General features: G+C 60.5%; 41 protein-coding genes and 1 riboswitch. Of the genes, 17 read left to right on the top strand and 24 right to left on the bottom strand.

The features are described from left to right. From K3G63_RS21200 to K3G63_RS21210, 3 genes are all read right to left on the bottom strand, one after another. Positions 1–1,848 (bottom strand): condensation domain-containing protein (locus tag K3G63_RS21200; RefSeq protein WP_220616150.1); only part of this gene is annotated, 1,848 nt, incomplete at its 3' end. A gap of 973 nt (positions 1,849–2,821) precedes the next feature. Next, entirely contained in the window at positions 2,822–3,994 is a 1,173-nt protein-coding gene (locus K3G63_RS21205; protein ID WP_220616151.1) for a replication initiation protein, read from the bottom strand. Between the two features lie 1,458 nt (positions 3,995–5,452). Then, complete coding sequence (locus K3G63_RS21210) at positions 5,453–6,331, bottom strand: SDR family oxidoreductase (RefSeq protein ID WP_220616152.1); 879 nt, start codon at positions 6,329–6,331, stop codon at positions 5,453–5,455. A gap of 168 nt (positions 6,332–6,499) precedes the next feature. Between K3G63_RS21210 and K3G63_RS21215 the strand changes: the two genes are divergently transcribed. The 3 genes from K3G63_RS21215 (at position 6,500) to K3G63_RS21225 (ending at position 7,995) form a co-directional block, all read left to right on the top strand. Further along, the gene (locus K3G63_RS21215; RefSeq protein ID WP_220616153.1) at positions 6,500–6,859 is read left to right on the top strand and encodes a helix-turn-helix domain-containing protein; all 360 of its coding nucleotides are present in this window, start codon (positions 6,500–6,502) and stop codon (positions 6,857–6,859) included. Between the two features lie 52 nt (positions 6,860–6,911). After that, the gene (locus tag K3G63_RS21220; RefSeq protein ID WP_220616154.1) at positions 6,912–7,508 is read left to right on the top strand and encodes a Crp/Fnr family transcriptional regulator; all 597 of its coding nucleotides are present in this window, start codon (positions 6,912–6,914) and stop codon (positions 7,506–7,508) included. 115 nt (positions 7,509–7,623) lie between these two features. Then, positions 7,624–7,995 carry a DUF4260 domain-containing protein gene (locus K3G63_RS21225; RefSeq protein ID WP_220616155.1) on the top strand — a complete coding sequence of 124 codons (372 nt, stop codon included), beginning with the start codon at positions 7,624–7,626 and terminating at the stop codon, positions 7,993–7,995. Positions 7,996–8,050: 55 nt separating this feature from the next. On the opposite strand, the gene K3G63_RS21230 is transcribed toward K3G63_RS21225, so the two are convergent. Next, on the bottom strand, positions 8,051–8,293 hold the full coding sequence (locus K3G63_RS21230; RefSeq protein ID WP_220616156.1) for a hypothetical protein: 243 nt from the start codon (positions 8,291–8,293) through the stop codon (positions 8,051–8,053). Positions 8,294–8,589: 296 nt separating this feature from the next. Between K3G63_RS21230 and K3G63_RS21235 the strand changes: the two genes are divergently transcribed. From K3G63_RS21235 to K3G63_RS21245, 3 genes are all read left to right on the top strand, one after another. Next, positions 8,590–9,276 (top strand): recombinase family protein, encoded by a 687-nt coding sequence (locus K3G63_RS21235; RefSeq protein WP_220616157.1) that lies wholly within the window; start codon positions 8,590–8,592, stop codon positions 9,274–9,276. Between the two features lie 572 nt (positions 9,277–9,848). After that, a complete protein-coding gene (locus tag K3G63_RS21240; protein WP_220616158.1) occupies positions 9,849–10,610 on the top strand; it encodes a ParA family protein in 762 nt (253 codons plus the stop codon). Beyond that, positions 10,607–10,975: a hypothetical protein gene (locus K3G63_RS21245; RefSeq protein WP_220616159.1), complete on the top strand. Its 369-nt coding sequence runs from the start codon at positions 10,607–10,609 to the stop codon at positions 10,973–10,975. Before K3G63_RS21240 ends, K3G63_RS21245 begins: the two co-directional genes overlap by 4 nt. 935 nt (positions 10,976–11,910) lie before the next feature. On the opposite strand, the gene K3G63_RS21250 is transcribed toward K3G63_RS21245, so the two are convergent. Continuing rightward, positions 11,911–13,956, bottom strand: a complete 2,046-nt coding sequence (locus K3G63_RS21250; RefSeq protein ID WP_220616160.1) for a 3'-5' exonuclease — start codon at positions 13,954–13,956, stop codon at positions 11,911–11,913. A 514-nt stretch (positions 13,957–14,470) separates the two neighbouring features. Then, positions 14,471–14,562, top strand: a riboswitch (SAM riboswitch). Between the two features lie 479 nt (positions 14,563–15,041). Here K3G63_RS21250 and K3G63_RS21255 point away from each other — a divergent pair. The 4 genes from K3G63_RS21255 to K3G63_RS21270 all read left to right on the top strand — a co-directional run bounded on the left by K3G63_RS21255 (position 15,042) and on the right by K3G63_RS21270 (position 23,593). Beyond that, the gene (locus tag K3G63_RS21255; protein WP_220616161.1) at positions 15,042–18,068 is read left to right on the top strand and encodes a TonB-dependent receptor; all 3,027 of its coding nucleotides are present in this window, start codon (positions 15,042–15,044) and stop codon (positions 18,066–18,068) included. Positions 18,069–18,080: 12 nt separating this feature from the next. Then, on the top strand, positions 18,081–19,436 hold the full coding sequence (locus K3G63_RS21260) for a RagB/SusD family nutrient uptake outer membrane protein (protein ID WP_259404630.1): 1,356 nt from the start codon (positions 18,081–18,083) through the stop codon (positions 19,434–19,436). Between the two features lie 325 nt (positions 19,437–19,761). Then, positions 19,762–22,410, top strand: coding sequence for a M14 family zinc carboxypeptidase (locus tag K3G63_RS21265; RefSeq protein ID WP_220616162.1), 2,649 nt, complete (start codon positions 19,762–19,764; stop codon positions 22,408–22,410). A gap of 304 nt (positions 22,411–22,714) precedes the next feature. Beyond that, positions 22,715–23,593, top strand: a complete 879-nt coding sequence (locus tag K3G63_RS21270) for a sterol desaturase family protein (RefSeq protein WP_220616163.1) — start codon at positions 22,715–22,717, stop codon at positions 23,591–23,593. A 322-nt stretch (positions 23,594–23,915) separates the two neighbouring features. On the opposite strand, the gene K3G63_RS21275 is transcribed toward K3G63_RS21270, so the two are convergent. Beyond that, positions 23,916–24,440 (bottom strand): gluconokinase, encoded by a 525-nt coding sequence (locus K3G63_RS21275; protein ID WP_220616164.1) that lies wholly within the window; start codon positions 24,438–24,440, stop codon positions 23,916–23,918. Between the two features lie 236 nt (positions 24,441–24,676). Between K3G63_RS21275 and gndA the strand changes: the two genes are divergently transcribed. Genes gndA through pgl form a run of 3 tightly spaced genes read left to right on the top strand, consistent with a single transcriptional unit; the run spans position 24,677 to position 28,481 of the window. Next, on the top strand, positions 24,677–26,182 hold the full coding sequence (gndA, locus tag K3G63_RS21280) for an NADP-dependent phosphogluconate dehydrogenase (RefSeq protein WP_220616165.1): 1,506 nt from the start codon (positions 24,677–24,679) through the stop codon (positions 26,180–26,182). 42 nt (positions 26,183–26,224) lie between these two features. Then, complete coding sequence (zwf, locus tag K3G63_RS21285; RefSeq protein WP_220616166.1) at positions 26,225–27,742, top strand: glucose-6-phosphate dehydrogenase; 1,518 nt, start codon at positions 26,225–26,227, stop codon at positions 27,740–27,742. Continuing rightward, entirely contained in the window at positions 27,729–28,481 is a 753-nt protein-coding gene (gene pgl, locus K3G63_RS21290; RefSeq protein WP_220616167.1) for a 6-phosphogluconolactonase, read from the top strand. Before zwf ends, pgl begins: the two co-directional genes overlap by 14 nt. Before the next feature lie 13 nt (positions 28,482–28,494). Here the strand turns inward: pgl and rpiA are convergent, their stop codons facing one another. Further along, positions 28,495–29,241, bottom strand: coding sequence for a ribose-5-phosphate isomerase RpiA (gene rpiA, locus K3G63_RS21295; protein ID WP_220616168.1), 747 nt, complete (start codon positions 29,239–29,241; stop codon positions 28,495–28,497). A 401-nt stretch (positions 29,242–29,642) separates the two neighbouring features. Here rpiA and K3G63_RS21300 point away from each other — a divergent pair, with 401 nt between their 5' ends. Then, entirely contained in the window at positions 29,643–31,916 is a 2,274-nt protein-coding gene (locus tag K3G63_RS21300; protein ID WP_220616169.1) for a cation-translocating P-type ATPase, read from the top strand. A 265-nt stretch (positions 31,917–32,181) separates the two neighbouring features. Here the strand turns inward: K3G63_RS21300 and K3G63_RS21305 are convergent, their stop codons facing one another. The 4 genes from K3G63_RS21305 to K3G63_RS21320 form a co-directional block, all read right to left on the bottom strand. After that, positions 32,182–32,595 (bottom strand): hypothetical protein, encoded by a 414-nt coding sequence (locus K3G63_RS21305; protein ID WP_220616170.1) that lies wholly within the window; start codon positions 32,593–32,595, stop codon positions 32,182–32,184. Positions 32,596–32,600: 5 nt separating this feature from the next. After that, on the bottom strand, positions 32,601–34,967 hold the full coding sequence (locus K3G63_RS21310) for a penicillin acylase family protein (RefSeq protein ID WP_220616171.1): 2,367 nt from the start codon (positions 34,965–34,967) through the stop codon (positions 32,601–32,603). Positions 34,968–35,000: 33 nt separating this feature from the next. After that, complete coding sequence (locus K3G63_RS21315; protein WP_220616172.1) at positions 35,001–41,324, bottom strand: non-ribosomal peptide synthetase; 6,324 nt, start codon at positions 41,322–41,324, stop codon at positions 35,001–35,003. Positions 41,325–41,465: 141 nt separating this feature from the next. Further along, complete coding sequence (locus K3G63_RS21320; RefSeq protein WP_220616173.1) at positions 41,466–43,721, bottom strand: outer membrane beta-barrel family protein; 2,256 nt, start codon at positions 43,719–43,721, stop codon at positions 41,466–41,468. A 577-nt stretch (positions 43,722–44,298) separates the two neighbouring features. On the opposite strand from K3G63_RS21320, the gene K3G63_RS21325 reads away from it, so the two are divergent. After that, positions 44,299–47,415, top strand: coding sequence for a lantibiotic dehydratase (locus tag K3G63_RS21325; protein ID WP_220616174.1), 3,117 nt, complete (start codon positions 44,299–44,301; stop codon positions 47,413–47,415). A 28-nt stretch (positions 47,416–47,443) separates the two neighbouring features. Here K3G63_RS21325 and K3G63_RS21330 read toward each other — a convergent pair whose 3' ends face one another. Next, entirely contained in the window at positions 47,444–48,574 is a 1,131-nt protein-coding gene (locus K3G63_RS21330) for a lanthionine synthetase LanC family protein (RefSeq protein ID WP_220616175.1), read from the bottom strand. 201 nt (positions 48,575–48,775) lie between these two features. After that, positions 48,776–48,922 (bottom strand): hypothetical protein, encoded by a 147-nt coding sequence (locus tag K3G63_RS21335; RefSeq protein WP_220616176.1) that lies wholly within the window; start codon positions 48,920–48,922, stop codon positions 48,776–48,778. A gap of 1,011 nt (positions 48,923–49,933) precedes the next feature. On the opposite strand from K3G63_RS21335, the gene K3G63_RS21340 reads away from it, so the two are divergent. Then, positions 49,934–50,737, top strand: coding sequence for a sensor histidine kinase (locus K3G63_RS21340; RefSeq protein WP_220616177.1), 804 nt, complete (start codon positions 49,934–49,936; stop codon positions 50,735–50,737). A gap of 4 nt (positions 50,738–50,741) precedes the next feature. Next, on the top strand, positions 50,742–51,473 hold the full coding sequence (locus K3G63_RS21345; RefSeq protein ID WP_220616178.1) for a LytTR family DNA-binding domain-containing protein: 732 nt from the start codon (positions 50,742–50,744) through the stop codon (positions 51,471–51,473). Positions 51,474–51,948: 475 nt separating this feature from the next. Here the strand turns inward: K3G63_RS21345 and K3G63_RS21350 are convergent, their stop codons facing one another. The 11 genes from K3G63_RS21350 to K3G63_RS21400 form a co-directional block, all read right to left on the bottom strand. Continuing rightward, entirely contained in the window at positions 51,949–52,581 is a 633-nt protein-coding gene (locus tag K3G63_RS21350; protein WP_220616179.1) for a 4'-phosphopantetheinyl transferase superfamily protein, read from the bottom strand. Between the two features lie 66 nt (positions 52,582–52,647). After that, complete coding sequence (locus K3G63_RS21355; RefSeq protein WP_220616180.1) at positions 52,648–53,343, bottom strand: thioesterase II family protein; 696 nt, start codon at positions 53,341–53,343, stop codon at positions 52,648–52,650. Positions 53,344–53,495: 152 nt separating this feature from the next. Next, complete coding sequence (locus K3G63_RS21360) at positions 53,496–55,127, bottom strand: cyclic peptide export ABC transporter (RefSeq protein WP_220616181.1); 1,632 nt, start codon at positions 55,125–55,127, stop codon at positions 53,496–53,498. Positions 55,128–55,174: 47 nt separating this feature from the next. Further along, positions 55,175–62,764, bottom strand: a complete 7,590-nt coding sequence (locus tag K3G63_RS21365) for a non-ribosomal peptide synthetase (protein ID WP_220616182.1) — start codon at positions 62,762–62,764, stop codon at positions 55,175–55,177. Positions 62,765–62,842: 78 nt separating this feature from the next. Continuing rightward, positions 62,843–63,577: an aspartate/glutamate racemase family protein gene (locus tag K3G63_RS21370; protein WP_220616183.1), complete on the bottom strand. Its 735-nt coding sequence runs from the start codon at positions 63,575–63,577 to the stop codon at positions 62,843–62,845. Positions 63,578–63,640: 63 nt separating this feature from the next. After that, positions 63,641–65,518, bottom strand: a complete 1,878-nt coding sequence (asnB, locus tag K3G63_RS21375) for an asparagine synthase (glutamine-hydrolyzing) (protein WP_220616184.1) — start codon at positions 65,516–65,518, stop codon at positions 63,641–63,643. Positions 65,519–65,643: 125 nt separating this feature from the next. After that, on the bottom strand, positions 65,644–70,128 hold the full coding sequence (locus K3G63_RS21380) for a non-ribosomal peptide synthetase (protein WP_220616185.1): 4,485 nt from the start codon (positions 70,126–70,128) through the stop codon (positions 65,644–65,646). Between the two features lie 223 nt (positions 70,129–70,351). Next, positions 70,352–71,371, bottom strand: coding sequence for a TauD/TfdA family dioxygenase (locus K3G63_RS21385; protein WP_220616186.1), 1,020 nt, complete (start codon positions 71,369–71,371; stop codon positions 70,352–70,354). 117 nt (positions 71,372–71,488) lie between these two features. Then, positions 71,489–79,054 (bottom strand): non-ribosomal peptide synthetase, encoded by a 7,566-nt coding sequence (locus K3G63_RS21390; protein WP_220616187.1) that lies wholly within the window; start codon positions 79,052–79,054, stop codon positions 71,489–71,491. A 141-nt stretch (positions 79,055–79,195) separates the two neighbouring features. Beyond that, complete coding sequence (locus tag K3G63_RS21395; protein WP_220616188.1) at positions 79,196–82,480, bottom strand: condensation domain-containing protein; 3,285 nt, start codon at positions 82,478–82,480, stop codon at positions 79,196–79,198. Between the two features lie 122 nt (positions 82,481–82,602). Next, positions 82,603–88,668, bottom strand: a complete 6,066-nt coding sequence (locus tag K3G63_RS21400) for a non-ribosomal peptide synthetase (RefSeq protein ID WP_310794619.1) — start codon at positions 88,666–88,668, stop codon at positions 82,603–82,605. Positions 88,669–88,681: the final 13 nt, after the last annotated feature.

Raw genomic sequence — 88,681 nt, forward strand, 5'->3', positions numbered from 1 at the left:
GATGTAGTCGATGCGCTCCTGGGGGTAGGTAAGGTCGACGGGCAGGTAGGCGGCTCCGCTGTGCAACACGGCCAGCAAGGTAATCGGCAGCCACTCGGTACGGGGTAGTTGCACGGCCACTACCTGGCCTGGCCCTACCGTTTCGCGCAGATACGCCGACAGGGCTGTTGCCTTCTCCCATACCTGCTGGTACGTGAGCTGCGTAGCTGGGCCTATAAGGGCGACTTTCCCGGCATTGGCCTCAACAGCAGCCCGGATAAGGTCGAGTACCGTTGCCTCTGGCTGGTAGTAGTGCGCCGGGTCATTGAACACCTGCAGCTGCTCCTGCTGCTCCTTTTCCGTGAGGTAGATGCAGCTCGTGATTTTCTGGTGCGGCGCGGCCAGTAGCTCCGCCAGCAAGTGCACGAAATGCTCCCACAAGCGGCTGATGAAGGCGGCGTTGTAAATAGCCGTATTGAATTCTAGCGTAGCGGCAATGGCATCAACCCGCGATTCAAACGTGAAAGTGAGGTCAAACTGGCTGGTTGTGCGCAGGTCTTCCTGCAGAAAGCTATACGTGCCGGCAGTGGCGTGATTTTCCGGCGTGTGCTCGTTGAAAATCACCATGATGTCGAAAATAGCCGAGCGGCTGACGTCGCGCTTGCCACCGGCTAGTTCCACCATTTTCTGGAAGGGCAGGTTCTGATGGGCTAGCGCATCCTGCAGAACCTGCTGCTGGGCCAAGAGCAACTGCTCAAACGTTAGCTCCGGCTGGAGGCTGAGCCGCAGGGGTAAGGTGTTAATGAAAAGGCCCACCAGATTCTGCAGCGATGCTACGGACCGCCCCGACGTAACCGTTCCCAGCACTATATCGGTTTTCTGGGTGTAGCGGAAGATAAGGGCCTGTACGCCCGCCAGCAAGCCCGCGAACAGCGAGGTGCGCTGCTGGGCACAACGCGCCTGCAGCGCGGCCCGCACGTTTTCAGGCAGGTGAAACCGCAGCCGCTCTCCCCCGAAGGTTTTAACTGCGGGGCGCTTGCTGTTGCCCGTCAGCTCTATGACCGGGAGCGGTGGCTGCAGCACTTCCTGCCAGTAGCGTTCTTCGGCTTGCCACACGCCCTGCTGCTGGCAGGTGTGCTGCCATACGGCAAAGTCCTGGTAGGTTCTGGTCAGGGCCGGAAAGACGGGGTGCTGCCCTTGTCTTCTAGCTTCGTAGCTGAGCAGAAGCTCTTGCTGCAAAATATCAAGCGACACCCCATCACAGATGATATGATGAACTGTGAGCAGCAGGTAGCTGGCCTGGGGGCTTCGCAGCAGCGTGCCTCTGAGCAGAGGGGCCTTGCCCAGGCAAAACGCGCCCATGCTCTCCGCCAGCAGGTAGTTCTTCAGGGTGTTGTCCGATAGGTCCGGGACGTCCAGGGTTTGCAGGCGAAAAGGCGTATGCTGCTCCACGCGTTGTCTGACCGAGCCATCGGGCTGCTCGAAGAAGGAAGTTCTCAGGATGCTGTGCCGCTCAATCAGGTCCTGGATGGCCTGCTGTAGGTGGGCGGGGTCGGCTTCCGGCTTTAGGCGCATAGCCACGGGCATGTGGTACGCCTGGGCCCCTTCTTCGTCCTGGCTTAGCGTCCATATGCTTTGCTGACCATACGAAAGCGGATAATCCGCGGCGGCTGGTGCTTCGGCAATGTCGGTGGCGGACGATGATCCATCTTGCAGCAGCATAAGCAGGGCCTGCTTATGCTGCCTTAGCTGCACGAGCAGGGCGGGAGTCAGCGCTCCGGGCCGCGCTTTTACTTGTAGCTCCTCGCCTTGTACAAATAGCTGAACATCAGCCTTTTTCAACTGCTTGATGAACTCAAAAACTTCCATGTAAACAGACTTAAACGGTGTGCCGGTATAGAGCTAAAAGTGGATGCAGATCCTGTAATGGGTAGCCGCTTTGCCTGGTGCGCCTTACGGGTGGGTATGAGGCTCCCCGCTTCTGCATGTAGTATGCATGAGCATGCCTCTTGGCTTGCTACTAGCATGGCTCTAAGGTGTTGCACTCACTTGGGCCGGCATAATTTGTTACACGAACCCGTTGTTTTGACGTACTAACCCATGCATTTTGAGCATGGGTAGTCGCCTACCACTCCTTGCTCAAGAGGGCAACCGGCTTTCGTCGGGTCATACAGATGCAGGGCAACTCTGCACCTGACCGTTTTGCTTGCAATGGGCCAATGCCCTTCTGCACCTTGGCGTAAGTCAGCGGAGGCCGGGCACCAGTGCTGTACCAGTAAGTCTGGTCGCGCTCCTGTTCGTGTTGCGTGCCTGGCCCTCCCACGTATAGGCGTAAACAACTGTCAGTGAGGCCATTTACTACACCGGCGGCAATCAGATATGCGTGCTTCGTCGCCCGCAGGCCGCGCCCTACCCTTCCAGCCTCTAGTAGAAAGCAGGCTGCTTCACACGCTCACAGCCTGGCGGCCATACCTTCCGGTCGAACTACTACGGCGCGCCTACCTGCCTATGGCCTTATGCGCCCTCTACTGCTCTGCTACCACAGCGCCGAGCTCAGAGGTTTGTTTGTCCTGCTTTGCTGGCTGTAGGTCCTGCTCATAGTGCCCATAGGTCCTCTGACCGCTCCTCTACAGAAGGTTTCCTAGTAGTATTGGGGCAAGTACGTTCGGTTACAAGGCAGGTGCTGCACAGGAAAGCACTGTTTTTACAGCTTCTCAGAAGATAAACTCACCACTATACGCCCCTTTTGCACTAGCGAACGGGGCAACATACTACCAGACTATGCAAAACGCGCACCTACTTCTTGCACTTCTTGCCCGGGTAGGACACGCCTACGTGTGTTTTACCCGGGCTTCACAAGCCATTCTTCCCCTTCACGGTATTCCAGCAAGAACCCATCCTTAAGGTATACCTGCTGCACATGCTGCTCGAAGGTGTCGGCTTGTTTCTGGCGTTGCGCATACGGGCCAGGATTTTCGTACATATCCCGAACCTCGCGGAGACGGAAAGCAATTTCGGCGGCAGCAGGAAGCTGCTCCCGTTGGGGGGGAGTAGTTGCCTTGGCCGTGAGGTAGTAATCTTCTAACAGGTACTTCTCTATGAGGGCCTTGTAAATTGCTCCCGCAGGCTTTTTAATCTTTCCTTTGCGGAACTGGGTTTCCACAATGCGCACGACGAATGCAATGTAGCCTACGTCGTACTCTGTATTCTCCAATTGCTTAGCAATGGTACTAATGCTCCGCTGACTTACGCCAATTTGCAGAAGGGCATTGGCCCATTCGGTGGCACCTGGCAACGTCTTTTTTGTAGCAGATGCGGCCAGCTGCTCAAACAGAAACTTGATGCGTGCTACCGTTTTTCCCTCTCGCTCGAGTTCATACGTGAACGGGATGTCAGTGGCGGCTATTTCACTTTGCGCCTTGTCCAGGATGCGGGCCCTGAAATTGGAAAACCGAGGGTATTCGTGTTCTTCAATTCCCAATACAAAGCGCAGGTCGTCGACACTGATGGTACGGCGCCCAAAGCCCGCATATTCCTTTAATAACCAGTAAATCCGCAAAGATTGTGGACTCTTGAGTTTAAGAATCTGCTTCAAGTCTGCGGTAGTGAAGTTTCCACTTTCGCGTAACTGTAGCAGGTACGGCATAATCTTCGGGTTAAAGCTGGCAACTACTCCCCCCAACTCTGCCCGGTAGCCGGCTTCGGCCATGAGCGGGATATAGGTGTAGTTGGGCTTACGCCGCCGCTTCCGGGTTTTCTCCTCTAGTTCTTCAATGTACAGAGTAAACGACGCCAGCCCCTTGCACATCTCATCAACCTGCTCGTAGGCAGACCCCCCGCGTCGGTCAAACACCAATTCCTCGAGAGGAATAAAGTGTTCTTTGAAGTCGGCGTCTTCAAAGTCGATTCGGGACAGCAAGGCAACAAATAGCCGCATTTGAAGCGGCACAAAGCTAAACCGGGCGTTGATCAGCGCGTTGTGTTGCGCAACTCGTTTGTCTGAGGAAGCATCCATACAGCGGTAACGTCTTTTTTGTAGCAGATAGGCTGGTTCAACGTCTTTTTTGTAGCGGATAAACGTCTTTTTTGTAGCAGGTAGACGTCTTTTTTGTAGCAGATGACGTCTTTTTTGTAGCAGATGACCCTTGTTACAAACTGATAATCAGATAGTTATGAGACCTATAATACTATATAATATAGTACTAATAAGAAAGACTAGTTGCGTTTTTTGTTAACGTCTTTTTTGTAGCACATAGTGAAATCTGCATGCGTCTAAAAAAGCCCATTTCCGCTTTAAAAACCGCGCTTTTTTTACTTTTATATACTTCTATTGCCCAAAGTTTTGAGGTGGCCCAGCGGCAATGCGTGGTGGTCTTTAAGCGGAATTGGCTTAGTGCTGTTCTGCCTCTTTAGCGGAGTACAAACCACTGCTTCACCTACAGCGCTTGGCTCCCGGTACACTCCTTGCGTTAAACGCAAGGGGTTTCGGTGCGAATGGGTAGTACACTGCTCTCCTTCTTGCCCGTCGGCTCCTGTGGCTGCGGGAGCGTTATCTGTCCCATACCGGAAGGTTGTAGCCATTACAAGAGGGGGCGTTGTAGCCGTGAGGTCTCGTTTAGATGTGTTGTTCATAGTTCGGCCACCCATTCGTTGGCGGCGAAAGATAGCGTAGCGCCGTGGCTATCTGGTGCGTGGTAAGCCGGACCCGACTCCGGCATGGCCTGGGCGTTGCTGAATTTGTTTTGTCTGATGCGTGCGTTCAGCTCCAAGGGCGTTCATTGTTTTTCCCGCACCGAGGGTCACGCGCTGCTGGTGGATGACAGATCAGCCGGGGAGCGTACTCAGTAAAGACAGTCCTGTAGCAGGGACGTCAGACCACTGTACCCAACAGTTCCCGGCTGCATGGGTACCCAGGCACTAGCAAAGGCAGCCCGTACGGAGTAGACCATTCCACCCAGCACAGCAACAAAGGAGAGGCGTCAATAAGACACTGGTCAGACCGATTTTCTATGGTTTTCCAATGCCTTGTGCAGGACAAACTCTACCCCCGAAACTGCCAGCCATTTACCTTTCTACCAATTGCAAGTGAGGAAAAGCAGAGCCTGCCACTGCTCGAGGCAATGCCCCACCGCGGCTATCGGTACGAAGCCGGTTCGCTTACACGTACAGCGGAAAAACGCGCCCATCATCAGCTACAGGCATCTTCCTTCTCAGGTGTAAGTCCGCTCCTCACCTATTCAGGCAAACCCTGCGCTGCAGCGCAACGGCTACCCAGGACCGAGCTAGGCACGCTTGCCGCCAGCGCATTAAACCGTTGGAGCGGTAGGGTAGCTATACACCGTCTGGCTCCTTTCCCGCTACTACCTGGGCTGAACCGGCTAGAGCAGCCTGACACTGGAGTTTGCACTCGCGAAGAGCCATACCTCTAAAGGCCGAATAGAATGCGGCTCCCACCCGGCCTTTAGAGGTATGGCTATGCATACATCTGCGAGATGAATTGCGCGGTGGTAGTCGGCTTTCTGCCTAAAAAGGATGCCAAGGTCGCATCCTCAACATCCAGCGCCCCCTGCGCTATTGCCCTTGCCCACGTCGTGAACATACCGATGTAGAGCGCAGGTATCCCGGCTTGTGTCAGGCTGGCTTGAAATTCTTCCACCGCGGGAGACTGGTACTGTATTTCTTTCCCTAGGATGCGTGATAACTCCTGGGCTACCTCGCCAAAAGAGGCGGATTCGCTATTCGTCAGGATGTACCGCTTGTTTTCATGCCCTGCAGTTGTCAAGACGTGAGCCGCCGCTTCGGCCAATTCCTCCCGAAGCACCCAGCTGGCCTTGCCGTCCTGGGCTGGTAGCCTGATAACGCCGGTTTCAACTACGTTTTCGCCGGCCAGTCTCGGAATCATCTCTAGGTAGATCCCATTTTGAAGGATGGTATACGTCAGGCCGCTGTCTTGAAGAAACTGTTCGGTGTCAGCATGCGACTGTTGGAAAGCACCTATAGCTGAGTCTGCAAATGCTGGCTTTCTGACAAAAGAAGTGTACACCAGATGCTTTACCTGCGCTTCTTTGGCCGCTTTAATGGCGTTTATATGTTGTGCCGTGCGGTTTTCTGCTGGCCCCCGATCATTAGTAGACACCAGCAACAAGGTCTCTACTCCTTCAAAGGCCCGCACCAGTGACGTATACTCTGTGTACTCACCGACCCGCAGGCTAATTCCCTTGTCTCGGAGAGGCTGGCCTTTGGCCGCCTCTCGAACCAGGCCGGAAATGTGCTGCGGCTTAACGCCTTTACGCAGTAAATGTTCAATGGCCTTCGTGCCGTATTGGCCTGTGGCACCGGTAACTAAAATCATGGTACTTGTTGGTTAAGGGGGTAAAGTTGTCGGGTATTCAGGTTACCGTAAGTAATCAGCTCCCCCTTTGTTTGTACCTTGTCATCACTTCAGATTACGCACAGGTAGCCTGATTACCTGCAAGTAATCAGGCCCAGTAGCCCGCTTTCCTGCTTTTGCCTTTCTTCCATGACTACATCCGAAACCTCTGCCTGCATCCTGACCATGCAGGCCTTGCGCCATGCCCTGCTAGTGGTTCAGGGCAAGTGGAAGCTCCAGATTATCGTAGCACTTAACGCCGGCACCCGGCATTTCCGCGGCTTGGAGCGTAGCGTGCCCGGCATCTCTACCAAGGTGCTGGCCAAGGAATTAAAGGAGCTGGAAGCTCATCAGTTCATCTCCCGCACGGTACACCCCGGCCCGCCCGTGCTCGTTGAATACCAGGCGCTGCCCTACGCGCGCACACTCGACCCCGTGATTGAGGTTTTAAAAGAATGGGGGCTACAGCATCAGCAACGCTTACATGTGCGCGCCCCAGCGCCGGAGTAGCCGCATTCCACCGCGGACAATGCCCTCGCAACCACCTATTCCTTGTACCACCATGCACCCCTTGCGCGCGTATCTGCACCGCTTTGTTCCGACCCTCACGGACGCCGACTGGCAGCCGCTGGCCGAGGCACTACGCCCGTGCCACCTAGCCCGCGGGGAACATTTTGTACAAGCGGGCGAGTACCGGCCCCAATTGGCATTATTGCTCCGCGGTAGCTGCCGGCTTTACTACCCCCGCCCCAACGGAGATGAGCGCACCACATACTTCTTTTTTGAGAACCACCTGCTCGGGGACTACCCGGGTTGTCTGACCGGTCAGCCCTGCCAGTTCAGCATTCAGGCCCTCTCTGACGCCGAGTTGGCCGTCTTCGACTACGCGCTGCTGTGTCACTTATATACGGAGCGGCCAGTGTACGAGCGGTTTGGGCGCCTAGTGGCGGAATACCTGCTGCTCGGCACCGATGCTCGCCTGGTCGAGCATCTGCTGCTCTCGCCCGAGGAGCGCTACCGCGCGCTGCTGATCAGCGGCAAAACCAAGATTCTGGAACGCATTCCTCAGCAGCTAGTAGCCAACTACCTTGGCATCACCCCTGTTTCGCTGAGCCGCATCCGGAACCGGGTAGCGCGAAACCCGGATGAGAATTCCTAACCTGTGCTCGGGGCACCTAGCGCTGTTATTTCTTAGCTTTTGTTATCGTTGATTGCTGCCGCGCGGGCAGACTTTTGCAGAAGTTCTTATTGTCACTTCTCCTTGCTGCCCGCGTATGAAAAACCTGCTGAAACTGGAAGAACTGGCCGAAGCCCTGTTTGCGCTGGCTGTCTTTGCCTACCTGCCCCATGCGTGGTGGGTGCTGCCCGCCACTTTTCTGCTCCCAGACCTGAGTATGATCGGCTACCTGGCGGGCCCCCGAGTGGGAGCCTTTTGCTATAACGTCGCTCACCATAAGGCATTGGCCGTGGCGGCGGGTCTTGCGGGCTGGTGGCTAGCTCAGCCTGTGCTGCTGCTGGCGGGCACAGTGCTTCTCTTTCACAGCGCCCTGGATCGGCTGCTGGGCTATGGCCTCAAGTACACGACCGACTTCCGCGATACCCACCTGGGCCGGGTGGGAGCCGTTCGGCCGGCAAGAGAAGCCTAGCATCAACAATAGGATGGGGAACAGGCAAGAAGAGCAGGACAAGTGGCAGTGTATCTCAGGGCGTAGGGAGTACTGCTAAGCTACCACGGTCGAGTTGGGCTAGTACCTCCTCGAAGCTGTACTGCGGAACCCACCCCAGGCCCTTCTCTGCCTGAGTAGACACGTAGAGCCGGCCCAGGGACGAGGGTAAGCGCCAACCCCGCTGCTGGAAAGCAACCAGCACTGCCGGGGCACGCTTGCGCAAAGCAGCTTCCAGATCGGTGGCTACTAGTTCACAATCCTTTTCCAGAAACGGCACTTTCCCCGAGATGATGTAGTGCTGATACGCCGGCCCCCTATTGTGCAGGGCCGCACCGTGGGCCCGGGCCGGAAGGTGCTGCGGCCCTATGATGCGGACCTCGTTTGTGTGAGCAGAGCTGCCGTTTCTACTTACCTATTGGCAATGTCTGGCCCAGCCTTTCTTCTCTAAGGGTAGCCCAACTCCCCTCCTATCTACTTTGTAACGGATCATAAACGACCGTTTATGATCCGTTACAAACCTGTATCTTCGTTCAATAGTACCTCCGGCCGCGCGACAGCACCCACCCCTACCGCATGCGTACCTACATTGCCTATTACCGCGTGAGCACTGCCCGCCAGGGAGCCAGTGGCCTGGGGCTGGAGTCGCAGCAGCATCTGGTTCAATCCTATCTGCCGGCTGGTACGCAGCTGCTGCAGGAATTCATCGAGGTGGAATCGGGTACGAAGAATAACCGGCCACAACTACAAGCAGCACTTGCGGCCGCGAAGCAACACGGCGCCACCCTGCTCATTGCCAAGCTGGACCGGCTGAGCCGGAATGCCCGCTTCATCTTTGCCCTGCGGGACTCAGGGGTAGACTTTCTGGCCTGCGACATGCCGGATGCCAACACGCTCACGGTGGGCATATTCGCCGTTATTGCGCAGCACGAGCGGGAAACGATTAGCAAGCGCACGAAGGACGCGCTCCAAGCCAAGAAGGCCCGGGGGGTGCGGCTGGGTAGTCCGCAAAACCTGACGCAAGAGGCCCGGTTGAAGGGAGCGGCCGTCCGCCGGCAGCAACGAGAGCAGACTCCTCAAAATCAGCAGGCAACCAGCTTAGTTACCCTGTTGCGCAGCCAAGGACTCACTTTTCGGCAGATTGCCACGCAGCTAAATGCGGCTATGTTTCGCACTGCCGCCGGCAAGAAGTATGCAGCCATGACCGTTCAGCGGCTCTGGCAGTATGCTTCTGCGCCAGAGCAAGAGCGTTCGGGGCAATGAGCCCTGCTCATAGTGCTGCAAAAAAACAGAGCATAACCGAATGGCAGAGTTGAAATCTGGCCGCCTATACTTGTAGGGAGTAGGCTTGTTGGCAGACATACTTGGGAAAAGCCAGCAATACTTCCCAGCCAGCTTGAAGGGAAAGCAGAGTACAGCAAAGGCATCAGCCAGTACACGAGACGCCACTATCTGAGCAGAAGGAAGTGACTTGGTATAGCCCTCAGGAATGCGGTGTACTATCCAACCGTTGCTGACAAATTACTGCGCTTTGCCCCCAATAACACGCAAAAAGGCCTGTTGCGTCACAGAAGCAGGCGTTTTGCATGCCGACTATCCTAAAACTTCTTAAACTTCCTTTACTTCTTAAAGTTCTCTGGGTTCCTAAACTTCTTGTTCTTCCTCTACTTCCTCTACTTCCTCTACTTCTTATAATTCCTTAGCCATATAAAGAATTTGAGGAGGTTGAGGAAGTAGAGGAAGTTTTACTTCTTTCTATTCTCCTACCTGCTTAAGAAGCTCAGGAAGTTCGAATTCCTTATTATTGCTTCAGGATATTAAGTCTCAGCTGTACCATGAAGATTATCGTGTTTGCCAACCACAAGGGTGGGGTAGGAAAAACCACCTCTACGCTTAGTGTAGCCCAGACCCTCGCGCGCGATGGTCAGCGAGTGCTAGTAATTGACTGCGACGCCCAACGTAATCTGTCACTGGCTTTCCGCTTACCGGCAGGGTATCCGGACTTGGGGTTGGTTTTAGAAAAAAAAGCGCCGCTAGCTGATGTTGTCTTGGCCATAGAAGAGCATCTTCATCTGGTGGCCGCTACTCCGGATCTGGACTACCTGGAGAAGATGGTGGGACAGCAACTGGGGTATGAGAGTATCCTCCGGAAGGGATTGGCGCCACTGCAGAATACCTACGATTACTGTCTGATTGATACGCCGCCTTCCTTGTCAGCGCTTACGTACATGGCTTTGGTAGCTTGTAATGCGGTATTTATCCCCTGCCAACCGGAATACTTTGGGTATGAGGGCTTAAACAAGCTCATGCAAGCCTGTGAGCGGGTTAAGGATCTGTACAACCCCAACCTGATTATAGGCGGTATCTTCTTCACCAAATACAGCAGCAGATACCGCAAAAAGCTGCATCACGATGTGGTTGCCCTGATTGACTCCAAATACTCGGAGGCGAACCTGCTGATGGAGACCACCATCCGTGAAAACGTTTCGCTGGCAGAAGCTCAAATTAAAAAGCAAAGCATCTATCAGTGGGCACCAGAAAGCAATGGCGCCACGGATTATGAATCGCTCACCCAAGAAATTGTTGCCCGAGTATGAGCAAGCAGACGAAAAAACCAACTTTTGGGGATGATTTGGATGCCCCCGCGCCCCCGCTAGCGAATGATGCCCTCTTATATGGGGTAAATAGAAGCCTCTCACCGCACCTAGCAGCGCCGCCCGTTGCGGCCACTGCACCTGAGGCCTCGCCTTCCTTGCCAGCGGAAGAAGAATGGATAAAATTCAGCAGCTTTCTACGTCGTAGCACCTACGTGCGCCTAAAGCAGAGCGAGTACTGGGACCGTTTGGTTCTGAAAAAAGCGGTTGACTCCGCTCTGTGCGCCTTCCTGGACACGATGGAGGGGGCCGACAGACCGCTTCCGGAGGATGAGCAGTACCGCTTGCAGGGTAGGAAGCTCAAGTAGTTGCGGGGCAAAAACCTCCTTTGTGCCGGTCAGCGGCAAAACGCGAGGCCAGTATACTCGCCTCTTTGCCAATGCAGTTGCAGACCGTTAAAGAGGCGAGTATTCGTCTTCTTGCTTACTCATGTTGCGTCGGGAGACAACCAATTAGGAAAGCATTCCGGGCCTACAGCGAAGAGTACCGAGGGTTGCACTGGGCTTGAGGGACAAAGAGGTAAAGCACAGGAGCACTACCAGTGCTTCCTGACACCTGCATAGCAAGAAGCTGGCTGGCATGCAGTAGGGAGCCCCGAGACGGTATAAAAAGCCGGACTGTGGGCTTATCCCACTGCTAGCGAGGCTGCCTACGCAAGTGATAGGGGAGGAGGAGTCTGCTCATATAATCTCCTTCTGCTGCTACGCGAGGGAAGGGCAACTCTACCCTACCGCCGCTAAAGCAACCCGGGAAGCGGACGGGCGTTGCCTCCTGCCGGATTTGTTGGCTGCTGAACGGATACGCCACGCTTCAGAAATGCACCATCACCATTGTTCAACTCCTACTAGCTCTGCAAGAAGGGGGGATACCCCGGCTTTAGCCATTCGCATTCTGGGCAAGGCGCAGGCAGGTTCCTCGTGTCACTACGCAATCCGGAAACTCGTTGGAAGCAGGCACCCTACCGGCTTGTCCCGTTTACCGTTGCTTCTCTGCTTTGTAACTGGACAACGGAAAGCCTGCATCTCACGCCAGGAGAATGGTAGCGTATCCGAGTAACTTATGCCGAGCGAGTCTGCTCAGGGCCGATGCCCGCTGACCGGCTGCAGAACAACTGTTTTACCTGATTTTCGCAGCAAGCCACCCGGTAGCCCTGGGTTTTACCAGGGAAGGCGGGCACTGGCTGGAAGCAAACGTTTTTTCTGCTTCCTAGCTCCAGGACGGCACACAAGCCAGAGCACTGCCTTTACGCGGACAAGAATGGGGTGAGTTCACCGACATACGTGAGTGTGAGCTGGTGCATGGCCCGGGTGCAGGCGACATACAGCATGCTCTTATCTACCAGCGTTTTATACGTGCGTGCGGAGGCAAAGGGCACAACAACCGCATCAAATTCCAGCCCTTTCGCCAAGTGAGCCGTGGTGATACTAACTCCTTCCTTGAAGGAAGCAGACTCGGCCGTGAGCAAATGAACGCCTATTCCGTGTAGTGCCTCATACGCCTGGGTTGCCTGCCGGAGTGTTTTGCAGATGATGCCCAGCGAGTGACTTCCGGAGCTTTTAAACTCTGCCACCAACTGTCGGAGTGCTTCCAACTCCTCGCTCTGGCTGTGGCAGCGCCTGATGGCCGGCTCCTGCCCATGGCGCTCCAGCGGAATAATGTCAGGATTCGGCGTAATACGCTGCGCGAAGGCCGTAATCTCGACGGTTGAGCGGTAGCTTCGGTTGAGTGTAACGACATCAGCCTGCGGGAAGACACGTTCGATGGTTTCGGCCGAGGAAGCACTGTAGGGATTTACCGTCTGGCTTATATCCCCCAGAATAGTCTTCCGGCACCGGAACAGGCGGGACAAGACGGCGTATTGCACCGGGGTGTAATCCTGCATTTCATCGACCAGCAAGTGCTTTACCTGGTCGTAGGTGCTGATGCCTTCCAGGCGTAGGCGCAGGTAAATCAGGGCAAAGACGTCCGCGTACTCCAGGTGCATGCGGTGGTCGAGCTTCAATAGCTCGGGCCGGCCAATCCAACGGTAAAAATCCCGGTAGAGGTCCAGCACATTAGTAAACCGGAACATGCGCGGAAGAGCTTCCCCGATGGTTGCCTTCTCCTGCTCGGTTAGTTTGCGGCGGGTAGCGTCGCGCACGTAGGCCCGCACGTCCTCTGCCACCAGCGCAAACCGTTTTAAGAGTGGCACCCGATGATAGGTCTTGAACTTCTCCAACAGCAGCGAGCGGGGAACCAGCGTGTTGCCAACCCGCAGCTCGGCATAAGTGAAGTACGTATTCTCAGCGTGAAGCAGGTACTGGTTTAGTTTGCTAAGAAACTCAAACGAAGATTTGAACCGGATACGCTCAATAAACGCCGGATCAGGCTGTTCCAGCAGGGCAGACACCTGCTCGAAGAAGGTCTGGAAGGTGTACCGGTTGTCGAGCAGGTCGGCGGCCAGCTCTTCCATGCCCATCTCGGGGATGTGTTCTTCCCCCAGCTCGGGCAAGACGTTGGAGATGTAATCCGCAAAGACCTTGTTGGGCGAAATAATGAGCAGATCTTTGGCCGCCATGGTTTCCCGGTAGCGGTAGAGCAGGAAGGCAAGGCGGTGTAAGGCAATGGAGGTTTTACCCGAGCCGGCCACTCCCTGAATAACCATCACCAGGGCCTCCTCGTTGCGGATAACAGCATTCTGGTCCCGTTGAATAGTGGCGACGATGTTTTTCATCTTATCGTCCGAGGACTTGGCCAGCTCCTGCTGCAGCACGTCGTCGTGGATGTTCACGTCGCTGTCAAGCAGAAACTCCAGGCGGCCGTCGCGGATCTTGTACTGCCGCTTGAGTTCAATCGTGCCGCGGACTGTGCCGGAAGGGGTAGTGTAGGAGGCTTCCCCCAGCTCAAAGTCGTAGAACAAGGAGGAAATCGGGGCCCGCCAATCGTAGATCAGGTTCTGGCGCTGCTCATCCGTGAACGTATGCACGCCGATGTACACCGCCGAGGGTGCCGTATCCTGAGCGACGAAATCAATACGGCCGAAGTACGGCGACTGGCGTAGCTTGAGGAGTTTGCGCTTTCGGCTCACGGCCGCTTCGCCCGTGAAGGCCATGCGGTTAATGGACTGGCCAGCGGCCACCATGTCGGCGTCGTCCATGCCCGACTGATGCTCGTGGATATACTGCTTTTTCTGCCGCAGCTCGTCGGAAAACTGCCTGACGGTGTCATCGACCCGCTTAACCGCCCACGCGAGTTTCTCCTTGATTTCTTCCAGGTATTCTCGCTCTTCCTGTTCAGTTGCGTTTCTCACGGGCGGCTCTTAAAGATGAACCGCAAAGGTGCCTGCAAATTCTGGTCCTGCGAAGCCCTTGCTTGGTTTATTGGCTACTAGCACGTTTCCCCTCAGGCTACCTGGAGCAGAGCCCTGGCCACGTTTGCAGCAGCGAGGCGTTTCGCGCCCAATGGCGCTGTTGAGCCTCAAGGCGCGTCTGCTAAAGGCATAAAGGCGCTAACAGTCCAACGCAACAAGCCTGGTTAGGGTAGGGCAGCCCAGGGTAGCGGGCCATAGTCCGGACGTAAAGCAGGACTCGGCTTTACAGAAGTCAGAAGAACAGCAGGGGCGGGAGCAGCCGCCCCGCTTTAGCAACTGATCAGGTGCCGGCCATTGTGACGAACCTCTCTCACACTGGCGAATACGCCAGCGTCGAGTGGTTGTGGATTGAGCTGCTAAGCACCCTTGCAGGAGCTATCCAAATAAAAATTTGGATTTTATAAAAAAGCGCCAGTACATTTGCCCTACCAATTCTTTCTCTCACAAAGGATTGTTTTTATACAGAGGCGCGGAGAGACAGGCTCGATGAACCGCCGACAACCCCCGGAACATCCGGAACGGTGCCAAGTCCTGACCATATAAAAACAACAACGCCGTGAAGCTCTTCACCAGCACCCCCAACAGAATCCATCGTCACGTTGCGCCTCAGCATGCCTGTTGTGGCCTGATGCGTGGCCTCGTCTGTATGCAGATGCTGGGCATGGGCTGCTAAGGCGGAGGGAGATTCCCTTACTTGCTTTTTGCTTGCTCCGGTAGGGTAGTGCGGTAGCGCGCAACTGTCCTACGCATCACCCGGGCCTATCAGGCCCGAGGGCTTTGCTTGTCGGTCGGTTACTTCGGCTGCCAGGTAGCCGCCCCGCGGCGCTTTCTCTTCCCGCAAACTGCTGGTTCCGTTGGCTCCCGCCGACCGAATAGCTTCCGGCTGTGCACGAGCCGGATTTGGGCAGAAGGTATCCGCTCCTGGGTTTTCACCCCTTTGCTTACCCTTCCGGAGTTGCCAACGTGGCCTTTGTGCCGGGGCTGGCCAGGAAGTGGTGTGCTCACCTTCCAACTCTTTCCTGCATATGAAATCCTCTACCCTTCTGGCGGTGCCAGCAGTGGTGGCAGGCCTGGCCCCGGCGAGCTTCGCCCAGACGGCCGCCTCCGCCGTAACCGGTACCATCGTGGATGCCACGGACCGCAGCCCCTTGCCGGGCGTGACGGTAGTCGTGAAAGGTACCACCGTGGGTGCCTCCACCGGGCCCGATGGCTCGTTCTCCCTGACCTTGCCGCCCGGTAGCACCACCCTGACCATCAGCGCCGTGGGTTACGAAAGCCAGACCGTGGCGGCAACTGGCGGCCCCATTAATGTGGCCCTGAAAGCCGATGTGAAGCAGCTTTCGGAAGTGGTAGTAACGGGCTACAGCGAGCAAAACCGCAAGACCCTGACCAGCGCCATTAGCTCAGTGAAGGGCGACGCGCTTAAGGATATTCCGGCGGCCAGCCCCGACCAACTGCTGCAAGGCAAAGCGCCCGGCGTGCAAGTGTCGGCCAACTCCGGGGTGCCGGGGGGCGGGGTGTTCATCCGCATCCGGGGTAGTAACTCCGTGAATGCCAGCAACGACCCGCTCTACGTGGTGGATGGAGTGTTCATCAACAACACCAACCTGATTGCCACCGGCCTGGGCAACCAGGTATCCAGCAACCCGCTGGCCGACATCAACCCCCAGGACATTGAGAGCATCGAAATCCTGAAGGACGCCAACGCCACAGCCATTTATGGTTCGCGCGGGGCTAATGGGGTAGTACTCATCACCACCAAGCGCGGCAAGGCCGGCGACAAAACCCGCATTACCTTCAACACTTACCACGGCTGGTCGAAGGCGCCGAAGCAGTACGAGTTGGTGAGCGGCCCGGAGCTGGCGCAGCTAGAGAATGAGCGGTTCCTGAACGACGGCGGCAACCCGGCCCAGCTGCCCTACCGCTCGGTGGCCTCCGGGGGGCGAGGCCTGCCCGAGGAGCAGCAAACCTACGACCGGCTCTCCGACGTCTTCCGCACGGCCCAGACCCAGAGCTACGAACTGTCGGCAGCCGGGGGCTCGGCCAAAACGCAGTTTTACGTGGGCGGCGGCTATTTCCGGCAGGAAAGCATTGCCCGGCCTACCAACTTCGACCGATTCAGTCTGCGCGTGAACCTGGACAACTCGGTGACAGACCGGCTGCGCATCGGCACGAGCACGGCCCTCACGCGCACTCACCGCAACGTGAGCAGCAACGACAACAACCCGGTGGGCGTCATCAACTCGGCCCTGTTTCCGCGTACCAACCTGCCCATCTACAACCCCGATGGCACCTACGCCAAGTACGGCTCCTTCGACAACCACCAGGCCCTGATTGACAACCTGAACAACGACGCGGTGGGCTCGCGCGTCATCTCGAACGTGTACGGGCAGTACCAGTTTGGCAAGCACCTGACCCTGCGCAGCAGTTGGAGCATCGACTTCAACGACATGTACGAGAACAACTTCAACAACACGCTCATCCTGGCCGGGCAACCCCGGGGTACGGCTACCTCCTTCCTTTCCCGCGACATTACCCTGCTCAACGAGCAGACCCTGAACTACTCCGTTGATTTCGGCGAAAACCACTCCTTGCAGGCCCTGGTGGGCAATACCATCCAGAAAAATACCTTTCAGCGCACCAGCCTTTCGGGCCAGCAATTCCCGAGCAACGACCTGACCAGCATCGCCTCGGCGGCTACCCAAACGGGCTCCTCGTCCCGCTCCCAGGCCGGGCTGCTGTCGTTTTTCGGTAAGGCGACGTACAGCTTCAAGCAGCGTTACACCGCCGACGTGAGTTTGCGGGCCGACGCCTCCTCCCGCTTCGGAGCCGATAACCGCTGGGGCTACTTCCCGGCCGTGGGCCTGGGCTGGCGCCTGAGTGAGGAAGAATTCATCAAGAACCTGAACGTGTTTCAGGAGCTGAAGCTGCGCGGCAGTGTGGGCAAAACCGGCAACCAGGCCGGCATCAGCGACTTTGCCGCCCGCGGCCTGGTGCAGGGCGGGGCCAACTACCTCGACCTGCCCGGCACTACCCCCTTGCAGCTGGCCAACCCCAACCTGAGCTGGGAAAGCACCCGGCAGTGGAACGTGGGCCTGGACGCGGCCGTGCTGCAAAGCCGCCTACTGCTGGAGCTGAACTACTACGATAAGTACACCTCGGGCCTGCTGCTGAACGTGCCGGTGCCGCGCAAAACCGGCTTTGCCTCGGTGGTGGAAAACTACGGGGCCGTGAGCAACAAGGGCTTCGAGGTGCAGCTAACGGCCAACTGGCTGCCGTCTGCTTCGGCCGTGCAGTGGAGCACTACCTTCAACGTGGCCCGCAATGTGAACCGCATCGAGAAGCTGGCGGCCCCCATCACCTCGGGCTCCCGCGACATTTTCCGGCTCGAAGAAGGCGCCCCGCTCTACTCGTTCTGGCTTTACCACCAAACTGGCGTGAACTCCGAAACCGGCGACGCCCAGTACCAGGACGTGAACGGCGACGGGCAGCTGTCGGTGGCTGACCGCAAGCTGGTGGGCAACGCCTGGCCCGATTACTTCGGAGGCGTGACTAACTCGGTGACCTACAAAGGACTTGATTTTGGCTTTACCCTGAATTTCGAGCAGGGAGCGAAAATCATGAACATGAACCGCTTCTTCCTGGTGCACGGCGGCACGCAGAGCAACATCGGCTACCTGCGCGAGCAGCTGGACCGCTGGCAAAAGCCCGGTGACCAAACCGACATTCCGCGCCTGACGACCAACCCAGCCTCCAACAACTATGGGGGGGTAGTGCAGAACCTGAGCGACCGGTACTTGGAAGATGGCTCTTTCCTACGCCTGCGCACTCTCTCGCTGGGCTACACCGTGCCGAAGGAGGTAGCCGCCAAAGCCCACCTCAACTCTTTGCGCCTCTACGTGCAGGCCACCAACCTGCTCACCATCACGCCCTACTCCGGTATCGACCCCGAAGTAAACTCCCAGAGCGGGGTAGCCAACACCAAAAACATTGACTGGGCCACTGTGCCCCAGCCCCGCACCTTCCAGGTAGGCATCACGGTCGGACTCTAAGCTTTTCCTTCGATGAAATCTTCGCTATACCACTTGCTGTTTGCCGCCGTGCTGGGTGCTGCTACCCTGAGCTTCTCGGCCTGCAACGATTTGCTGGACCCCACGCCAGTGCAGCAGCTCCCCGACGACCAAGCCATCACCGATGCCAGCAGCGCCCGCTCCGCCACCATTGGTGTCTACGACCGGGTGCAGGCCTACTACCAGCTGAACTGGCCGGTGCTGGGCTTTCTGCCCGGCGAGAATGTGCGCTTCAACGGCACCCTGAACCAGTTTCTGCAGATCGACCAAAACCAGCTCAGCGCCGATAACGTGCTCATTACCGAGGCCTGGACTCAGATGTACCAGGCCGTGAACGGGGCCAACAACGTGCTGGCCGCCCTGCCCGGCCTCAGTGACCCGCTACTGACGGCGACGGAGAAAAACCAGTTGCTGGGCGAGGCCTACTTCCTGCGGGCCCTGGTGTACTTCGATTTGGGCCGGGGCTGGGGCGGGGTGCCGCTGGTGCTCACGCCCACCCGCACCAAGGAAAACGGCCGGGGCATCCGCCGCAGCACCCTCGCCCAAACCTACGACCAGGTGCTGGCCGACCTGACTCAGGCCGAAGCTCTGCTGCCCGAGGCGGCTACCCGCAACCGGGCCGTGAAGGCCGCCGCCCGCGCCCTGCGCGCCCGCCTGCACCTCTACCGCCAGCAGTGGACCGAAGCCGAAGCCTACGCCACCCAGGTCATCAGCAGCAGCAACTATGGCCTTGTGACGCCCTACCGCGCCATTTCTACGGCGCCCTTCCTGAGCCGGGAGTCGGTGTTTGAGCTGACTTTCAGCAACTCCGACGCTAATACGATGTGGAATAACTGGTTTCCGAGCGCCCTGGGCGGGCAGTTCAATTTCCAGCCCGTGCCCGCCGCCATTGCTCTGCTCAACGACCCCACCGTGGGCGGCAACCGCTCGGCCCTGCTGGCTACTACCGTCATTGCCGGTAGCAATGTCACCTACGGCAACCTCTACAGCCGCTCCGCCCAGCGTGACGACCCCAGCTACGTGCTGCGCCTGGCCGAGCAATATCTCATTCGGGCCGAAGCCCGGGCCAAGCAAGGCAAGCTCACCGATGCCCTGGCCGACCTGAACGCCGTGCGTGCCCGCGCCGGAGTACCGGCCAGCACCGCCGCCACCGCCGACGCCCTGCTACTAGCTATTGAAGACGAGCGGCGGGTGGAGTTTGCCTTCGAGGCCGACCGGTGGTTTGACCTCGTGCGCACTGGCCGCGCCGGCGCCGTGCTCGGCGTCACGGACCAGCGCCGCTGGGTATTCCCGCTCCCCTTCAACGACCTAGTAGCCGACCCCGACCTAGAGCAAAACCCGGGGTACTAGGAGTACTGCTGACCAACCCAGAACGTCATGTCGAGCATGTTGCGCATCAAGCAAGGGGCCGAGACATCTCGCGTGCTGACGTCGCCACACTACTTGTCATCCTGAGCGGAGCGAAGGACCTCTACCTCTGGCTAACCAAGAGGGTAGCAACGAGAACCGCTCCATAGCCCAGGGTTTAAACCCTGGGCTAGTGAATCGCAACGAAGCGGTAGAGATGCTTCGGCAAGCTCAGCATGACAATCCTATATCAAGCGAAAAACCTTGCGCAGGCTCGACCAGAAGAGCCGCGCCCTTCTGCTACCAACCGCTTTCGACTTCCCTTTCCATGTTGAAACCTTACGCTTCCGCCGCCCTCCTGACCTTGGGCTTGGCCCTCCACTTACCCGCTGCCGCCCAGAATACCTACTTTTTTCCTGCGGCTCCGGCTGCGTCGTTCGACCCGGCCGTGCCTACGCCGGAGCAGTTCCTAGGCTACCCCATCGGTACGCACTATACCCGCACCGACCAGATTGTGGCCTACCTGCGGGAGCTGGATCGGGTGTCGGATAAGGTGAGCTTCCGGGTAATTGGCACCACCTTCGAGGAGCGGCCCCAGGTAGTAGCCACCATCACGGCCCCGGAAAACCAGCAGAACCTAGCTGGCCTGCAGCAAGCCCGCCGGGCCCTCGTCGACCCCAAGTTGGCCGCGCCCGACTACCGCAAGCTGCCGGTGGTGGTGAGCCTGAACTTTGGGGTGCACGGCAACGAGAGTTCCTCCTCGGAGGCGGCTCTGCTGCTGGCCTACTACCTCACGGCCTCCACCGCCCCCGAAACCAAGCAGTGGCTGGAGCAGGCCGTCATCACCATCGACCCGCTGGAAAACCCCGATGGCCGCGACCGAGCCTCGCACTGGTTCGACCAGAACAAGTCGTGGCCTAACCCCACCGACCCCCTGGACCGGGAGCACACCGAGGCCTGGCCGGGCGGGCGCACCAACCACTTCTACACCGACCTGAACCGGGACTGGCTGTCGTTGACCCAGCCGGAAAGCCGGGCCCGTATGGCCTTTTTTCACGAGTGGTACCCTAACGTGATGATTGACTTTCACGAAATGGGCACCAACGGTACTTACTACTTCGAGCCCTCCAAGCCCTTTAGTACCGAAAACGACCTGATTCCGCGGGCTACCTATGAGGTGCTAAACGTGCACCTAGCCAAGTACTTCGCCAAGTCCCTAGACAACCTAGGCTCCCTGTATTGGACCAAGGAGCAGTTTGATAACCTCTCACCCATCTACGGCTCTACCTACCCCGATTTTCAGGGTGGGGTAGGGGTGACGTTTGAGGTGGGCAGCTCCCGCGGGCTGGCCCAGGAGGGCACGAATGGGGTAGTGACCTTTCCGTTTACCATTCGCAACCACGTAGCCACGGGCCTGGCCACGGTGCGCGGGGCGGTGGAAGAAAAGGACCTGTACTTGCGTCACCAGCGCGACTTTTTCACCTCAGCCCTTACTGATGCCCGCAAGTTCCCGACCAAGGCCTACGTGTTCGGCAACGCTCAGGACGAGACCCTGACCAACCGGTTTCTGGCTTTGCTGCTCCAACACAAAATTCAGGTGCACGAGCTGGGCAAAACCGTCACCTTGGACAAGCAGACCTTCGAGAAAGGCAAGGCCTACGTGGTGCCCACCAGCCAACCCCAGTACCGCATCGTCAACTCCCTGTTTGAGGAACTGACCACTTTCCACGACAGCGTATTCTACGACGTGACGGGCTGGAGCCAGGCCCACGCCTACGGCCTACCCTTCGCCAAGCAGAAGAACACCAGTTTGGTGCAAGGCTTCCCCATAACGGCGCCGAAAACCCTGACCGGCACTGTGCGCGGGGGCCAGAGTTCCTACGCCTACCTGCTGCCCTGGTCCGACTATAATGCCCCGCGGGCCCTGGTGGCCTTGCAGCGGGCCGGCGTAACGGCCAAGGTCAGCTTTAAACCCTTCCGGGCTGGCACCAGCGAGCAGGCCACCGACTTCGGCTACGGCACGCTGGTTATTCCGGTAGCCGCCCAGAAGCTGCCCGCCGATTCCTTGTTTCAGGTAGTGAGCCGGGTAGGGCGGCAGCAGCAGGTGAGCTTCACCGGCGTGGGCACCGGCTTCAACCTGAGCGGCATTGATCTGGGCTCGAACAACGTGCGCACGGTGCCTGAAACCAAGGCGGCCCTGCTGGTGGGCACCGGCCTGAATGCCTCGGAGGTGGGGGAGGCCTGGTTTGTAGCCAGCCAACAATTAGGGCTGCCGCTGAGCCGCCTGGAGCTGAGTAACTTCAGCCGGGCCCCGCTGGGCCGCTACACCAGCTTGGTGCTGGTGGGCGGCTCCTACGCTACCCTCGACAAAGCTGCGGTGGAAAAACTGCGCCGCTGGGTGCAGGAGGGCGGCACGCTCATTACGCTCAAAAACGCCTCGGAGTGGGCTATTAAGCAAGGTATTGTAAAGGAAAAACTGCTGATTCCGGCCAGCGGCGGCTGGGCCGACACCACGGCCACGGCCGGCAGCAAGGGTAAATCCGTAGCGGCCCGCCGCCTCGATTTCGTGGCCCAGGAGCAGGAAGGTACCCGCGCCATTGCCGGCTCCATCTACCGCGCCGACGTGGACATTACCAACCCCATCGGCTTTGGGCTGCCCAGCCGCCAGCTCTACGTGTTCCGCAATGGTACCACGTTCCTGCGGCCCAGCCGCAACCCCTACGCCACCGTGGCCCAGTACACTGCTACCCCGCTGGTGAGCGGGTACGTATCGAGGGCCAATGTGCAGCAGATTCGCAACACGGCGGCCGTGGTAGTGAGCAAGGCGGGCGCGGGCCGGGTGGTGCTGTTCGCCGACGACCCCAACTTCCGCCACTACTGGCACGGCACTTCCCGCCTGTTCACCAATGCCCTGCTGCTGGGCTCCCTGCTGAACCTTCCCGAAGGGCCGGCCGCTATTTCCGCCGAGGAGGAGTAAGGGTACTCCGGAAGCTAGCCAACGTCCTTTCTCACCGCAGTAACCCTGAGTCAAAAACGGTATACGGATAGCGGCTGGGGGTATAGCCCTTCGGTGGAGCTACCCTAACCCCAATACGAGCGCAGCCTTTAATCAGGAAGCAGTCAAGCAAAAGCATTAAGTTTTTGCCCTACCAGAATGGTGCTTCCTCCGTACTAACCGAAAAGCCGATGCGCCTGCTGGTGCGGGAAACGGCCTCACCCGCAACTCTCGGCCAGCAGCCGGGGCCTGCCGCGTGATGCCGCTTCGGTTACCAATTATGTGGATGGCTACTACCTCTGCGGCGGCGCGCACTCTCCTACGCCGTTTCGACCATTGGGCTACGCCCGCGCTAGCCGCCGTGGCGCTGGGCGTGTTCCTGCTGGAAACCGTGCGGCCCCTGCGGCGCCGTACCCGGCCCCGCCCTGAGCGGTGGCTCCGCAACGTGGGGGTAGGCGCCCCTTCCTTGCTGGCCATGCGCCTGACCCTGCTACCCATCATGACCAAGCTAGCCCAGGCCGGGGCGGCGCGCGGCGTGGGCCTGGCGCAGCTGCCCGAGCCGCTTCGAGCGGTAGCGGAGCTACTCCTGCTCGACTACCTGGCGTATCGTTGGCACCGGCTGTTGCACTCCCCGCTGCTGTGGCGCCTGCACCGCGTCCACCACATCGACCTGGACATGGACCTGACTACGGCCTGGCGCTTTCACTTTGGCGAGATGCTGGCCAGCATTCCGTACCGCGGCGGGCTACCGGCCCTACTGGGCGTGCGCCCCGCCACAGTGCTGGCCTACGAGGCCGTACTGGAAGCCTGCACGGCTTTTCACCACAGTAATGCCTGCCTGCCCATTGGCCTGGAGCGGCGCGTGGTTCCGGTGCTGGTTACGCCACGCATGCACGGCATTCATCATTCCATCGTTGAGCAGGAAGCTGGGAGCAACTTTGGGGTAGGCCTCACGCTCTGGGACCGGCTGCACTCCACCCTACGCCTAAACGTGCCCCAGCAACAAGTAACCATTGGGGTGCCCGCCTACGCTACCGCGGCTGAGCAGTCGGTGCGCCAGCTGCTGGCGCTGCCCCTGGCGCCGCTTCGGCCCTGGACCCGCCCCGATGGGTCCGTGCCGTACCGCCCTGGCTTGTCTGCTCCCGCGCACGAGCTAGCGGAATAGCGGCTGCCGGAAGCTGGCTGAGGTAGCCTGGGGAATACAAAAATGCGCCGTCACGGCTGCTCGTCGTGGAATGCCTCATGGGCGACCAGCCAGACGGCCGAACACAACGGCGCGTTTCTGCCCTTATGCCAACAGGCAGGACTTTACCGTAACTCCAAAGCCAGCAACAGCGTCGCCTGCGAAGTGCCGGGAAACGCATTCAGCCCTGCCTATAGAGTCTTTTGAGTGTTCCGTCAGACCCGGTGGTTGTTTGGGGCGGGGGTGCTCGCCTCGGGGCGAGCTACTCCCGCCCCGCCGCTGGCAGAACGTGCGTGGCCGGAGCCTACGCGCCCGCGCCCGGGTTTGCGCTGACGCTTTCTTCCCGCAGGTACGCCAGAATCTGGGCTACCAGTTGTTGCGGGGCTTCCGCTATAGAAAGGCAAAGGCCGTAGGCTGGCTTTTCGAGGATAGCAAACTGCGAGGCGAGCAGCGCCGGGTTCATGTAGTGCTGGGAGCGGGCGGCCAGCCGCGTACGCACCAACTCCTGGGAGCCATCCAGAAACACCCACACCAGGGGGCCCGCCGTGGCTAGCTGCTGGCGGTACGCTTCTTTTAGGGCCGAGCAAGCCAGCACCGCCCCACCCTGCCGGCTCCACTCCCGAATACCTGCTACCAAGGCCGCCAGCCAGTCCTTTCGGTCTTCGTCTTCGAGCGGGGTGCCAGCCTGCATCTTGGCCACATTCGCAGCGGAATGGAAATCATCGGCGTCATGAAAGGGCACGCCCAGCTGCTGGGCCAGCAGGGCCCCGATGGTTGATTTGCCCGAGCCGGACACCCCCATAATTACAAGTACTTGGTTGCCACGCATAGGAAAAAGCTAAAAACCCGAACGTTAACCGGCGCCAGGCCCGCTGGCGCGCCAGGGAGGTTGCCCCACCGGGAATGGGGCTGACTTTCGCAGCAGTAATTGCGTACCACGGCTGCACCGGTCGTCAAGTGTATAACCTTCTACCTGAACTTTAAGTTGAGAGAGTAGAAGCTGAGCCACCAGCTCTGGGCGCCGCGCGGCGCTTTCCTCCACCGACTCTATCCGAAAACTACTGCATGATGAGCACAACGCCGACTACCTCCTCGTTTGGCATGATAGGCCTGGGTACCATGGGCCGCAACTTACTGCTAAACCTGGCCGACCATGGATTTGCTGTGGCCGGCTACGACAAAGACCCGAGCAAGCTTAGCTTGCTGGCCGAGGAAGGCGCCGGACTGCCGGTGCAGGGGTTTGGTAGCCTGCCCGAGTTTGTCAGCCACTTGCAGACCCCGCGCGCTATTATGTTGCTGGTGCCGGCGGGCCCGATTGTGGACAGCGTAATGGAGGAGCTGCGGCCCTTGCTCGCCCCGGGCGACATTCTCATTGACGGGGGTAACTCTCACTTCACCGACACCGACCGCCGCGCGGCGGCCCTGGAAGCAGCCGGGCTGCACTTTTTTGGCATGGGCATCTCCGGCGGGGAAGAGGGGGCCCGCTTTGGCCCCAGCATGATGCCCGGGGGCGACCGGCAGGCCTACCACGTGATGCAGCCGATGTTTGAGGCCATTGCGGCCCAGGTAGACGGGGAGCCCTGCGTGACCTACATCGGGCCGGGCGCGGCGGGGCACTTCGTGAAAATGGTGCACAACGGCATCGAGTATGGGCTGATGCAGCTTATTGCCGAAACCTACGAGGTACTCAAGCACGGGGTAGGCCTCGACAACGACGCCATCGGGCAGGTAGTTGCCACCTGGAACGCGGGCCGGCTGCAGTCCTTCCTGCTGGATATCACCAAGGATATTTTCGCCTTCCGCGCCCCCAATAGCTCCCACCTGCTGCTCGACGACATCAAGGACGAGGCCCGCTCCAAGGGCACGGGCAAGTGGACCTCTCAGGTAGCAATGGACCTGGAAGTGCCCGTCCCGACGATTGACATGGCCGTGGCCCTGCGCGATTTATCGAAGTACAAAGCCCTGCGCGAGCAGCTGGCCGGCCAGTACGGCCCCGCGCCTACCCCCGTGCCCGCTGCCGAGCAGGCCGCCTGGGTAGACCGCCTGGAGCAGGCCTTCTACTTCAGCATGGCCCTTACCTACGCCCAGGGCATGCACCTGCTGGCCAAGGCTTCCAGGGAGTACCACTACGACCTGCGCCTGGCCGAAATTGCCAAAATCTGGCGCGGCGGCTGCATCATCCGCGCGGGCTTCCTGCGCGACATCTACGCCGCCTACCAGCAGAACCCGGGATTAGAGCATTTGCTGCTCGACGACGCCGTCGCCGAGCAGCTTCGGCAGGCGCTGCCCGGGGCCCGGGCCGTAGTAGCCGCCGCCGCCACCACGGGGCTAGCCGTGCCGGCCTATGCAGCCAGCCTAAGCTACTTCGATTCTTTCCGGACGGCGCGCCTGCCCTCCAACCTGATTCAGGCCCAGCGGGATTATTTTGGCGCCCACACTTACGAGCTAATTGGCCGGGAGGGGCTGTTTCACACGCAATGGACGCCCGCCCACGAGGACGCCCGCAACAAACAGGACACGCATGTAGGGGAGGAAAACACCCGCGAGCAGCAAGTGCTGCCCAACCAATAGTCTTGCTCTTAGCTGTCCCGACACGTTACCTACCCCCTTTGTATGAGCCTTACCGCACACGTTCCGCCTACTATTTTTATCATTTTCGGGGGTACCGGGGACTTGAATGCCCGGAAGCTGGCCCCGGCCCTCTACCACCTGTTTCTGGATGGCTGGCTGCCCGAGCAGTTCGCCCTAATCGGCACGGGCCGCACCACGCTTTCCGATGAGGAGTTTCGCGGCCGGCTGCTGGAGGGCATCAATCAGTTTTCGCGCACGGGCAAGGCGGATGCGAAAAAGTGGAAATCGTTTGCCGAGCACGTTGTTTACCAGGCCGCCGACGTGCAGGACGCGGCGGCTTATAAAGAGTTTAGCCAGCGGATTCAGGCGTACCAGGAGCAGTGGGGGGCGCCGGCTAACGTGCTGTACTACCTGGCCGTGGCTCCGGAGTTCTTTCCCATCATTGCCGAAAACATTGCCAAAAGCCAGCTGGCCGCCGACGCCGACCGCACCCGCATTGTCATCGAAAAGCCCTTTGGCCACGACTTAGAGTCGGCACGGGAGCTAAACCAGCTGCTGGGCCGCCGCTTTCAGGAACAGCAGATTTACCGCATCGACCACTACCTGGGCAAGGAGACGGTGCAGAACATCATGGCCTTCCGCTTTGCCAACGCCCTGCTGGAGCCACTCTGGAACCGCAACTACATTGAGCACGTGCAGATTTCTGTGACGGAGCAGCTGGGGGTAGGGGAGCGAAGCGGCTACTACGATGGGGCCGGCGCCCTGCGCGACATGATTCAGAACCACTTGCTGCAGCTGCTGTGCCTGGTGGCCATGGAGCCGCCCATCAACTTCACGGCCGATGAGGTGCGCAACCGCAAGGTAGATGTGCTGCGGGCCATGCGCCGGTTTTCGCCCGAGGACGTGCGCGAATCGACGGTACGGGGCCAGTACGGGGCCGGCTGGATGGAGGGGCAGCAAGTGCCCGGTTACCGGGAGGAACCCGGCGCCAACCCGACTTCCAACGCCGAAACGTTTGCAGCCGTCAAGTTCTTCGTGGACAACTGGCGCTGGCAGGGGGTGCCGTTTTACGTGCGCACTGGCAAGCGCCTGCACCGCTCCGCCTCCCTCATCACCATCCAGTTCAAGGACGTGCCCCACTCCATCTTCCCGCCCGAAACAGCCGAGAACTGGCAGCAGAACCGGCTCATCATCAGCATTCAGCCCGAAATGAGCATCCGCCTGCAAGTGCAAGCCAAGCGCCCCGGCCTGGACCTGATGCTCAACACCGTGGACATGGTATTTGATTACCAGGGCACCTACACCACCGCCACCCCGGAGGCCTACGAAACCCTGTTGCTGGATGCCATGCTCGGCGACCAGACCTTGTTCATGCGCGGCGACCAGGTGGAAGCCGCCTGGGACCTGGTGATGCCCATCCTGACCGCTTGGCAGGGGCGGGCCAGCCAGAGCTTCCCCAACTACTCCGCCGACTCCTGGGGGCCGGAGGTAGCCGAAGCCCTCATTGCCCGCGACGGGTTTCACTGGTTTACCCTCCCCCTTAGCCATGGCAAGCACTAACTTCCCGCCGCTGCACATTTCTCCTACCCCCGAGGAGGTAGTAACCCAGCTCGCCGAGTTCATCGTGCCGCTGGCGGCCCGCAGCGTGGCCGCCCGGGGCCGGTTTACGGTGGCGCTGTCCGGCGGCAGCTCCCCGAAAAAGCTGTACGAGCGGTTGGCTACCCCGCCTTACCGCGAGCAAGTAGAGTGGGAACGAGTGTTTTTCTTTTTCGGGGATGAGCGCTACGTGCCCCCAACCGATGCGGAAAGCAACTACCGGCTAGCTCGCGAAACCCTGTTTGAGCCCCTGGCTATTGCCCCGGAGCAGGTGTTTGCCGTGGACACTGCCTTGCCCCCAGCTGGCGCGGCCCGGCAGTACTCCGCCCGCATTGAGCAGTTTTTTCAGCCAGCGCCGGCGCACTTCGACTTGGTGCTGCTGGGGTTGGGCGATAATTCGCATACTGCCTCTCTATTTCCGCACACACCCGTGCTGGCGGCTACCGCAGCGCAGGCGCAGGAAGTTTTTGTGGAGGAGAAGCAGGCCTACCGCATTACCCTGACGGCCCCGCTGCTGAACCAAGCCGCCACCGTTGTCTTTCTGGTGTACGGGGCCGGCAAAGCCGCTGCCGTGCAGCACGTGCTAACCGGCCCCCGGGACGTAGCCCAGTTTCCGGCCCAGCTGATTAGGCCCTCCTCCGGCAACCTGCACTGGTTTCTGGACGCGGACGCAGCGGCTTTACTAGCGGTACAGCACACGTAAGTGATGGGGCTGCTCACGGACGGGCCGGAAGCTCGACGAGCTGGGGCTCCTGCCCCCGCCGGTAAAGCAGCACCTGCTCGCCTTGCCCAATCAGGGCCGCGTGGGCCAGCCCCAGAAACAGCCCGTGCTCTACCAGGCCCGGAATCTGCTCCAACTCCCGGGCCAGGGCGGCCGGGTCCGGGAGCAGACCAAAGTGGCAATCCACCAGCAGGTTTCCCTGGTCGGTGCGGGCGGGTTGGGCAGGCTGCGTCCGGTCCGGCCGCACTACGGGGTGGCCCCCCAGCGAAGTTACTGCATCCAGTACCCATGGCACGGCGAAGGGCACTACTTCCAGCGGAAGCGGAAACTGGCCCAGTTGCCGCACCTGCTTGGTGCTATCGGCCAGGATGAGCAGGGAGTTGGCGGCCGTTGCCAGCACCTTCTCGCGCAGCAGGGCCCCGCCTCCGCCTTTGATAAGCTGTAGCTGGGCATCCAGCTCGTCGGCCCCATCTACGGTTAAATCCAGGCGCATTCCGCGGCGAGGCTCGACCAGCGGGATGCCAGCCTGCCGGGCCAGCGCCTCACTGACCAAGGAAGTAGCAACGGCCTGCACCTGGAAGCGGCCGGCCCGCACAGCCGCCCCCAGGTGCGCAATAAAGTACGCGGCGGTACTGCCGCTACCCAATCCCAGGAGCATTCCGCTCTGCACCCAGTGCAGGGCCGCGCTGGCAGCCCGCTGTTTTTCCTGCTCTGCCGGAGCCACTGAAGGAGTATCTGTCATACACTAAACATACGGAGAAGAGGCCGCTACGCCCGCCTCGCTGCTGGCCGCCAGCGCCCTATCAACCCGCAACCGGCCCCCGCCCCCGATAAAAGATGCCCTAATGGCTGCGCCGACCGCCCCGTAGAACCGGCAACAACCTCTACGGTAGCGGCTGATCAGTGCCTCGTGCTGCGGGGCGTCAGCCAGTTAGTATACTTCCGGCTAGATCGGCTCGAACCGGGCCGGCTGGCTACCCCGAGCTACCACCGTTTACCCTCCTCTTCCGCGCACAAATTTTGCAAGATTCCGAAAGGATTCCGTACCAACACTGGCCCCTGCAGGCTGTTTCTTTGTAGCGTACCCAGGGACCTCATTTCTCCGGGCTGAACTGGCCGCAACTGCCCTGAGTACGCCTTTTTATGGAACCCGTCACCCAAACTGAAACCCTCGACATCGAAGGCATGACCTGTGCCTCGTGCGCCTCCTTCGTGGAGAAGTCGCTTAGCCGCACCCCCGGCGTACAGCGGGCAGTGGTCAATTTTGCTACCGAAAAAGCAACGGTAGACTACCTGCCCGGGCAGGCTACTCCGGCCAGCCTGAAAGAAGCCGTGGTACAGGCCGGCTACGGCGTGCTGGAACGCGCCCCCAATACCCTTGCCGCCGACCGCCAAGCCGAAATCGACCGGCAGAAGGCCGAAGCCTACCGCCGGCTTACCCGCCGCTTCTGGGTGGCGGCCGGCCTGGCGGGGGGTATCATGCCGCTGAGTATGCTCATGCTGTGGCCGGGCCTGCTGCCAGGCGTGCCCATGCAGGCTATCAACTACCTCTTGCTGCTGCTTACCCTGCCCGTGCTGCTGTACTGCGGGCGGGAGTTCTACGCCTCGGCCTGGAACAGCTTCCAGCACCGGGCCGCCACCATGGACACCCTCATTGCCCTGGGCACCGGGGCGGCATTTCTCTACAGCCTGGCAGCTACGGTGGTGCCGGGCTGGTTTATGCGCCGGGGCATCCCGCCCGAGGTGTACTATGATACCACTGCCACCATCATTGCCCTTATTCTACTGGGCAAAGTGTTGGAGATGCGCGCCAAAACCCAAACGTCGGCCGCCATTAGAGCCTTGCTGGACCTGCAAGCCAAAACGGCCCGGGTAGTACGCCCCGGTGGCCTGGAAGTAGACGTGCCCCTTGAGCAAGTGCAACTCGGCGACGTGGTAGTGGTGCGTCCCGGGGAGAAAATAGCGACCGATGGTGTGGTGGAAGACGGCTATTCTGCTGTAAATGAAGCTATGCTAACCGGCGAGAGCCTGCCCGTGGAGAAAAAAGCGGGCGACCCGGTATTCGGGGCCACGCTCAATAAAACCGGGTCTTTCCGCTTCCGCGTAACCAAAGTGGGGGCAGACACTAGGCTTTCCCAGATCGTGAAGCTGGTAGAAGACGCGCAGGGAAGCCGCGCACCTATTCAGCGCCTGGCCGACAAAGTCAGCGCCATCTTCGTGCCCACGGTGGTCATTATAGCTCTCCTCACGTTTGTGCTCTGGTTTAGTCTGGCCCCAGTGGACGTACGCTTGCCGCTGGCCTTAGTCAACTTTGTGGCTGTGCTGATCATTGCCTGTCCCTGCGCATTGGGGCTGGCTACGCCCACGGCCATTATGGTGAGCACCGGGAAGGGAGCCCAGTACGGCGTGCTGATTCGCTCTGCCGAAGCCCTGGAAAAGGCCTACCAGGTGAATACGGTGCTGCTGGACAAAACCGGTACCATTACCCGCGGAGAGCCCACCGTAACGGAAGTGGTGGCCGCAAGGGGGCAGGCTGCCGCGCGCCTGCTGCAAGTGGCAGCCGCTGTGGAGCGCCTCTCGGAGCACCCGCTGGCCCAGGCCGTGGTACGCTACGCCGAGCAGCAGTCGGTGCCGGCCCTGGCCGCTACTCACTTCCGGGCTGTGGAAGGACACGGAGCCGCTGCCAGCGTGCAGGGGCAGGCCGTACTTATCGGCAACCAGGGCCTGCTCCGCAAGGAAGGCATTGCGCTACCCCCGGAGCTGACGGCGCCGGCCGAGCAGCTGCTGGCCCAGGCCCGGACGGTACTTTATGTGGCCGTAGAGGGGCAGGCCGTGGGACTGCTCGGGGTGGCCGACACCGTACGCGACACCTCGGCGGCAGCAATTCAGCGCCTGCAGCAGCACGGCATTGAAGTAGTGATGATGACCGGCGACAATCCGCAGACTGCCGCCCAGGTCGCCAGGCAGGTAGGGATTCAGCAGTTCTTTGCCGAGGTACTACCCCAGGATAAGGCCAGCAAGGTCCGGGAGTTGCAAGCGCAGGGCCGGGTAGTGGCCATGGTCGGCGACGGCATCAACGACGCCCCCGCCCTGGCCCAGGCCGACGTCGGGCTGGCCATTGGCGCGGGCACCGATGTAGCCCTGGAAGCCGCCGGCATCACGCTGATGCGCTCGGATCTGGGCGGGGTAGTGACGGCCATTGAGCTGAGCCGGCAGACCATGCGCACCATCCGGCAAAACCTGTTTTTTGCGTTTCTCTACAACACCCTGGGTATTCCGGTGGCCGCCGGCCTCCTGTACCCCGTATTCGGGGTGCTGCTTTCGCCCATGCTGGCGGCGGGCGCCATGGCCTTGAGTTCTGTATCGGTGCTCACCAACTCGCTGCGCCTACGCGGCTTCTCCTCTGCTACCCACTAACGGTACCGCTGAACTGCTGGTACCCCTGAGCGGGCTGGTGGTAGCGGCCCTCGTATTCTGTTCTTTTTCGCCCCGTATCCAAGGATCAGCGCCATTTCTTGCCTGAGCGCGGTATGGGAAAGCCCACAACATACCACGGGCAGCTATACCAAGGCAAGCACCAGTGCCGCGTCCCGCCGAGGCGCCTGGGCTGCTGGGCGAAGTACCGGCGCTGCTAGTTGCACCAGGTGCTCTAAGCAAGGGATAGTCAGCGGCCTGGCCGCGCTTACACGGCCTGCTTGCTCAGGTGGCGGGGGGCCGCATATGCAGGCTCTTTGCCTGATACCTTCGGCGAACGGCGCCACCGGCGCAGGCGGGTAGTAATGGCGTACGGAATGCCCACGCAGATGCAGGAGGAGAGCAGGTTGAAGACCATAGGAATAGCCAGCCAGGCCAACGAGGGCAGGGAGGAGTTGCGGGTTAGCCACAGGAGTTGGGGGCGGCCGCTTATCAACAGGCCATACCCCAGGGCTATTAGTATTTCACTCACGACTACGGCCCGTAGAAACCCAGGCGACTTCCACCAGAACGCGCTGCTTACGCCCACCAGCATCCAGGCGGCCAGCAGCTCTGGTCCTTGCAGCCCCATATGGATGACCAGCAGAGCCCCACACAAGGGCAACAGGTTGTTATACCGCATAGAAGTTAGTGTTTAACGAAATGGATTTGCTGAGAAATAGACGTTAACTCTGCCGGTGTGGAAACGAATTGCGTCGGATGGACGGTGTTTTGCTTCCAGGCGCCAAGCTGCTGACCGTAGAACCGGGAGTTTAGGCGGCCGCTTTGCCCTCCTCCGGTTATCATCCACGAGGCCACGCCCCGGGGCCCTATCTCCACCACGGTCCGAATCACGGAATGCGCGTCGTAGTTCACGTTGATCGTATTCTCGCTGCCGCCTACCCCGCGCACCGGCATTTCCAGCCCGGGCAGCGAGGATATGTGCGCTACCGAGAAGTCATAGGTAAGGTCGGTGGACGCCGCGCCCTCGGCTGCTTGGTGGGCGCTGGCCGTTTGGTAGAGTGAATCCGTTTGGGCCATCATGCGGCGAAATACCGCGTTGCTCCGGATCTTGCCCGTGGCCACAGGCAAGGCCTCGTACTTAAGCAGAAAATTAAGCAGCTGGTCGAAAGAAGGCGCAGTTTTGACGTGCAGCTGATCGGCTAGTTTTTTAGCCGTCAGCGCGGCACTGCGCCGAAAGCACTTATAGAAGAGGGCTTCCTTCGTTGTGGCATCGAGGGTACCGTTCCACTGGGCCAGCCGCTGCCAAGTAGCGGACCGTTCCCGGGGGGTAGTATACTTCTGCAGCAGCTGTTTCAGATCAGACACTGACAAATCGACCACGTCCTGCTGCATGGCTATCATGTTATCCTTGGTGAGAGCGGAGCCCTGCTGGAGCAGCGTCCGGATGCGGCGCGGGCGGTACAGGTCCTCGAACCAGTGCGCGGCGTAGTAATAGCGGCCGCGCTGCGGTTCCTGATTGGCCGAGAACAGGTAGGCCTGACTGGGGTTGTAGGCCTGCGGCAACGAGTCGAAGGGCACGTAGCGCTGGATGGGACGGGTAGTGCCATCCAGCATGCCACCCGCGTACCGGGCAGGCTTGATGGGCATCCGGCCGGCGCTAATTTCCCCGATGTTGCCGTCCACATCCCCGTACACAAAGTTCTGGGACGGATAGTCGTAGTGGCGCAAGGCCGTGCGGAACTCCTGCCAGTTGGTGGCCTGCATAACGCGCCACAGGGCCTGCACGGCTTGCGTGCCGTACTGCGGGTGCCAGCGCAGGGCGTATACCAGCGGGCCTTTCCGCACTACCCGGCCAAACACGGAGTACTCCACCCGCTCTACCTCGTCGGCGCCGTCTTTCACTTGCAGGCGGTAGTCTTTGGTCTGCATCTGCTGCCAGCGCCCATCCAGCCAGTAGGCGGTGCTATCCTGGGGGTTGAGGCGCAGCACGTACTGCTCGGTCACGTCCCAGCTGCCGTTGGTTACGCCCCAGGCAATGCGGTTGCTGTGGCCCGTAAGCACCATCGGGATGCCCGGAATGGTGTAGCCGTACAAGTGGAAGCTGGGGCACTGGAGCTGCACCTCGTAGAAAATATTGGGTGAGGTCAGCACCAGATGCGGGTCGTTGCAGAGCAGCACGTTGCCCGAGGCCGTGCGCTGCGGCCCCACTACCCAGTTGTTGCTGCCTAAGCTTTTGGTGGTGGGCCGGGTGGCGAAGGTATTGGCCTGCTGCGGCCGAAAAACGGCTACTACGGCGTTGCCAGCCGCCGGCTGGGGGGCGCGCGCCGGCCCGGCACTGGCTGGCACAATCAGGTCGTGGTTGGTAGGATAGTCGGGGTAGAGCATGCGGCGCACCTGCTCGGGCAGCTTGTCCAGCAGCTCCTGCTTATCGATGTAATCATCGTAGTAGGAAAGCTGGGCGGCCACGTACCACTGCAGCAGAAAGGAATAGTACGGCTTCCAGGCTTGCGGAGAGCGGCCGAAGAGCAGGTACATTGGGTCGCGCTGGGCGGGAGCTTCCTGGCCCAGGTAGGCATTAACCCCCTGACTGTAGGCGCTCAGGTAGGCGTGTAGGGCGGGGTCGGCTGCGCGCAGGCTATCTAATATCAGCTCGCCTTTGCGTTCGAACTCAAACGGCTTCCACTCCCTGTCCGAGCCCAGCCCCGATTCCCCCACCATCTCGGCCAGCCGGCCGCTTACCACGTGGGAGAGCAGCTCCATCTGAAAGTACCGCTCTTTGGCGTGCATATACCCCAGAGCATACGCAACGGCCGGGGCATCCTTGCCAAAAATATGCGGAATAGCCAGCGTATCCACGTACACCTGAGCTGCTTGCACCGGCGTACGCAGCGTAAGCACCGGGGTGGGCGCGGGTTCCTGTAGCGAAAGAATGCCCCCGTGATAGGCCGCAATGTTGGCCGCGGAGTTGCCGCCCCAACTTGTTGACTGGCTTACCCACACCCACGCGAGCAGCAGGCTCGCCAGGCCCGCCAGGCTTAGATAATGCTTCATCTTGCTAGTAGACTGGTTGATAGTGGAGTGGAATTAGATGGTGAATTCTTCGGTAAGCTCCTGAGTAATATCCTGATAGTCGGTTTGCAGCCAGGCGGCCACCTCCAGGGCTTCGGCGAGCTGTGCAATGGTTACCAGCTTAAATAGCTCCTTAATGCTGAGCTGCACACCAAAGGTTTGCTGCAGGGCGATGCGCAGCTTCATCAGCAGCATGCTGTTGCCACCGACATCAAAAAAGTTGTCGGTGATGCCCGGCTGGGGCCGGCCCAGCAGCTCTTCCCATAGCTGCACCAGCATTCGTTGCGTTTCGGTGGTAGCGGCTACCCGCTCTGTGCTGCCGGCCGTCACGTCGACCTGGGCAAGCAAGGCTGTTTTGTCTACTTTGCCGTTTTTGTTGAGCGGAATGTGTTCTACCCGGGTCAGCACGCTGGGCACCATGTAGTCCGGCAGCTGGGTGCGCAGGTACTGTTTAATGCCGGCGGTATCCAATGCGGCCGCCGGCATCAGCAGGAAGGCCAGCACCTGGGGTTGCCCGGCGTACTGGTGGCAGAACACGGCGGCCTGTTGCACCTGTTCAGCCTGCTCCAGTACGCGGCGTATTTCCTCTAGCTCAATTCGCAGTCCCCGAATTTTTACCTGCTCATCAACGCGGCCGATAAACTCCAACTGTAGGGCATGGTCCCACTTTACCAGGTCGCCCGTTTTATAGAGTTTCTCGCCGGCCGCAAATGGGCTGTCCACAAACTTCTCCCTGGTTTCCTGCGGCAGGTTCACGTAGCCCTCCGCCAGGCTGGCCCCGCCAATGTACAGCTCCCCGATAACACCCGCCGGTACGCAGTGGCGCTGCTTGTCCAGCACGAACGCCCGGGTGTTTTTCAGGGGCCGCCCGATGATGTTGCGCTCAAAGTGCCGCACGTCCTGGTTTACTACGGCATCAATTACCGCCTCCGTGGGGCCGTAGTGGTTGTTGAGCCGTACGGTGGGCAGCTTGCTTTTCAGCAGCTCCACCAGCTTCTTGTTCAAGGACTCCCCCCCGATGCAACATACGCGCAGGGACCGCGCCAGCGAGGCGCAGAGGGGGGCGGAAAGGTGCTGGCAGAAGGTCTCGATGAAGGTGGGCGTGCCCTGCAGCACCCGCACCTGCTCCTGGGCGAGAACCCCGGCCAACTCCTGTGGCTGCAGGAGCAGCTGCGGATCGGGGATTACCAGTTTGCCGCCGGATAGCAGCGGTAGCAGCAGCTCCAGCAGGGAAACATCGAAGCTGTAATTCGTGAGCAGGATGGTGTGCACGGGCTCAGCCAGCCCCAGCAGCTCCAGCTCTACCTGCAGCTTGTCGGCCAGGGCCGCGTGCCCAACGGCTACCCCTTTGGGCCGCCCCGTGGTACCGGACGTGTAGAGCAGGTAGGCCGTGGGCCACGGCTGCCACGCCAGGCTCGCCCCCGCGGAGTACCCCGCACTTTCCAGGCACTCCGTAGCGGTAAGCACGAGCCGGCATTCGGCGTCGGCGATAATCAGCTGCTTTCTGGCCTCCGGATAGGCCGGATTGATGGGTACGTATACGCCACCAGCCATCCAGATGCTGAGCATGGCCACGGGCAGCCAGGCCGAGGGGTCCAGCATGACCCCTACCCGGTCGCCGGGGCGCACGCCCTTCGCTTCCCGCAGGTAGTGGGCAGTGCGCCGGACTTCGGCCGCCAGCTCCCGGTAGCTCAGGCACTGCCGGCCGGAGGCAACAGCGGTAGCTTCCGGCGTATCGTTCTCCCAGTTAGCCAGCCACGAGCCCCATACCGCCGAGGTAGGGGCCGGCTCGGGGGCTGGCAGCGGCCCAGGGCCGGCCAGCAGCTGCCGCTCGGCGGCCGAGAGCAGGTCGAGAGTCTCAATGGGCGTATCGAGGTGAGTTACAACCTGCTCGGCAAGCGCAATAAAATGGGAGGCCAGTTGCCGAGCAAACCAGTCGCTGAACAGCCCCGTGTTGTACTCCAGCGCCAGACTGAGGCCCTGCCCGTCGGGGGTATAGGAAAAGCCGAACGCCATATCAAACTGGCTGCTTTCGCGCGGCAGCTCCTGGTAAGGCGTAACGGCCACACCGGGAAGGCTGGCGTCAGGGCTGGGCTGGTGCAAGTGGCTCAGCGTTGCCTGGTTGTGCAGCACCAGCATGATATCAAACAGGGGCGAGCGGCTGGGTTCCAGGGCGTACGGCAGCTTGTCGAGGAGTTTATCCAGGGGGTAGCTGCGGTGCTGGTAGGCCTGCAGCAACTCCTGCTTCTGCACTTGCAACAGCTCGCGGAAGGACTGGCGGCCGCTGAACTCGGTGCGGATAGCCAGCACGTTCAGCAGCAGCCCAACCTGCTGCTGAAGCTCGGGCTGCTCGCGGTTGGCCAGCGGCGTCCCGATAACGGTGCACTCCTGGCCGGTATAGCGGAACAAGGTGGCGTTCAGCAAGGCAAACAACCCCATAAAGAGCGTGGCTCCTTCCGCCTCGCACACGGCCTGCAGCCGCTGCTGCAGCTCTCCGGCCAGGGGCAGCACTACCTCGGCCCCGCTAAAGGTTCTGGCCGAGGGGCGGGGGTGCTGGGTGGGCAAATCCAGTACCGGGGCTTTTTCCGCGAACTTGCCTAGCCAGTAGGCTTCGTCGGCGGGCTGGGGCGTTTGTTCCTGCTGCCGGGCCCAGCGCACATAGTCCCGGAACTGAATAGGCAGCGCGGGCAAGGCGGCGGGCTGCCCGGCGGCGCGGGCACGGTAGCCGGCCATAAACTCCCGGAACAGCACCTCCACGGACCACCCGTCGCTGATGATGTGGTGCATGACGTACACGAGCAGGTAGTCGGCGGGGGCGAGGGTAATCAGCGCAGCGCGCAGCAGGGGCCCGGTTGTCAGCTCAAACGGGCGGTACAGCACCTCCCGCAGCAGGGTGTGCCGGGCCGCTTCGTCAGGCTCGGTGCTCAGGTCGTAACAGGTAAGAACGTTGGGGGCCACTTCTTCCGGGGCCAGCACCTGCTGGTATACCTCACCGGTGCTGTCTTCCTGAAAGACGGTGCGGAGGGCTTCGTGCCGGCTTACCATGTCGCGGAGGGTTTCGGCCGTCCAGGCGGCGTTTACCTCGCCCTGCAGACGCAGCGCCCCGGATATGTGGTAGGCACGGGAAACTTCCTCGGCCTGGCTGACCAGCCACATGCGCTGTTGGGCGTGGGTGAGCGGGTAGCGCGCGGCAGCTGGCCCATGGTGCGGGCTTATCGGTAGCGGAGCTAAGGCGGGGCGCGTGGACACTAGCAGCGGGGCCAGCTCCCGAATGGTAGGATGGGTGAAAATATCCTGTAGCTGCAAGGACACGTTGCACTCCGTGCGAAGCCGGCCCAGCAACTGAATGACATTGAGGCTGTGTCCGCCTAACTCAAAAAAGGAATCCAGAACTCCCACGGCGGGCTGGTTCAGCACCTCTGACCAGAGCTGGCACAGCTTTTCTTCCAGCGCGTTCTGCGGAGCAACTGTGGGCCGGGACTCGGCCGCCAGCATACCCGCGTGGATTTCGGGCAGGGCCTTGCGGTTGACTTTGCCATTGGGCAAGAGAGGAAATGCTTCCAGCTGCACCCATACTTCCGGAATCATGTGGGCGGGCAGGCTGGTGCTGAGCAGGCGACGCCAGTCTGGGAGCGTATACGCAAGGGGGCGTGGGCTTTGCACGAAGGCCACCAGCATGGGGTGGCCCTGGAGGTGGCGCACGGCCACGATGCTGTCGAGCCCCGGCTGCTGGGCATTGATGGCCGACTCGATGTAGTGCGCTTCCAGGCGGTAGCCCCGGAAGCTGAGCTGGTTATCTATCCGGCCTTTAAACAGAAGGGTTCCGTCGGGTTGCAGGCAGCCGACATCGCCGGTGCGGTAGAGCTTTTGGCCGGGCTGGAAGGGGTGCGGCACAAACTTTTCCTGGGTAAGCTCCGGCTGGCGCAGGTAGCCTTCAGCTAAGCCGGCGCCTCCAATGTAAAGCTCTCCCTCCTGGCCCACGGGCTGAACCTGCCGGGCCTCATTCAACACATACACCTCCCGGTTGTAGAGGGGCGTGCCAATGGGAATGTTCGGCTCCAGGCGCTCTACCTTATGGTAGGTAGCGCACACGGTACTTTCCGTGGGGCCGTACGTGTTATAGAGCGCCACGGGCTGGCCCACCACGCGGGAAATGTACTCTGGTTTCAGCACGTCGCCGCCGCTAATGAGCACCCGCAGCGAAGCGGGCAGTTCCTGGGTATTCAGGTAGGCAATAACGTAGGGGTTGGTGCTTAGCAGCGTAACACCCTCCTGCTCCAGGGTCGCGCTGAGGGCATCGAGGTCTTTGGGAGCGGGTAGGATGTGCAGCCGGCCCCCAGCGGCCAACACCGGGAAGATTTCCTCCACCGATGTATCAAAGCTGATGGATGCCTGCTGCAGCACCACGTCCTGGGCCGTTACGTTGAAATACTCCGTGAAGCTGAGAGCGTAATCCAGCAGGGCGCCGTGGGAAATAACCACCCCTTTGGGGTTGCCCGTGGAGCCCGAGGTGTAAATGATGTAGCACGGCGTATGGGGCATACTACCGGCTCCGGGCAACGGCAGCAGCTGGCCGGCCGCATCCGCGGCGGGCGGGCAGGCGTCCACTGCCAGGCACTCCACCGGTGGCAACCACGGCACGGGAAGCCGACTGCCGCTCAGCACCAGCTTGCACTCGGCATTCTCCAGCATGTAACGGAGCAACGTCTCGGGGTAGGCCGGGTCCAGGGGCAGGTAGGTTACCCCGGCCAGCATACTGGCCAGCATGCCCACTACCATCCACTCGGAGCGCTCCAGCAGCAGGGCCACCGTGTCGCCCGGCTGCAGGCCCCAACGCGTCAGCTCGTGCGCGACGGCCACGGCCCGCTCGTTTACCTGCTGGTAGGTTAGCTGCGCGCCTGGGCTGGAAATAGCTATCCGGTTGGCGTGGGTAGCGAGGCCGGCCTGCCACAGTGCCACAAAGGAATCCTGCTCCCGGGGGCGTACGGGCCCCACCGCCGCCGCTTCCAGCAGCCGCTGCTCTTCGGCATCTACCAGGCTGACGTGGCGTACTAGCGCGCTGGTATCGGCGCTAAAGATCCGGAAGATGGTTTGCAGGCGCCGGATGAGCAGGTCGATTTCTTCCGCGGCAAAGTACTGTTGGTTGAAGACAAACCGAATGTCAACGCCGTCGTCGTGGTAGCCCCGCACGTAGATGGAAAGCGGGTCTTCTTCCCAGTAGTTGGACAAGGCGAAGGCGCTGGAGCGCACGTCCCCGAAAGAAGAGGTGAAATCAAATTCCTCGTACGAAACCCGGATGTCGTATAAGCCGGCCCGCTCTCCCTGCCGGGCCAGGTCTTTCACCAGGTTGCCGTACTGGTAGCGTTGGTGGCGCAGCGTTTCCCGCATTTTCTGCTTTACTCCGCTGAGCAAGGTTGCCAGCGAAGCATCCTCGTCCAGGGTAAAGCGCACGGCCAGCAGGTTCATAAACACGCCGGCCGTTTGCTTGAATAGCTTGTTGGTGCGGTTCAGCACGGGCATGCCAATGGCGACGGTGCTTTGCTGCTGGGTGTTGCCAAAATACAGGAGCAGGCTTCCGAGGATGAGCTGGAATACCGATACCCCGTGCCGGTCAGCGGCTTCCTTCAGGCCGTTGTAGGTTTCCTTGGGTAGAGCCAGGGTTTTGCTTGCCGCCTTCCGGGCGTAGCTGATTGTGTTCTTCTGGTGCAATAGGCTCGTGTAGCCCTGAAACTGCTGCATCCAGTAGGCCCGGTCGTCGGCGGCCTGCTGGGAGAGGTAGTACGCCTGGTCATCCTGGATGTAGTGCTCGTAGGAGTAGCACGTGTACTCGGCGGCCCCGGTTTCCCGCAGGCTACGGTAGAAGGCAGCCATGGCATTGAGCAGCAGGCTGAACGACCAGCCGTCGCCGATCAGGTGGTGAATTTTGGCGTACCACAGGTGCGTTTCGGCATCCAGCTTCAGCAGCTGAAACGTAAACAGGTGGCGGTTTTCCAACTCAAAGCACTGCCCGAACTCCTGGTCCATCCACTGCTTGGCGGCGGCCATGGGGTCGGGCTCCGCCGAGCAGTCCAGCCGGGCCAGCCGGTAGGCCGGGGCCGCGTCCTGCACCGTGTAAAACAGCTCGCCCTCTTTCTCCTCGAATACAGACGAGTACACCTGCTGGCTTTTCAGCACCTGCACGATAGAGGCTTCCAGGGTAGCCGCGCACAGCGGACCTTGCAGAAGGGCGTAGCCGCCAATATTGTATTTAGGGGAGTTACAATTAAACGCTTGGTCGCGCCAGATAAGCTTTTGCGTGACAGAGGGACGCTTTAGTTCGGTATCTTGATAGCTAGACATTAGAACACGGGAAGGAAGGCGAACAGCTGTATTGTAGGTTGCTACGGTTCCTTAGAGCCTCCGCCCCCAGGGCGCGCGACCGGTAGGATGCCGTTCCTCCGCCTGCGTGGGCGCGCGGCCCACGCAGGCGGAGGAAAGAACTCAGAACTTGTAGGAGAAGCTCAGCCGGTACACCGGGTTTTGGGCTTCGTACCGTTCCCAGATCAGGTAGGGCTGCGCGTTAATCCAGCTGCGGCTGCCGCTGTACACCAGGTTATCTATCCGGAACGAGACATTGCCGCGCTTTTTCAGCGTTGTCATGCTGGCCGTTACGCCCGCCGTGTAGAAGGGCAGCAGCTTGCGCTGGGCCTCAAAGGTGCGGGTGGTATAGTTGCTGTTCACCTGCAGCTGCAGGTTTTTCTTAACCGTCCAGACGGAGTTCAGCTTCAGGACAGAGTACACGCTCTTGCGACGCCCGTAGGTGTACTGGTCATCCGAAATCTGATTGTAGAAGGCCTCGGCGCCGCCATTCAGGCCCCACCAGGTGAGCAGGTTTGCTTCCCCACTAACGCTGGCCCCCACCATGTTCACTTCATCAATGTTGTCGAAGGTAACCGTCGTCAGGTCGCCTTCCTGCACGATGATTTTGTTAATCACATCCTGGCTGTTGCGCAGGAACACGGACGACTTCAGGTTATACCGGTCGTTGGCGTAGAGGTAGTTCAGCTCTACTACGTTGGCGTAGGCGGGCTTGAGCAGGGGGTTACCCTGGCTGCGCTGGTTTACGTTGTCGTAGCGAACAAAGGGGGCAAACTGGAAGGGGTCGGGGCGGGAGATGCGCCGGCTGAAGTTCAGCACCACCGACTTGGAATCGTCCAGCTTGCGTTCCACCGTCAGGCTGGGGTAGAGGTTCACGTAGGGCTTTTTCGGAATGCTGCTGATTTCCTGCAGCGCATTCTCCAGGCGCAGCCCCAGCTGGGCCTTGTAGTTGCCTTTGGCGTAGGAAAACAGGGAGAATACCGCCTGAATGCTTTCCTTGTAGTTGTAGTTCAGGTCATTGCGGGCGTTATCTATGACGCTGCTAAACGCGTTGCCGAAACGAACCTCCTCCCCGGAATAGCCCAAATCAAGTTTCCAGTACTGGCTCAGGGCACGGCTGTAGCTTACGTCGTAGTCGAAGAAGAAATAGTCGATCTGGTTGGCCAGCGCGTAGCTGTTGAGCAACGTGTTGCTTTGGCTGCGCAGGGTATTGTTGGAGTTGATATCCACGATGCCCCAGGCGTACATAAAATCAACGCCAACCGTGTTCTTTTCCGCGTTGCGGGCGTAGCCGGCGCGGACCTTGTTTTCGCTGGTGGTGAACAGCACGTTGCCCGCGCCCGTGTTCCGCACCGACTCCCCCGTCTGGCGGTACGTGGAAGGGGTATTCCGGTCCAGGTAGGAAAACTGGTAGCTCAGGGAAGCTGTGGAGAGGGAATCAATTTTGTAATCCGTGCCAATCTCCGCATTCGTGAATTTTTCTATTTCGGCTTCCTTGTAGAGCGAGGTAAACTTGAGGGCATTTTCGACATAGTACTGCCGGCTGGTCTGGGTAGGGCGGTCCTCGTGGCGGAAACTCAGGGAAGCGTAGTTGCTCCACTTGCCATAGCTATAATCCAGCTTTGCCAGCCCACTATACTTCTTATTCAGGCCTACTCCCACATTCACCAAGCCTTCGGTAGCCGCCTTGTTCTGCTGCTGGGTGATGATGTTGAGAATGCCGGCGGCTCCCTCCGGGTCGTATTTGGCGGAGGGGGACGTGATGATTTCCACCTTCTTCAGCTTGCCCGCGGGCAGGGTAGCCAGCACGTCGGCCGTGCTCAGCATGGTGGGCTTGCCGTCAATGAGCACCCGTACGCCGGCGTCGCCGCGCAGCTTCACCCGGCCGGTGGCGTCCATACTGATCTGCGGTACTTTGGTTAGCACGTCGGAGGCAGTGGTCGTGCCGGCCAGCATTTCGGGAGTGAAGTTGACTACCTGCTTGTCGATGTGGAACTCAACGTTGCTCCGCTGCCCCGTAATCGTGACCTCGCCCAGAACTTTGCTGTTTACCTGCAAGGGTAGTTCGCCCAAGGCCAGCGGCTTATCGGCAACGGCCACTGCTTTCTCGAACGCCTGGTAGCCAATAAAGGAGATGACAAGCGTGTAGGTAGCGGGCGCGATATTGTCAAGCACGAATTTTCCGTCGTCGTCCGTGGCGGCTACTTGCACCTGCTGCTGCTTGGCCGCATCCGCAAACAGCACAATGTTGGCGTAGGGAATAGGCGTTTTGCCATCGACCACTTTCCCACTGATGCTACCGGCCTGCTGCGCAAAGCCCGGCACCACACGTACCAGCAGCAGGAGTAGCAATACATGAAGCTTGGTAATTGAATTCATTGAATTACAGCCTTTAATGTGACTTTATCGTATAAAAATTATCCAGAGCGTACTGGGTACTATACCGCCCCGGCCTCCCACTGCTACCCGGCAGAGGCCAGCAGTACGTCCTGCCTTTTTTGACGCGGTAGCATAGGTGGCCCGGCAGACAAGGAGCGGATCGGGCGCAGACGGGTGCAACGAGGACGCCGGGAACTAACCGGCCAGCACACCTACAAAAGATCCGTTGTAGCGCTACCATGTAGCCCGTGCGCTGGGCGCGGCGGACGGAGAGCTAGTGTACTTCCGATGGTTAAAGGTGCTACCCCCCGCAGAGATGTGAAAAAACGTTACACCAACCTGGGGATGCGCTAGACTAACCCCGCCTTCACGGGTGCCAATACGTTCCTGGTCAGCGGCGCCCGTTTTCCTTGTTTGCGGAGGAGGCTTGTGAGCAGTAGGCTCGCAAGCCCCGGTGCCGGCCCGTAGGGTAGAGGGTAGAGCGTGGAACCTGGCGGCAGGCGCGGGGTGAGTGCAGCAGTTACGTTACAAATTCACTACTATTAGCCCGCGTTATCATCCTCCCTGCAGTGCCGATATGCCAGCCTTATCTTTCTATCCTAAACTAATCCTGCGCACCCCCGCCCTGCCTTTCACCAGCGAGTTCGATCAGAAGTTCGTGGAAGAGTGTATGGCCGATGAGCGGTTTATGGAGTCGCTTTATCTGGCCTCTCCTGCTCTGCACGCGGCGTGCCTGAAACACCGGAACGAGCCGCTCAGTACCCCAGACAAGTCTACTCGCTTGCTGCTGTCGGTAGTGAAGTACTACTGCCGGAGCATGAGCCGCTGTACGCCCTTCGGGCTTTTTGCCGGTTGCACCGTGGTACAGTGGGCCGACCACACCGGCATCGTCCGGGATACGGCCCGCCCCATCCGGCATACGCGCCTGGATATGAAATACCTGTGTTCCTTAACCCAGCAGTTGGAACAACAGGCGGGCATCACCGACAGGCTCCGGTATTACCCCAACTCCAGCCTGTACGAAATCGGAAATGAACTCCGCTACACCGAGTACGATCCGGGTGATATAAACCGGTTATCGCAGGTTAGCTCGGTAGAGGCCTCGCCTCATCTGCGCCTGGTGCTTGCCCGAAGCACCGCCGGCCTGCGTCGCGCGGAAATAGCCCGGACTGTGCTGGAGGCCCTACCGGATACGACCTGGGAGGAAGCCACATCGTTTACGGATGCCATCATTGCGGCTCAGTTGCTGGTAAGTGAACTGGAGCCATCGGTCACGGGAAAGGGCTATTTTGCCCATATACAAGAGGTGCTGGAACGCATACTGGCCGCTCAGCCCGAAGAGCGAATTCAAGCAGTTGCTCAGGCGCTGCGGGAAGTAGCAACGCACCTGCACCACCTGGACTCCGAGCCCGTCAATGATGTAGCCCACTACGCCCGGATTACTGACCTGTTAGCTACGTTAGGGGCCCCTTTTGAAGAAGACAAGCTTTTTCAGGTAGATCAGTTTGTCGCTCTCACGGAGAATACGGTATCGAGGGATATCCAGGCTTCGCTAACTGCCGCCATAGATGCCCTGGCTCGTTTGGCTGCCCCCCCGGCCTCCGAGGCGCTTACGGCGTTCAAAACCAAGTTTTATGAGCGTTACGGGGATCAGCAACGTCCGCTCTTGGAAGTACTGGACCCGGAAAGCGGCATCAAATACGCCCAGTACGGAGAACATGCCTACACCCCGTTAACGGAAGATTTGATTTTGCCGCTGGCCGAACAGCCTGGGCGCGTTTTGGACCAGCGGCCGGCCCAGCTACTGCTAGAAAACAAACTACGAGAGGCCCAGCAGCAGGGGCGCTATACTGTAGAGCTAACGCGCGAGGAGCTGGCGCCCCTTCAGGCCGAGGCTTCGCTTCCTCCCTCCCTGGCCGTTATGTTCCGCGTGGTCAACCCCCAGACCATTCTTTGTGAGCACGTGGGCGGCTCCAGCGCCGTTAATCTTATTGGGCGCTTCGCGTATGCCGACCCGCAGCTACAGGATATTGCGCGGGATATCACCACTCTGGAGCAGGAGCACAACCCGGAGGTTGTATTCGCGGAAATTTGCCATTTGCCGGAAAGTCGCCTGGGGAACATCATCACCCGGCCTTCCTTCCGGGAATACGAAATTCCCTACCTGACCAAGTCGGGGGCGCCCGAAGAAGCGCAAATTCCCCTGCAGGATCTGCAGGTTTCAGTGGAGGATAATGTTGTGGTACTGCGCTCAAAAAGGCTCCGTAAGGTGGTGGTTCCGCGCCTGAGCACTGCGCACAATTACCGCTACCGCTCCCTGCCCGTGTATAACTTCCTCTGCGACCTGCAAGCGCAGGGGCAGCACACTTCCTTACCGCTTACGTGGCAGCCAGCGGCGGCTACCAAATTTCTCCCCCGCCTTACCTACGGCAAGGTAATTCTTCACCTGGCCACGTGGCACTTCTCCTATCCGGATGTTCAGAATCTTATTACCTGCCCGGACGCGGAGGTAAGCTCCTGCTTTACCGCATTTCGGGAGCAGTGGCATCTGCCGAAGCTTTTTACCCTCACCGAGGGCGATAATGAGCTACTAGTGGATGCTGATAACCCGCTTACTGTGCATGCATGGCGTAGTGCCATCAGAAAGTGTGACGCCATTACGCTCCGGGAATTCCTGTTTACCCCTGCGGAAGCCTGCGTACGAGACAGGGCCGGCAACCCCTACGTCGGGCAGTTTGTGGCCTTGCTGACCAATACCGCGGCGGTATATGCGCCCCGGGTAAAGGCAACCCCAGACTCCTACCCCGGCAACAAGCAACGCGAGTTCGGGCTGGGGTCAGAGTGGCTCTATTATAAGCTGTACTGTGGCGTTAAAGCTGCCGACCGAATTCTGCTGGAAGTTATAAAGCCCCTGGTCGATGAGCTGCTGGCTCGTCAGCTACTAGACCAGTGGTTTTTTATTCGCTACGCAGATCCGGATACCCATTTGCGAGTCCGGTTCCATTTGCCGGATACGCAACGCGTAGGCGAGGTTATCCTGCTGATTAACCGTTACCTGGAGCCCCTGGTCGCCAGTGGCTACATCTGGAAAACTCAAACCGATACGTATCAGCGTGAGCTAGAGCGGTACGGCAAAGCCTCTATTGCTTTAGCCGAGGAACTGTTTTTCCGGGATAGTGAAGCTACTCTGGCCGCGCTCGAATACCTGACTGATGACGAAGACTTTCGGTGGCTGTGGGGAATAAAGTCAATAGATGCGCTGCTGGCTTCCTTTGGCTATTCGCTCCCGCAGAAAGCCCTGCTTATGCAGCGCGCCACGGAGGCGTTTCGAAACGAGTTTAAGGTAGATAAGAGCCTTAAGCTGCAAATCGATGCGAAATACCGTCAGCACAAAGGGCGTATCACGCAGCTAGTAAGCGGCAGCCTGCCGGAGGCAAGCAAAGACGAAGACTACTCCCCCTTCTTTCCCATCAGTCGACGTACCGAGCTGACGCGAAGCTTAGTGGGCCAGCTGGTTCACCAAGCAGAAAACAAGCAGCTCGGTATTCCGCTGGACAACCTGTTAGCCAGCCACATCCATATGCTTCTCAACCGTTTAATTCCCGACAATCAACGCTTGCACGAGCTAGTGATTTACGATTTTATTTATCGGGAGTACCAAACCCAGAAGAATCGGAAAGTATTCTGTGAGTAGAACTGCGCGGTACTTGACCTAGCGAGGGTTAGAGCAACAGGGTTTTGCTCCAGGCAGAGGGAGTTTGCAACAGGTAGTCAAGCAAGACCAGGGCCGAGCCAATCAGGCCACGGAACAGGTCCAGGGCTTTTGCCTGATAATATTCTGCTTCTATTTCCTGCTTCAGGAGCTTTACGGTACGTTTAATCCAATACGCGTAGCCTTCCTGGTAAGCGGGCTGCTGGCTCATGGTGTACAGGCTACGGTAGGTTTGCGCAACTCCCGCAGCTCCGGCATAAAAACAAGCGCGGCGAACCGCAGTGGTCTTCTTGGTTTTACGCAACAATGTATTCAGTCCTACCAGGTTAGCTACCTGTTCGAATTTAGCATCCTGAAATATGTTGCAAGCCTTATACAAGAAGAGTGACTTGTTTAAGTCCCCGTCACTCCACGTCATTCTTCTTCCAAAAACACATTCACCAGTATTGGCCTGTATTACCTCAGGAAACAAGGAAAATCTCTCTGCGAAAAAGTCTATTTCCTGTCGGCAAGAAATCATGTGGGCTAGTCTGCAGTAAATAATTGCCTTTATATCATTTACGTATAAGCCTTTTTCGCAGAGCTTCAGTAGCACAAACAGTACTCCCGTAATTCCATTTATCATGCCCAGCCCTACCTCCGCGCCCTTCGTTGCCTGGTGCGGATACTGGTGTGCAAACCGCTCCAGCACCAAGGGAATGTGCCGCCACAAGCATTTCTCCACCTCAGGATTAGGTAGGCGCTCTACGAAGTAGTGAACAATACCGATTACTCCCTGGAACGGGTTTAGGCTAATAGCTTCGCCTGATAGCGCAATCTGGCTGGCCAGAAAGGTATCCAGCTGATAGATTTTACCTGTCACCTCAGCGTTCAGCAGCTTATCGTGCAGCAAGTCATTCACGATAAGGAATCCATGAAGGCTTGTTAGCTCCGTAAAGCCAGTTAAAATCTCATCTATTACTTCACTTAACAGCTGATTTATCTGCCGCGCATCAGAAGCCTCGCCGTACAGCTTGTAGCGCAGGTAATAATATACTATCAAACCCTGCTTTTGCTCACTACATACGTCTTCAGACCGCTCGTTCTGAACGATTGTGTGTATTTTCTCCAAGCAGCTGTTAATATCCTCTAATTTCGGCATGACTAATAGTGTACGTATTCAGCAAGAGTAGCAGAGCCAGAGTAGTATAGTAGAGGCTTCCAGAAGTAGGTAAAAGCTTCAAAAAATAACAGAAGATAAGTACAGGGCACGCAAAAAGGGCACCATAGGCTTGCTGCTTCGGTGCCCTTTAAGCTTGCTGCGTAGAAATAGTAGTGGTATTTATTTTAACACATATATTACTTAAAAAGCCAGTGATGAAACGGTTGTAAAATATGCAGGCGTTGGCTTAGCTTTTGCCAGCGTGCTATGCTTGGCGCTGGCAGGGCTCAGCTTGCTGATGGTGGTTTTGCGGAGGCTAAGGGCAGTTGGTTTTGAAGATGCTTTCATGATTGGTTGGGGTAATAAAGGAACAGGTTTCGAAGTGCAGTAGCCGTTAGCTGTGCTACCGTTGTTGATGATCCAAAGATGGATGGTTGAAAGAACTTGTTGTTTTTTATTACACCAACCCGGCTACCCTCTGTACTAACCCGGGTTATCGTGGTATTTACCGGCTCGCGAAAAGCACGGCGCTGGTGGGCTCCTACCCTAGCCAGCCTGGTGGTGATTTCTTGACCTGGTTCCTGACACCGGGCCACTTGCCTTTGTACAGCAGACTGTTACCTCAATACTGGGCTTGAGCGCACGGGAAGCCTGCTGCGAGACCAACTCGCGCAGCGCGCCAGAAATCCGTCGCTACGCGGGGGCTACTTGCTACGGCTGGTGCTGATCAGCACGTTTCGCACACACCCGTAAGCCTCACCAGTGGGTAGTGCCGTCTAGAAAAGAGCCGCGTAATGGCATCCGCAGGTACTACTCCCCGAACTGGCCCCCAGCCGGATAACAACACCTCTTCTTTTCACTGGGCTGCTACCCTCTATTCACCAGACGCTGCTGCTGGCATCAAGCGCCCGCACCTTTCCCGACAAGGCAGCTACGCAAGCAGAGCTCTGTTTTCCATACAAAGTAGATCCTTCAGCAAGCTGCTCTGTCAGTAGCACTAGCAAGGGAAACACAATAATCCGGTCAAACATATTCTACTATCTTTAAGCAGCAACAGGCGCGTACCTAAACTACAAGCCGTACCAGGAAATTTACAAAATAATGTTTTTCTATTCACAGAGATTCCGCCAAACGTGCATTCACGTTACGCTTTGGGTATTTTACATTCTTTATGAATCTTCTGTGCTCCTAATTGTAGATGAAACCACTATAAATATCTGGGAAACCTGTTTGAACTTTGTTCTTTACGCTTGCATATTCTACGCAAACAGCTTATTTATTCTTCCATCTTACTTGGTAAAGCGAAGGTATTTCCACCTGATAGTTTCTATTATTATATTATTCTTAATATTTATTGCTTTGCGTTATTTCGTTGTATCATACCTATTAGCTTTATTACCTTCTAAAATGCAATATCCGTTTACAAATAACAGATTGTTTTTAGCTCAGTCAATCTGGCGAGGCGGGTATTTTTTTCTCCTAAGCTTAGGATACTTTTTTGCCGTCCATTCTATCTCTACCGAGCGGCAAAGAAGAAAATTGGCAGAAATACGCATAGAAAAAGAGCAGCTCTTACGCGAAACTGAAACAACGTTGAAAGAGCTAGAAATTAACAATCTCAGGAATCAGATAAATCCTCATTTTTTATACAACTCATTAAACATATTGTATTCGCAAGTGTATCCTGTTTCAAAGAAAGCAGCTCACGGCATCTTGCTACTATCCGATATTATGCGCTACGCGCTTAGAGATGATGCGTCAGGAAAGGTAATGTTAGAAGAAGAGGTTCAGCATTTGAAGAACTATATAGAAATGAACCAATTAAGATTTAACAACTCATGGCAGATTAAATTAGAAATAACGGGCAACTTAGGATTTAGAATGATTATTCCTCTGCTGTTAATCACCTTTGTTGAGAACAGTTTCAAACATGGCGATTTATTAGATCCTGAGCACCCACTTATTATTCGTATAACCGTTGAAAATGATAATCTCACGTTCTTTAGTCGCAATAAAAAGCGCAATGGCAAAAAGGAGAAATCAACCAGCCTAGGCTTAGAAAACACGAAGAAGAGGCTAGCTATAAAGTACCCGAATGCTCATACCCTTGAGCTGAAAGACGAACTAGACTTTTACACCTGTGTACTCCATTTAAAACTGTAATCTCATGCTCTCTTGCTTTGTAATAGACGATGAACAAGGTGCAATTGATCTATTGATCAATTACATAAAGAAAACTCCTTTCCTCAACCTGGTAGGTAGTACCACTAACCCGCTGGAGGCGTTGCAGATTCTTCGCACTCAGAGCATCGATTTAATATTTCTAGATATCAACATGCCGCAGATATCCGGCATTGAGTTGATGCCTATCTTAAAAGACAAATGCCAGGTAGTATTAACAACAGCTTACAGCGAATACGCAGTATACGGTTTCGAGCATAATGCATTGGACTATTTGCTTAAGCCCATATCCTTCGAGCGTTTTCTCAAGGCGGCGCAAAAGGCGCTCAACAATACGCTTGTCAGCAATTCTGATTGGCAACAATCTGAAAAAGAAGATGATTTTCTGTTTGTGAAAACAGAAAACAAAGGCAAGATGATAAAAGTAAATTTTGACGACCTTATTTATATAGAAGGCTTAAAAAATTACGTATCACTTTATACAAAGGAGGAACGCATAATTACACTGCTAAATATAAAGGACTTGGAAGGCCGCTTACCAGCGAAACAATTTATTCGTGTACACAAGTCCTATATCGTTTCCATTAAGAATATCAAAGCTCTGGATAGCAACCAGATTCTTCTTAAGGATATGAAAGCGTATGTTCCTTTGGGAGACACATACCGCACTAATTTTTTTGATGTTTTAAACAAAAATATGATGGGGAGCAAAAGGTAATACCAGTGGCGCTTGCTGACCCAGGTGCCATATTCTGCTGTTTTACAATACCCTACGTAGCAGTGGGTCAACCTGTGGCGAGACAACTATAGGCAGTACCGGCACTGCCCCACGGCTGCCGCAGCCGCTCATACGCCATGCGCTTCATGCTCGCGGCTCGCGGCTATTATCATTCTGGCCAGGTGGTATCCTCTTGGCTTTACCGGTGCTGACACCTGGCTTTGTAAGCGCGCCGGGCTGGCCGCTTCGGCTGCCACAACCCCATTGCACAGTACTTATACACCCCCGGTGCGGGGCACTCTTTTTTCAAGAAGAGGCCTCCGCACCGGGGGTGTATCTTTTTGTAATTCACTGGCCGGAAGCCAAGCTTGTGCTTCCGGCTACCCGGGCAACACGGTGCTTTTGCCACTGTTGGCCGCGTATGAGCTGTGCGGGCACTCCTGTACTGCCCCAGAGCCAGCGCCCGCCGGTGGTGCTACAGCTCCACTTTACAGATAACCGGCTCTATTTCTTCGGCATCTGCCGCCACATGCACAATGTACTCATCCACCAGCTTGATTTTCTTTAAGTACCACGTGGCATTTTCTACTACGGCCCGATTGCCGCTGACCACTATTTCCTCCAGTGGAATGCTCAGGCCTCTGCCGTCGGCCTTAATAATGGATTCCTTTCTCGTCCAGTACTCATAGAACTCGTAGTATTTGTTGCTGGCGCGGGTAATCTTCTCCCACTCCTCGGGGAGCATATAGCAGGCGAAATCCTCAATCGGGATGGAATTTACCTGCTCAATATCAATGCCTACCTTGGCCGAATCGCTCAGAACGCACGTGACGTAGCAGCCGGAGTGAGAGATGTTAAAGTCTATGCTTTTATCAATGTAAGGGCGGCTATAGGCGGTGTACTGCAGCTTTTCCAAATCAGGAGCAATACCGAACTGCTCAAGCCCTTTCAGCAGCAGCAGCTTGCCGTACAGGCACGCCTGCACATCCTGCCACCGCTGAAACTTGAGAATCTTATTTCTGATGCTGGTTGGAAACACTGCTACATAGGTAGCAAGCTCCTGGGCCGTGAGTTTTCGCTCAAAGCATGAGTACAGTACCTTTATCATGATCTGGGGGAGATGTAATCCAACAAGTACAAAAGGAAGGGTGCCCTCACCGGACCGGGCCGCTGTTCACAGCATGGCCCCAGTTTCAATCAGCGAGGCCACGGTCTGGGCATTATTGAAAATGAAGAAGTGGTTGCCCGGCAGCGCCCGGTGGCTGATGGGCAACAGGGACTCTTCCTGCCACTTCTCAATTACTGCCACGTCCAGGCCCTCACTGTCGCCGTACAGCACCTGAATGGGAATGGGCAGCGGGGTAGAGGCCTCGTAGCAAAACGTTTCTACGGCCTGAAAATCAGCGCGTAGAATCGGCTCAAAGTATTCCCGGAAATCACGGGACTCGCTTAGCTCCTGCGGCGTACCGCCAATGCTGAACACCTCATCCCAGAAGGTTTCTTTGCTTACCGTATGTAGGATGACGTTTCTGGTGTGCCGGGCCGCGGGGCCGGCCTTGCCGGATACAATCAGGCGCTTGGGCAGGGCTTCTCCTTGCGCGTGCAGCTGGCGGCACAGCAGCAGTCCTACCAGGGCACCCATGCTGTGTCCGTAGAGGATGTAGTCGTCATCGGCACTGATTTTTTGTAGTAAAACCGGGAATAGGTCGTCTACTACGGCCTGCATACTCGTGAGCAAGGGGGCCCCCGCCCGGTACCCGCGGCCGCTGTACTCCAGCACTTCCACAGGGTACGGCTGGGTGAAGTATTGCTTCAGCGACTGGTAAGAAATGCTGGAGCCGCCGGCAAACGGCAGCGCTATAATTTTCATATCCGTAAGGTTTAATCAGGGTTTGTCGTTGCCTCGCCGGGCAAAGGCGAGGGTAGCGGGCACCGCTCCCGGCTCTAACCGCGCGGGGGCTGGTGCTCGTGCCTTGCACCACCTGCCAGCGGGGGCAGGCGGCGCAAGGGCTTAAGCACCCCTTACACGTACGCCGCGTTCAGGGCTTCCACTTTGGTTACACTCTCGAGCTTGCCGTAATTCATCTTATAGAGCTTGTCGGCGCACGGGTAGTAGTTGTCGTCGTGCGTAATGGCTACCACCGAGAAGCCTTCCTCCTTCAGATAGTCCAGAATCTCGGTGTAGAACTTCTTACGGAAGTACGGGTCCTGGTCGGCGGCAAACTCGTCCAGAATCAGGATGGGCTTGCGCTCCAGCATAGCGCACACCAGGGCCAGGCGCTTCTTCTGCCCCGTCGACAAATTAATGGTAGTGAGCTTGTTATTCTTTATTTCTACCTTCTTGTCCAGCTCAAATACCCGCAGGTACTCCTGGGCTTTGGTTTCGTTTACGTGCTCCACTCCGTAGAATTCCTCAAACAGGTGGAAGTCGCTGAACACGGGGGCAAACAAGGCCCGGTACGCCGTAAAGTTCTTTTCCTCCAGGGCCTCGTCGTTGATATAGACCTGGCCGGTTTCGCGCACAAACAGGCCGATCAGCACGTTGATAAACGTGGTTTTGCCGCTGCCATTGCCGCCGTACACGAATGCTACCTCGCCCCGGCGCAGGGAAAAATCGTTGGGTCCGACGCTGAAATGGGTGTCTTCCTCGCTAGTGTACTGGTAGGACACATCGTAGAGCTTCAGGCTATCGAACTGCTGGAGCGCGGCAACCGGCTCGCCTTCCACGTCTTTTTCCTGCAACGACTCTTTCAGGGAGCTGAGCCGGTTCAGGGATACGTGGGCCTGCGCCAGGCCGGGCACCATCAGCACCACCGACTCAATAGGCCCCCAGATGTACATCAGCACAAAAATGAAGTTGATGATCACCGGGCCGCTGATGGAAAGCCAGTCGCCGAGAAACAGCAGCAGCGCACCGATGAACACGTAGAAGGCCAGTTGCCCGATGACACGGTTGTTGAGGTGGTAGACCAGCGCCTTTTTGTTGTAGGCTGAGGCCGTATCCACGGCCGGGTACATGTGCCGGGTTACAATGTCGGTACCTTTGGCGCGGGCAATCTTGATTTCCTTGAAGCCCACCAGAATCTCGTTCAGGTGGCGTACGAAGCTGTCCTCACTGGCCATGGCCTTGTCGAACAGGGCCAGGGCTTTCTTCTCGCTTACCGTGTAAATCAGCACTGTGAAGGCCATCAGCAGGCAGGTGCAGAGCAGCAGCTTCCAGGAGAGAAATGCCATGTAGCCGCAGCAAAGCAGAATAATGATGAAGTTGGTCATCAGGTCAATCACGTTGACCGAGGCGTTGACCACGTTGTTCGTATCCCGGGTGAGGGCCGTATAAATGCGCTCCTTGTTTTTGATCAGCGGGTGGTAGGCCGAGGTCAGCACCATTTCTACTACCTCCAGGCGCACCTGCCGCAGGATTCTGAGCATAAACGAAATCATGTTCTGAGAAACCAGCCAGCGGCTGACGAAGAACAGGGCCAGGCTACCGGCGAACAGGTAGAGGTACTCCCGGCTGGGGCTGATAATCCCCTGGATGGAATTGCTGACTATTTTATTGATAATGAAGATAATGGCCGTGTTGCCGGCGGCCGCTAGTATGCCCAGCGCTACGAATAGCGCGTATTTTCCAAAATGACCTTTCAGTAGATTCATGTCGCGTCTGTGATAGAGAAGTAGCGTGAAGGATAGAGTCCGGCCGCTTAGGATAGTACCGGCGCGCAGGCAGCCTGCACGGCGTGCTTTAGTTCGGCGGTGAATAGGTCGGCCACCTGCTGGGCCTGCTCAGCCGAGAACTGCCCCGGATGAAACAGCATGTTGAGTTGCAACGCATTACCAAAGTGGAAGACGTCGAGCCACCAGGCGGCGCGGCACTCTCCGGGCAGTACCTGGGGCGCGGGTTGGGCGCTGATGTCGATGGCCGCCTGCTTCAGGGAGCTGTAGTTCTGGTAGTTGATGCCTACCTCGGGGAAGAAGCCGGGCTCGGCCTGCAGCTCGTGCAGGAGCTTGTCGTAGGGGTACTGGTGCTGACCGAAATCGGCGGCCAGGCTGTCCTGCACCTGGTTGAGTTGGGTAGCCAGGGAGTCTTGGCTGCTCCAGGCACCGCGGTTGAGCACGATGTTGGAGTAGAAGCCAATGGCCTGCCGGTTGTCCAGGGTATGGTAAAGGTTGTGGGCCCGCAACGAAACTGGCACCGCCACCGCCACATCTTCCTGCCCGCTGAGGTGGTGGTATACCCGCCGGCAGAGGCCTAGTAGGGCCGCCAGGGGCATCACCCGTTGGCTATCCAGCCACTGCTCGAAATCCAGCAGGGCGCTACCCTGCACAAACGTTGACACCTTGATGGCGTGGGGAGCAGCAGGGCGGGCGGCCAGATTGGCGCCGGCCAGCTGCTTTTTCCAGTAGGAAAGAGCCTGCGCCCCCTCGGGACCGGCCACGTAGGCCTGCTGCGCTTCCACAAAGGCCTGGTAGGCTGGGGCGGCCGGAGCGGGGCTGGGGGCCAGGGTTCCGGCCAGGGCCGCCTGATACAATTCCGTGAGTTCCGCCTGCAGCACGCCCTGGGAGTAGCCGTCAAAAATCAGGTGAGACAGCACGATGAGCAGCTCGTCCTCGTCCTCGAACCGCAGCACCCGTACTGCCCAGGGGCGCTGCAGCGTTACCTGCTGCCGGGCCGCGTGCTGCGCCTCGCGCAGCAATGTCGGGCGGCGGGTAGCTGGCTCCATCCGGCAATCTACCCACTCCAGGGCCAGCGGGGCCGGGGGCTGGAGCTGCCGGTAGGGCACCCCATCGTGCAGGACGAAGGTGGTTTGGAGCGCGTCGTGGCGCTGCTGCAACTCCCGCAGGGCGGCCTCCAGGGCCGGCTGGTTGAAGGCCGGGCAGGGCACGGGCCCGATTTCCGAGTACTCGCCTACCACCCGGTAGGGCGAGAAGAAATTCTGCTGGGTGTAGGAGAGAGGTAGCAGCTGCTGCTGGCTGTGCTGGGTTACGGCGTCCACCAGGGCCGCCACGGCCTCCGAGAAGCGCGCAGCCAGCGCCTCTATTTCCGCGCGGCCAAACCGGGCCTGGCTGTATTGCAAGGACAAGTGCAGCTCCTCCTCAGAGAGCAGGCCTGAAAACTCGATTTCGTGGAAGCGGGGCATCAGCGGGTGCACTTCACGGCCTTTCTCGCCCAGGGCCAGGCGAATATCCTCGGCCTGCTGGGTGGCAATGTGGCTATCAAACTGCCCGAGGTAGTTAAAGCAGATGGCCGGCTGAGGCGCCTGGGTCAGGACGGGGTCCTGGGCCACGTACTTGAGAATACCGTAGCCCAGCCCTTTGTGGGGCACGGCCCGCAGCTGCCGGCGCACCTGCTGGGCGTAGGCCAGCACGCCCTGGGGGCCCGGCGCGGGCAATACCACCGGAAAAATGCTGGTAAACCAGCCTACTACGCGGCTCAGATCGGGGGCTCCGTTTACCTCCTCGCGGCCGTGGCCTTCCAGGTGCACGGGCACGTTGTGCATCCCGAAGTGCTGGTGGCAGGCCAGGCCCAGGGCCGCCAGCAGCACGTCGTGGACCTCCAGCTGGGTTAGCTGCGCGGCGGCAGTCTGGAGCACGGCCGTATGCCGGGCTTCAATCTTGAAGGACACGGTCGCACTGTCGCTGACCAGATTGGTGCCCTGGGGCTGACCGACGGGTAGGGCCGCCTGGGGCTGACTTGCTACCTGCTGCCAGTAGGACTGCTCCTCGCCGAGCGCCGCCGAGTGGGCGTACGTGGCCTGCCAGGTGGCGGCGCGCAGCAGCGCCGTGCTCGGGGCGGGCAGGGCCAGGGGGCTACCGGCCTCGTACTGGGCGTACAGTACCCCAAAGTCTTCGAAGAGAATACGCCAGGAAACTCCATCTACTACCAGGTGATGCACGGCCAGCAGGAGCACATCTTCGCCCGGCTGGCGGAAAATGGCGGCCTTGAGCAGCTCGCCCCGCTCCAGGCTCATGCTCTGCTGCAGGGCCGTAGCCTGCCGGGCAAAGGCCGTTTCGGGGTCAGCCTCCAGGCGCAGGTCGATGACGGGCACGGTCAGGCGGGGGCTTTCGGCCGGTACTACCTGCTGCCACTGGCCCTGCTCGGTTTTGCGGAACTGGGCGCGCAGCCCTTCGTGGTGGGCCACCAAGTGTTGCAGAATGGTCTGCACAGCCTCGGCCGCGAAGCCTGCGGGCCGGATCAGCTTCACGGACTGGTTGAAGTGGTGGAGGTAGGGCTCGGCCACCAGATCCACGTAGCGGAGCTGAATAGCGGAGAGGCCCGCCTGGCCCGTGTACTCTACTGCGGCTTCCTCGGGTAGCACCGCTACCAGCTTGGTGGCCGCGCCGGCGATAGTGGGCTCCTCCATGAAGTCTTTGATGTTCAAGCGGTAGCCTTGCTGGCGCAGCATGGATACCAGCTGAATAAGCTTGATGGAGTCGCCGCCCAGGGCGTAGAAGTTGCTGGTGGCGCTGAGTTCATCCTTCTTGAGCAGCACCTGCCAGCAGGCTTCCAGCAGCTTCTCCGCCGCCGACTCGGCGGCCACGGCCGGACCGGCGGCGAGCGGGCCCAGGGGCAGGGCCGCCAGGGCAGGGCGGTCTACTTTGCCGTTGTGGTTCAGGGGCATGGCAGCTACCCGCACCACGTACTGGGGCACCATGTAGCCGGGCACCCGCTGGCCGAGGAAGGTGAGCAGGGCCTGGTCGGCCAGTTCCTGGGCGGGTACCAGGTAGAGTACCAGCGCGGGCACGCCTTCCACCTCTTGATAAAGCACCGCGGCTTCCTTCACGGCGGGGTGGGCCAGGGCCGCGGCCACAATCTCCTCCACCTCCACCAGGAATCCCCGGATCTTAAGCATGTCGTCTTTGCGGCCGGTGAACAGCAGCTGCCCGTCCTCGCTCCATTTGCACAGGTCGCCGGTGCGGTACACCCGGCGCTGGGTCAGGGCATCGAGGCCAAACCGCTCCTGGTTAAGCTGCTCGTTGCGGTAGTACTCCTGGGCCAGGCCGGCGCCGGCCAGCCACAGCTCTCCTACCACTCCCACGGGCACCGGCATGCCGTGCGCATCACGCAGGTAGGCCACCACGTTGCGCGTGGGCTGGCCAATGGGCGGGGTGAGGTAGGGCGCGTCGGCCGCTACCGGGTAGGCGGTGGCGTATACCGTGTTTTCCGTGGGGCCGTACATGTTCAGCAGGCGGCCTGCCCCGAACTGCTCCGTGAAGGCGCGCAGGTGCTTGCCTGATGCGGCTTCGCCCCCAATCAGCACATGGCGGAGCTGCCCGAAGCCCGGGAAACCCACGTCCATCAGCACGTTGAACAGGGCCGTGGGCAGGAAGGCTACCGTAATAGCGTAGCGCATAACCGCCGCCTCGTAGGCGTACAGGTCCTTGGCTTGCGTCTCGTCCATGAGTACCACTGTGGCACCCTTCAGCAGGGCCCCGTAGAGGTCGAACACGGAGCCATCGAAGGCGAAGGAGCACACATTCAGCAAGCAGTCCTGGGGCGTGATTACTACGCCCGGCACGCTGTCGACCATGTTTACCACGGCATTCTGCCGGATGAGCACGCCCTTGGGCACGCCCGTGGAGCCGGAGGTGTAGCAGAGGTAGGCCAGGTCGCTGGCGGTGGCATCGGGCAGGGGGTAGGCGTTGGGCTGCACGGCGTCTTCCAGGGCCAGGGTAGCCACCCCGGCAGGGACGGCCAGCGCCGGGCCCGAGGACAGCACCAGGGGTAGGGCCGCATGCTCACAGATATAGCGCAGGCGCTGGGCCGGCAATGACGGCTCCAGGAACACGTACACGGCCCCGGCCTTCAGCACCCCCAGCATGGCCACTACTGCCCACTGGTTGCGCGGGGTGCTGATGCCAATCTTGGCGCCGGCTTCTACGCCGGCCTGGTGCACGAGGTAGGCCGCCAGGTAATCCGACTGCTCATCCAGCTCCTGGTACGTGAGCTGGGTGCCATTGACCACGGCTTGTACCGCAGCTTTCGTGGGGTACAGGGCGGCCTGCTGCTTGAACAGGCGCACCAGGCTACCCTCGCCGCTGGGCAGGGGCTGGAGCAGGTCTTCGTGGGAAAAGCGGCGCAGCAACTCCTGTTCCGGGGCCGGAATGAAGCGCAGGGCCTGAATGGTGGTGCTGGGCGCGGCGGCAGCCTGGTGCAGCAGCTCCTCTACGTGACCGGCTATGCGGGCCACGCGGGCCGCCGTGAACAGGTCAGTGTTGTATTCCAGCTTCAGCAGCAGCCCCTCGGCTACTTCCCGGAAGGAGAAGGTCAGGTCGAATTTGCTGTGGCCGGTTAGCTCGGCTGCCTCGCGGGCCTCGGTGGCTGGCGCGGCGCCTTCCTGAGCCTCGACTTCGGCCTTGTGCAGAATCAGGGCTACATCGAACAGGGGGGAACGGCTCAGCTCCCGTGCTGCGGGCAGCTGCTCCACCAGCCGGTCGAAGGGGTAAGCGGCGTGCTGCAGGGCCTGGGTAGTAGTATGCTTCACCCGGGCCAACAGCTGCTGGAACGTATCCTGGGCGCTGAAGGTGTTGCGCAGGGCCACGGTATTGGCAAAGAAGCCGATAACGGACTGGATTTCCGCTTTTTCGCGGTTGGCCACCGGCGTACCCACTACAATATCCGTCTGCCCGGAGTAGCGGTGGAGCAGCACGTTCACGGCCGCCGTCAGGCCATTAAACAGAGTACCGTGCTCGCCCAGGCACAAGGCCCGGAACTGCTCCAGCGTGGCCCGGGGAATGAGGTGCTCCTGCAGGCGGCCGGCGTAGGAGCGGAGCAGGGGCCGGGGCTTATCCAGGGGCAGCTCCAGCACCGGCACTTCGGTGGCAAACTGGGCTTTCCAGAAGGCCTCGCTGGCTTGCATGGCGGGCGTTTTCAGCTGCTGCTGCTGCCACACAGCGTAGTCTTTGTACTGCACAGGTAGTTCCGGCAGCACCGGCAGCGGCTGGCCCGCGGCCAGGGCCTGGTAGCTGGCCGTCAGCTCCTGCAGCAGCAGGCTCGTCGACCAGCCATCGAACACGATGTGGTGCACCACCGTCACCAGCACGCTTTCCGTGGGAGAAACCACCAGTAGCTTGGCCCGGATGGGCAGCTCGTTGACCAAGTCGAAGGGAAGCTGCTGGAAGTGCTGCACCTGCTCCCGCACGGCTTCTTCGGCGGAGCCGGCAGTAGCTGGCACGGTTTCCTGCTGCAGGGTGAACAGGCCGGGCTGCCAGGGTAGCACTACCTGCCGCACGTCGTCCTCCACCGGCCGGAATACGGTGCGCAGGCTCTCGTGGCGGGCCAGCACGGCCTGGAAGGCAGCGCTTAGCGCCTCGGCATTCACCGCGCCGCTCAGGGCGTAGGTGATGGGCATGTGGTAGGCCACCGAGGCCGTTTCCAGGTTGCTGATGACCCACAGACGCTTTTGCGTGTGCGTGAGGGGGTAGGAGGCCATCTTCGGGGCGGGCAGCAGGGGGTGCCCGGCCTCGGTGGGCACCTTTTCGGCAATAAAGGCGGCCAGCTTGGCAATGGTCGGATACACGAAGATATCCATGAGCTTGAGCTCCACGTTGAGCTGCTGCTGAATATCGCCAGCTATTTTCATGGCCTTCAGCGAGTTGCCGCCCATGTGGTAGAACGACAGGTCGCGGCTGATGGCCTTCAGCCCCAGCTCGGCCTTCCAGATGTTGGCCAGGGTAGTTTCCAGCCCTTCCTGGGGCAGGTCAAACTCGCTGCCCAGCAATACTTCCTCGGGAGAGGGCAGGGCGGCCTTATCTATTTTGCCGTTGCTGTTGAGCGGGAACTCCAGCATGTGCACCAAGAAGGAGGGCAACATGTAGGCGTTCAGGCGCGTCATGAGCTGCTCGCGCAGGTCGGCAATGGGGGCGGGGGCCGTGTAGTAGCACACGAGCTGCAGCTTGCCCTCGGCATCCTTGATGGTTTTGGCTACGGCCTCCTCCACTTCGGCCACGGCCAGCAGGGCTTCTTCAATTTCATTGAGCTCGATGCGGACCCCGTTGATTTTCACCTGCCGGTCCTGCCGGCCCAGAATCTCCAGGGAGCGGTCCGGGGCGTAGCGGCCCAGGTCGCCGGTTTTGTAGATGATATCCGTTCGATCCTGAATCAGAGGGTTTTGTACGAATACCTGCCGGGTCAGGGCCGGGTTGTTGTAGTAGCCTTTGGTGATGAAAGGCGTTTTGATGTAGACCTCGCCAATCTCCCCGATGCGGCAGAGCTTGCCCTGGTTGAGCACCAGAATAAAGGTGTTGTCAATGGGCTTGCCCACCGACAGAATCTGGCCCGGGGCGGCGGGCACCTCCGTAATGCGGTGGAAGGTTTTAATCATGGTGGTTTCGGTGGCCCCGTACAGGTTCACTACCTCAATGCCTTCCCCGAACACCTCGCGCCAGCGGTGCAGGTCTTTGGCGTACAGGGGCTCCCCGGCCAGCAGCACGTACTGCAGGGCCCGGAACAGCTGCTTGTTCTCGTGCTGCTGGGCCGTTTTGGTCAACTGCTGAAACAAGGACGGTACCCCGTGCAGCAACTGGATCTGCTCAGCGTCAATCCACTCTACCAACTGGGTGAGGTTGCCGCGGGTTTCCGCCTCCGGAATGCAGAGCGTGCCGCCCGTGCACAGGGGTAGGAAAATGTCGCGCAGGGAGGCGTCGAAGGTAAACTGAATCAGCTGGCTGACCCGCAGGCCGGGTCCGGCGGCAAACTCCTTGGCTTCCCACTCAATAAAGTGGGCCAGGCTTTTGTGCATGCCCACTATGGCTTTGGCCTTGCCCGTGGAGCCGGAGGTGTAGAAGAGGTAGTTAGCGTCCTCCGGGTCCTGCTCCGTGGCCGGGTTGGCGGCCGGCAGCTCGGCCCAGGCGTGGTGCACCTGCCGGCCCTGCTCCACTACTGTAATGCCCTCGTTTTCGTCTAGTATCAGCAGCTTGCCGGCTTCCAGCCCCACCCGGACGGCCAGCGCCTCCCACTCGGGCAGCCAGGCGCGGTGCACCAGCACGCTGGCCGCGGGCGTTTCCTCGAAAATCTGCTGGAGGCGCTGCTCGGCAAAGTGCAAGTCAACGGGCAGGTACACGTGGCCGGCCTTGAACACGCCCAGCAGGGCGGCTACCAGCTCGGGGCTGGCGGGCACCAGCACCTTGATGATGGCCGGCTCCGGCTCTACGGCGGTCAGCAGGGCAGCAATGCGGTTGGCCTGCTCGTTCAGCTCGGCGTACGACAGGTGCCGGGCGCCAAAGCGCAGCGCCTCCGCCGTCGGGTTCTGGGCTGCAATGTCTTCGAACTGCTTATAAACTAGGGGTTTCATCCTGAGGAGAACTAATCGATAGAAAGGTGGGGAGAGGTGGGCGCGCCCACAGGCGCAAGGTGGGGGTAGCCGGGCGGGTTAGTAGGCCAGGCTGGGCACCAGCAGCTCCTGGTAGCTCTGCTCTACTATTTCCTGGGCCAGCACTTCCAGCACGTTGATCAGGGGCATGGAGGCTGCCACCTCATCGGCCATGATGGCTACCTCCGTGCAGCCGCCGATAACCACGTCGGCGCGCTGCTCCTTGAGGTAGCGGATGCAGGAGAAGAACCGGTCCTTGGCTTCTTGGCATATCACGGCCGATTTCAGACCGTTTTCCATGTACACGGACTGCATAAAGCCTTCCTCCTGCAGCGTGGGGGGTAGCACTACGTAGGCAATGCCTTCCTGCTCCAGGGCGGTTTGGAACAGGCGGGTGCGGATGGTGCCGCTGGTAGCCAGAATGCCCACCTTGGCGTGGCGGCCGTAGGTAGCCAGAATGTGCTGGGCCACCAGGCGCACCGGGTGCAGCAGCAGGGCCCGGGAGTGGTGCTGCATGGCCTCGTAGTAGTAATAGGAGGTCACGCAGGCCGACACGATGAGGTCAACCTGCTGGGCGTTGAGCAGTTCCACCGAGCGCAGCAGTTCCGGCAGCGGGGAGGGCTCGTTGTACAGGATGGCCCGGGTGCGGTCCGGAATGGCCGAGTTGCTGTGCAGCACTATTTCCAGGAACTCCTGGTCGGTTTTGGCCGGAGATTTTTCAATAACGTGCTTGAGCAGCAGCATTCCTGCCCGCGCACCCATACCACCGATAATACCTAATTTCTTCTTTTGCATTTTTCTACTAGATAAAGAGGTTGATTTCCGGGCGCCGGGGGGTAGCCCCGCCCGGCGCGGCGGCTAGTTGTAGCTGGGCATGTCGAACACGTCCAGCAGCAGGTTGAAGGTGATGACCACAATCAGCAGGTCACTATCAAAGGGCATGTTCAGCTTGAAGCCGGGGCGGCTGTACATCTTTTTCAGCCGCTCAATCACGGCCGGGTTGAAGTAGCCCTGCCGCTTGATCTGGTCGTAGCTGAGCAGGTCCATGACCATCTCATCCTTGTTCTGAATGAGCTGGCAGCTGCCTGGGGCCACGAAGCCGAACTTCTGGCGGTAGGCTATTTCGTTGGGCACGTACTGCTCGGCTACCTTGCGCAGCAGGTACTTTTCGGCCAGGCCCTGCATCTGGTACTGGGGCGGAATGGTCTTGATGAACTCGAACAGCTCCACGTCCAGGAAGGGGTAGCGGCCTTCCACGGAGTTGGCAAAGCACATCCGGTCGCAGTGGTCGGAAATGAGGTGGTCGGCCAGGCGCAGCTTCAAATCCAGGTAGGAGCGTTTATGGAAGCTGTTGCGCCCGGCTAGCTGCTGCTTGTTGATGGGGAAGTTGCGCAGGCAGTCAATCTCATCAAACCGTTCATTCACCGCGTCAGAGTAGATGTCCTGCTTGTCGGTGCGGAAAGCCACGTGGTTTTTCTCGTAGAAGAAGTTGCCGTCGCCCCAGAGCTGCTCGTGCATCTGGCCCTCCAGCATGGCCGTCAGGTCGTCGTCGTAGCGGGCGCGGTTACCCACCGCGTCCAGGCGGTAGCCCACGTAGCCCCCGAACAGCTCGTCGGCCCCTTCCCCGGATAATACTACTTTGATTCCTTGGTCGCGCACGCTCGCCGACAAGGCCATGGAGCAGGTGTTGTAGGTTTCCTTCAGGGCCGTTTCGCCGTAGTACACCGTTTTGCGCAGCAGCTGGGAAATGTTCTGCCAGTCGAAGGAAATTTCGTTGTGCTCACTGCCCAGGTGGGAGGCCATCTTGCGCTGGTACACGGCCTCGTCAATCTGGCTGTTGTCGTGGTGGGGGAAGGTGACAGCAAAGGACTTGAACGAGGAACCGGGGTGGGTTTTCTTCATCACCGACCCAATCAGGGACGAGTCCAGGCCGCCGCTGAGGTAGAAGCCCACCGGCACGTCGGCGTGCACGCGGTAGGCCACCGACTTGAGCAGCTTCTCTTCCAGCAGCTCGGCGTAGTACTTTTCCGGGCGGCTCAGGTCATGGTCGCCGTCCTGGGGGAAGTCGGCATCCCAGTAGGTGTGCTCGGTGCACACGCCGTTTTTCAGCAGCAGATAGTTGCCGGCCCGCAGGCTATGGATGCCCTTGAACATGGTCACGGGGCTTACCCACCCCGGGAAGGAAAACACCTGGTCCAGGCCCGTCATGTTGATGCGGCGCTCCACAAAGGGCACCTCCAGGATGGCCTTGATTTCGGAGGCGAAAATCAGGTGGCCCTGCTGCTCGGTGTAGAACAGGGGGCAGACGCCGAAATGGTCGCGAGCCAGCAGCAGCGTATCCGTGCGCTTGTCGAAGAGGGCGAAGGCGAACTGACCCACCAGCCGCTCGAAGAGGCGGTAGCCGTACTCGTAGTAAAGCGGAATAATTACCTCCACGTCGCACTCCGACGTGAACTTGTAGCCCTTGGCGATAAACTCGCTACGCAGCTCCTTGAAGTTGAAAATCTCGCCGTTGCAGATGAGGATAATCTGCTCATCCTCGCTGTAGAAGGGCTGCGAGCCGCCGGCCAGATCAATGATGCTCAGGCGATTGAACCCCAGGGCCCAGTACGGCTCCCGGTGAATGTTGGTGCTGTCCGGGCCGCGGTGGTTGATGGCCCGGGTCATGTTGACGATAATATCTTCCGGGATGACGTGTTGCTTATCCTGGCTAAAAATTCCGGTTATCCCGCACATAGTGGTTGACGCTCAAGGAGCTGTAGGGTAGAGATAGAGGAAGGAAGAGGGGGCGCGGCCGGCGCGTTCCGGCCGCCACCACCGGGGTACTGGGAGGAGCTGGAGGGGCTGGCGGCGCCAGGGGGCTACATTTCCAGCATCTGGGCCAGGAACAAGTCGGCTTCTTCGGCCTCGGTGGCCGAGGCCAGCAGGCTGAGGTCGCGCAGGCTCGCGGCCGGGGTCAGCTGGCCAGCCAGGTGGCGCAGGTTGCCGAGCAGGGCCTGCACCGTGTCTTCGCGGAACAGGGCCGTGTCGTACTCCAGGTGCACCCGCACGGCGCCTGCCTCCTCCACAAAGAAGAAGCACAGGTCGTACTTGCTGCTTTCTAGGTCGGAGCCGAAGCGGGAGATGGTCAGGCCGGTGGGCATCGCCGGAGCCTGCTGGCTGTCGATGTTCTGGAGCACAATCATCACATCGAACAGGGGCGAGCGGCCGGCCTGCAGCGGCAGGTTCAGCTGCTGCAGCAGCGTGTCGAAGGGGTAGAGCTGGTGGGAAGTAGCCCCCACTACCTGCTGCTTCACCTGCTGGTACAGCTCGGTTACCGTGTGCTCGCCTGAGAAGGTGGAGCGCAGGGCCAGTGTGTTGACGTAGAGGCCGATCTGGCCTTCTAGGTCCAGGTGCTCCCGCCCGGCCATGGGCGTCCCAATCACCATATCGGTCTGGCCCGTGTACTTGTGCAGCAGCACGTTGGTAGCCAGCAGCAGGGTCATGAACAAGGTGCCCTCCTGGGCGGCGCCCAGCTGCAGCAGGGCCTGGTATTCGGCCTGGGTGATGTCGGCCGTGAGGGTTTTGCCGGCGTAGGTCCGGTGTTCTGGTCGTGGAAAGTCGGGGGAGAGGTCAAGCACGGGCACGGCTTCGGCAAACTGGCTGAGCCAGTACTGCTCCAGGCGCTGGCCTTCCTCGCCGGCGAGGGAGGCCGTGAGCCAGGCCGCGTAATCTTTGTACTGAATGGGCAGCGGGGGTAGGCGCAGGGGCTGGCCGGCCGTCAGGGCGTTGTAAGCTTGCATCAGCTCATCGAACAGCACCTGCATGGACCAGCCGTCGCCGATGATGTGGTGCAGCGTATACACCAGCACGTGCTCCTGGGTGCCCAGCTGCCAGAGCTTAAGGCGCATGAGCGGACCGGCGGCTAGGTCGAACGGGGTGCGGATTTCGGCCAGCACCTTGGCCTGCAGGGCTTCGGAGCTCAGGTTGTCGCCGCGCAGGTCCTGCTGGGTCAGCAGCTCGGCCACGGGCCCGGTGGGCAGCACCTGCTGGCTTACGGTCCAGTCGGCGTTTTTGCGGAACACCGTGCGCAGGCTCTCGTGGCGGGCGGCCACGGCGGCCACGGCACCGGCAAAGGCGGTGGCGTCCAGCTCGCCCTCCAGCCGGAGCACGAAGGGCATGTTGTAGGCCACCGTGCTGCCCTCCGACTGGCAGGCCTTCCAGATGCTGTACTGGGCCGGGGTGAGGGGGTAGCGCTCCTGGGCCGGGGCCACGCTGATATGCCGGGCAGCAGCTTCGGGCCGGGCCTGGGCCAGGAAAGCAGCCTGCTTCTCTACGGTTAGGTAGTCAAAGAACTCGCTGAAGCTAACCTTCTTGCCAAAGGCCTGGTTGACGCGCAGAATAAGCTGGGAGAAGTTCAGGCTGTTGCCGCCCAGGGAAAAGAAATCGGCCTGCACGCTGACGGGGTTCTGCTTGAGCACCTGCTCCCAGATTTTCTGCAGCTCGGCTTCCAGCACCGTGGTCGGGGCCACGTAGGGGCGCTCCTCGGCCTGCTTTTGCTCGGTGGCAAGCTGGGCCAGCGCTTTCTCGTCGACTTTGCCATTGGGCGTGAGCGGGAAGGCCTTTACCTGCAGCCACTGCATGGGCACCATGTAGGCGGGCAGGCGCTCGGCCAGGTAGCTGCGCACGCGGGCCACCTCTACGGGCTCTTCCGCTTGCAGGTAGCCCACCAGGTAGCTTTCCTCCTCGTGCTTGAGCACGCCTACCAGCGCGTTGGACACCCCGGGCACCTGCAGCAGCACGGCCTGAATTTCGCCCGGCTCGATGCGGTAGCCCCGGATTTTCACCTGCTTATCGGCCCGCCCCAGGTAGTCGAAAATGCCGTCGGCGTTCTGGCGCACCAGGTCGCCGGTTTTGTACCAGGTGCGCTGCTGCGGGTCCCAGGGCAGGGTCACGAAGCTCTTGGCCGTTAGTTCTGGCTGGTGGAGGTAGCCCTGGGCCAGGCAGTCGCCGCCAATGTAGAGCTCCCCGATGCAGCTGTTGCCCACGCACTCCAGCGCCTCATCCAGCACGCACACGGTAGTGTTGGCAATGGGCTCCCCAATAAAGATGCGCTCATCCTGCGGGGTCACTTTTTGCACTACGCAGCCTACCGTGGCTTCCGTGGGGCCGTACTCATTGTAAATCTCGATGTCGGGGTTGAGCTTGCGCAGGGTGTGGATGTGGTCCCATTCCAGGGCCTCGCCGCCCACAATCACCTTCTTCACCGTGCTGCGGGTGAGGGGTAGGTTCTTGAGCATGGCCACGTGCGAGGGCGTGAGCTTGAGAATGTCGATGGCCAGGCCCTTTTCCGCATCCACGGCTTCTTCCAGAATGCTGAGAATGTGCTTTTCGGCATCGCTGATGAAGAGTACCTGCCCCCGGCACAGGGAGGTGTAGATGGCCGTTACGGTCAGGTCGAAGGCAATGGAGGTGAACAGGGCCCAGTTGCCCCGCTCGCCGGGCGCGAAGTAGTAATTATTGCTCCACTGCACATAGTTGGTCAGGCTGCCGTGCTGAATCATGACGCCCTTGGGCTTGCCCGTGGAGCCGGAGGTGAAAATGATGTAGGCCAGATCCGAGAGGGCCGGTAGGGGCAGGGGCTCGGTGGAAGCGCCTGCCAGCACGTCGTCCTCGTCCAGCAGCAGGGCCGTGAGCTGGCACAGCTGCTGCTTCTGGCTCCACACGGCCACCTCAGAGAGCACCAGCTGGCAGCGGCCGCTTTCAATGATCTGGCTGATGCGGGTATCGGGGTAGGCCGTATCGATGGGCACGTAGGCGGCCCCGGCCTTGAGCACGGCCAGGATGCTGATCGGCAGCCACTGGCTGCGGCCCAGCAGCAGGGCTACGTGGCTGCCCGGCCCGATGTGGTAGCGCTGGCGCAACACATGGGCCAGCCGGGTGCTGGCCGCATCCAGCTGGGCGTAGCTCAGGGTAGTCTGCTTATAGACTACGGCCGCCGCCGCCGGGTGGCGGGCCACCTGCTCCTGAAACAGCTCCAGCACGGTTTGCGGGGTAATAGCCGTCGACTGCTCCGCGCGGCCCGCGGCGCACTGCGCCAGCTGATCGGCGGGCGAGAGGGCCAGCTTGCGCCGTAGGAACGTGCTCCACTGCTCGGCTACCAGCTCGATGCTCTGATCCGGGTAGGCGTTGGTCGCGTAGTAAAAGTCGAACACGAGCTGCGTAGCCTGCTCCTGCACCACCAGCTGCAGGGCGTGCGCCTCGGCTACGGCGTGCAGGTCGGTGAGCGTTACGGTAACATTCTGGCCCAGGGGCTGGAAGGCCGCCGCGGGCAGGTAGCCGAAGCCGTAGGAGTAGAAGTCGGTGTCTTCCTTACCCACGTGAGCGAAGCTGAAGAAGTCTTCCCAGTCCAGCAGCTCTTCTTCCCGCTGCTCCAGCAGGGTCGCCGGGTTGGCTTCGGGCCCGAAGTCGGTGGCCTTCACCAGCAGGGGCACGGTTTTGCCCATGGCGCCCACGGCGTGCTTCAACTCGTCGTAGAGACGGTCAAACCGCTGCAGGCCAATAACAAAGTGTTCCGGGCGCTCAAACGAGTACAGAAACCGGGCGAACAGGGACAGCAGCAAGTTGCGCAGGGAAACGCTGTGGGCGGCGCACTGCGCTTGCAGGGCCTGGAACACAGCCGGCTCCGCTACCAGGCGCCGGCGGGCCAGGGCCCGGGGGGCGCCGGCCTTCTGCTCGAAGGGGACCAGAGGCTTCTGGAAGTAATACGGGCGGTATTGCTTCCAGTACGTCAGGGCCTCGGTGTCCGCATCGGCCAGCAGCTCCTGCTGCCAGGAGGCGTAGTTCTCGTAGGGCAGCACGTCCTCGGTGGGGGTAAGCTCGGCGCCGTTGCAGAGGGCCGCTACCTCCTGCAGCAGCACGTGCAGGCTGGCCGCATCGGCCTGCAAGGGGTGAGCCCGCAACCAGAGCAGGGTACGGGTAGGTGCCAGCTGAATAAGGGCGGCCCGCACCGGGGTATTCAGGGCCACGGGGGCGGCCCAGTCGGTCTGCAGGGAAGCCAGCAGCTGCTGCTGGGCGGCCGCATCCTGGTCCTGCCAGTCGTGGGTGGCGCAGGCGAGGGTAGCGGCTTGCTGGGGCTGCTGCAGGGGGTAGTGCAGGGCCGAGGAACGGCCGAAGTACATGGCCAGGCTGTTGTGCCGCTGCACTACCTGCTGCAGAATGCGCTGTACTTTTTCACTGGCGATGGTGCCGTTTAGCTCGGCAGTGGCCCACGTACCGGCCTGCTGCACCTGGCTGATGCTGTCCCAGGTTCTGGCCTGCGCCGGCGCCAGGGAGTAGCCTTGGAGGGTAAGGGAATTCTGTTCCATAAGGGGTGGTGATAAGGACGGCAGCAGGAGGGCGGCCGTGGCGGCCGGCACTCTGGGCCTCTGAATACAACTACTTGGCTAAAAGCACGCTACCCTGCTATTTCTCAACTCTTCCTCAACTCTTCCTGGCTGCAGCGGGGCGGCCGCAGGGGCAGCCCGGGCCGGGCGCGGCAGGTAGCGGGCCGCGGATACGATAAAATCACTAGCTACTACTGGCCCGGGCCTAGTCTTCCATGGGCTCCAGCAGCGACACCAGAATCTGGCGCTCTCCTTTAAAGGGCATGCGGCCGTGGGCCATGAGCATGTTGTCGAGGAAGAGCACGTCACCCTTCTCCCAGGGAAACACAATCAGGGCGTTCTGGTAGGCCTGGCCGATTTCCTCTACCTCCGCCCGGCTGATTTCGGAGCCGTCGCCGAAGCAGGTATCAAAGGGCAGGTTGTCCTGGCCCAGAATGCTGAGCAGGTCTTCGTCCAGGGTGTATTTGTTGAAGAAAAAGGCGTGGTTGAACCAGGTTTGCTCTCCGGTTTCCGGGTGGGTATAAATGGCCTTCTTGCGCCAGCGCGTCACCAGCTTTTCCTCGCCCTGCCACGCAAACTCCATGTCGCTTTGCCGGCATATTTCCTCCACCTCGGCCTTGTCGGCGGTCTGGAACACTTCCTGCCAGGGCAGGCCCAGCTTCTGCGACAGGTTGCGGGTGTACATCACCCCGAGCTGCTCGAACTTCTGCCGCAGCGCCGGGCTGAGGCCGGCCAGCACTTGGCGCGTATCGGCAATGGGGGTTTCGCCCTGCTCGGCGGCGGGCGTCACGCAGCAGAAAATCACCCGCATGGGCCAGGAGCTGGCGTACGACGACTCGCTGTGCATGTTGATCGTCTGGTCGGCCGGGTGGGTGGTAGTGTGGTAGATTTTGTCGCCTACCTCGTGGCGGGGCGAGGAGCGCATCTTGTACTCCAGGGCGTTGAGTTCCAGCTGATCCACGAACTGCTTGAAGCGCGGCACCGTGCTGACCCCGAAGTTGCGGAAGAGAATGCCGCCGTACTGGTTGAGGTAGCGCCCCACCAGGGGCTTGTTCTCCTGCATCCAGCCGCCCAGGTCCACGCCCGGAATAGTGCAAGTAAGGACTACCGGCGCGGCGGTGCCGGGCAGGAAGGATTCCTGCACCACATCTTCCAGTAGGCTCACCATGTGGGCCGATACCGTTTTGGCTTTGCTAAGTGCTCCTTTTAATTCTCTAGTGCGCATTGTAGGGATGGTTGTGCCCCTGCTTTCGCAAAAGGCTGTTGATAACAGGTAGCATACAGGGGGAAGTCCGGCGGCCGGCAGCCCCGGGGAGGCGAGCCGACCGGCCCCGGGTTTTTACTATTTCTTCAGGGATACCAGGCGCTGCTTCACGCTGGACTTGCGCTGGGCGCTGCGCTGGGTTTCCAGGCGCTGCTGCAGGGCGGCCACGCTGACCTCGGGCTGGCAGCGGAACTGCTGCACTAAGCCCGCGAAGGTGTCGCGCAGCTGCTGCATCTCGGCGCTGCTAAACTTGCCCGGCAGGTACACGAAGCGAATTGTCAGGCTGCCGGGGTTGGGCAGCACGTGAATGGAAAAGTCCAGGTTGTTGGGCTCATAGGACTTGACGTGGAGCAACTCCCAAGGTGCCTGCTCAGGCTCTTGCATGGGGTAGTTGCGGAACACCATCAAGTGGTCGAACAGGGCACCGCCGGCGGCGCGGCCGTGGGGCATGTCGCTGAGGGGCGTGTAGTGGTAGGGCAGGGAAGCAATGGCCTGCTCGCGCACCCGCTCCATCACCTGGCGCAGGGACTCCTCACGCTGGAAGCGCACCCGCACGGGCAGGGTGTTGATGAACAGCCCCACCATCGCCTCCACCCCAGGCAGCTCCGCTGGCCGGCCCGATACCACCGTGCCGAAGACCACATCCTGACGCTGGCTGCGGCTGCCCAGGTACACGCCCCACAACGCTTGCAGCAACTCGTTGAGGGTAGTGCCCGTTTCGCGGGTAACTTGTTGGAGCTCCTGGAACTCGGTCCCGGCCAGGGTCAGCTCGACGGTGGCTAAGTCCCGTACCAGCTCGTGGGTGTCTTCTTCCGCGCGGCTCATGCCGGCGCCGCCCACGTAGCCGGAGAGGTACTGCCGCCAGTATTCCTTGCCCGCGGCCTCGGGGTAGGTATCCAGCCACTGAATGTAGTCGACGTAAGGTGGGGAAGCGGGCAGGGCCGCCGGCACCTGCTGGCTCAGGGCCTGGTACAGGGCCTGGAACTCGTGCAGAATCAGGGGCATGCACCAGCCGTCCATGATGATGTGGTGGTAGCTCAACACCAGCTCAAACACCTCGGGCTGCAGGCGAAATAGGTGCCAGCGAATGGGTAGCTCCCGCTGCAGGTCGAAACCGCGGGCCCGGTCCTGCTCGGCGTAGTGGTCCAGAATGGGCTCCGGGGCTTCTTCCTCCAGCAAGTCCAGGAAGCCTCCTTCCGGCAGCCGGTCGGCCAGCACCACCTGCAGCACCTCGGCGCCCAGGTTGTCGCGGAAGATGGTGCGCATCACGGCGTGGCGGCGGGCCAGCTGCTGCAGGGCCTCGGCCACCAGGGCCGGTTGCAGGGGCCCTTGCAGGCGGTAGCGCGTTTGCTCGAAGTAGGCCGTGGAGCCCGGGTAGCGGGCGTGGTAGTAGTAGAAGCCCTGTTGCATGGGGCTCAGGGGGTAGGCGTCCTCCACAGCGCACTGCTGCTGCAGCTGCAGTAAGGCCGTCATGTCCACGTCCTGGGCCGTTACGTCGCTGGCCGTCAGGAACTGGGTTTCCGCCGCCTCGCAGGCCGCTGCCAACTGCAGCAGCTGCTCGTGCCACTGGGCCAGCAGGCGCTGCATGGTGGCGGGCTGGTACTGCCGGGCGCCGTAACGCAGGGAAAGCTGCAGCTCCTGGCCGGCAATGGCCGCTGTGGCTTCCAGGGCAAACAAGCGGGACTGCTGGGCGGCCCGTTCGGTACCCTTGCCTTCCGTGGAGAGAGTAAACGTGGTTTCCCGGTCAGTAGTGGCCGAGGCCTGAAACTGGCCCAGGTAGTTGAAGCAGATATCGGCCGACGGTGCGGCGGCCGACTGGCCGCCACCCAGGTAGCGCCAGATGCCGTAGTGGCTGCTCACGCCCCCGTATTCCCGCAGGGCTTCCTTTACTTCCATCAGGTAGCGCAGCTTGTCGGGCTGGCTGGGGGGCAGCACCACCGGGAACAGGGCCGTAAACCAGCCCACCGTGCGGCTCAAATCCAGGGACATAACGCTGCTGCGGCCGTGGTTTTCCAGCATCAGGCCCGGCTGCGCTACCCCGAAGCAGGCCTGCAGGCTCTGGCCGAGGGCGGCCACAAGCAGGTCCTGCACATCGGCCTTGAGCACGCGGTGCGCGGCCTGGCTGAGCACTTGGGTCTGGTGGGCGCTTAGCTGCAGGTGCACTTGCACGGCATCCTGTTCCTGATTTGGAGCCTGGGGCGCGTCCTTGGGCAGCACCGTGAGCTGCTGCTCCACGGCCTGCCAGCGGGCCCCCGCATCCTGCAGCAGAGCCGAGTCGGCCAGGGCCTGCAGGTGCTGCACCCATTTGCGGTAGGAGTGCGTTTTCGGCAGGGCCGGCGCCGCCTGCTCTGACTGGGTGTAGAGGGCCTCAAAGTCTTCCAGCAGAATCCGCCAGGAAACGCCATCAACCAGCAAGTGGTGGGCGCAGAGCAGCACCGTATCCTGGTCCTGGTGCTGGTAGAGCACGCACTTGAACAAGGGGCCAGTGGTCAGGTCGAAGCTGGCCTGGGCTTTGTCCGAGAGGGCCTCCACGGTGGCCAGGTTTTCGGCCAGGGTAACGTCGCGGAAGTGGTGCACTTCCAGGGCGCTGTCCTGATGAGGACGCACCTGCTGCACCCACGTTCCATTTTCCTGGTGGTACACGGCGCGCAGCATGTCGTGGCGCTCAGTGAGGGTGTGGAGCACCGCCGTCAGCCGGTTCAGGTCGAGGGGAGTAGCGCTGTGCAGCACCACCGACTGGTTGTAGTGAGCCGGCGCGGTGGTCATGGCCGAGAAGAAGTATTGCTGGATGGGGCTCAGGGGCACCACGCCGCGCACGGTTTCCTCTTCTATCTCCATCTGGTCGGCGCGCAGCACGGCTGCCATTTCCTGCAGGGTAGCGTGCTGCATCACCTCGGCCACGCTCAGGTGCAGCTGGTGCTTTTTAAGCTTGGCTACCAATTGAATGGCTTTGATGGAGTCGCCGCCGAGGGCAAAGAAGTCATCGGTGCGGCTGATGGTTTCCAGGCCCAGCACGTCCTGCCAGACGGCCAGCAGCCGGGCCTCCTTCGGCCCCACAGCCGCCTCCCGGCGCTCTGGCTGAGGCTCGGGGGTGGCAAACAGGCCAGCGTGCTCCAGCGCCGCGGCGGGGCGGGCAGCCAGCCCGGCCCACTCGGTGGCCGGATCCAGCTCCAGCGCACGCAAGGGCTGGCCGGCGTGCTCCAGGAAGAGGTGAAGCAGGGTAGTAAAGTGGCCGGCCAGCTGCTCCATAGTGGCCGCCTCGTAGAGGTCCGTATTGTACTCCAGGCGCAGTAGCAGCTCCTTTTTCTCGGTTTCTACAAAGAACCAGGTCAGGTCGAACTTGCTGTTCTCCCCGGTGTAGGTGAGCGGCCGGGCAGCCAGCTCGGGGCCGGTTTCCAGGCCGGAGCCGGCGGCCACGTTCACGTCTTGGGTGTTTTGCAGCACCACCATCATGTCGAAGAGGGGCGAGCGGCTCACGTCGCGCTTGAGGCGCAAATCATCCACCAGCTTGTCGAAGGGGTAGCTCTGGTGCTCGAACCCGGCCAGCACGGTCTGCTTTACGTTCTCGAAGAGCTGGGCCAGGGTATCGTCGGGGCTGAAGCGGGTGCGCAGGGCCAGCGTGTTGATGTAGCAGCCAATCTGCTTTTCGATGCTGACGAACTCACGGCCGGCCGTGGGCACGCCCAGTACCACGTCGGTGAGGGCGGTGTGGCGGGCTACCAGGGCGTTGACCAAAGTGAACAGACCCATGAACAGAGACCCACCCAAGCTGTGGCACAGCTGCTCCAGGGCCTGGAGCTGGGGAGCCGCCACAGTAAACTCGGCCAGGGCGCCGGCTGAGGTCTTGACGGCGGGCCGGGGCTTCTGCCCGATCAGGTCGAGGCGGGGCCAGCCGCCACGAAACTGCTCCTGCCAGTAGGCGCCCTGTTGGGCCAGCAGCCCCTGCGCCAGCTGCTGCTGCTGCCACGCAGCGTAGTCTTTATACTGGAATGGCAGGGCCGGCAGCGGCACGGCCTGCTGGCGGAGCAGCCCGTGGTAGAGGGCCAGCAGTTCGGTGAAGAACACGTTCATAGACCACCCATCACTAATGATGTGGTGCATCACGTAGCCCAGGGCGTACTGGGCCTCCTCGGTTTTGTAGAGAGCAATTTTCAGCAGCGGGGCGGTGGCCAGGTCGAAGGGGCGCAGGGCCTCAGTCCGGAAGCGGGCCGCTACCTCCTCCAGGGGCAGCGCCTCCGGGTAATAGGTGAACACCTCCCCGGCGGCCAGAGCCGGCAGCACCCACTGCGCCACCTGCTCGTACTCGTCTTTGCGGAACACGGTGCGCAGTATCTCGTGGCGCTCCAGCAGCTGGCCTAAGGCGTCCTGGAGCAGGGCCGGGTCCAGGGGGGCCGGCAGCAGGTAGGCGCTGGACATGTTGTAGGCCGTAGACTCGGGCTGCATCTGCTGCAGCACCCACAGGCGCTTCTGGGCAGCCGACAGGGGGTAGCTGGGCTGCTCGCCGGCCCGGGGCAGGATTACCCAGGAGGTAGGGGCAGCCGTTTGCAGCTCCAGCATCTGGGTTAGCTCCTCCAGCACAGGGTGGGCGAAAATCTCGCTCAGGCGCAGGGTAGCCCCCAGCCGCTCACTAATGCGCGAAATCAGCTGGGTGGCCTTGAGGCTGTGCCCGCCCAGGTCGAAGAAGTTGTCCTTCACGCTAACCTTGGGCAGGCCCAGCAGCTCCTGCCAGATAGCCACCATTTCCTGCTCTACGCCCGTGCGGGGGGCCACGTACAGGGTGGTTTCATCCTCCACGTACGCCTTGGGGTTAGGCAGCTTGCTGCGGTCTACCTTGCCGTTAAAAGTGAGCGGAATGGTGGGCACGCGCACGAAGTAGGCTGGCACCATGTAGGGCGGCACGTGCAGCTGCACATACAGCCGTAGCTCCTTGGCGCTGAGCGTGTCCTCGCCGGTATAGTAGGCCACCAGGAAGTTGTCTCCGTCCTCGTCTTTGAGGGCCACTACCACGGCCGTTTCCACTTGCTCGTGCTTGAGCAGGTTGTTCTCGATTTCACCCAGCTCAATGCGGTGCCCCCGGATTTTCACTTGGTTGTCGATGCGACCCAGGTACTCCAGGTCGCCGCTGAGCGTGATGCGGGCCAGGTCACCGGAGCGGTACAGGCACCGGCCCGGGGCCACGGGCAGCTCCACGAAGCGCTGGGCCGTGAGCTGCTCCTGGTTGAGGTAGCCGTGGGCTACCCCTTCGCCGGCCACATAGAGCTCCCCCACTACCCCGCGCGGCACGGGCTGCTGGTCCTGGCTCAGGATGTAACAGCCCAGCGTTGGGATGGGCTGGCCGATGTTGCTGATGCCGCTTTCAATTTCCGGCTGGTTGATTTGCTTGTAGGTCACGTGCACGGTGGTTTCCGTGATGCCGTACATGTTAATCAGCTGGGTGCGGGGATACTTCACGGCCCAGTCCTTCAGCTGCAGAGGGGCCAGCGCCTCGCCCCCGAAGATGACGTAGCGCAGGGCCGGCAGGGTAGCTCCTTGCTGGGTAGCGTCGGTGTGAATGAGGCGGTAGAAGGCCGAGGGCGTCTGGTTGAGCACCGTCACGCGCTGCTCCACCAGCAGCTGCCAGAACAGCTCCGTGTCTTTGGCCACTATCTCGGGCACCACCACCAGCTTGCCCCCGTAGAGCAGGGCGCCGTACATCTCCCACACCGAAAAGTCGAAGCAGTAGGAGTGGAACATGGTCCACACGTCCTGATCGTGGAAGTCGAAGAGGTTCTGCTCGTTGAAGAGCAGGCGCACCACGTTGCGGTGCGACACCTTGACGCCCTTGGGCCGCCCCGTGGTGCCCGAGGTGTAGATGACATAGGCCAGCTGCTCCGGAGCAATAGCCACGGGGCTCACCTGGGTCGGCAGCTCAGCGCGCCGGCTCAGGAACTCGTCCAGCACGGCCTGGTCCACGAGCACCTTGCTGCGCGAGTCGGCCACGATGTAGTCGATCCGCTCCCGGGGGTAGCCCGGGTCCACGGGAATGTAGCAGCCGCCGGCTTTCAGAATGCCCAGCATCACCCCAATCAGGTGGCCGGAGCGGGGCAGGCACACCGACACGAAGTCCTCGTTGTGGACCTGGTGGTGCTCCTGCAGGTAGGCGGCAAACTGGGTGCTGTACTCGTGGAGGGCGGCGTAGGAAAGCTGCTCCTCGTAGAACACGACAGCTGTATTGTCGGGCACGGCCTGGGCCTGGCAGGCAAACAGGCTCACCAGGTTTTCCTCCGTGGGGAAGGCTACGGCTGTAAAGTCGAGGGCAGCGGCCAGAGCTGCTTCTTGGGCCGGGGCCAGGTAGGGAAGTCGGGCCAGGAGCTGCTCCGGGGAGGCACTGAGCTGGCTTAGCCAGTAGAGCAGGTTCTCGCAGAAGGCGGCAACAGTGGTTGGATCGAAGTAGCGCTGGTTGAAGGTGAGGTAGCCCCCCAGCTCCCCGGCGGCATCTTCCTTGAAAAGCAGGTTCAGATCGTACTTGCCCAGACCGGAGTTGGTTTCCTGGTAGGTCCAGGTAGCGCCGGCCGCGGCCCGGGCCGGGGTAGCAGCCTCGTAGTGAAAGAGCACGTCGAAAAAGGCCGTGCGGCTCATGTCCTTAGCCGGGTTCAGCAAGGTGCAGAGCTGCTCGAAGGGCAGTTCCTGGTAGGCCAGGGCCTGCTCCAGCTTGCCGGCCACCTGGCCCAACAGCTCCGGGAAGTGCTGCTGCCTATCCAGGAAGCTACGGATAACCAACAGGTTGTCGGCCGGTCCGGCGGCTGGCCCCAGGTGCTGGCGGTGGTTATCGCCGAAGGTACCGACTACCACCTCTTCCAGCCCGGAATAGTGGTGCAGCAGCACCAGAAAGGCCGTGAGCAGCACCTCTTTGCCGGAGTGGCCGTGGGCGGCGCCCAGAGCCTGCAGCTGCTGGGCCAGGGGGGCCGGCACGCGGAAATTGTAGGTCTGCCCGTCGTAGAGGTGGATATGGTCGCGCGGGGCGTCGGTGGCAATTTCCAGGGCCTGCACGTTGCCTTTCAGCTCGTGCTTCCAGTAAAACAGCAGCGACTCCACGGTTTCCTCCGGGAATTCTTTCTGCCAGAGGGCGTAGTCGACGTACTGCAGCTCCAGCGGGGCCAGTTCCGGGGCGGCGCCCTGGGCCAGCTGCTGGTACACGGTGGTCAGCTCCTCAAACAGCACCTGCACCGAGAACCGATCGACGATGAAGTGGTGGAACACCCACAGCAGGTAGTGCTGCTGCTGCCCGTTGGTGAAGAGGGTAGTGCGGTGCAGCACCCCGCTTTGCAGGTCGAAGGGCTCCTGCACGTGGGGCCGCAGGGCCGCCGCCACGCCCGCCGGCCCTACCTCGGGCAGGGGGCGCTGCTCCAGGGGCACGGGTAGGGTAGCTGCTACCGTCAGGGCCGGAAACTCGCCTTCCTGCAACTGGCAGCGCAACACCTCGTGGCGGCCCACCAGGTAGGCCACCGCCGCGCGCAGGCACTCCGGGTCGAGGGGGCCATCAATTTGCAACAGCAGGGGCAGGTTGTGGTAAACAGGACTGGCCTCGTATAACTTCCCTTTTTCAAAGGTGTCAATAAACCACAGACGCTCCTGATGATAAGAAAGTGATAAAGTGGTATTCATTATATCCTGTTTACTAGTTGTGGGGGTGTACATCGTAAGGCGGGCGAACGGCGCGGAATGGGCAGCAGCAGCCCCTCCCGCGCCGCGCTCAGGGCGTGCAGGCTGTATTGTGGGGTAGAAAAGGGGGGTAGCCGAGGGCGCTTACTGGGCCAGGGCGGGGCGCGGAAGGGCCTTTTTCAGCGCCGGGAGCGTCACCCGCTCCGTGAGCAGGTGGCGCAGGGGCTGCTCCGTGTGGGCCGCGAACCGGCCGAGCAGACTCACCAGCCGGTCGGCGAAGCGCTCAATAGTCTGGGGCTTGAAAAGCGCCGTTTTGTACTCGATGAAGGGCCGCCCGCCCTGCTCCGGGTTATCGTACACGTACAGGGTCAGGTCGAACTTGCTCTGGGTGTGCACCCGGTCCCAGTCGGCTACCTGCAATGAGCCGGTGGCCGCCGGCGCGGCTGGGGCGCTGGTAAGCATGTTGATGGCTACATCGAAGACGGCGCTGTGCTTGGCATCCCGGGCGGGGGCGTAGTGGCGAACCACTTCCTGGAAGGGGTACTCCTGGTGGGCGTACCCGTCCAGCAGCACCTGCTGTACCTGGGCCAGGAACTGCCCCAGCGTCAGGGCCTCGTCGATGTGGGCTTTCAGGGCCAGCGTGTTCACGTACACGCCAATCTGGTCCACCAGCTCGCTGCGGCTGCGCACGGCTACCGGCACGCCCACAATAATTTCCTGGTCGGTGGAGTAGCGGTTGAGCACCAAGTAGTAGGCGCTCAGCAGCAGGGCAAACAGGCTTACCTCGTGGGCGGCGGCTACCTGCTGCAGCGTGGCCAGCAGGTCGGGGGCCAGGGTAAACTCGTAGCGGCGGCCCTCCGACGACTTCTGCTCCGTGCGGGGCCAGTCGGTGGGCAGAGCCAGCACGGGCAGTTTCCGGCCCAGGTGGTTTTGCCAGAAGGCCTGGAGCTGCTGCAGGCCTTCGCCCTGCCAGCGCGCCTGCTCATCCACCGCGTAATCCTTGTAGTGAATGGCCAGGGGGGCCTTGGTCCAGGTAGCACCGGCCGCCAGCTGCTGGTAGCACTCCAGCAGCTCACGCACCAGTATCTGCCCCGACCAGCTGTCACCCACAATGTGATGCATTACAAAGCCCAGAGCGTACTCCTCCGGCCCCAGGGCTACCAGCAGTAGCTTCAGCAGAGCCGGCGTGGTCAGGTCGAAGATGGTATCGGTGAGGTCGGCAATCAGGGCCTCAGCCTGCGCTCCGGGGCTGGCGGCCCCGGAGGCGTCCACGAACTGCAGAGCCACCGCAGCGGCTGGGGTGGAGTGAATCCGTTGGGTTATCTGGCCACCCGCCTCGTGGAAGGAGGTGCGCAGCGACTCGTGGCGGGCTACCACGGCCTGCAGGGCCTGGGCCAGCAGCTCAGGCTGCAGGGGGCCGCGTAGGTGGTAAGCCTGGGCCATGTTGTACGCCTGCTGCCCGGCCTGCGTCTGACTCGCCAGCCAGATCTGCTGCTGGGCAAACGACAGGGGGTAGGCCGGCTGGGGGGCGGCGGGCTGGATGGGGCCAAGGGCCCGGGTCTGGGCCAGCAGCAGTTCATCCAGGTACTCGGCAAACTTGCGCAGGGTAGGCGCCTTGAACAATTGCCGGATGCCACCCACGCCCAACTCCAAGTGCATAGTGCGCGTGATGCTAGCCCCCAGCTGAATGGCTTTCAGGCTGTTGCCGCCAATTTTAAAGAAGTTGTCGGTGGCGCTGATGGGCTCTACCTGCAGCAGTTGCTGCCAGATGGCGCGGAGCTGCTGCTCGGTGGGGCTAAGGATTTCCGGCGCGGGCGTAGCGCTGGGTGCCGGCGCGGCCAGTGGGTCGGGCAGGGCGGCCAGGTCAACCTTGCCGTGGCCGTTGATGGGAAACGCTTCCAGGCCCACGAGGTAGTCCGGCACTTCATAGGCGTTGAGGTGCTCCTGGCAGTAGGCGCGCAGGGCCTCTTCGCTGAGCGGGGTGTGGGCGGCGTAGTAGCACACCAGGTACTGGTCGCCGGCGGGCGTTTCCCGCACCCGGCACTTCACCTGCTGCACGTCCTTGTGCTGCAAAATGCCGGCCTCTACCCCCGCCACATCCACCCGAATGCCGCGCAGCTTTACCTGCCCGTCCTTGCGGCCGATAAGAGTAATAGTGCCATCGGGCAGGTACTTGGCCACATCGCCGGTTTTGTAGACGAGGTCCGTGGGGCTCTGGGTCAGGGGGTTGGGTACGTACACGGCGGCGGTGGCCTGCGGGTCGCGGTAGTAGCCCTTGGTCAGGAAAGGCGTTTTGATGTACACGTCGCCCTCTTCCCCGACGGCGCAGAGCTTGCCCTCGGCGTTGATGAGCAGAAGCAGGGTGTTGGCAATGGGCTTGCCCACGCTGACCCGGTCCGACATTTTGCCCGAAGCGGCCCCAATCCGGTGGAAGGATTTGAGCATGGTGCTTTCTGTGGTGCCGTAGAGGTTGACCAGCTCCGTGCCCGTGCCCGTGTTTTTCTGCCAGCGGTACACGTCTTTGTTATAGAGCGTTTCGCCGGCCAGCAGGCAGAAGCGCAGGTCGGGAAACGAGTAGGCCCCTTTCCCGCTTTCCTCTACCTCCTGAATCATGGCCCGGAACACCGAGGGCACCGTGCACATGAGGGTGATGCGCTCCTGCTGCAGCCACTGCAGCAGGCCCCGCACGTTGCTCATGATGTCGGGCGGAGGAATGCAGAGCGTGCCCCCGGTGACCAGCGGGCCCAGAATGTCGCGCAGGGAGGCGTCAAACGTCAGGGCCGCCAGCTGCGACACCCGGAAGTCTTCGGTGTAGGCAAACTCCTTGGTTATCCAGTGGATGAAGTGGCTCAGGCTGCGCTGCACGCCCTCAATTACCTTGGGCGCGCCTGTGGTGCCGGAGCTAAAAAACAGGTAGCAGGTATCGGTGGGGGCAATGGCTACCTCGTGGGCCGGCGCCGGGGCCAGGATCAGGGCTTGCCGCACGTAGCGCCCCTGCTGCCAGGTATAGTAGGTTAGCTGCTGCTGCTCGTCCAGGGCCAGCAGTTGGCGCGGGGCCTCGGCCTGCAGGCGCTGCAGCAGGGCCTCCAGCCGGGGCAGCTCCGCGACTAGGGTCAGAATGAGCTGGGGCCGGATGTCCTGCCAGATTTTGCGCCAGGTGTTGTCGCCCAGCTGCCAGCTTACGGGCAAATACACCTTCCCCGCCTTGAACACGCCCAGCAGCGCGGCTGCCACGGCCGGCTGCTTGGGCAGCAGCACCAGCACTACCCCCCGCTCCGTAGGCTCCAGCTGCAGGCAGGCGCCAGCCACGGCATTTACCTGCTGCTGCAGCTGCCCGTAGGTCAGCGTCTGGGAGCCGTGCCGTACGGCCGTGCGGGCCGGCGCGTCGAGGGCTTGTTGCTCAAAGAGGGTATGGATAATCTGCTTCATAGTAGCACTGGCGGGGAAAGGAAGAAGGCCGGGGCGGCGGGTAGTGATGATGGGTAGATTCAGGTAGGGAAAGGCAGGTAGCAGGTGCGGGCCAGGCGGCGGTTTTCGGGCGCCGGAGCGGCCTAGAACTCGTCGTCCACATCCTGCAGCGCCAACTCGTGGAGGGCCGGCAGCCCGGCGGGCTGGTAAGTGCGGGCCAGCTCCGGCAGCAGCAGAGCCGGCGCGGTGAGCAGCTGCTGCAGGATGTCCAGTAGCCGCTGGTGCAGCTCCCGGGCCAAGGCTACCCCTATTTTGCCGGGGTTATATTCCAGGTGGAGCACCAGTGTGCCACCGCTTTCGTGGAATATGAAATTAAGGTCGTACTTACTTTTCGCTTCCTGCTCGGGTAATACACCAATCTCTAATTGCACGGTATCTAAGGCCGTATTCTCACGCTGATTATTTCTGATATCGATATTCAGGTAGTTGATCGATACTTTGGTCAAATCGCCCAGATCAATGCCGTGTAGTTGCTGCAGCAATTCGTGCAGTAACGTAGTGGGATAGAGCTGGTACTGATAGGTAGCGGCCACCACGGCGTGCACCTGCTCCAGCAGCTGCTGCAACGACTGATGCTCGTGCAGCTGGGTGCGCAGCAGTACGGAGTCGGCAAAGCACCCGATTACGCGGTCCAGGTCGGCGTGCAGGCGCCCGGCAAAGGGGCTGCGGATGGTGATGTCGCGCTGGCCCGTGTAGGAGTATAGCAACAGGTTCAGGCTCGTCAGGGCCACGGAGAACACGCTGCTGTTGGTGGCCACCGCCAGCTGCTGCAGGTCTTGCAACAGCCTGGGGGCCAATTCGGTGGTTATTAGCCCGGGTTCGGCACTGTCTGGGTCGCCGCTGCCGGCGAAGGGCAAGGTCAGCAGCTCGGGCTCCTGGCGGAACTGCTCGCGCCAGTACTGCTCGTAGAGGGGCAGCGAGTCGGCCCCCAGCTCCTGCTGCTGCCAGCTGGCATAGTCCTTATACTGAATTTCCTCCTGCACTTTGGGCTTGCCCTGCAGGGTCAGCAGGTAGGCGTGCAGCAGCTCCTCGCGCAGTACTTCCAGCCCCCAGCCGTCGCTGACGATGTGGTGCAGGAAGTAGTGGAGGGCGTACTCGGTGGGAGCCAGCTTGAACAGGGCCAGCTTGAACAACGGCCCCGCCTGCAAATCCAGCACGGTAGCCTGCAGAGCCTGGCAGCTGCGGGCCATTTCCGCGGCCGGCTCGGGCCGGTCCGAAAGGTCCTGGTAGGTCCATACCTGCTCCACGGTGATGGCGCTGAGCACCCACTGGCGGATTTCGCCGGTGGCGTCGGGGCGGTACACGGTGCGCAGAATGTCGTGCTGGTCCAGCAGCAGGGCGGCGGCCTGCCGGAAGCACTCGGGCTGCAACTCTCCCTTCAGCGACATGCCACCGCTGATCAGGTACTCGCTGCCGCTGTGCTGCCAGTCGGCGGCGAAGATGCCCAGCTGCTGGGTGCTGAGCGGGTAGCTTTTCTGCCAGGGGGCGCGGGTAATGGGCTGGAAGGTTACTTTTTCGGCGCGGTGCAGCTGGGCCGCCTGCTCGGCAATGGAGGAGTGCAGCAGCTGGGCCAGGGCAATATCGGCCTGCAGGGTTTTGCGGATTTCGGCCAGCAGCCGGCTGGCCTTGAGGCTGTGTCCGCCTACTTCCGAGAATTTTTCCTCTACCCCAAAGTCCTTGCGACCCAGCACTTTCTCCCACAGGTGCCAGAGCTGCTTTTCCACGCCGTTGCGGGGGGCCACCCGGGCCACCTCAGGGCCGGCGGCCACATGAGCGGGCACGGGCAAGGCTTGCCGGTCGACTTTGCCGTTGGCGTTGATGGGCAGCTTGTCCAGTGACACGAAGCAGGTAGGCACCATGTACTCGGGCAGGGTTTGTAGCAGGTAGGCGCGCAAGGCCTGCTCGTCGCGGATGCTGCCTACCACGTAGGCGCACAGGTACTTGTCGCCGCGGGCATCTTCGTTGAGCCGTACCACGCCGTCGGTAATTTCGTCCCAGAGGCTGAGGTAGTACTCAATTTCGGCCAACTCCACGCGGTGGCCCCGGATCTTGACCTGAAAATCAATGCGGCCCATGAAAGCCACCGCCTCGTTTTCCTGCCACCGGCCCAGGTCGCCGGTGCGGTAAAGCAGCTCGCCGGCCTTGTAGGGGTTGGGCACAAACTTGGCGGCTGTTTTCTCCGCGTCGTTGAGGTAGCCCAGGCTCACGCCGGCGCCGCCCAGGCAGATTTCCCCGCTGGCCCCGCGGGGCAAGAGCCGCAGGCCCTCGTCGAGGATGTACAGGGTGTCGTTGGTAAGTGGAATGCCGATGGGCACCGTCAGGTCCGATTCCCGCACTTCGTCCACGGCGTGGAAGGTAGCGTACACGGTGGTTTCCGTGGGGCCGTACATGTGCAGCAGGCGCCCGGGGCCCAGGTACTCGGCGGCCCGGCGCACGTGGTGCTTGGACACCAGCTCGCCGCCGAAGAGCAGCTTGCGCAAGGGCTGGAACGTGGTAATGTCGGCGTCGACGATGAGGTTGAACAGGGCCGTGGTAATGAACAGTACCGACACCTGGTGCTCGTGAATCCGGGCCTTGATGGCGTCGATGGAGGCTACCTCGGAGCCGGCCAGCACTACCAGCGTGGCCCCGTTCAGCAGGGCCCCAAAGATGTCGAACACGGCCCCGTCGAAGGCGAAGTTTGACCACTGCAGCACCACATCGGAGGGCTGCAGGGAAAGGTAGTTGGTGTTTTTGACCAGGGGCACCACGTTGCGGTGCCGCACCATCACGCCCTTGGGGTTACCCGTGGAGCCCGAGGTGTAAATGACGTAGCAAAGCTGCTCCGGGCTGATGGTCAGGCCCGGGTTGTGCACCGCGTAGCGCGGCTGCAGAGCCAGAAACTCCTCAAAAAACGCATCGTCGGCCGTCAGGGCACAGGCGCTGTCGGAGAGGATGTACTGCTTCCGCTCGGCGGGGTAGCTGTGGTCGACGGGCACGTAGGCGCCGCCGGCCTTCAGAATACCCAGCATGGCAACGAGCAGGCGCTCGGAGCGGTGCATCTGCAGGCAGACAGTGGTGCCGGACTCCACGCCGTGGGCCTGGCGCAGGTGGTGGGCAAACTGGTTGGCCTGCTGGTTGAGCTGCTCGTAGGTGAGCCGGCGGCGGCCCGCAATCAAGGCCGTGTGGGCCGGCGTGGCGGCGGCCTGGGCTTCAAACAGAGTTACCAGCGAGGCCTCGGGGTAGGGCCGCACATCGTGGGTAGTAGTTTCCAGCAGCCAGTGTCGCTCCGCGGGAGCAATGAAGTCGTGACTATGGAGGGGCTGCTGGGGCTGCTGCGCCAGGGAGGACAGCAGGTGGGCGTAGTTGGTGAGCAGGCGCTGCATGTAGGCTTCGGAGTATACATCGGCGTTGTACTCAGCCCGCAGCTCCAGGCCCTGGGGGGTGTCCTGGAAGATAAAGGTCATGTCCAGGGGGCTCACGCTGAAGCTGCGCTCCGGCAGCGGGGCCACCCTGACGCCGGCCGGCGCGAGGCCCTCGGCCGGCCCGCCGATACCGGCGCTGGCCTGGTTCTGGTACACCACCAGTATGTCGAACAGGGGAGAATGGCCCGCTTCCAGGGGCGCGGCTACCAGGTCCACTATCCGGGCGAAAGGATAGCTCTGGTGCTCGTAGGCCTCCAGCAGCGTTTGGCGTACCTGAGCCAGCAGCTGCGGAAACGTGTCCGTGGCCTGCACCTGGCTGCGCAGGGGCAGCGTGTTCAGGTAGGGGCCAATCTGGTCCTGGAGCTGAGCGTGCTCCCGCCCGGCCACGGCCACGCCCAGAATCAGATCGGTTTGGCCGCTATAGCGCCATAGCAGGAGCTTAAGCGCCGCCAGCAACCCCGTAAACACGGTGGTATTGGCTGCCAGCGCGGCAGCTTTCAACGGCTGCACGGTAGCGGCGGGCAGGGTACGGCTGATGCTGTGCCCGCGGTAGGTTTTCTTGTGGGGCCGCTGCTGGTCCAGGGGCAGCTCCAGCAAGGGCAGCGGGGCGGCCAGCTTGGTTTTCCAGTAGGCTTCTGCTGGGCTGAAATCCTGCTTCTGCTGCCAGTGAACGTAATCTTTGTATTGAATGGAAAGGCGGGGCACGGCCGCCACCTGCTGCCCCTGGAGCTGCAGATAAGCCTGCATCAGCTCCCTTTCCATTATCTTGAGCGCCCACCCATCACAGACAATGTGGTGCAGGCAATACAGTAAGTAGTAGCGGCTGGCTCCCAGGTGCACCAGCGTGGCCCGAATCGGCAGGTCGGTGCTCAAATCAAAGGCAGCCTGCTCGTGCTGTTGGATCAGGGCTTCCAGGGCAGGCCCTTCTGCGGCGGTTACGACGGGCAGGCGGAACGTTACCTGCTCCGGCAGCAGCACGCGCTGGTGCACGTCGCCCGCCGCGGTTTCTTCGAAAACCGACCGCAGCAGCTCGTGCCGCTCAATCAGTTGGCGGAAGGCTTGCTCCAGCAGCGGCGCATCCAGAGTACCGTGTAGCTCCAGGCCGCCCTGTACGTGGTAGGCCTGCGCGGCTTCGGCGTTGTTGCTCAGCAGCCACAGGTGCTCCTGAAAGCTGCTAACGGGGTAGGTAGCCTGAACCGGTGCCGCCGGAATTTCCGTTTCCGGCCCGGTGGCCGCGGCGGGTAGCAGCCGCGCCTGCGCGGCAATGGTGGTATTTTCCAGCACAAACCGGATGCCCTTGTGCAGGCCCAGGCGCTGCTTGAGCAGGGAGTGCAGCCGGGCCGCGTGCAGGCTGTTGCCCCCGATTTCAAAGAAGTTATCTTCCACCCCGAACTGGAATCCTTCGCCCAGCACCTCGCCCCACAGCGCATGGAGCTGCGTTTCCAGAGGGGTACGCGGCGCTAGGGTAGTCTTGGGGGAAGAGGCCAGGAAGCTTTCCTCCCAGGGCAGGGCCGCCTTGTCCACCTTGCCGTTGGGCGTCAGGGGTAGGGCTGGCAGGCTGACGTACACGTCGGGCAGCATATAGGCGGGCAAGCGCTGCTTCAGCTGCTGCCGTAGCTGTTCTTCTTCCAGGGCCTGGGCGGCGGCTATATAGGCCACCAGCTGGGCTCCCTTGCTGGCCGACTGGCGTACTTGTACCACGGCTTTGCGGACGCCGGCGGCTTCTTCCAGGGCCGTTTCAATTTCGCCCAGCTCAATGCGGAAACCCCGGAGCTTCACTTGGTCATCTTTCCGCCCGGCGTACACCAGCTGGCCGTCCTCGGTCCAGTGGCCCAGGTCGCCGGTTTTGTACATTTTCTGCTCGGGCTCCAGCAAATCGGGTAGGTAGCGCTCCTGCGTTAAGGCTGTTTTGTTTTTGTAGCCCAGCGTTACGCCCGCCCCGGCAATGTACAGCTCCCCATCGAGGCCAGTGGGCACCAACTGCTGAAACTCATCGAGAACGTAGATGCGCGTATTGCGAATGGGCCGGCCGATGGTGATGCTTTCATCCTCAGCAGTAAAGCGGTAGCAGGTGCTGTAGGTGGTGGTTTCGGAGGGCCCGTACAGGTTGCGTATCTCTAGGCTGGTGTAGTCCAGGGCGCTCTTGAAGTGCTGGGGTACGGCCTCGCCGGCCATGTTCAGTACGGCCACATTTTCCCAGGGGAAAGAGCTGTCTTTAAGCAAGTGCTGCACCACCGAGGGTACCGTGTTGATAAGTACGCCACGGTCGGCGGCAATGGCATCGGCAATGTGCAGGCCGGAGGGCAGAATCCGGACCGTTTTGCCGGCGGCCCAGCTGAAGAAAAACTCAAAGACGGAAAGGTCAAAGCAGTGAGACGTAACGGCGTACACCACCTCAAAGGCAGAGGCCGCAAACTCATCCAGCGCCCACTGCACGAACAAGGACACATTCTGATGCGAAATCATGACGCCTTTGGGCTTGCCCGTAGAGCCCGAGGTATAGATGATATAGGCTAGTGCCTCGGCTGCAAGAGCGGGGGTAGCAGCCGGTACCCCGGCGGCCGGGGCCTGCTGCTGGTAAGCGGCAAGCCATGCTTCCGTAATAAGCACGTCGCAGCCACTGTCCTGCAGGATGTAGTCGATGCGCTCCTGGGGGTAGGTAAGGTCGACGGGCAGGTAGGCGGCTCCGCTGTGCAACACGGCCAGCAAGGTAATCGGCAGCCACTCGGTACGGGGTAGTTGCACGGCCACTACCTGG

This window comes from Hymenobacter sp. HSC-4F20 (genome assembly GCF_019599275.1).
Taxonomy (GTDB): Bacteria; Bacteroidota; Bacteroidia; order Cytophagales; family Hymenobacteraceae; genus Hymenobacter.

Coding starts and splice junctions, on each gene's coding strand:
- K3G63_RS21215 (WP_220616153.1), top strand. CDS start 6,500: ATGACTACATCCGAAACCTCTGCCTGCATCCTGACCATGCAGGCCTTG.
- K3G63_RS21260 (WP_259404630.1), top strand. CDS start 18,081: ATGAAATCTTCGCTATACCACTTGCTGTTTGCCGCCGTGCTGGGTGCT.
- rpiA (WP_220616168.1), bottom strand. CDS start 29,241: ATGACAGATACTCCTTCAGTGGCTCCGGCAGAGCAGGAAAAACAGCGG.
- K3G63_RS21270 (WP_220616163.1), top strand. CDS start 22,715: ATGGCTACTACCTCTGCGGCGGCGCGCACTCTCCTACGCCGTTTCGAC.
- K3G63_RS21380 (WP_220616185.1), bottom strand. CDS start 70,128: ATGGAACAGAATTCCCTTACCCTCCAAGGCTACTCCCTGGCGCCGGCG.
- K3G63_RS21335 (WP_220616176.1), bottom strand. CDS start 48,922: ATGAAAGCATCTTCAAAACCAACTGCCCTTAGCCTCCGCAAAACCACC.
- K3G63_RS21240 (WP_220616158.1), top strand. CDS start 9,849: ATGAAGATTATCGTGTTTGCCAACCACAAGGGTGGGGTAGGAAAAACC.
- K3G63_RS21205 (WP_220616151.1), bottom strand. CDS start 3,994: ATGGATGCTTCCTCAGACAAACGAGTTGCGCAACACAACGCGCTGATC.
- K3G63_RS21345 (WP_220616178.1), top strand. CDS start 50,742: ATGCTCTCTTGCTTTGTAATAGACGATGAACAAGGTGCAATTGATCTA.
- K3G63_RS21255 (WP_220616161.1), top strand. CDS start 15,042: ATGAAATCCTCTACCCTTCTGGCGGTGCCAGCAGTGGTGGCAGGCCTG.
- K3G63_RS21360 (WP_220616181.1), bottom strand. CDS start 55,127: ATGAATCTACTGAAAGGTCATTTTGGAAAATACGCGCTATTCGTAGCG.
- K3G63_RS21245 (WP_220616159.1), top strand. CDS start 10,607: ATGAGCAAGCAGACGAAAAAACCAACTTTTGGGGATGATTTGGATGCC.
- K3G63_RS21355 (WP_220616180.1), bottom strand. CDS start 53,343: ATGAAAATTATAGCGCTGCCGTTTGCCGGCGGCTCCAGCATTTCTTAC.
- K3G63_RS21220 (WP_220616154.1), top strand. CDS start 6,912: ATGCACCCCTTGCGCGCGTATCTGCACCGCTTTGTTCCGACCCTCACG.
- K3G63_RS21315 (WP_220616172.1), bottom strand. CDS start 41,324: ATGTCTAGCTATCAAGATACCGAACTAAAGCGTCCCTCTGTCACGCAA.
- K3G63_RS21310 (WP_220616171.1), bottom strand. CDS start 34,967: ATGAAGCATTATCTAAGCCTGGCGGGCCTGGCGAGCCTGCTGCTCGCG.
- gndA (WP_220616165.1), top strand. CDS start 24,677: ATGATGAGCACAACGCCGACTACCTCCTCGTTTGGCATGATAGGCCTG.
- K3G63_RS21235 (WP_220616157.1), top strand. CDS start 8,590: ATGCGTACCTACATTGCCTATTACCGCGTGAGCACTGCCCGCCAGGGA.
- pgl (WP_220616167.1), top strand. CDS start 27,729: ATGGCAAGCACTAACTTCCCGCCGCTGCACATTTCTCCTACCCCCGAG.
- K3G63_RS21305 (WP_220616170.1), bottom strand. CDS start 32,595: ATGCGGTATAACAACCTGTTGCCCTTGTGTGGGGCTCTGCTGGTCATC.
- K3G63_RS21390 (WP_220616187.1), bottom strand. CDS start 79,054: ATGAATACCACTTTATCACTTTCTTATCATCAGGAGCGTCTGTGGTTT.
- K3G63_RS21370 (WP_220616183.1), bottom strand. CDS start 63,577: ATGCAAAAGAAGAAATTAGGTATTATCGGTGGTATGGGTGCGCGGGCA.
- K3G63_RS21350 (WP_220616179.1), bottom strand. CDS start 52,581: ATGATAAAGGTACTGTACTCATGCTTTGAGCGAAAACTCACGGCCCAG.
- zwf (WP_220616166.1), top strand. CDS start 26,225: ATGAGCCTTACCGCACACGTTCCGCCTACTATTTTTATCATTTTCGGG.
- K3G63_RS21225 (WP_220616155.1), top strand. CDS start 7,624: ATGAAAAACCTGCTGAAACTGGAAGAACTGGCCGAAGCCCTGTTTGCG.
- K3G63_RS21275 (WP_220616164.1), bottom strand. CDS start 24,440: ATGCGTGGCAACCAAGTACTTGTAATTATGGGGGTGTCCGGCTCGGGC.
- K3G63_RS21210 (WP_220616152.1), bottom strand. CDS start 6,331: ATGATTTTAGTTACCGGTGCCACAGGCCAATACGGCACGAAGGCCATT.
- K3G63_RS21330 (WP_220616175.1), bottom strand. CDS start 48,574: ATGCCGAAATTAGAGGATATTAACAGCTGCTTGGAGAAAATACACACA.
- K3G63_RS21320 (WP_220616173.1), bottom strand. CDS start 43,721: ATGAATTCAATTACCAAGCTTCATGTATTGCTACTCCTGCTGCTGGTA.
- K3G63_RS21385 (WP_220616186.1), bottom strand. CDS start 71,371: ATGCGCACTAGAGAATTAAAAGGAGCACTTAGCAAAGCCAAAACGGTA.
- K3G63_RS21325 (WP_220616174.1), top strand. CDS start 44,299: ATGCCAGCCTTATCTTTCTATCCTAAACTAATCCTGCGCACCCCCGCC.
- K3G63_RS21265 (WP_220616162.1), top strand. CDS start 19,762: ATGTTGAAACCTTACGCTTCCGCCGCCCTCCTGACCTTGGGCTTGGCC.
- K3G63_RS21365 (WP_220616182.1), bottom strand. CDS start 62,764: ATGAAACCCCTAGTTTATAAGCAGTTCGAAGACATTGCAGCCCAGAAC.
- asnB (WP_220616184.1), bottom strand. CDS start 65,518: ATGTGCGGGATAACCGGAATTTTTAGCCAGGATAAGCAACACGTCATC.
- K3G63_RS21395 (WP_220616188.1), bottom strand. CDS start 82,480: ATGAAGCAGATTATCCATACCCTCTTTGAGCAACAAGCCCTCGACGCG.
- K3G63_RS21300 (WP_220616169.1), top strand. CDS start 29,643: ATGGAACCCGTCACCCAAACTGAAACCCTCGACATCGAAGGCATGACC.